Origin of the sequence: Streptomyces sulfonofaciens (genome assembly GCF_014656295.1) — a bacterium.
Classification (GTDB): domain Bacteria; phylum Actinomycetota; class Actinomycetes; order Streptomycetales; family Streptomycetaceae; genus Streptomyces; species Streptomyces sulfonofaciens.
In genome coordinates, this window is the sequence record NZ_BNCD01000010.1 from 228,639 (window position 1) to 315,753 (window position 87,115).

Consider the following 87,115-nt stretch of genomic DNA (forward strand, 5'->3'; position numbering starts at 1 on the left):
CGGCGCCTCCCCCACCGGACAGCAGGCCGGGGCACAGCAGATACAGCCGCAGGTGTCCGCGGACCCCCTCGGCCCCCTCGGGCCGCTGGCCGGGATCGTCGCCCCCCTGCTGCCGTTCCTCCTGGCCGGCGCATCCCCGACGGGCCAGCAGCCGGTCACCGCCCCGTTCCAGCGTTGACGAGGAGTCGCATGCACCAGACTCCGTCCGGTGCCGGGCCGATCGGGAGCACCGTAGGTGGCGAGCCCTCGCCGGACGGTGCGCCGGCCGGCACCGCGACCGCAGCCGAGTCCGGCACCGGCACCGGCACCGGCACGAGCAGCAGCACGAGCGCCGACACCGGCACCGGCACCGAAACGCCGCCCGGCACCGGCGCCGTCCGGCCGGGGGACGGCGTACGAGCCCAGTGCGAGTCGCTTCTCGTTCGTACCCATGACTGGCTGGAGCGGGCCGTGGGGCAGGCCCCCGAGGTGAACGCTCTGGTCCCGCTCATGATGACGGCGGTCGATCTCTACAGCCGCGGTCACCACCACCAGTGCCTCCAACTGGCGAACGGCGTGCGTCAGGCCATCGAGGTGGCCAGGGCCGCGGTCCCCGGCCTGCCGGCATGGTGAGCCCGGGCCCGGCCGGTCCGGGGCCGGGCCCGGCCCGGCCCCGGATCGAGCACTACCTGGTGGGCAGCAGCGAGACGACCGTACTCGTACGGGTCGCCGGGCAACTGGGCGCCGAGCCCGACGTGTCGGTGCGTGTCGTGGCCGGGACGCGGCGTCAGCCGTCCGTGCTCGCCGTCGCCATGCCTGCCGAACGTGCCGAGCAACTGCGGCGGGAGTACCCGGATCAGCTCGTTGTCGAATCCGATGAACCCCTGGAACCGTACGGCGTCCGCGATCGGCCGTGAACGCCCGGTGATTGGAGCTGAAGAGACCGTGTCCGACAACGACGACACTCGGGAACACCAGCCCCAGGGCAACCACGGATCCCGGAGACTGGGCAGAAGACTGGTGCAGTGCATGGTCGTGCCCCTTTCCGGGGACGTCCTTCCCGCCGGGGTGCGACCCCACGATGCCGAAAGCCTCTTCCAGCAGTTGGGGAACGATCCCGAGATCGAGGAACGCAAGCGGTTCACGATCCCGAAGGCCCCTGCCGACGGAACGGGCGGTGTCCCCACGACGGCCGAGGTGGCGGTGCTCGCCATGCCGCCCCACCGCGCGACCGCTCTGGTACGCGACCCTGCCGTGCACATCGAGCGCGACCACCATCTCCACCACGCCTCGCCCTCGCCCCGGGGCATGGGGGTAGAAGGTCCACTGGTCAACCCGGGAGTGCAGCCGAAGGCCGCCCCCGTGACGGCCGTCAGCTTCCGTGTGACCGGCGGCAACGGTGTCCCCCTCCCCGGCGCCACGGTCGTCGTGATGAGTCCGGAAGGGAACTTCCAGTCCTCCACCGACCCTGACGGGCGCACCACGCTGAATCTGACCATCCACGACCTGACCGCGATCACCGGCGTCTACGTCAAGCCGGTCAGCGACTACTGGGAGGCGTATCAGGACCTCCCCGCGCTCTCCATCGCCGAGGAGAACACCGTGCGGCTGCGCCCGCTCAGCGACACGTTCCCCATGATCCACGAACGTCAGGTCAGGGGCTGGGGCCTGGCCGCCATGGGGCTCGAACAGATCCCGCCCAACTATCGCGGCCGGGGAACCAAGGTGGCCATCATCGACTCGGGCGTCGCGACGGGGCACCCTGACCTGAACCGGCGGATCACGAGTGGCATCGATCTCGTGCACGGCGAGGAGAGCGGTCAGTGGTCGGTCGATACGCTCGGCCACGGCACCCACTGCGCGGGTATGGTCGCGGGTGATGCCGGCAATGCCCTCGGAATCCTCGGCATCGCCCCCGAGGCCGAGGTCCACGTCTGCAAGATCTTCCCCGGCGGCCGCTACTCCACGATCATCGAGGCGCTCAAGTACTGCATCGCGCACCAGATCGACGTCGTCAACCTCAGCATGGGCAGCGACGAACCGTCCGCACTCGTCAGCAACGCCATCGAGCAGGCACGTGAGGCCGGCACCGCCTGTGTCGTCGCGGCCGGCAACTCCACCGGCCGGGTGCAGTACCCCGGACGGCTGCCGACCGTCCTGACCGTCGCCGCGATCGGCAAGCTGGGCCAGTATCCCGTGGACAGCTACCACGCCCAGCAGGTGTGGGGTCAGCCCGACGAGCAGGGCTACTTCTCCGCGGCGTTCACGTGCCACGGCCCCGAGGTCGACGTCTGCGCCCCTGGTGTCGCGATCCTGTCCAGTGTTCCCGAGCGCGGGTACGCGGCCTGGGACGGCACCTCGATGGCCACCCCCCACGTCGCCGGGCTGGCGGCGCTGGTCCTCGCGCACCACCCCGACTTCCGCGACGGCCACCGGGAGCGCAACGCCCGGCGTGTCGACCGGCTGTTCGAGATCATCCGTTCCTCCTGCACCCCCCTCGATCTCGGTGACCCGGGCCGCACGGGCGCCGGGATCCCCCATGCAGGCAGGGCACTGGCGCTGGAGGCTCCCGTCAGGGCCGTGCTGACCCCTGAACTCGCCCAGCTCCGCGAAGCGATGCAGAACGCCGGCCTGCTCACCGCCACCGGCACCACGGTCACCAGTCCCCTGGAGGAGGTACGGCGCATGCTCCAGGCTGCGGGACTGCTGCCCACCACCTGACCACCGGCCGGCCGCCACGCGGAGGGACGTGTCCTGTAACCGGAGCGGTGGCGTCCCAGAGGCAGGTGGGGCGCTGGAGGGCACTCACGCGGGGGTGGCAGCTCTGGCCGGCCCCGGTCGGGTCGTGGTGTCCAACGGGCCGGAGTCGACCGACTCGCCACGGCAGAGGCCAGGTACACCGACTCGCCACGGCAGAGCCCGGCGTCGACCGACTCGCCACGGCAGAGCCCGGCGCGGTGGCGTTCCCCAGGCCCCGTGCTCGACGCTCCCGAAGAGCTGAGCCGGGACGCCCGGACCGCTCGGGCCCGCCTCGACCGCATGTGCCGCACACGGCGCCGCCCTCGGTGTCGACGTCGGTGACTACATCGGTGACGACGTCGGTGTCGAACCCGCGGATGTCCGGGCGCCATCCCCGACAGGTACCGACCGTCGCCGGTGGCCGGTGGCCGGTGTCAGCGTGGCATCCGGTCCGCGGTGTCGTCCGGGCCGGCGCCCCATGCTGCCCGGAGTCGTCGGCCGTGACGACGTCGTGGGGCCGGCGATGGCGACCCCGGGGCCGGGCGACGCCGCCGCGGTCCGCGGGCGACGTGGGTCGCTGGTGCCCGCGGACCGGGGAGCTGCTCCGTGTCGTCGGTCAGACGGCGTGCACGAAGATCTGGGGGGACCAGGACGAGCAGGTGGCGCCGCCGTCCTCGTCGATCGACCTCATACAGGCCCTGACCCTGAAGTTCCAGTCGCCGGAGGTGTCGGGCGTGATCGTCCAGACGCGGCGCTGCCCCATGGGCAGTTGCTTCGCCTGCCAGCCGTGCCGACCCGGCTGCACGAACCGTATGTCGTAGTACGCGTATGTCCGGTGCGCGGTACTGGTGAAGCCGCGGTACACCTGAAGCTTGTTCGTACAACTGTTGTAGCGTGCCCCCAGGTAGGGACTGGAGCCCGATACGTACCGCGGGGGGTCGCCTCCGATGTTGGTGCCTCCGTCGGGGGGAAAGCCGTTGCGGGTGGTGCACGATCCGCTTGGCGCACCGGGCGTTGCCCCGGCCTGCGCGGCGGGGGCAACCAGCAGGCCGGCGCCGATCAGCGCGGCACAGGCGGCTGTCAGGGGGCGCCGCCAGAGGATGCTGACCATGGTTCACTCCGTTCTCGGGTTCCCGGGTTCCGGCGTTCCGGCGTTCCCGGGTTCCCGGGTTCTCGGGTTCTCGGGTTCCCGGACTCTGAGGATCGGTCTGCGAACAGGAAGGTCCGGGTGCGGCCCGGTACACGCGGATGGCGGGCAACCGGGTGCATGAGAGCGTCGCGTGCGAAGAGGAGCCCTACCGGCCTCGTCCTTGCCGTCCGGTCGTCCGGTCGTCCCGTCGTCCGGTGCGGACGGAATGTCGCGACGTGCCGGGGTTCGATGGTGAGCCGGCCGCTGCTCCTGCCGGGTCCGTCCAGTCGGCGCCACCGAGGTGGTGCGGTGGTGCGCCCCGTGGGACAACGAACCGACTCCGCCGTCTTGCGTAATCACCGTAGTACACCTTCACGTCGTTCGCGCTCCGGCCGGAGCGCGCCCCAGGTGGTGGCTGTCCTCCACGCGTTCGGCGTTGCCGCGCCCCCGACTCTGGCGCCGCCCCACCGGGGGCAGTTGTCCGCCTGACACGGTGCGGCCTGGCACGCCCCGCACGTGGGCCCCGGGGTGCCCATCCCGGCGGCACGAGCGAACGGGTCGCCCTCACACGCGCCGAGCGCCCTCCCGTCGTGACAGCGCCACACGGCCGGGCCCGTCGTCGTGCTCCGTTCTCCCCGGCCGAGCCATCGGGAGGAAGGGGACCCCGTCCGGCTTTCCGGAGCCGCCGTGGCGACAGGTGCGCCCGAGCGTGCCGTGGCGCCGCAGCGGGCGGTCGGCCAGGCGGCTCCCTGTCCACAACGTGCCTGCCCGACGGGGGGCGTTGACCGCGCGGACGCCTGGACCCGGGAAGCCCCTTCCCTGGCAGCCGAGGACGCAGGACTCCGAACTGCGGTGCCTGCAAGGGAAACTGTTGAACTGTCAACAACTGTGCTGTTGCGGGCGGATGAGGATGCAATTACGTTCGAACCATCCGAAAACGGATATTCGTCGCCCTGGTCACCCAGTGGCACAGTGAGAGGACGATCAGCATGACGACACCCAACGGCGGCCAGCAGGGAGCCGCGCAGGCCTTCGGAAACCTGCTGGGACAGAGCATGCCCTTCAGCGCGCAGAGCGCCGGAGGACCCCAGCCCCAGGGCGCCACCGCGCCGGGGCCCCAGCAGTTGGACCCCCAGTTCCTGCCGGTGCTCGCGGCCCTGGCCCCGGTCCTCGTCAAGACCGTGGAGAGCATCATCAGCAATCTGAGCGCCCAGCAGGGCGCGCCGCAGGGTGTGCAGCAACCGGGTGTGAGCCCGCAGTTCCTCCCCGGGCTGCCGTTCCCGCCGGTACCCAGCCCGGTGGACCTGCTGCGCGGCATCGGCGGCCTCTTCGGACTCAACGCCCCCCAGGGCACGCCCCAGACGGCCGTGCCCCAGGCGGCAACGGGAGGCCAGCAGCAGCTCGACCCGCAGTTCATCCCCTTCCTTGCGGCCCTGGTCCCCGGACTCATATCGGCCGCCCCGGACATCATCAAGGGGGTGGAGGGCCTCATCAACAGCCTGAGCGCCCAGCAGGGCGCGCCGCAGGGTGTGCAGCAACCGGGTGTGAGCCCGCAGTTCCTCCCCGGGCTGCCGTTCCCGCCGGTACCCAGCCCGGTGGACCTGCTGCGCGGCATCGGCGGCCTCTTCGGACTCAACGCCCCCCAGGGCACGCCCCAGACGGCACAGGCCTACACGGGCGGGTTCGGCCCCGGCCAGCCCATGGCCGCGGCGGGCGGGAGGCAGGTGTGAGCACCGCCGGCCTCACCGGGGCCGGTGTGACACACGCCCCCGAGTTCCGCGGTCTGGTCCAGGGCGCGTGCGCGGGCCTGCTCCGCCGTCTGCACCGCTGGCTGCGCCGCGCCGTCGTGGACGTGCCGGAACTCGCCGACGTCGTCCCCGTGCTCCAGCAGTCGGTCCGGCTCTACCGGGCGGGGCAGTACGAGGCGTGTCTGGCCCAGGCGATGGCCGCAGGCCGGAAGCTGGAGGCTTCGCGCGCGGCCCACCCGGCCCTGCCGCCGCTGTGACGCCCCCCGTCGGGCCCGGGCCGGCCCGCGACCGGCCCGGGCCCCGGGTGCCGCATCTCGTCGGCTCCGGCGATCCGGCCCTGCTCGCCCGCCTCGCCGTGGAACTGGCAGCCGATCCGGAGGTGACGGTGCGCGGGCAGCACGGTCCGGCCGGGGCGCCGACGCTGCTCCTGGTCGACATGACGGCCGACCGCGCGGAGCTGCTGCGCCGTAGTAATCCGGCGGCGACCGTCGAGATCGACGCGCCGCTCGAACCGTACGCGAACCGCGGTCCGCGGTGATCGTCGGGACCGACGCGCCGCCTGCGTACCGGTCCTCCTGGTGCGTCGGCGGGCGCCCGGAGCGCCGAAGACGCGCCATCGCGTGCCTTCGATGCGCAAGACGACACCCGTGAGTGCCCTTGACAGCGCCTTTGATGCGGAGACATCGCATGAACGAGAACAGTCCTCTCGACCCCGACGCACCGGGACAGGAAGTACGGGAGCGTCCCACCCGTTGGCTCGTGGCCCCGCTGCCGGGCTCGGTACTGCCGCAGGGCGTCAGCCCGATGGCGCCCGAATCGGTCTTCGACCGCCTCGCCGCCGAACCCGACGTGCGGTTGTGCGAACGCATCAAGCCGAGCGCTCGGATCCAGTCGCTGTCGGCGGACGGGCCGGAGTTCCCCGAGGTCGGCGTCTTCATGATGTCGGAGGAGCGGGCCCGGCAGCTCGACGCGGGTGTCGAGGTCCATGTGGAGCGCGACCGCCGGCTCATCTACGGCGTACCTCGGCCCGCACCCGACACCGTGGCCGTGGTCGAACCGGCGGCCGTGGCACCGCTGGCCGGCACGCTGAGCATCGCGTTCCTCGTCCGGGGCGGCGACGGTGTGCCGTTGCCCCGGGCGACGGTGTCCCTGACGGGCTCGGCGTGGCCGGCACAGGGGGTCACCGGGCCGGACGGGCGCGTGGTGATCACCGTCAACGGCGAGACGGCCGGCTCGATCAACGCCGTCTACGCCAAGGCGGAGCACGGCTACTGGGACCGTTGGATCGTCCGGCCGCAGCTCGTCGAGAGCGGCGACAACACGATCACGCTGCAGCGGCTGGACCGGTCGCTGCCGGACTTTCCCGGGCGCCAGTTGTTCGGCTGGGGCCAGAAGGCGATGCACCTCGACCGCATCCCGCCCTCGTACCGCGCCCACGGCATCAAGGTCGCCGTCATCGACTCGGGCACCGCGACCTCGCACCCCGATCTCGCGGGGCAGGTCGTCGGTGGTCTGGACGCGGCGGAGAGCAGGAGCTGGAGCGCCGACGTCGTCGGCCACGGCACGCACTGCGCCGGCACGATAGCCGGTGCCGACAACGGTACGGGGATCATCGGTTCCGCCACGGAGGCCGAGATCCACGCCTGCCGGATCTTCCCCGGTGGCCGGATCAGCGCACTGCTCGCCTCCCTGGACTACTGCATCGAGAACGACATCGACGTCGTCAACCTCAGCCTCGGCACCGGTGAGCACTCCGCGCTCGTCGCACAGAAGATCGCGGCGGCCCGCAGCGTCGGCATGGCGTGCATCGCCGCCGCGGGGAACAACGGCAGCGACAAGATCCTCTTCCCGGGGTCACTCGACACCGTGCTCACCGTCGCCGCGCTCGGCAGGACGGGGGAGGCGCCCGAGGACAGCTCGCACGCCTTCCAGATGTTCGGAGAACCCACCGCGGAGGGCTACTTCTCGGCGAAGTTCAGCGCCTACGGCCCGGGCGTCGACGTCTGCGCCCCCGGGGTCGCGATCATCTCCTCCGTCCCGCCCGACGGCTATGCCGCCCAGGACGGTACGTCGATGGCGGCCCCCCATGTCACGAGCCTCGCCGCCCTGGTGCTGGCCCATCACCCCGACTTCCACGAGCGGTTCCCGGCCCGCGACGAGGCACGTGTGGAGCGGCTGTTCCGGATTCTGCGGGAGAGCTGCGAGCCGCTCGACTTCGGCGACCCGAACCGCACCGGGGCCGGGCTGCCGAACGCGGTGCGGGCGCTCGGCCTGGGGTCCGGCACGCTGCTGGGCGGCGCCGCGGGCGGAGGTTTCTCACGGACGTCCGCTGCGGCCGCGGTCGACGAACTCGGCCGGGACCTGGCGCGCGCCGGCATCGATTGACGAACTTCGCGCGGGTGTGAGGAGCATGCGATGCACCAGAGTGTCCGAGACGGATTCCTGCCCTTCAGCCAGCCCCTGGAGGGCCGCACGGACTTCATGTACCTCGATGTGAAGAGCCTCGTGTCGACCGGGGTCGGAAACCTCCTGGACGCCGACGACCCCGCGGCCTTCGGCAGCAATCCGACCCCGCTCGCCGACATCTTCACCCTGGACTGGTTCGACAAGGACACCCTTGCGCCCGCGAGCCGGGAGGAGGTCGAGGCGGAGTACCGGACGGTCAAGTTCAGTGGCACGGCACTCGCCCCGCTCGACGCGAAGCGGGCCCTCACCCGGCTGCGGGCCCCCCGGGAGGCGATCGACGGGCTCGTCGTACGCAAGCTGGACAGCTTCGAGGGCACCCTGCGCGGACGCGAGCAGTACGCCGGGTACGACGGCTGGCCTGCCGACGGACAACTCGGGCTGCTCAGCATGGCCTGGGCGCTGGGCCCCCTCTTCACGTTCCCGAAGTTCCAGGCCGCGGCGGCGGCCGGGGACTGGGCGACCATGGCGCGGGAATGCAGGATGACGGAGGCCGGGAACCCCGGGGTCGTTCCGCGCAACATCCGCAACGCGCTGCTCTTCACCCTGGCGGGCTGGAAGACGACCCTCCCGGAGGGCGACCCGTCCGCCCTCGTCTTCGACCCGGGCCGCAAGCTGGACGAGAACATGCGGTCGGGGAACCACCCCGTACCGCTGACCCTGGTCATCGGTGTGCAGACCGCCCTGGAGTTCCTGGGCTTCGACCCCCACGGCCTGGACGGTGTCGTGGGCCCGGGTACCAGGGCCGCGCTCACCTCGTTCCAGGACTCGGAGGGCCTCACCCGGACGGCGGCGGTGACCGGTATCGACGACATTCCCCAGGAGACGATCGATGCCCTGGCCACCCGCCTCGACGAGCAGGTGATCCCGCGTTTTCCGTGAACACCGGGATCCGGGCCGCCGCCTACAGACGGATGTCCAGCAGCAGATCGGGCTGCGCCGCCCGCACCATGACGGACTGGGCGCGCGGGGGGTGGTCGGCCGCCGAGACGACCAGTGTGTGGGAACCCGGCCGCAGGCTGAGCCGGTAGCGGCCCGCGTCGGTGTACGTCTGGGCGACGCGCTGGCTGCGCGCGTTGATGACGGTGATCCGGGCGGAGCAGCCGCCGGGGTGGGCGGCGCAGCACACCGAGCCGCTCAGGGGCACCGCGGCCGTGTCGTCCGTCCGGGCCGGGCCGGGGGCCCCGGCTGGGACCCCGGCGCCGGCCGACCGGGCGGCCGGAGGCTGCACGGGGCGCGGCCCGCCCCGGGCCGTCGCCGAAACGGGAGCGGGCCGTAGGCCCGGGTCGGGCCGCCCGGGTTCCCGGCCCGTGTCGGACGCCAGGGGCAGGCCGCACTCCTCGGCGAAGGCGGCGAGTACCCCGTCGAGCGCCTCCAGCTCGTGCAGGGCGGTGCGCAGCCGCTGGGCGCGGGGGCCGGGCGCGGCGGGCCGCAGATCCGCTCGCAGTTCCCGGACGAACGGGCCGACGCGGCGCCAGGCGCCCTGGGCGGTGCGGTTCGCGAGGTGGTGCTCGAGCGCTCGCAGGGAGTCGGCGAAGGTGTGGGTGATGCGCTGGATGCCTTCGGACAGACGCGGAGAGAGGTCGATGTCGACGTCCGCGGCGGCCGCCAGCGCCCGGGCGTGCCCCGCGGCCGTGGTCAGCAGCGCCGTACGGTGCTGCGGCGCGCGTCCGCGCACTCCGAGCGGCATCCGCACCAGCGGCCGGGACACCTCCGCGACCTGGAACAGCGCGACGTCGACGGCGCGTGCCGCGCCCCGCAGCCGCACCGGGCTGTCCGGCTCCTCCCAGCGTGCCGAGACCTGTGTGAGGAGGTTCTGGACCGCCTGGAGGTACCCGTGCTCGGCCTCACGAACGATCGCCCGGTTGGACAGGGGGAAGATCAACGCGGCGCACGCCGACGCCACCAGGATGCCGATGCCGTTGTCCACGAGGCGTTCACCGAGCAGGTGGCTCATTCCGCTGTCCGGCGTGGTCAGCCCGTAGAGCTGCACCAGCGCGACGACCAGGCCGGTGGTCCACAGGGCGTAGGCCCGCTGCATGCCCCAGGAGCCGAGGGAGAGCCCCAGGACGATGACCGTGAGCATCCAGTAGACGTGGTGGTGGCCGATCCAGTGGAGCAGGAGCACCCCGATCACCGCGCCGGCGGCGGTGCCGACCATGCGGTGGCCGAACTTGCGCAGCCGTTCGTGCGTGGTGTTGGTGCCGAACAACGTGATCATCACACCGATCAGGCCCCAGTAGAAGCGCTGCGGGTCGATGGCGTCGGCGATCGGGCAGACGATCGCTGCGGCCACTGCGGCGTGCAGCGGGGCGCGCACGAACGGCACGACCCGCTGCCATCCGCTCTCCGTGCGAGCGGTGAGCACGCGCCGCATCGGCACGGCCGAGCCGGGGATCCGGTTGTTCTCCAGCGCCACGGCGGCCGTGAAGGGCACCGCGGCAGGGGCCTTCGGTGTCCGTTGGCCCAGGGTCAGCCAACTGGCCAGGGAGTCGGCCAGGGAGTCGAGGAGCTCGGCGACCCGGCGGGCGAGGGCGGCGGACTCGGCGTCCCGGGGGTCGGCCCCCGGGTTGCGCAGGATCGTGTCGGCCTGCCCGCGGATCACCTCCACGGCGGGCCGCAGCCCGCCGGCCCCGGCCGGCGGGGTGTCGCGGGCCAGCAGCAGGCCCACCGCCAGTGACCGGCGCAGCTCTTCGGGCGGCGACTGCGCGGCGAGCGCCCGGACCGCCTGGCCGATGCCGCGCAGGACCAGCTCCACGTCGAACAGATGGCGGTGCAGCAGCTCCGCCGCGGCGGGGTCGGTGGCCGCCTCGGGCTGTGCGAGGCGGCCGTCGATCGTGACGGTCACGATGTTCAGGCGGCGCAGTGAGTGGTTCATCCGGCGCTCCACCCGCCTCAGGTCGGCGTCGGGATCGAGCGCGTCGACGGTGGCGTCGACCACGCGGCGGGCCTCCACGACGAAGGCCCGCTGCGTACGGAGCAGATCCCTTCGCGGCATCGGGTAGCACAGCAGCAGCCGGGTGGCCAGCACCGCCGCGGCGGACACCAGGGCGACCAGGAACGCCTTGCCCACCAGGGCGGCAGGGATGCCCGCGATGGTTCCCACCAGCAGACCGTTGAACAGCATCATGCCGGTGAGCAGCGCCACCTGGCCGAACCGGGCCAAGAGGAAGGTCAGGGCCAGCGCGGCGGCGTTGAGGCCGATCTCCAGTGCGCGGTCGCCGTGCAGGGCCGCAGCCGCCCAGAGCACCGCGCTGAAGGGGAACGGCATCCACAGGATGGCCTTGGCGAGCTGCGACCAACTGTTGCCGGACACCGCGAAGGCGCTCATCAGGCCCATCATCCCGGCGACCATCATGCCGATCATCGGCGGGATCGCGAGGGCCCGGGCCAAGCCGTAGCCGACCGCGAGGGAGGTGACCATGGCCACCAGCGTCCGCCAGCCCGCCTGCAACTGCCCGAGCCCGGGGTCCGCGGCCAGCACCCGGTCCCACCATCTGTGCGGACCTCCCGCCCGCCGGGGGGCCACGTCGATGGGCACCGCTGCGGCGGGCCTCGCGCCCGTGCTGCGGTCGGCTTCCTGCCGGGCGGTTCCTGGGCTGGTCAAGTGGCCTCCGGTTCCATGGCTGCGGCGAGCGCGGCGACGGCGCGCACGGCGCGCTCGCCTTCGTCGACGGTGGTGGTGTGCGGTGCGTCCAGCAGGGCGGCGGCCATCCGCCGCCCCTGTTCGAACAGCCGGTGTCCGACGGGGGTGGCGGTGGGCCGCACCGCGCGCCGGTCCGTCGTGCAGGACCGGCGCGCGGCCCGTTCCCGGTCCCTCGCCCCCTTCAGCAGCACCGTGGCCCGGGGCCGGACCGTCCCGGTGCGCGGCCGGTCCGGTGCCCCGCGGGGGCGCGCCTCCGGGGCGTCGAGCAGACACGCGTCACTGCGGGTCGATCCATGCTCCCCGGCGCGGAACAGCTCCCGGGCGAGCCTTCCGAGGCCGCGCAGCATGCCGTGCGCGGCACTTCCGGTACGGCGCTCGTCCGGGGGGACGCCGCCGACACCGAAGTACATGCATATGGCAATTATATATCCGCGGGGACGCTCCCGTGCCGCGGGGACGCTCCCGTGCCGCGGGGACGCTCCCGTGCAGGGGCGTGGCCCGATGGGCCTCCTGCCCGGGCCCTCGCCACGCCGCCCACGCCGCCCGGGCGGGCGGCTGGGGCCATCGCGCCCATGGCCGCGGCCGGCAGCCTCAGCGGGCCGGCAGATGCCGGCGGTAGGAGGCCAGGACGGCCAGGCAGCACAGCACCGCGAGGCCGCTGAGGGCGAGGAAGAGGACCAGCGGTGTGCAGGGCGGGGTGATCGCGGCCAGCACCGTCGGGGTGAGGAAGCCGCCGTAGGCCACGGCGTAGAAGACGCCGGTCAGACCCGCCAGATCACGCGGGGTGGCGATGCGCTGCACCTCCAGCAGGCCGCTGACCAGACCGATGCCGAGCCCGGTGCCCAGTACGAGGCTCGCCGCAAGCCCCAGCAGGACCGACTGCTCCTGCTGCGCGGCGTCGGCGACCAGCAGGCCCGCCGCGACGAACACCAGGCAGACCACGAGGGCCCGCGCGCTGGACACGGTGTCGATCCGCTTGGCCCACGGCTGGACGAGCGCGGCGGTGCCGAGCGTGACAACGGTCAGAGCGGTGGCGTAGGCCAGCCCCCAGCGGCCGGTGGCGGGGGCCAGCAGCACCGGCAGGTAGCCGTACGCCAGAGCCGCAGCCGCGAACAGCCACGGCGCGGTGGGCACCACGACCCTCAGGAAGCGCTTGTGCCCGGCGGCCGGGATGCGCAGATGGGCCCGCAGCGGGCCGCGGGCACCGGCGCGGCTGGTCTCCGGCACCCGCGGCACCAGCCAGAGGAAGGGCAGGGCGAGGGCGATCTGCACGAGGAAGGGGAGCACTTCCTTCCAGGGGCCCCACTGGGCCGTCGCTCCCGCCACCAGCGCCCCGGACGCCGAGCCGAGGGTGAAGGCCAGTGAGGCACGGCGTGCTCCGGATCCGACGTCGGCCCCCGGCTCGTACGGGGCCTGGGAGACCTCCTTGAGCCAACTGTTGCCCACCGCCATCGCGATGCCCACGGTGATCCCCGACAGCAGCCGGCCGGCGAAGATCGGCCCGGGGCCGAGTGCCCCGCAGGCCAGCATGGCGCCGGCGGCGATCGAGGACACCATCCCCGCCAGCATCACCGGCCGCCGTCCGTGCCGGTCCGAGAGCGCCCCGGCGAGCAGCAGGGCCGGCGCCAGGCCGAGGACGTAGATCCCCAGGAAGAGGTTCACGATCACCGTCGGGTAGTGCTGGATCCGCTCGTACATCAGCAGCAGCGGGCTGAACTGGTTCCCGCACCAGGTGCAGACGAAGATCGCCCCGAACACCACACGCCAGTCGGAGCTTCTGCCCCCGGCGGGATGCGGCAGGAGGGGTGCCGTACCGCCGGGGTCCCGTTCTCGGGCCTGCCCGGCATCCCGTGCGCTTCCGGTCGGGATCCCGTTCACAGCGCGCCCTGGTGCCGTGCGACGTGGACCGACAGCACACCGGCGTAGCCTTCGGCGTCCAGCGCTCGAAGCCGATCCACCAGCCGACGGTGGTCGTCGAGCACCACGGCGAGGTGTCCCGGCCGGATGCCCAGCAACTGGTGGCGCAGGCGCTGCTGCCGGTCCCTGAGCAGGCCGAAGAAGTGCACGGCGATGGGGTTGCCGGACGCGGCCACCACACTGCTGTGGAACTCCTCGTCCGCCTCCACGAATGCCTCGACGTCCGCGGCCCCGGCGTACTCCTCCTGCCGTTCGAGATTGGCCCGCAGCCGGGACAGCACCTCCTGCGCGGGCCCGCCGTCCGCCACGACACGCCGTGCCGCGGTGCTCTCGATCGCCTCCCGCGTCTCCAGCACGTCCCTGGCCTCCTGCGGTGCCACCGGCAGCACCACGGCTCCCTTGCGTGACGAGAGCGCCAGCAGCCGCTCCGTGTCGAGCCGCAGGAACGCCTCGTGCACGGGTGTCCGGCTCACGCCGAGCTCCCCGCAGATCCGCCCCTCGCTGATCAACTGTCCTCCCGAGAGCTCCCCGCGGAGAATCAGGTCCTTGGTGTACAGGTACGCACGCTCGGCCGCGAGAGCGGCGGCTTTGTCTGCCATGCGACCATCGTAGATCTTGCATGCAACTATGCATGCAAGACCGCCGGGGCTGCCTCGCTCTCGGGCGAAAGCGGTGAACCACCTGGTCACAGGTGGATGGCCCGGTCGGGGACGGGGCGCGAACGGGCGCGGTGCGGGCGGACGCGTCGGCCGTCGGGCGACGCGGGCCGGGCCGAGCGCGTTCGGGGCACTCCATGTCGTCAGGGCCCATCGCCTCACCATGTCGTCACGCCCCCGTCGCCTCACCACTCGCGGCCGGGACCGCGCTGTGCGCGCTCGTGCGGCTCGGTGCCCTCGTGGGCGAGGCGACCCGGCACGGCGTTCGCCGTGTGCCGCCGCTCGCGGCCCACGACGCCCGGCCGCCTCCTTTCCGCCGGTCGGGGCGGGTGACCCGGACGGGATCGGGTGGTCGGCGGGTGCGGGCGGAGTGGACGCGGGACCGACCATGGACACGGGACCGACCATGGACACGGGACCGACCATGGACCCGTGACCGACCGTGGACGGGCGGATACGCAGGACCGCCGGACAGGCCGCTCAGGTAGTCTCCGTCGTCACACGTGCCCGCACCCCGGCACGGCGCCGCCGGGGTCTTCCTGGACCGGCGCGGCACCCCCGGAGGTCCCTCGGGCCGGCCGGCGGAGCGGCGGGCACCCGTCGATGACGCCGTCATGAGAGGTCGGACATGGCCGAGGTGTGTGCTGATGACAGTGCGTGGTCCCGAGGGTGGGCCACAACGCTGGACAATGCCCGGATCCTCCTCGCACCCCAGCTTCCCCGCGGGTTGGAGGGTGCACTGAAGAAGGCACTCGCCGGACGGGGCGGCCCGGCGGTCCACCGGTACTGCTCACAGCCGGCGGCGCCCACCGGGCAGCCCATCGTCTGCATCGGCTCCACACCACCGCCGGCACTGCTGCAGGACGGCAGCTCCCTGGTCTGGTTCCACAGCAGCAACGCCGGGGTCGACGCCGTGCTGCGGGCGGGTCTGCCGAGCGGAGTGCTGCTGACGCGCACCGTGGGCAGGATGGGCGAGCGGATCGCCCAGTTCGTGCTGGGCTGGCTCCTCTCCGAGTGCCAGAGGGTGCCTGATCACCTTGCGCAGCAGCGCGGCCGGCGGTGGCAGCGCCTGCCCTCCGAACTCGCCGCGGGCCAGTTGGCCGTGGTGTACGGAACGGGTGCCATCGGCGCACGCATCGGCCACGCGCTGGGAGTCAACGGCATCCGGGCGGTCGGCGTCTCCCGGACGGGGCGGCAGTCCGACGCCTTCGACGACGTCCTGACCCCCGACCGGGCCGGTGAGGTGCTGGCGCGGGCGCGTTGGGTGATCAACGCGCTTCCGCTCACCGCGGCCACCGCGCAGTTCTTCGGCGACCCGCTGTTGCGGAAGCTGAACGGCGCGACGTTCGTCAACGTCGGCAGGGGCGCCACGGTGGACATGGCAGCGCTGGACCGGGCGCTGCACGGCGGGCAGGTGCGGGCCGCGGTGCTCGACGTCCTGGCGGAGGAGCCGGCCGCACCTGACGACGCGTGCTGGAGCCTGCCGCGCACCACGATCACGAGCCACAGCGCGGGCATCACCCACGACGAGGACGTCGTGCACGACTTCCTCGGGTGCTGGGAGGACCTGCGGGGCGGCGCGGCACGTCCTTCCCTGGCGGTCCGGCCGGCACGCGGGTACTGACCGACGCGGGTACTGACCGACGCCTGCCGTCTTACTGCTGCCCTGCTCCTGCGGTGCTCCTGCGGTGCCGCTGACCCTGCTCCTGCGGTGCTGCTGCCGTGCCTGCCGCGCCGACGGCTGCCTGCCTCCCGCCTTCTTCGCGACCCTTCGCGACCCTTCGCGCCTCTTCGCGCCTCTTCGTGCTCATCCGTAGCTGTTCACTGCTCTTCGTAGCTCTTCGTGGCTCTTCGCGACGGTCTCCGGCGCCGCGAGCCCGGTCGCGTCCTCGACGGCGAGCGGTGGATCTATAGTCGGCCGCATGAGCCGTTGGAGGGAGTTGACCGGGGAGACGTCCGGACACGACTACGCCGCACGGTTCGCGGCCCTGGCACGCAGCGGGAAGGATGTGCACGGGGAGGCGCGGTTCTGCGCAGCGCTCGTGCCTGTCGGAGCTCGGGTGCTGGACGCCGGGTGCGGTACCGGACGGGTCATGATCCGGCTTGCCGAGCTCGGGTACGACTGTGTCGGTGTGGATCTTGATGCGTCGATGCTGGCGGTGGCGCGGCGGCAGGCGCCCGAACTGCCCTGGTTCCAGGTCGATCTGGCCGGGTTCGAGCCGGACCGGCTCGGCATCGCGGCGGACTTCGACCTTGTGGTCGCCGCGGGCAACGTTCTCCCTCTGCTCGCTGCCGGCACCGAGACGACGGTGGTCGAGCGCCTGGCCGGGGCCCTGCGTCCGGGCGGTCTGCTGGTCGCCGGCTTCGGCCTGGACGAATCCCACCTGCCGGTGCCGCCCGGCATCACGCTGCCGGAGTACGACGACTGCTGCGCCGCGGCCGGCTTCACCCTCGTCGACCGCTTCGCCACCTGGGACGCTGACCCCTACGACGGCGGCGGCTACGCCGTGAGCGTCCACCGCCGGTGAGGGTGCGCGGGACGTCCGCCTCTGAGGACGTGCCCCCGGGCACCACCGGGTGGGACGTGTCCCGGGCATCGCCCGAACCGGGCACGGTCACCCTCCCGAACCCGGCACGGTCACCCTCCCGAACCGGGCACGGTCACCGTGTCGAGCCCTGGTCCGGCGGGCTGTCCGGCGAGCGCTCCACGCCGGGTGTACCGGGCCGCGCGGTGTCCGAGGAGCCCGTGGTGCCACCGCCCTCCACGGCCGGCGGGGTGGCGGAGCCGGGGAGCTCGGCCTTCATCCTGGCGAGCTGGGACTCCACGTCCTGGTCGGAGGTCGCCGCATCCAGCTCCGTCTGGATGTCGTCACGGCCGGTCCCGAGGGTGGCGTCCTCCAGCGCACCGGAGTCGATCAGCTCGTCCAGGGCGCCGGCCCGGGCCTGCAGTTGCTCAGTCTTGTCCTGGGCGCGCTGCACGGCCATGCCGACATCGCCCATCTCGTCGCCGATGCCGGAGACCGCCTCGCCGATACGGGTCTGGGCCTCGGCCGCGGTGTAGCCGGCCTTGATGGTCTCCTTGCGGGTACGGAACGTGTCCACCTGTGACTGAAGGCGCTGCGCGGAGACGGTGAGCTTCTCCTCCTGCTCCTGGAGGGTCGCCCACTGGCTGTCCAGGTCCTCGATCTGGGCGGCGACCGCCGTCCGCCTGGTCAGCGCCTCGCGGGCGAGATCCTCCCGGCCGACGGCCAGCGCCTGCTGCGCCTGCCCCTCCAGCTTGCCGCCGGACTGCCGCAGTTGCGCCGCCTGCACCTCGATCCGTTTGCGGCTGGTCGCGACGTCTGCCAGTCCCCGCCGCACCCGCTGCAGCATCTCGAGCTGCCGTTGGTACGAGTAGTCGAGGACCTCACGCGGGTCCTCGGCACGGTCCAGTGCTTTGTTCGCCTTGATCCGGAAAAGGTCGACGATTCGGCGAAAGATGCTGGCCATGGCGACCGCCTGCTCCTCTCCGTGGCCCATGGGCCGCGTCCGACGAGCGCTTGCGCCCTGGTCGCAAGCGCCTCGCTGTTCACGGGCTTCACCCGCTCATGTCCAGTGTTCCTCGCATGACGCCGCACTGGCAGCCGCGGCGGACCGCTCCTGCTCGCCACCCCTTCGTGGACGAGGGGCACGCAGTGCCGTGGACGGTGGAAACGGTGAGCGTCGAAAAGCGGCACCAACCGCGCCGGACGCGGGTGAAGGACCTGCGGAAGGACCTTCGGAAGGTCCTGCGGAAGGTCCTGCGTACGGGATCCGTCCTGCGTGCAGGCCCGTGCCGGTCCACCGCCTGCCCGCCTGCGGCCGGTCGGGTGCACGATCACCGGGCCCGGTCGTCACTCTTTCGGCGGCCCGCACATGAGCGGACAGCCGCAGCCGGACGGTCCGCCGGCGGCCTGTCGCGCCCTCCGCGCGGTCCACCCGGTCCCCCCGGATCCCCGGGACGCACGCCAAGGACGACCCGTCCGCGGACCCCGGGCATGATCCCCTTCCCCCCGCGTCTCACGTCGTCGCTCGCACCGGCACTCATCTTGTCGCTCGCACCGGCGCTCGCACCGGCAGCCGACGGCAGGGGCCGGACCTCTTTCCCCAGGCTGTGCCGGGACCGTTCCCGTCCGTGCGGCACCGCTCACGGAGAGCAGCCGGCAGGCGATCGTCAGTGCACGGTGCCACGCTGGGGCCACACGGAATCTGCGGAAGGGGATCACCGCCATGATCACCACGGACTTCGCCCCCGGTTCACCCTGCTGGCTCGACCTCGGCGCCCCGGACGTCCGCGCGGCCGCAGCCTTCTACGGCGCCGTGCTGGGGTGGGACTACCAGTCCATGGGCGAGGGGGAGGACATGGAGGGCGGCATGTTCCGCAAGGACGGAAAGGTAGTCGCCGGGCTCGGCAAGCTCACCGAGGAGGGCGCGCGCCCGGCCTGGATGATCTACTACGGCGTCACCGACGCGGACGCCACGACCCGGGCCGTGGAGCGCGCGGGCGGCACCGTGCGGGTGGCGCCGATGGACCTCGACGACTGGGGCCGGATGGCGCAGTACAGCGACCCGCTGGGGGGCCAGTTCGCCGTCTGGCAGCCGGTCGAGGGCGGGGGGGTCGAGCTCGTGGACCAGCCGGGCTCGCTGTCCTGGACAGAGTTGTACACAAGCGACGCAGCGGCCGCCAAGGAGTTCTACGGCGGCGTCTTCGGCTGGCGGTTCAGCGACATGGAGCTGCCCGGCGGCGGGGGCACGTACTCCCTCATCACCCCCGCCGGGCTTCCCGAGGACCGCATGCACGGCGGCGTCATGGAAATCCCCGAGGAGAACCTCACCCTGACGGACGGACGACCCTACTGGCACCCGGTCTTCGCCGTGGCCGACTGCGACGCGACCGTCGCCAGGGTCGCCGAGAACGGCGGGAGCCTCCAGATGGGGCCCGAGGACGCGGAGGGCGTCGGCCGCCTGGCCGTCTGCCTCGACCCCTCGAACGCGGACTTCGTGGTTCTGACGCCGGTCAGTGGCTGAGCCCGGCAGGCAGGACCACCCCCCGTTCTCGGTGGAGCCGGGACGGCGTGACGGTCGTCACCGTGGTCACGGCGAGCCTCTGACACGGCCCCGGACGGCCCCGGACAGCCGAGAAGGCCCCGGACGGCGGTCAGCCGAGGCGCCGTACCGGCTCGCCCGCCAGGAATGCCTGGATGTCCTCGACCGCGTCGCCGTAGTACATCGCGTAGTTGGCCTGTGAGACGTAGCCGAGGTGCGGGGTGGCGAGGAGGCGGGGGGCGGTGCGCATCGGGTGGTCGGCGGGGAGCGGCTCGATGTCGAAGACGTCCACGCCGGCGCCGGCGATCCGGCCCTCGTGGAGCGCGGCGAGCAGCGCGTCCTGGTCGACGATGGCCGCGCGGGAGGTGTTGATCAGGTAGGCGGTGGGCTTGAGGAGGGCGAGTTCGCGCGCGCCCAGCAGGCCGCGGGTGCGCTCGCCCAGCGCGAGGTGCACGGAGACGAAGTCGCTGCCGCGCAGCAGTTCCTCCTTGGAGGTGGCGAGTTCGGCGCCGAACTCCTCGGCCCGCTCCCTGGTGAGGTGCTGGCTCCAGGCACTGACCCGCATCCCGAAGGCCAGGGCTACCTGGGCGACCCGGCTGCCGATCTTGCCGAGCCCCAGCAGACCGAGGCGGCGGCCGTGCAGGTCGGCGCCGACGGTGGACTGCCACGGGCCCTGGGCGCGCAGGGCGTCGTTCTCCTGGACGATGCCGCGGGCGAGACCCAGCAGCAGCGCCCAGGTGAGTTCGAGCGGCGGGGTGGAGGAGCTGGCGGTGCCGCAGACCGTCACGCCGTTCCGCGCGGCGGCGGCGTGGTCGATGACGGAGTTGCGCATGCCCGAGGCGATCAGCAGCTTCAGCCGCGGCAGGCGATCCAGCAGGGACGCCGGGAACGGGACTCGTTCGCGCAGGGTGACGGCGATGTCGAAGTCGGCGAGCCGGGCGGCGAGCTCGTCCTCGCCGGCCAGGTGGTCGCGGAAGACGACGGGCTCCACCCGGTCCTCTATCGGGCTCCAGTCGGCGTACTCCAGCGCGGCGTTCTGGAAGTCGTCGAGCACGGCGCAGCGCAGTCGCATGTCGGTCTTCTCCGTAGTTCGTGCCGTTCGTGTGGCGCCGAGGCGGGAGCCGTCGGCAGTCCGATCACACCACTTTCGGCGATCGCGCGGGCGGGCCGGTGGCGGCCGGTGCAACGGCCGCCCGACCGGTCCGCCCACCCCTGACGGTCCTTGTACGCGGCGGGTGTTCCTCCGCGCACGCGACGGGTGCTCCCTCCGTGCCGCATCGCCGTCCGGCCTGAGGCCATCAGCGCGCCCGCACGGCCAGGAGGCTTCCTCGGCCGCCAGCGCCATCAGTCACCACAGGAGCACCGTGCGTCCCGACCGAAGCGCGAGCCACGTGTAATCCGTCACCCTCCACCCACAGGACGATCACGGAACACACACCTCACGAAGTCCCGCCGACGGCCAAGTAGAGGCACATCGTGCCTGGTCACGCTGGGTCCGCGGCCCTGGCGCGGTCTCCGTTGCGCCGCCGGAGGGGGCCGACCGCGCCAGGAAGCCGATCGCCGGTTCTTCTTCGGTTTTCGTACACCGAACCGTTACACAGGATGGGAAACATCTCTGCATCCCCCTGACTCACCGTCCCCATCCGCCCGACTCTCCGTGCCTGCCGCAGACGGGCCCGGCACAGAAACGGCTCCCCTGTGTCCTCACCCCCGCTCGCCGTGGCGGCGCCTGCCACGACGGTCCCCGCGCTCCCAGGACCTGCCACGGCACCCGCGTCCGCCACGGCACCGGAATCCGCCGCGGCACCGGCATCCGCCACGGTTGCCGAGTCCGTCCCAGCGCCCGCCTCCCCCGGGCGCCTCTCCTTTCCCACCGGCCTCCTCAAGCGAGCCCTGTGCCTGCTTCCGCTGCTGCTGATCGGGGCCTGGACGGCCGTCCACTGGCACGTCATGTACGCCGGCGCCACCCGGCTGGCCTCCGCCGACCCCGGGTGGCTGCTGGCCGGGCTCTTCTTCACCTGCCTGTCCTGGGCGGCCGCCTCCTGCATCCGGCAGGGAGCCGTCCTCGAACGGCTGCCGTCGCGGCTGCTGTACGCGACGCAGTTCGCCGCCGGTGCCGCCAACCACCTCCTGCCGGGGGGCCTGGGCGCCCATGCCGTCACCCTGCGCTTCCTGAACCGCCGGGGACTCCCGCTCAGCCGTGCCACGGGGTCCATCGCGCTCTACTCGCTGACCAAGTCGGTCGCCACGACGCTGGTGACCACCACCTTCCTGACGCTGAGCCTGCACACCGTGCCCTACGGCGCGCTGCTGCCCGACGATCCCGGCACCGCGCTGGCCGTGGGGGGTGCGGCCGTGGCCGCCGGCCTCACCGTGGCCGGTCTGCTGCTGACGTTCGTACGCCCGCTGCGCCGCCTCGTCACCGACTTCCTGCGCACCGCCCTGACCGACGTACGGCGTCTGCACACCCGGCCCGCCCGGGTCCTCGCCCTGTGGGGCGGCGCGGTGGCCTTCCCGCTGCTCCAGGCGAGCGTGGTCGCCGCCGTCGCCGCCTCGCTCCACCTTCCGCTGCCCTGGCTGGACGTCGTCCTCGCCTACCTCGCCGCCAACGCGCTGGGCTCCGTGGTGCCCTCCCCCGGCGGCCTCGGCTCGGTGGACGCCGCCCTGGTCCTCGCCCTCACCGCCTTCGGCGCCCCGGCCCCGCTCGCGGCCGCCACCGTCATCGGCTACCGCGTCCTGACCGTCTGGCTGCCCCTCCTGCCGGGCGCACTCACACTGACGGCGCTGGTGCGCAGCAAGGTGCTGTAGCGGCCTGGCCCGTCGTCCGTGTCCGCAGTCCGCAGTCCGCGGTCCGGCGGTGCTCATCGGTGTCCGCAGTCCGGCGGTGCTCATCGGTGTCCGCGGTCCGGCGGTGCTCATCGGTATCCGTCCGACGGTGCTCGTCCGTGTCGTGTGCCACCGATCGCCGGTGCTGTGGAGGGGTCCCCGGCACGGGACCGAGTGTCAGCGCCTCCGCAACGCCCGGCCGCGATCACGACCGCCCGCGCGTCCGGCACTTCACTCCCCCGCGTCCTGGCCGCTCGTCACCCGGCCCGGGAGACCTTGACGATGTTGCCGTTCTCGTCGACCGTGTGGGTGTTCCAGTAGGTGTCCCACCTGTCGCCCACGTGCTGCGGCACCTTCCCCTGCGGGTAGCGGACGTAGCCGTCGGGCGGCTCCTTGCCGTCGGGTGCGCAGGCGCTGCCGGTGCCGCCCGCGGACATGACCGGGTACTCGCCATCGCCGCAGATCGCGTCCTGGGCGGAGCAACCGGTCAGCACGGCGGCGGTGGCGCAGGCCAGGACGAACCCTGCTGCCGTTCGCGTCGGCCCCCCGGTGCTCGCGGGTGGCCGGGGGTGGGCTCGGCTCGGAAAACGCATGGTCGGCTCCCTCCGGGTGGCTGGCGGGACCAGCCCCGCGCAGCGCGGCAGTTGCTCGCCCGTACGGGTACCCAGGTTGCGGGGCGGGCCTGCCCACGTGCCGACGTCCTTCCACGAACCCGCACTCCGCGAGGCGCTACCCCGCGAGTTCGCTCTCCTCCCTCGGCACCGCGTGCATCAGCTCTCCCAGACCGCGGCGGGTGGCGGCGACCACCGCGCGGTCCCCCGGCTTGAGCACGTAGCCGGGGTCGGGTCGCCAGGAGAGGGTGCCCGAGCCGCCCGAGAGGATGGCCATCAGGTCCGGTCGCTGCTCGCGCATCCTGGCCGTGTCGAGTGCCAGCACCCGCCAGACGCCGGGCAGGCACGCCTCGGCGACCGTCCGGCCCTCCAGCAGCGGGTTGCCCGCGACCTCGACCGAGGAGAAGATCAGGACGCGTCTGCCGACCGGGATGGCGCCCAGGACCTCGCGCCCCATCATCGCGCCGCCGAAGGCGGGGGCGGCCAGCGCCGAGACGGACCTGCTGCGGGTCTGCGCCGCGGGATAGGCGTCGCGCAGGGTGCCGTAGACGGTCGCCGCGAAGTCGTCGTCGAACAGCCGCATCACCACACGGACCTCGGGCCTGATGTGCCGGGCGTTGAGGACGGCCTCCAGGTTCGTGGCGTCGTCGCTGGTGAGCGCCATCAGGGCACGCGCCCGTTCGAGGCGGGACTGCTCCATGACACCCGGTTCCGAGACGTCGCCGATCACCGTGGGCACATGGTGGGCGCGGGCGAGGGCGACGCCCCGGGCTTCCGGATCGCGCTCGACGCACACGACGGGGATGTCCAGTTCGAGCAGCCGGGAGAGCACGCGCGTGCCGACCTTGCCGAGGCCCAGCAGGACGACGTGGCCGGACATGTTCCGGGGCGGCCCGGCCAGGCCCGAACTCGCGCGGAAGTTCCCGTACACCTCGAGCACGGCCGCGAGGAGCAGCGGCAGGAGCAGCATTCCGGCCAGAGCGCACAGGAGTTGGAGGATCTGTACGACGGCGGGCTGTCCCTCGGCAGGGTCGTTGATGGCGAAGACGTCGAGCAGTGTCGTGTACGCGGCGTGCAGGGGACTGCTCCGCCGGCTCACGTACCAGTTCACGGCGGCGAGCAGCACCACCGCCGTCCCCACCGAGGCGAAGGCGACGCCGAGGCGGCGGGAGAGGAACAGCCGCAGGGGCAGGCGCGGCAGCCGCGCCGACGGGGCGAGGGTCTGGGGGCGGTGGCTCACGGCCTCCAGGACGACGGCGCCGCGCTTCGGTGCGGCGGCCGCCACGGTGGACTCGTCCGGCAGGATCAGGGGGCCGTCGATCATGCTGCCCATGGCCCGTTCGTCGGACTGCTCGGCCGAGTCGGGCAGCAGGGCGAGGGTGGCGAGCGGGTCGCGCCGGCCCGCGGTCGCGACGGTGCGCTGCTTCGCCCGCAGCAGCATGCCGTCGGCGTGGATGATCTTCTCGTTGCCGACGACCGCCGCGGCGACGAGCGAGGGTGCCGCGGTGTCCGCGTCGGACAGTACGGTGGTGGACACGTCGACCTGCGACGAGGCCAGGGACGGGTTGCGGATCCGCACCGCGCGGTCGAGCAGGGCCTCGACGTGCCGGCCCAGTGCGCGGTTGAAGAGCCTGATGACCAGGCGCACCTCGGGGTTGATCCGGCGGGCCCGCAGGGCGACGTGGATGTTGAACTGGTCGTCGCCGGAGGTGAGCGCGAGGGCGGTCGCCGTCTCGATGCCCGCTGCACGCAGCGCCGTCTCGTCGGGTTCCGGCGCCTCCACGGCCCTGACCGACAGGCGGGGATCCCGTACCAGCCGGCCGAACCGCGGGCCGTGGCCGCTCGTCAGGGACGGCAGGACCACCGTCACGTCCTGGCCGTACACGGACGCCAGCTCGTGGGTGAGCCGTTGGGCGAGCGCGTTGTCGCCGCAGACCACCATGTGCCCGCCGTCGCCCCCGTCATGGCCGCCACCGCCACCGCCCCCGGTGCCACCACTGCCGGCGTCACCGCCCCCTGTGCCACCGCTGCCGCTGCCGTTGTCGTCGGCGGCCACCCGGGTCTCGTCGCCGGTCGCGTGGGCCTGACGCGTGCTCATATGCATCCTCGTTGCTGTGGGGCCGCTCGGGGCTCGCCCGGAGTCGTCACCGTGATGGGCATCGGCGGCGGACCAGGTCTTACCACACCGCGCGAGGAAGGCCGCGCACGGCCACTTCGCCGCCGGCGCGACCGGCTTCCCAGGAGCGGTGGACGGCCCGCCGGCCGCGCCCGGTACGGTCAGCCCATTGCCGGTACCGAGCCGGTACCGGTGCCGTCGCTGGTACCGGTGACCCCGAGCGACCCAAGCGACCCAAAGCAACGAAACGGCCCCGAACGGCCCGAACAACCCCCAGCAACCCCGAACAACCCCCCGCAACCCCCAACCCCCAACCCCGAGCAGCAAGGAGCACGGAAGTGGCAGCATCAGTTGATCCGGAACGTACCGAGTGGGATGTCATCGTGCTGGGCGGCGGGGCTGCGGGCGAGAACGCAGCACAGTACGCCACGCAGTTCTCGGGTCTCGACTCGGTGCTGGTGGAGGGCGAGCTGCTGGGCGGCGAGTGCTCGTACTGGGCCTGCATGCCGAGCAAGGCCCTGCTGCGGCCCGGCGAGGTCCTCGACGCGGCTCGTCATGTGCCGGGGGTTTCCTCGATCGTCGGGGACGCGCGGCTGGACGTGCCCGCCGTCCTCGCGCGCAGGGACGCCATCGTCAACGGGCTTTCGGACGCCTCGCAGGTGCAGTGGGCGCTGGGTGCGGGCATCGACGTGATACGCGGATCCGGGCGGCTGGCCGGCGAGCGGACGGTGGTGGTCAGCACGGCGGCGGGCGGCACACGTACGCTGACGGCCCGCCACGCGGTCGTCGTGGCGACGGGCTCGTTCCCCGCCGTGCCGCGGATCGCGGGCCTGCGCGAGGCGCTGCCCTGGGACTCGCGCGACGTGACCAACCTGCACGTGGTGCCGCGTCGCGTGGTCGTCCTGGGCGGCGGCGTGGTCGGCTGCGAGGCGGCGACGTGGCTGAGTGCGCTCGGCGTCGAGGAGCTGACCGTCGTGTACCGGGGCGCGGAGCTGCTGCCGCGCCAGGAGCCCTTCGCCGGGCGGCTGGTCGCCGACGGCCTGCGGTCCGCCGGCGTACGTCTGCTGCCGGAGCGCGGCGTCAGCGAAGTGCGCCGCGCCGACGTCCGCGCGACCGGCACGGGGTTGCCGCACGGCGGTGAGGTCACCGTGCTGCTCGACGACGGCACCACGCTCCTCGCCGACGAGATCGTCGTCGCGACCGGCCGCACCCCGCGCACCGACGACATCGGCCTGTCCGCCGTCGGCCTGGCGGACGGCGGCTATCTGGACGTGGACGACCAGCAGACCGTGCGCGGGGTGGACGGTCAGTGGCTGTACGCCGTCGGCGACGTCTGCGGGCGGGCCCTGCTGACGCACATGGGCAAGTACCAGGCCCGGGTCGCCGGTGAGGTGATCGCGGCACGGGCGGCGGGCCGGAACCCGGGAGGTGACGAACCGAGCCGGCTCAGCACCGCGACGGGCCACCGCGCCGTCCCGCAGGTCACCTTCACCTCCCCCGAGGTCGGATCCGTCGGCCCGACGGAGGAGGAGGCACGCGCCGCGGGCGTCGACGTGGAGACGGTCGAGTACGACCTGGCCGCCCTCGCCGGCACGTACCTGCTCAAGGAGGACTACACGGGCCGGGCCAAACTGGTCATCGAGCGCTCGACGGACACCCTGATCGGGGCGACGTTCGCGGGCACCGGGATCGCGGAACTCGTCCACGCGGCGACCACCGCCGTCGTCGCCCGCATGACGGTGTCGTCACTGTGGCATGCGGTGCCCAGCTATCCGACCGTCAGCGAGATCTGGCTCCGCCTGCTGGAGACGCTGGAGGCGCAGCGCAGGAAGACCGAAAGGGGCTGACCGAGGCCAACGGCGCGGACACCCGAGCGGGCGGTTCTCGGGGGTTGGGTCTGAGGGGCCCTCAGACCCAACCCCCGAAACCGTCACCGTCCTATGCCTCCTGCAGGAAATTCCGGTGCCGGTGATGGGCCACAACCAGCAGACTCTCCTGCAGTTTGCGTCGGTTACTGCCTCGTGTCTTGAGTGCGTGGCAGTTAGGGCAGAGGCCGATCATGACTTCTGGGGTGTCCTGGCCCGTACGGGCCAGACCGTTGACGTGGTCGACCTCCAAGATCGGCTGGTCCGCGTCAGTGCGTTCGAGTGGGTGCCCCAGGCAGGAGGGGTTTTCGCAGCGGCCTTCGCTGCGCAGTAGCACGGCTTCGCGGGCAGCGGGTGAGCGAAGGTGACGCTCCACCTGCGCGAGCGTCGATCGGCGGTTTCGGCCGGCTGCGGTCCGGCGTGCGGCATCCGTCAGCCGCTTGTACCTTTCGCGGGTGCTGGTTCCCTCTTGCTGCGGTTCCGAGTCCACCTCGATGGGAATGACGTCCAGGGAATCGTCGTGGAGCTGACCGTCGTCTTGGGTGAGGGCTTCGATGACCTCCGAGGGCCAGGTCTCCCGCATCGGCGAGGGAATGGGTGCGAGGATCCACACGTACTCCCGGCGCGGCTGGCCGTCCTGTCCACGGCCCCAGCGCCGGCGGCGCTGGACGATGACGGCCCAGGTCTCGAACGTCCAGTGGCCTTTGTAGGGCTTGTGCCAGTAACGCAGGGCCTTCTGCTGCTCCTGGTGCTCCGCCATGGCGCGGTTGCCTGCGGTCAAGGATTGATGGCCGGACAGACCGTCACCGGTGTAGGCGATCCAGTCCGTCTCGGGTATGCGCTGGTCGGCGTATGGACCCTTGTCATCCGAGTAGACGGTGAGGATGCCGTCAGCGAGCGGAGTTATTCCCAGCACGCGGTTGCCGCCGTACACGTCGGCGATGGCGCCGCGATGCGGGTAAGACTCACCGGGAAGGGGACGCAAGCTCGGGGCGATCCGTCCGGCCATCAGCTCGTTCAGGCCCAGGGCTTCCAGGAGCGGAATGGGCGTACGGCTGAAGAAGCGTACGAGCAGAGTGCTCATCGCCCATGCCGCTAGTTCCGGGGCTTCCGTGAGCAGGTCGTAGTCGCGCTTCGGCAGGCCGGCTAGAGGGTTCAGCTCATCCAACGCAGAGAGTTGCGGGCGTCGTCCCTGGCTCGTCAAGTGGAGCTCTGTGGCGTCCGCCACCTCCCACAGCTTGTTCTTCTGGAGGGCCCAGAAGGGATACAGCACACCCTGCTCACCTTCTGTTACCCCGGCGAATGCGGTGAGCAGCGGTCCCACGGCCTCTTTGATCACCGACCAGGGTTGCTTACGCGGACGTCCGTGTACGGCTTGGGCTATGGCCCACAGAAGCAGCAGTGGGCGGTGCAGCGGTTGACCTGTGTGACGGTGGGCGGGTTTCAGCTTGGCTATTCGCTCGATCAGGTCCCGTCCATCGGTCACTGCACTACTCCAGTCCTCTAGTACTACTAGTAGGACTATCTGACCAGACCGCGCTGACAGTGCTCCCCGGCCTGCGACTTTTCTAGATGGCGGCGGCCGCGTGTGCGTTCACGGTGCTGTCGAGAGGAGTGATCCCGGCGGCCGCACGGCAAGGGTCCGCCGCACGGCCGCCTGCTTGTCAGAACCGGGTCAGCTTCGTGCCGAACGACGGCTCGGCGAGGTCGGTTTTCAGGGCCACCGGCACCTGCTGTGCCGCGGCTCCGGTGCCGACCCTCAGCTCGCCGAGTACGGTGCCCGCCTTCGCCGGACGGGGCACGGTCCTCGCGCCGTCTTCGAAGGTGAGCCGCAGCTTCTGGCCGGGGACGCCCAGCACCTTGAGGTCCCTGGTGGTCACCACCGGTATGCGGGTGCCGAGTCCGTCGTCCACGTAACCGACGACCTGGCCCTTGCGCACCGCGGTGGCGGAGGTGAGGGCGTTGCGCACCGCCTCGATGACCTTCTTGCTGTTGTGTTGCACCAGGACCAGGCTGGTGGCGCCGTTGGGGTCCGGACCGGTGGCGTGCTGGTCCATCATCGTGCCGATGATCAGCCGTTCCCTGCCGTCCACGGTCTTGTAGGCCGCCCAGGAGAGCGTGCCGCCTGCCGGTGTGTTGGAGCCGGTCTTGATGCCCCTGATGCCCAGTCCTGCCGTGATCAGGGGCGCGTTGTTGTTGTAGATGCGCCCGTGGCCCGGGATGTCGGCATGGGGCACGGCCACGATCGCGCGGAAGGCATCCGACTTCATCACCTCCGCGGCCAGTTTGACCTGGTCGACGGCGGTACTGACGGTCGTCTTGTCCAGGCCGCTGGGATCGGTGTAAACGGTGTGCTTCATGCCGAGCGCCCTGGCCGCGTCGTTCATCTTCTTCGCGAACGCGGTCTGCCCCTTGGAACCGGTGTCCCAACGCGCCAGCAGCCGGGCGATGTTGTTCCCCGACGGGATCATCAGCATCTTCAGCATGTCCTGCTCGCTGAACTTCTGGCCCGTCGCCAGCCCCACGATGCGCGACTCGTCCTCGGCCTTCCCGTCCTCCACGGTCTGGGCGTCGACCGTGATCCGGGGCCCCTTCTCGTCCTTCTTGAGGGGGTGGTCGCGGAGGATCACATAGGCCGTCATGATCTTGGCGATGCTCGCCGTCGGGACCGGCTTCTCCGCCCCGAACGTCCCGACGGTGCCCAGGCCCGCGACCATGACGGCGGCCTGCCCCTTCTCGGGCCACGGGATCGCGAGCCTGCCGCCCGGGATGGTGAACGACGATGTGCTCGCGTCGGCGGTGAGGGTCGGATCCGGCAGCGGACGGAGGGTCTGCACGGTGACGAGGACCAGACCGACGAGTACGAGGAACACCACGAGCGGTGCCAGGATGCCGATCCTGCTCACGAGGGCGCGGGCCCGGGACGAGCGTGGCACGAGGGTGCCGGCCAGTTGCGCGAGGAGGGCGATCGGGAGCTGGGGGCGCGACTGGTCCGCGGACTGGTGGTGCGTGGGCTGGTGGTCCGTGGACTGGTGGTGCGTGGGCCGCGGTTCGGGCCGGTGCGGCTCGGCCCACTGCGGCAGGGGCCGCCGGAGTTCGGCCCACGGCGGTGCGGGGCGCCGCTCCTCCGGCCGCCGGAGTTCGGACTGCCGCCCGACTGCCGGCCGTGCGGACTCGGACTGCGGGGGCCCGGACCGTGACGGCTCGGACCGTGGGAAGCCGGACCGTGAGGGCTCGTCCCGCGTGGCGGGGACATCCCGGGGGTCGGCGGGCCTGGCCGAGGGAGCCGGGCGTGACCGTGCCGCGGGGGGCCGGTCGGCGAGTGTGGGTGCGCCCGTTGAGCGTTCGGCCGGCAGCGCCGATCCCCCCGCGGCGGTCGGCACCGCACCCTTCTCGGCACCGTCTGCCTCGCCAGCCTCGCCTGTGTCGCCCGTGGCGCTCGCGTCGTCCGTGGCCTCCGTGCTGGCCGCGGCGTCCGTCTCGTCCGTCTCGTCCGTGGCGACGGTGCTGTTCCCGCCGCCGACCCCGCCCTTGCCGTCGGCACCGTCCACGCCGTCCGTGTCGTCCGTGTCGTCCCTGTCGGCGGTGCCGCCCGTGCTGCCGGCCTCCTCAGCGCCGTTCACGCCGCCGGCGCCGCCTACGCCGTCCGGGCCCTCAGGGCCGTCCGCGGCTTCCGTGCCGGCGGCCCCGTCCGTGCCGGCGGCCCCGTCCGTGCCGGCGGTCCCGTCCGTGCCGGCGGCCCCGTCCGTGCCGTCGGCCCCGTCCGACGACTCCCGCCCGTCCGACGACTCCCGCCCGCTCGACGGCTTCCGGTCGCTCGACGGCTTCCGCCCGTCCGAGGGCCCGTCAGTTGCTCCGTCGCGCTCCCGCCGCTCTTTCGCGGGTGACTCGGTCGCCTCCCCGGCCTTCTCGGAAGCCTCGCTCGCGCCGCCGGTCCCGGCCTTCTCCGAGACCTCGCCGGCGTCTTCGGCCTTCCCGGCCAACCCGCGCGCGCCCGTGGAGGTGGATATCGGTGCTGGTAAAACCCGTGCGGCCGCGGGCTCGGAGGCGGTCGTGCGGTCGGCCGCCTTACGTGCGGGCCGCCGCGCCGGGGCGCCCGCCTGTGCCGGTGCCGGTGCGGGTGCCAGTTCGTTGCCGGAGGTGCGCGTGGGCGAGTTGTCCTGATCGGGGGTGTCGTCGGGGGATCGGCCCGCCATTGATGTCTCCTTCGTACGCCGCAGCGCCGCTACGTGCCCGGGCCGGCTGTGCCGCGTCCCGCTGCCGGGGCCGGTGTTCCTCGCCGGACCGGCCGGGTCTCTGGCGGTCCGACGCGCCCCGGCGGCACTCGTGGGCGAAGGTGCACGGGGACACACGTCGGACCTGTGGTGATGTTCTGGGTGTGGGTCGTCTGCCGGGCTCCTGCGGGGGGCTTGGGTCCGGCACAGGGGAGGCATGCCCCCGCAGCGTGGACACCGTGGCTGTGCGGCGGCGGCCAGCGTAACCGATCCCCGTTTCGAAGGTGACGGGGCTGACCAGCCGAAAGCGGGAGGCCCCCCGGTGCGGGGGCGTGCGCACCGCCGGGGCACCGCGCAAGGCCCCTCGCGCCCTGCCCGCACGCACGGTTGGTGCGGTGTCAGTGCGACACCGGGAGACCCTGTCCGGGCGACAGCGGGAGCCCCCGTCCGTCAGCCGAGGCCCCGTTGCCGCTCGCCACGGCCGCGCCACCCGCGCGCGGGTCCTCCGGGCGCCTCGGGGGGACGTCCTGACGCCCCCTCGGGGCGGTCGGCGGTGCTCGGCGGTGTCCGGGGGGTGCGCACGGAGGGCAGCAGGGGCGCGAGCGCGGCGAGGGCGAGCACGATCACGGCCATGACGTGGAACGCGTTGCCGTAACCGGCGGCGACCGCCGTCGGTGCGGCCGGGGTGTTCGTCGTGCTGAGGGTGAGCACCATCGCGAGGCCGAACGCGCTGCCGAACTGCCGCGTGGTGTTCATGAGCCCGGAGGCGGCGCCGGCGTCGCCGGGCTGGACGCCCGCGGTGACGGTGGTGGTCAGCGGGGTGCTGGCCAGCCCGGCGCCGAAGGAGATCAGTACGGCCGGGCCGAGGATGCCCGTGGCGTAGTCGCTGTCCGAGGTGATGCCGCCCTGCCACCAGAAGCCCGCCACCTCCATGAGCGCACCCGCGGCGATCAGGGTCCTGGGCTGTACGTACCGCATCAGCCTCGGGGTGAGGCGGAACCCCACGAGGAGCATCACCAGTGTGTGCGGCAGGAAGCCCACACCCGTCCGCGAGGCGCTGTAGTGCAGCACGTCCTGCATGGTCAGGGTCAGGCAGTACCACATCGGGGCCATGCCCGCCGCCGACAGCAGGATCGCCAGGTTGCCCCAGCCGATCCCGGGCAGCCGCAGGAGGTGCGGCGGTATCAGCGGCGCCGGGGCGAACCTCGCCTCCACCACCGCGAAGGCCGCGAGGGCGGCGATCCCCCCGACGAGGGGCAGCGCGGTGGCCGGGTCGGACCAGGCGTGCGTGTGGGCCTGGGCGGTGCCGAGAGTGAGCAGGGTCAACGCGGTCGTGGCCAGCACCGCACCGGGCAGGTCGAGCCGGACCCGGCGCCGGGGGGCACCGCGGAAGACCACCCGGGTGGCGCACAGGATCGCCGCGCACCCGATGGGCACGTTGATCAGCAGGGCCGACCGCCAGGTCAGGTACTCGGTCAGCACCCCGCCGAGCGCGTTGCCCGCCGCGGCGCCGACCAGGCTGACCGGTGTCCATATCGCCAGCGCCCGGGTGCGCCGGGGGCCCTCGGGGAACGTGGTGGTCAGCATGGTCAGGGCGAGCGGGGTGAGCACGGCCGCGCCCAGTCCCTGCCCCGCACGTGCGGCGATCAGCATCACCGGGCTGACCGCGAGACCGCCGACGAGGCTGGCGGCGGTGAACAGCACGAGACCTCCGACGAAGACCCGCCGGTGCCCGTAGAGGTCGGCCAGCCTTCCGCCCAGCAGCAGCAGCCCCGCGAACGCCAGGGCGTAGGCGTTGACCACCCATTGCAGGTCCACCGGGGCGAACCCGAGGTCCGCCTGGATCGACGGCAGCGCGACGGTCATCACCGATGCGTCGAAGAGCACGAGGAAGTAGGCCGTGCAGGACAACGTGAGCGTCAAGGTGGCAGAGGGTCTCGCATGCATGGCTGTCATTCCCCCAGTCGACGTCTGATGCATACGCTCGGGTGAGCGCCGCGTGCGGGCGCGCTCCGTGCTGCGGGGCGGCGCCGCTGCCCTCAGCCGACGTCGTACCCCCTGCCGCGGCCGGCGTGAATGCCGGGCCGTGGCTGCGACCGTGTGCCCGACCGCTCCGCGGTCGCCGCCGGCGTCCCCGGTCAGGCGGGTGTACCCGCACCTCGCACCGGCCGCGGGGTGCTGCCCCCGCGGCCGGTGGTGCCGGTCCGCACCGCGCGGTGCCACCGCGCGGTGCGGGCTGTGCTCTTCCGTTCTCCTTCGGATCGCGGCGGCTACGGCTCACCTGCGCGCGGGGCCGGGGCGGGGGACGCCCTTCCTGCTCCCCCCGCGCTGCGCTCCCGCGCCCGACCGCCGCCCTACTGGGAGAAGTTCACGCCCTGTGCCAGGGCCACCTGCCCGGAGTAGTTCACCGTGTTGGTCGCGCGGCGCATGTAGGACCGCCATGCGTCGGAGCCGGACTCGCGCCCGCCGCCGGTCTCCTTCTCCCCGCCGAACGCGCCGCCGATCTCCGCGCCCGAGGTGCCGATGTTGACGTTGACGATGCCGCAGTCCGCGCCGTCGGGGGCCAGGAACCGCTCCGCCTCGTTCTGGTCGGCGGTGAAGATGCCGGACGACAGCCCCTGCGGCACGTCGTTGTGCAGGCGGATCGCCTCGTCCAGGTCGCGGTAGGTGAGGACGTACAGAACGGGCGCGAACGTCTCCTCGCGTACCACCGCGGTCTGCGCGGGCATCCGTACGACGGCGGGCCGGACGTAGTGGGCGTCGGGCGCGGCCTCGGCGAGCTGCCGTTCGCCGCCGGCGCACAGGGTGCCGCCGTCCTCGACCGCGCGGTCGAGGGCGGTGCGCATCCTGGTGTACGAGGACTCGTTGATGAGCGGTCCGACCAGGGTGTCCTCCCGGAACGGGTCGCCGATCGGAAGCCGCCGGTAGGCACTGGTGAGCCGTTCGACGACGGTGTCGGCGACGTCCTCGTGCACGATCAGCCGGCGGAGCGTGGTGCACCGCTGGCCCGCCGTGCCCGCGGCGGCGAACACGGAGGCGTTCACGACGAGGTCGAGGTCCGCCGACGGCGTCACCACGGCGGCGTTGTTGCCGCCGAGCTCCAGGATGCTGCGTCCGAACCGGGCGGCCACGCGGGGGCCCACCGCCCGGCCCATCCGGGTGGAGCCGGTCGCGCTGACCAGCGGCACCAGCGGTGAGTCGACGAGCCGCTCGCCGACGTCCGCGGCACCGAGGAGTACCTGGCCGAGGCCCGCAGGGGCGCCGGTCTCGGCGATGGCGCGGTCGAGCAGGGCGGTGCAGGCCAGTGCGGTCAGCGGGGTCAGCTCGGACGGCTTCCAGACCACGGTGTCACCGCACACCAGGGCGATGGCGGTGTTCCACGCCCACACGGCGACGGGGAAGTTGAACGCACTGATCACGCCGACCACACCGAGCGGGTGCCAGGTCTCCATCAGGCGGTGGCCCGGCCGTTCCGAGGGCATCGTGCGGCCGTAGAGCTGCCGGGACAGGCCCACCGCGAAGTCGCAGACGTCGATCATCTCCTGCACTTCGCCGAGCGCCTCGGAGCGGATCTTGCCGGCCTCGATGGTGACCAGGTCGGCGACGTCCTGCTTGTGCTCGGTGAGCAGTTCGCCGAACCTCTTGACCAGCGCGCCGCGCACCGGGGCGGGCGTGGTCCGCCAGGCGCGGAACGCGGTCCCGGCGGCTTCCACGGCCCGGTCGACGTCCGCTGGGGTGTCGGCACGCAGACCGAACAGGGCGGCGCCGGTGATCGGCGTACGGGCCGTGAGGGCGTCGCCCTTGTACGCGGCGAGCTGGGCACCGCAGCGCGTCAGGGCGCTCTCGGCCCTGGTGCGGATGTCGTCGGTGCTGCTGAGGGCTGGTGTGGCCATGGCGGCGGTTTCCCCTATGACTTGGATGTGGTGCGTATGTTGACGTAGTTGCCGCCGATCCAGTCCTGGAACGTGGCGGTCTCACCGTCCAGGGTCACATCGAACCCGCACCGCTTGGCCAGGGGGACCGAGAAGGCGAAGTCGGCGTTGGGGCGGAGGAAGAAGACGCTGGACGTGCGGCTGCTGCCGGCGATCAGGTCCCGGCCGGGCGAGGCGACGTGGTGCTTGGGCGCCTTCACCTGGCCGCCGGTGACGAGGGTCGCGACGGCGCCGCAGAAGACGAGTACCGTGTCCGGTTTGGCCGGCAGGTCCACGAAGGCGCCGTCGACCTCGACCTGGAGGCTGACGAAGCCGTTCGGGCAGGGTGTCTGCTGGATCAGGGTCACCGTCGACAGGTCGTAGTGCGGCGCCATCCGGAGGGGTTCCTCCTCGGCGCTGCGGTTCTCGGGGACCTCCGGGAAGTAGCGGAACCGCAGCAGCGGCTCACAGTCGACGAAGGCTTCGACGCCGCCTTCCGGTTCGGTTCCGGTGGTCCTCAGGACCTGCCTGGCCACCTCCTTGGTGGCTTCGTACATGTCGTCGAAGTAGTGCGTCCAGATCCGTTCGAAGTCGCCGTTGGGGAAGACGTTGTCCGAGGTGCCCATGGAGTAGCACATCGAGTAGTCCGAGTACGTGCCGTTGTTGGTGATCTTCGCGGTGCTCTCCGACTCCAGTCCGGTGAACCCGCGCCGGATGGTGGGGACCGTGGAGGTGACGGCCCGCTTCTCCTGCTCGGTGCCGTGTTCGAAGAACTCGGTGGCGACGTCCTTGGCGGACTTCTGGTCGCCCTCCGAAGGGCCGCAGTCCGTCAGGTAGAAGACGCCCTTCTCCGTCAGGCACCTGCGGAACTCGTCCTGGCAACGCCCCTCCTGCAACGCGCTCAGGCTGAACGTCGGCACCTTCGTGTCCGTCATCACTCATTGCCCCTCTCGCAACGGGGTGGTCGCCGGCGCAGTGGAAAACACGTGCACGGCGCACTCAGCCCCCGATCAGTTCCTTCGTCTCGCCCATGGCCTTGGCCAGTTGGTCTATCTCCGCCTCGGTGTTGTAGAAGTTCAGGGAGATCCGCAGCAGCGCCCCGTCCGGCCGGTCGGCCACCGCCGTCTCGATCCGGAAGCGTTCCCACAGGGCCTGGTGCAGGTCACCGGCCCTGCTCCCGCCGGGCAGCCGGAACGCCACCATCGCGCCGGACAGCGCGGGCGACTCCGGGGTGGCCGGGGTGAGGCCGCGCCAGCCGGTGAGGCGCTCGCGGGCGTGCTCCACCAGTTCGCGTCTGCGGGCCCTGATCCGGTCGTACCCGAGTCCCGCCTGGAAGTCGATCGACTCCGGTGTCGCGAGCCACGGGCAGATGTCCCGGGTCCCCTCGCACTCGTACCTGCGCAGTCGCGGGGTGCTGCCGAACCGGTCGCGCTCGTCCGGCGGTCCGCTCCCCCGCGGGGGCTCGTGGGCCCAGCTCACCTGGAGCGGTTCGAGGCCCTCCGCACGGCCCGGGGCCACGTGCAGGAATCCGACGCCGGTGGGTGCGAGGAGCCACTTGTGGCCGCTTCCCGCGTAGTAGTCGCAGCCGGTGCCGTCCAGGTCCAGATCGAGGAACGCCGGGGCATGGGCGCCGTCCACCAGGGTCACGATGCCGCGGCGGCGGGCCTCGGCACACAGTTCCCTGGCCGGCAGGACCAGCCCGGTGGACGACACGACGTGGCTGAAGAACAGCAGCCGGGTCCGGTGGGTCATCGCGGCCACGGCGGCGTCGACGACCTCACCGGCATCGGCGGGCAAGGCGGGCAGCGGGAACGTCCTGACCTCCAGGCCCCGCCGTTGCGCCATCCGCTCCAGGCACCAGCGCATCGGCGTGTACTCGTGGTCGGTCATCAGGATCTCGCCCGGCGCCGTCAGGTCGAGGGAGGACGCCACCAGGTTCACGGCGCCGGTCACGTTGGCGGTGAGGACGAGGCGGTGCGGATCCCCGCCCACGAACCCGGCCAGGCGTTCACGCGCCTCCCACAGCAGCGCGGGAACCTCGCGCAGCAGGAAGTCCATGGGCTCCCGGGCGAGGTGGGCCCGGTAGCCGGTGACGCGCTCGAAGGCGCAGCGCGGCAGGGGCCCGCCGGATCCGGTGTTGAGGTTGACGACGGTCGGGTCGAGCAGCATGTGGCCGCGGGCATCGTCCCAGTCGGCAACGGCCATGTCGTGATCTCCCGCAAATTCAGAAAAAGGGAATCCCCCGGCATTCGGTCGACTTCAGCAGAGTAGCAGCCACCACACGATCCGGAACAGGCCATTGCCTTGCCGAAAAGTTGTGAAGAGAACTCGGAGAGAGTCGAAAGAGCGGCCCAAGAGCGGGATGCGCCAGTATGCGGAAGTCACCATATCCAGCTCATCGTCACGGCACGTCGGCGCTTGAAATCCTGACCATTCATCCTGCTCCACAGGAGTTTTCCCACATGGGTGAAGTGGAACGTCATCCCGACCTCGACCCCGTGGAGGGAGCGGGCCCGGGCACTCGGGGCGTCCGCATGGCGCCACTCCATGGCCCCGTCCTCCGCTGATCCGCGGCTTCCGCGGCAAACGGCGTGGCCAGAAGGCGACAGCGCCCGTCCGGTTGCGGCTCCTGCCGCCACTCCCCGCCGGGTCCGCGCCGCCAGGAGCGGAATGCCGCGAATTCGCACCGCAGTCCGGTGCGGACCCCTGTGGACGGGGCGGGCGGTGCATGTGCCGCGCGGGCGCCCGCCGCTTTTTGTCCCGTGGTCCCTGCACCGATGGGAAATCCGACTCCAGACCGCCGCCGCAGGGCCTGGTGACACAATTAAACACGCAGTCAGACGGAAATCAAGGGAGTGTGCATTGAAGGACCATTCTCAGATGGAATTCACGGATTTGAATCTCTTCCGGGGTCTGGGCGAGGACCCGGCCTACCATCCTCCTGTGCTGAAGGACCGGCCGCGCGACTGGCCACTCGACCGGTGGGCCGAGGCACCGCGCGATCTCGGGTTCTCGGATTTCGCGCGCTACCAGTGGCGCGGTCTGCGCATGCTCAAGGACCCGGAGACCCAGGCCGTGTACCACGACCTCCTGTGGGAACTGCGTCCGCGCACGATCGTCGAACTGGGCGTGTACGGCGGCGGTTCACTGGTCTGGTTCCGCGATCTGACCCGGCTCATGGGCATCGACTGCCAGGTCATCGGGATCGACAGGGACCTCTCCCGGTGCCGGATACCCGCGTCCGAGAAGTCGAACATCTCGCTGCACGAGGGCGACTGCGCGGCCGTCGAGACGTTCGAGCACCTTCGTTCCGCCGCTCACCCGCTGCTCTTCATCGACGATGCGCACACCAACACGTTCAACATCATGAAGTGGGCGGTCGACCATCTCCTCGAACACGGCGACTACTTCGTCATCGAGGACATGATCCCCTTCTGGCACCGGTACAGCCCCCGACTGCTCGAGGAGTACCTCGGCGCCTTCCGCGACGTGCTGACCATGGACATGGTCTACGCCAACGCCAGCCAGCAGCTTGATCGCGGTGTCTTTCGCCGGTCGGCGAAGAAGGACTAGCCGCACGGCAGCGGGGGAAATGCAATTCCCGCCGGTCCGCGTGCTCACGGGTACCGGCGGCGACGGGATTTTCCGGGCCGAGTGGAAGAGGTCCCCATGCCCACCGTATCGAGTCTCCTGTACTACAGTGCGCCGCTCGCACCCGGGGGGCGGGACGACGACTGGTGCATCGACGCCGTGTCCCGGCACCCCGACGTGCTCTTCAACTTCCGCAAGGTGCCGACCGAGACGGCCATAACCGACCTGCGCGAGTGCACGAGGGAGCCGAAGCTCGACGAGACGGGTTTCGAGAAGGTCGTGTTCCCGACGCGTGTGGACCAGCGGGCCCTCGTGGCGAACAACGCGTCAACGCTCGAATGGTACCGGCAGGAGACGAGGGACCTGCTGGAACCGCTCACCGGCGCCGACACGGTGCAGTTCTTCGATGCCACGCTCAGGCGGCAGGACACGGCCGGGCCCGCGGCCGGCACCTACAGTTCGCCGCACCTGCGGGTGCACGTCGACCAGAGCCCGAAGAGCGCCCGTGCGCGCGCCGCCGCCCTTCGGCGGCATTTCCGCAGGTTCCAGATCGTCAACGTCTGGCGGCCGCTCCTCGAACCGGTCCGCAACTTCCCGCTCGCCGTGTGCGACTACCGCTCCATGGACCTCTCCGCTGATCTCGTGCCGACCCGATTACGTTTCCCCGCGTGGCTCAAGGACCGCGAGAACTTCTCCGTGCGGCACAATCCCGCGCACCGGTGGCACTACTGGGAGGCACTCTCACCCGATGAGGTAATAGTTTTCAAATGCTATGACAGCGCGAGCCGCGGTCTGGCGCTCGCGAGTTGCGGAACAGGCGGAACAGGCGGAACAGGCGGAACAGAGGGGAACGATCTGCTGGACGTGGCGGGCCTGTGTCCGCACACGGCTTTCCTCGACGAGAAAGGACCGACCACCGGACACCTGCGCACATCCTTGGAAATGCGTGCCCTGATCTTCTATGACTGACCGCTGCGACCGACCGCCCATCCGGCGATCCCCGACGGGAGCCGGGTCCGGACGGCGCAGAAACGGGCCGGGACGACGCAGTCCGGCACCGGGGACCGAGGCAGGGGCCGCGGCCGAGCGGCTTCCCAGGGCGCTGGGAAAGTTGAGAAGGAGCATCTGAACATGGCGGACACGACGGTACCGATCTTCAGCCTCGCCGACTTGCAGAAGGGCGCCGACCAGGACGAGTTCCACCGCTGCGTGACGGAGATGGGGGTCTTCTACCTCACCGACTACGGTGCGCTCGAACAGGACCACCGCTCGGCCACCGACACCGCGATGGACTTCTTCGAGCACGGCACTCCGGAGGAGAAGCAAGCCGTCACCACCAAGATCCCGACCATGCGCCGGGGGTACTCCGCGCTGGAGGCGGAGAGCACCGCCCAGGTGACCAGGACGGGCACGTACACGGACTACTCGATGTCGTTCTCGATGGGGATTTCGGACAATCTCTTCCCCTCGCAGCGGTTCGAGGCGGTGTGGACGGACTACTTCAACCGGCTGTACACCGCCGCGCAGGAGACCGCGCGGGTCGTGCTGAACGCGTCGGGGTCGTACGACGCCGGGGACATGGACAAGCTGCTGGACTGCGACCCCGTACTGCGGCTGCGGTACTTCCCCGAGGTTCCCGAGCACCGCTCCGCCGAGCGGGAGCCGCGGCGGATGGCACCGCACTACGACCTGTCGATCATCACCCTGATCCACCAGACCCCGTGCGCCAACGGGTTCGTCAGCCTCCAGGCCGAGATAGGCGGCGAGATGGTGAGCCTGCCGCACGTGCCCGACGCCGTCGTCGTGCTGTGCGGCGCGATCGCGCCGCTGGCCACCCAGGGCGCGGTACCCGCGCCCAAGCACCACGTCAGGTCTCCGGAGGCCGGTATGCGGGCGGGCAGCGACCGCACGTCGAGCGTCTTCTTCCTGCGCCCCTCGATCGACTTCGCCTTCTCGGTCCCCAAGGCGCGCACGTACGGCCTCGACGTGAGCCTCGACACCGAGACCGCGACGTTCGGGGACTGGATCGGAACCAACTACGTCACGATGCACTCGGATCCCGGAGTCCGGGGGAAGTAGCGTCGATGACGCCGTGACCGAGGCGGAGGCCCGCCGGCACAAACGGGCCGGCGAGGGTCCGCCGGGCCCTGGCCCGGCTCGTGCGGCGGGGGAGCCCTCCGATCGTCTTGAAGTCCGTGAAGCGGATCACACCCGACCATCGTCGAAGTCCAACGCGTGGGAAGGATCGGAATGCTCGTCGTTGCATTGAAGCCGGGTCACGACGGCGCGGTCGCCGCGATCGACAACCGCAAGTTGCTCTACTCGCTCGAATCGGAGAAGGACTCCCGCCCTCGGTACACGCAACTGCTGCCGACGACGATCCTCGACATCGCCGAGCGGCTCGACGCCGTACCGGACGTGGTGGCCCTGGGGGGCTGGAGCGACCTGCGTCCCAACCGCATCTCCTACACCGGCGCGGGTTACGAGGGCACCCATGAGCCCACCATCACGACCTCGCGCTTCTTCGGCAAGGAGGTCAGGTTCTTCACCTCGACGCACGAGAGATCGCACATATACATGGCGCTGGGCATGGCCCCCGCGGACACCGCCCCCTTGCGGACGGTCCTGGTCTGGGAGGGGGACGTCGGCGCCTTCTACGTCGTCGACGCCGACCACCGCATCGTCCGCACCGTCCCGGTCATGACGGGCCCCGGCGCGCGGTACTCGTTCCTCTTCGGGCTCGCCGACCCCACCTTCCCCGACTCCGGGGGAAAGCCCCGTCTCAACGACGCCGGCAAGCTCATGGCGCTGGCGGCGTTCGGGGACGCGGGCGAGGCGGGTCCCGACATCACGAACGTCGTCGAGCGGATCCTCAAGCAGGACTCCATGTACCCGGCGCCCAAGGCGGAGTACCAAGACTCGGTCCTGTACAACGCGGGCGTCGAGTCGGACGCCTGCAAGACGGCGGCCGCGCTGCTCACCAAGCGCCTCTTCGAGACGTTCGCGCAGGTCGCTCGCGAACAGATGCCCGAAGGCAGTCCGCTGTACATCTCCGGCGGATGCGGGCTGAACTGCGACTGGAACAGCGAGTGGGCGGCGCTCGGCCACTTCTCCTCGGTCTTCGTCGCGCCCTGCACCAACGACTCGGGCTCCGCGCTGGGCACCGCCATCGACGCGCTCGCCACGTTCACCGGCGACCCCCACATCGACTGGAGCGTCTACAGCGGACTCGACTTCGTCGACGACACCCGGCCCGACACCAGCCGCTGGCGGTCCCGTCCGCTGGACCACGACGCCGTGGCGCAGGCGCTGGCGGCCGGCCGCGTCGTGGCGTGGGTGCAGGGGCGGTGGGAGATCGGGCCGCGGGCACTGGGCAACCGCTCGCTGCTGGCCGAGCCGTTCAGCACGGCCACCAGGGACCTGCTCAACGACATCAAGAAGCGCGAGGACTACCGGCCCATCGCACCGGTCTGCCGGGTCGAGGACCTCCCGGCGGTCTTCCATGAGGACTTCGAGGACCCGTACATGCTGTACTTCCGGCGTGTGCGCGAGTCCAGCGGCGCGCTGGCCGTGACGCACGTGGACGGTTCCGCGCGGTGCCAGACCGTGCGGGAGTCGGGCAACCCGCGCCTGCACCGGCTGCTGTCGGCGTTCGCCGCGCGGCGGGGCCTGGGCGTGCTGTGCAACACGTCGCTGAACTTCAACGGGGAGGGCTTCATCAACCGCACGTCCGACCTGACGCTCTACTGCGAGTCGCGGGGAATCTCGGACATGGTCGTCGGTGACACGTGGTACCAGCGCGTAGAGGGCTCCTGACGCAGGCGCACCGGGGGGCCGGAGGGACGTTCCCTCCGGCCCCCCGGTGCGTCCGGGTGCCCCTGCGGCGGCGGACCCGGGAGCGGGCCCGCCACCTCGGGGGCCACCGTCAGGTCTGGCCGTTCTTGACGATCAGCGCACGCAGGCCGTGCTGGAGGTAGTCGCCGTAGGAGAGCGGCTCGTTCTTCACCGGCTCGATCGCCCCCTCGGGCACGAACGGCTCGATGAGGGCGTTGTGCCCGCCGTTGAGGAAGAACGGCAGGGACAGCCGCTCCGCGTTGATGAACTTCACGCGGTGGTTGGGGGCCGGGAAGTAGTCGTTGGTGATGTGCGCCATGTACGTGCCGCAGTTCACCAGGAAGTTCTCCCCGGACGTCGGCAGGTCCTGCCATCCGTCCACGGTCTCGACCTGGAGGTTCTGCACCTCCGTCTGGAACAGGACGGTGATCATCGACACGTCCAGGTGGTCCTCGAAGCTCAGCTTCGTGCCGTCGGGACCCGTCTTGACCGGCGGGTAGTCCTCCAGGTACGGGTAGCGGATCAGTGACACGGAGGAGAGCGTGTCGGCCTCCGCGAGCGCCGGGTCGAAGAAGTGCTCGGGCTTGCCGAGCGCCAGCGCGAGCCCGCGCATGATCACCGTGGAGAGCCGGAGCATCTCCCGGTAGTAGCTCTCGCAGAACGGCCGGAACCGCGGATGCCGCTCCTCGTCGGGCCAGTCGTTCACCTCGTGCATCGGCACCCCGGACTTGATCATGGGGTGGTCCTCGGTGAACGCCGGGTTCAGGTAGCAGAAGGACTCGACCGCCTTCTTCCCCTTGACGGCCATGTAGTAGCCGTTGCGCACGTGCGAGTTGTTCGGGTTGTAGGCGCGGATCGCCAGGTCGAACTTCTCCTGGTCCGTCATGGTGCGGTGGAACTCGTTGACGACGTCCTGCAGCAACTGCACGTCCACGCCGTGGTGGGAGGCGTAGAAGAAGCCGGAGCCCCGGCAGGCCTTGTTGATCTCCTCCGCGACGCTCCTCTTGGCGTCCGCGTCGTCTTTGAACAGCGGTGAGATGTCGATGGTCGGAACGTCCGCCGACGGCATCCGAATTGGCATGGAACCCTCCAGGAACTCTGCATCTAGCGCTGATGAGGGGACATCGGCCTGTTCACCAGGCATCTGACAGGGACGCGGAGATGCGTTCGCACATACCGCTGACGACGTGCTCGCTGCGCACCCACGAGTGGTGGGTCACGCCACGCAGCTCGTGCACCTCGATCAACTCGGCCGGCAGAAGGGTGTCGAGGCTGTGGTACGGCGTCCCGTGGTAGTAGTCGAACAGCAGGCGCTGCCGGTCGTCGCGGACGACGTCGTTCGGCTCGCCCGCCTTGAACATCACCAGCTTGCCCAGGCGTGCGCCGAGCCGCTCCAGGTCGGCCGGGTCCGGCGCGTGGTGGTAGTCGATCGGGTCGAGGATGTCCTCGACGTCCGGCATCCCGATGCCGGCCGACGCCTGCCGCACGTTGAAGTAGGAGTCGATGAGCAACAGGTTGGCGACCTTCTCACCGGCACGCGCGAGCTGGAGCGACGCCTCCAGGGCGGTCACGCCCCCGAAGCTCCAGCCGAGGAAGCTGTACGGCCCCGCGGGCTGCAGCTCCCGGACGTGGCCCAGGTAGTACCGGGCCAGGGCCGCGAACGACGGCATCGCGGAGTGCAGGTGCCTGTTGTTGAACAGCACCAGCCGGAAGCCGGGCAGCCGTTGGGCGATGTTGCTCAGGTAGCTCTCGGCGCCGCCCTCGCCGGGCGGGAAGACGAAGAGGGTGCGCTCCGCGCTCTCCTCGTTGACGATGATGTACGGGTCGAAGTCCTCGCCTGGTGCGAGCCGCGGACCTGCCGTCGCGCGGCCCGTGCCACCGGCCGCCACCGTCGCCGTGTGGGCGGCGACCTTCTCCAGCCAGGACTTGAGTTCCGCGGCGAACCGCCGGGTGGTGGCCTGGTCGAGACGGCTGTCCACCACGGTGATCAGACGGCCGCCGGCACACCTCATCGTCACGTCGACGCTGAACTGGTCGGCTCCGCGGTTACGGTCGGAGATGTTGCTTCCCGACATCGCCGAGTCGAGCTGCCAGCCCGCCCGGTGGTCCCCGGCCCCCTCGGATATCCGCCCGAGGTAGTTGAAGCTGACCGGCGGGAGCGGGGCGCGCTCGCCGCCGTACCTGCCGAAGAGGGCGCCGTAGCCGATGCCGTGGTGCGGCACCCGCCGAGCGGCCCGCTTCGTCGCGAGGATGCTGCCTTCGAGGTCCGCCGGGTCCGCCTCGACGGCCAGCGGGTGCATGGTGGTGAACCATCCGACGGTGTCCCGGACGTCGGGTGCCCCGTCGAACAGTTCACGGCCGTGGCCCTCGACCGTGACGTGGTTGGTCGCCAGGCCGGTGATCGACCGCAGCGCGCCTCCGGTCGCGGTCAGCAGCAGGTCGTTCATGGTGGTGTCGTAGGCCCGGTGGCTCTCGGTCAGCAGCACCCGGGTGTCGGACGGGTCGAGCGCGAACTCCTCGCGGTGGGTCTCGGCCGTGCTCGTGTCCACCGCGAGCGGGCCGGCCGCCGTCGCGGCCACGGCCCGCGTGACCTCGTCCCACAGCTCCCGCTCGTCCGCGGCGGGCACGTAGTCGCGCAGCGCCCGGGCCCACTGCCGGTAGCTGCTCGTCTTCTCCTCCAGCTCGCCGCCGTGGTACAGGATCTCCAGGTCCTGCGCGAGGATGTGCCAGCTCACGCTGTCGACGATGAGGTGGTGCAGGGCGAACCAGACGCGGGCGCTGCCGTCGTCGAAGCCGTGCAGGTACGCCGCGCAGGCGATCGGGCCGTGCTCCAGGTCGAAGCCGCTCTGCCACTGGGCGAGCTGCCGTCCGACGTGCTCGTCCTGCATGCCGCGCACGTCGAGTTCGTGCAGGACGACGTCCGGGCGCCCGGCGTGGTACGCCTGGGTGACCCCCTCGCCGTCACCGCCGGGCCCGGTGTAGCGCAGGCTGAACGCGTCGTGGTGGTCGACCAGTGCCGCAAGGGCCCGGCGCAGCTCGGCCACGTCGAGCTGCGGTGTCCTGACGGCGAAGTTGTGGTTCCACCAGCCGCGGTCCGCGAGCGGTTTGGCGAAGAACCACTCCTGGATGGGCAGCAGCGGGCAGTCGCCGCTCAGCCGGCCCTGCTCGGGCTCCTCGCGCTGCTCGGCCTTCGCACCGCTCGCGGTGCCCGGTGCGGCCAGCACGGCATCGGCGAACCGCCGGACGGTGGGGTGGTCGAAGACGTCCTTGACGGTGACCCGCCGTCCGAGCTCCCGCTGCACCTGGCTCGCCAGGTGCAGCGCGCTGATGCTGTCGCCGCCCGACCGGAAGAAGTCGTCGTCGATGCCGACCGTGCCGCCCGGTAGCTGCGCGCTCCACAACTGGCACAACCGGGCCTCGCCGCGGTTGCGCGGTGCCGCGTGGGCGGCGGCGCGTGAGGCGGTGCGGACGGCCGCGGGCAGGGCCTTGGTGTCGAGCTTGCCGTTGACGGTCATCGGCAGCGGCCCGTCGAGCCCGACCAGCAGCGAGGGCACCATGGCCGGCATCAGCCGGGCCCGCAGGGTGGCGAAGACCTCGTCCTCGTCGACGGTCCCCTCGCCGTCCGCCACGTAGTAGCCGACGAGGCGCCTGCTGTCCGGCGCCTGCGCGTCCGGCACGGCGAGGACGGCGCACTCGCGCACATGGCGGCAGGTCGCCAGGACCGCCTCCACCTCGCCGGGCTCGATCCGCAGGCCGTTGATCTTGACCTGGGCGTCGTTGCGTCCCATGTACTGGAGCTCGCCGCCGCGGGTGCGGCGGACGAGGTCGCCGGTGCGGTAGAGGACGGGGTACCGGTCGTCGCGGAGCTCGGCCGCGGTGCGGAACGGGTTCGGCAGGAACCGCTCGCGCGTGAGGTCCGGCCGGTTCAGGTACCCGTCCGTGACGCACTCACCGGCCATGTACAGCTCGCCGACCGCGCCGGGAGGCAGCAGCCGCATCGCGTCGCCGAGCACGTAGAGCCGGGTGTTCGCGAGCGGCTGCCCGAAGGTGTTGCGGTAGGGCTCGCCGGCCTCGAAGCGCCGGCCGGTGTTGTAGACGGCCGTCTCCGTGGTCCCGTAGGCGTTGACGATCGGCCCGGAGTACTCGCTGCGGATCTTCTCGAAGTGCCGCTCGTGGAACGCCTCACCGGCCACCAGCAGGCACCTCAGCCCCGTCAGGCGCCTGAGGTCGAACTGCTGGATCTGGGTCGGCGTACCGCTCATGTACGTCAGCCCCGCACCGTTCGCCCAGTCGTAGAAGTCGTCGTCGTGGGCGGCCGAGGGCGGCGGGACGAGCAGGGTGTGGCCGCTCAGGACCGACAGCGCCAACTGCTCGACGGAGAAGTCGAAGACGTAGTTGGCCAGGAACAGGATCCCCTGGCGTGCCGTGCCGGGTGCCGCGAAGTAGCGCTCGGCCACCTGCGCGCGGAAGCTGTCCACGCAGCGGTGCGGCACGAGGACCGCCTTCGGGCGCCCCGTGGTGCCCGAGGTGTAGATGGCGTAGGCCAGGTCGGCGCTCGTGGCCCCGGTGCGCGGGTTCTCCGACGACCGGTAGCCCATGGGCAGCCGGTCGGCGAACAGCACCGGCAGTCCGTCCGGGGCCGCGAGGCCGCGCAGCCGCTCGCCGTGCGCCTCGTTGGTCAGCACCAGGCGCGCCGCGGTGTCCTGGAGCATGAAGGCGATCCGGTCGTCGGGGTAGCCCGGATCGATCGGCACGTACGCCGCGCCGGACTTCCACACCGCCAGGATCGCGGTGATCATCAGCTCGCTCTTGTCCAGGACCAGGCCGACCAGGTCGCCGGGGTGCAACTGGACGACGGACCGCAGGTAGTGCGCCAACTGGTTGGCCCGCTCGTTCAGCTCCCGGTAGGTCAGCCTCCTGTCGCGGCAGACCACCGCGGTCTCGTCGGGCCAGGCCGCTGCCATCTCCTCGAACACGCCGTGCAGCGTCCGGGAGGCGCCCGCGGCGGGGGCCGGCGCACTGCCGCCCGCGGCCTCGGCCAGCAGCGCCGCCCGGCCCGCCTCGTCGAGGCAGCCGACGTCGGCCAGCCTGGCGGCCCCGCTTTCGGCCGCGGTGAGCCGGGCGAACTCCTTCAGGACGTGCCGGAACGTCGAGATGAGGCCGCCCGCGCTGGTGTCGTCGAAGAGGGCTGCGGCGAAGGTCAGGTTGCCGGCCAGGCCGTCGGGGGTCTCGGTGAGGGTGGCCGACAGGTCGAACTTGGTGGCCGTCCAGCCTCCGGCGTCCGGCCTGTAGCCGGTCAGGGCCGGCCGCCCGGCCGCCTCGGGGGCGGCCCCGGCGCGGTCCGTGACGTTCTGGAGGGTGAAGTTGACCTGGAGCACGGGGTGGCGGCTCGGGTCCTTGTCCGGGTCGAGCTCCTTGACGAGCTGCTCGAACGGCAGCTCGCCGTGCACCTGGGCCGCCACGACGCCCGCGCCGACCGAGCGGACGTAGTCCGTCAGCGTCGCGTCCGGGTCGACCTGGACGCGCAGCGCGAGCAGGTTCGCGAAGAACCCGACCGTGCGGTCGAACTCCGGGCGCCCGCGGTTGGCGGAGGGCGTGCCGATGACGAAGTCGTCCTGGCCGGTGTACATGTGCAGCATGAGGCACCAGGCGCCGAGCAGCACGCTGTAGAGGCTCACCCGCGACGACTGGGCCAGGGCGCGCAGCGCCTGGGTCGTCGGCTCGTCGAGGTCGAACTCGATCTCCCGGCCGCGGTAGTCGAACCGGGCAGGACGCGGGTGGTCCAGCGGCAGCCTGATCGTCTCGAAGCCGGCCAGCGCCTTCGTCCAGAACTCGGTCAGCTCCGCGAGCCGCCGGCCGCTGAGGTACTGCCGCTGCCACACCGCGAAATCCGCGTACGTGGCGTTCACCGCCGGCAGCGAATCCGCGGGCGCGCCGCCCAGCAGGGCCGCCAGTTCCTCGCGGAAGCCGTTCCAGGACCAGCCGTCGAAGGAGGTGTGGTGCAGGACGAGGCTCAGGTACACGGCGCCGGGGTCGGTGCCGAGCTCGAACAGGTCGGCCCTGACGGGCAGTTCCTCGTGCAGGCGGAAGACGTACTCGGAGCACTCGACGAGCCGGGCGTCGAGCTCGGCGGTGCTGCCGACCGTGTGGACGGGAACCTCGAACCGGGCGGAGACGTCGTCCGCGGGCACCGCGTGCTGGCGGCGCACACCGTCGTCGTCCGTCCTGAGCAGGGTGCGCAGGGCGGCGTGCCGGCGCAGCAGCGCCTCCAGGGCGCCTGTGACCGACTCCCGCGAGGTGCCGCCGTCCGCGGCGATCCTGAGGACGAACGGGATGTTGTAGGCGGCGGTGCCGCCCTCGAACTCGTCGATGAACAGCAGGCGCTCCTGCGCGAGCGACACCGGGGGGTGCTCGTCGCCTGCCGCGGCGCTTGCGGCGGCCTGCTCGGCGAGCTCGCCGTCCGCCTGCGCGGCCGTCCGGCGGATGTGTTCCGCCTGTGCCCCGAGCGTGGTGTGCTGGAGCACGGTCGCGACGCCCAGGCCGCCGCCGAAACTCGTGGTGATGGCCTGCGCGAGGACCATCGCCCGCAGGCTGTCGCCGCCCAGCGCGAAGAAGTCGTCGTGCACGCCTACGCGGTCCGGTGCGACGCCGAGGACCGTGGACCAGATGCCGACCAGCTTGGCCTCGACGTCGTTCGAGGGCGCGACGTACCGGGCGCCCTCGTCCGGCGCGAAGTCGGTCTCCGGCAGCCGCCGGGTGTCGAGCTTCCCGCTGGGCGTCACCGGGATGTCGGTGATCCGCATGATGCGCGAGGGCACCACGGCCTCGGGAAGCTTCCTGCGCATCCACTGCTTGACGTCCTGCTCGTCCAGGTCGTGGTCGCACACGTAGAAGCCGACGAGGTACTTCTGCGTCGCCGCGAGCCCCGTGCCCCGGTGCTCGCGGGCGATCACCAGGGACCTGGTCACTCCGGCGTACGACGACAGGGCCGCCTCGACCTCGCCGAGCTCGACGCGCTGGCCGCGGATCTTGACCTGGAGGTCGGTGCGGCCCAGGCACTCCAGCTCGCCGTTCGGCAGCCACCGCACCAGGTCGCCCGTCTTGTACATGCGCGCGTTGCGCCCGGACGCCTTCTCCTCGGCTGTCTGGAACGGGTTGTCGACGAACCGGTCCGCCGTCAGCTCGGGGCGGTTGAGGTAGCCCCGGGTGACGCCGACGCCGCCGATGTACAGCTCGCCCATGCCGCCGACCGGCACCCGCTGCATCGACTTGTTGAGCACGTAGGCGGTGTAGTTCTCCACCAGATGGCCGATGCTCTTGGTGGACCGCCGCTCGCCGACCGCGTACGGCCGCTTGTGGCTCGTGATGGAGATCTCCGTCGGGCCGTACCCGTTGATGATGGTGCCCCGGAACATCCCGCGGATCTTGTCGAACACCGGCTCGGTGAAGTCCTCGCCGATGGCGTCGATACGGGTCAGGGAGGTGGTCGTCGTGTAGTCGTACAGCGACAGGACCGACGGCGTGCCGGAGAGGTAGGTGACGTTCTCGTCGTTGATGTACTTGTACAGGCGCTCCGCGTCCGAGCGCATGGTGTCGTCGAGGACCACCAGCTTCTGCCCGTTGAGCAGGGCGTCGGTCATCTGCTCGACGAAGTGGTCGAAGACGTAGTTGGAGAAGGACAGCAGGGCCTCGTCCCCGGCGGTCTTCTGGAGCCCGAACAGCCTCGCCAGGGAGACCTGGAGGTTGACGACCCCCCGGTGCTCGACGAGTACCGCCTTGGGCTTGCCCGTGGTGCCCGAGGTGTAGATCGCGTAGGCAAGGTCGGTGCTGGTGACCGGTGTGACGGGGTTCTGCGGGGACTGTCCCTCCAGCGGCAGCCGCTCGATGTCCAGCACCGGCAACCCGGCCAGGGGCGCGAGGCCGCGCAGCCGTCCGCCGTGCGTCTCGTTGGTCACCACCAGCCGCGCCGTGGTGTCCTGGAGCATGAAGGCGATCCGGTCGTCGGGGTAGCCCGGATCGATCGGCACGTACGCCGCGCCGGCCTTCCACACCGCCAGGATCGCGGTGATCATCAGCTCGCTCTTGTCCACCACGAGTCCGACGATGTCGTTCGGGCGCAGTTCGGCCACGGACCGCAGGTGGTGCGCCAGCCGGTTGGCCCGCTCGTTCAGCTCCCGGTAGGTCAGCCTCCTGTCGCGGTACACCACCGCGATCTCGTCGGGCCAGGCCGCCGCCATGTCCTCGAAGACCCCGTGCAGGGTCTTGTCCGAAGGGAAGTCGGCCTCTGTGCGGTTCCAGGCGTCGAAGCGCTCGACCATCGCGGGCGAGACGAGTGCGAGGCCGTCGACGGGTCGCGTGATGTCGTCGGCCACCTGGGCGAACAGGGTCTCGGTCACGTCGAGCAGTGCCTCGATCGTGGTGTCCTCGAACAGCTCGCCGGCGTACCACAGGGTGACCGTCAGCTCGTCGCCCTCCTCGCGTGCCACGACGGCCAGCGGGTAGTCCACCTTGTCGGCGTCGTAGGCCTTCTCGAAGCGGAGCAGTTCGTCGTGCCGGCGCTCCTCGTCCTCGTCCAGGAGCCGCGGGTAGTTCTCCAGCACCAGCAGGGTGTCGAACAGCCGGCGCTTCATCCCGCCGGTCTCCAGCCGGCCCAGCTCCACCGTGCTCTTGCTGTTCATGGTGTTCACGGCGGACTGGATCTCGCGGATGGCCGCACCCACGCTCCTGGCCGCCTGGTCGTCGTGGTCGACGATCAGGGGCAGCGTGTTGATGAACAGGCCCACCGAGTTCTCGATGCCGTCGATGTGGGGGTTGCGCCCGGACACGATCGTCCCCACCACCGTGGTGTTCCCGCCGCCGACGGCGTACAGGACCTTGTGCCACACGAACTGGAGAACGGAGTGCAGGGTGACGCGGTGCTCGGCGCACACCGCCTTGAGCGCGGCGGTCCGCTCCGTGCCGAGGCGCAGCTTCTTCGTCCGGTGCTCGTGCACGTGGTCGTACTCGCTCAGCGCGACCCGGTACCGGATGTCCTCCCTGATCAGGCCGGCGAAGTCACCGCGCTCGTCGATGCGCTCGACCTGGCGCGTCCAGTACTCGACGTGGTCGTTGCGGTGCGCCTCCCAGTCCCGCTGGGCCGCCTGGTACGCGCCGTCCACGGCCTGCTCGACCGCAAGGCCCTGGACCAGGCGCAGATACGTGCGGTGCACGTCGTCGTGGAGCACCGGCAGGCTCCAGCCGTCCAGGATGATGTGGTGGCAACTGAAGATCAGTGAGAAGAGGTCCGCGCGCTGCTTGATCAGGTAGACCCGGAACAGCCGGCCCGCACCCGGGTCGTACGGCTCGGTGCGGTCCCGCTCCTGAAGCTCCCTGATGCGGGCGTCCTGCGCCTCGGGGTCCGCCGTGTCGCTCAGGTCGACGAACCGCCAGTCGAAGGGCTTGTCGTCGTTGTCGATGATCTGGAGCGGTTCCTCGGCCCACTCGAAGCGCAGCCTGAGCGCCGGGTACGTGCGCCGCGCGTGCTGCCAGGCCTCCTCCATCAGGTCGGGGCGGATGGCGCAGTGGTAGCGGTGCACCGACTGCATGACGTAGGCGTCGTCGCCGTTCCTGCGCTTCAGTGCGTGGTAGAGCAGGCCCTGCTGGAGGCCGTTGGCGAGCAGCCTGGTGGACTCCCCCTCGGCCGGCACCCGCTCGGCGACGGCCCTCGGCTCGGGCCCGGTGCCCTGCTCCCGCCGCTGGTCCAGGTGGTGCGCCAGCTCGCCGAGCGTGCGAAGCGTGAAGACGTCCTCGACGCCGACGAAGACGCCGAGCCGCTGCCGCACCCGCGCGATGAGCAGGATGCAGGAGATGCTCTGGCCGCCGAGCCGGAAGAAGTCGTCGTGGTCGCCGATCCGGGCCGCCGGCACGCCGAGGACCGTGCTCCAGATCTCGCGCAGCTCGTCGAGGACGCCGCCCGCACCCCCAGCACGGCCGACGGCGGACGCGGGTGCCGCGTGCGGGCGTGCGAGGTCGACCTCGGGCAGGGCGCGCCAGTCGACCTTGCCGTTGACGTTGACCGGGATGCTGTCGAGGCGGACCATCCGGGCCGGCACCATGATCCGGATCAGCCGCCGCTCCAGGAACGCCAGCAGGTCGTCCTCGGTCACCTCGGCCGAGGGCTCGGTCACGTAGTAGCCGACCAGGTGGCGGTCGGCGCTGCCGCCGGCCCCCTCACGGGCCACGACGGTGCACTTGCGCACACCGGGGAACTCGGTCGCCTGCGCCTCGATCTCGCCCGGCTCCACCCGGACGCCGTTCAGCTTGAGCTGGAAGTCGCTGCGGCCCATGAACTCGACCTCGCCGGACGGCAGTACCCGTGCCAGGTCGCCGGTCCGGTAGATGCGGGCGTTCAGGCCGCGTGCCCGGTCCTGCTCCGACTGGAACGGGTTGGGCGTGAACCGCTCCGCGGTCAGGTCGTCCCGGTTGAGGTAGCCGGGGGCGACGCCGCAGCCGCCGATGTACAGCTCGCCGATGGCGCCGACGGGGAGCTGCTTCAGGTCCTGGCTCAGGACGTACCACTTCACGTTCCGCACCGGGCGGCCGATGCTGCGGTCCTTGCGCTCCGTGACGCCCGGGGGGAACTCCTTGATCGCGGTGACGAAGGCGGCCTCGGTGAAGGCGTACTCGTTGATGACGCGGCCGGAGAACCGCTCGCGAAGCTGGCGGAGCCCGGCCGCCGTCAGCTCCTCGCCGACCAGCAGCAGCCTCTTGAGGCTGGGGCAGCGGCGCAGGTCGAAGTGCTGGAGCACCGATCCGGTGGCGTTGAGGTAGGTGACGCCGTGCTCCTCGATGTACGCGGGGAACCGGTCGGGGTCCAGTCTCACCTGCTCGGGGACGATCACCAGCGTCTGCGAGTTGATGAGCGCGATCAGGGTCTGCCTGAGGTGCGGCTCGAAGACGTACGACGCGAAGAGCGCGACGCGCTCCTCGCCCGGCCGGCGCATGTCGTACCGCTCGGACAGGTCGGTGATGCTGTTCACCACGCTGTCGTGGTACTTGGGGACGCCCTTGGGCACACCTGTGGTGCCGGAGGTGTAGGTGAGGTAGGCGAGGTCCCGGCTGCCCAGCGACAGCCGCGGCGCCGCGCGCAGCTCGTCGCCGCCCGCCTCCTGCTGGGCCAGCACGCTCTCGATCTCGATGATGCGGACGTCGGAGTGCCGGGCCCCGAGCATCTCCCGCAGCCGGGCCGCGTGGTGGCGGTTGGTGACGATGCCCTTGAGCCCGGTGTCGCCGACGGCGAACCGCACCCGGTCGGCCGGGTAGGCCGGATCGATGGGCACGTAGGCCGCGCCCGCCTTCCAGATCCCGAGCGTGGCCACGACACCGAGGTCGCTCTTGTCGAGGTAGAGGCCGACCAGTTCCTGCCGCTGCACGCCCATTCCGGGGCCGAGCAGCCAGTGCGCGACCTGGTTGGACCGCTCCTCGACCGCACGGTAGGTCAGCCTGGTGTCGCCGAAGACGACGGCCTCGCGGTCGGGGGTGCGCCGCACGGCGTCCTCGAAGAGGTCGTTGAGCCGCTTGTCCTGCGGGAAGTCGCCGTCGGTGGCGTTCCACTTGTGCAGTTGGGCGCGCTGCTCCTCCGAGGCCAGCTCGATCCCGGCGACGGGGTGCGCGGGCCGGCCGACGAACTGGCCGAGCACCTCGCGCACGACGTCGAGCACACCGGCGATCGTCCGGTCCTCGAAGAGGTCCGACGCGTAGGCCATCGTCCACCGCAGGCACCCCTCGGCCTCGATCTCGCGGACGATCATGGCCAGCGGTGTCGACGGCAGGTCGGCCAGGGCCACCTCGGCGTCGGCGAGTACCAGCAGGGCGTCGAACAGGCCCCGCTGGAGGAGTTCGGCCGGTGTGCCGTACGCGTCCTCGCAGCGCAGCGCCTCGTCGAGTTCCCGTACCGCGGCGGCGCAGGTGAGCCGGGACTGCCGGGCGTGGTCGACGACCACGGGAAGGACGCGGGCCCGGCCCGGGTCGTCCGTGGCCGTGGCGTCGACGAACGCCGCGACCGTCTGGTTGCCGTGGCCGTAGGCGCGCATGACGCTGTGCAGCGCGGCCAGCGCGTACGCGCCGACCGACACACCGCCGACGTCGCGCAGCGCGTCCTTCAGCGCGGTGTAGTCCTGCCCGCCGATCAGGATGTCCTGGTGCTTCGTCGCCCGGACACCGGGATCGTCGTCCCGTACCGCGATCCTGTTGCGCCACTCGTCCTTGAGCAGCATCTCCAGGTCGCAGCGCTCGCCTGACACCCCTTCGATGCGGGCGGTCCAGCCCGCGGCGGTGCTCGGGTACCGTGCTGACATCATTCGTGGGCTCTCCGTCATGCAGGATGTGTGCGAACGTGTCGTGGGGGACGGCGCGGGGATGTGGCCCGGGCATGGTGGATCACCGGGCCGTGCGCCACGTGTGGTTCGTGCTCGGCGGGTGGGACTACACGTCGTGCGTCAGGTGCCGAGCGGTTCGACGCTGCGGGCCAGCGCCTGAAGGGCCTGGTCGATCTCGCTCTCGCCGATCGTCAGCGGCGGGCGGACCCTGAGACTGCGCTCTCCGCACGGCAGGGCGATCACCTGGTGGTCCTGGTACATCCGGCGCAGGACCTCGTCGCGCACCTTGGTGTCCGGCAGGTCGATCGCGCACATCAGGCCGCGGCCGCGGGCGTTGGTGAGCACCGCGGGGTACTGGGCGGCCAGGGCCTCCAGGCCGTCGCGCAGGTACTTGCCGCGCTGGGCGACGGTGTCGAAGAGCCGCGTGGCCTCGATCGTCTCCAGGATCCGGGTGGCCCTGACCATGTCGGCGAGGTTGCCGCCCCAGGTCGAGCTGATCCGGGACGAGACGGCGAAGACGTTGTCCGGCACCTCGTCGATGCGGCCGCCGCCCATCACGCCGCAGACCTGGGTCTTCTTGCCGAACGCCACCAGGTCCGGCGCGAGGCCCAGTTGCTGGTAGGCCCATGCGGTGCCGGTGATGCCGCAGCCGCTCTGCACCTCGTCGAGCACGAACAGGGCGTCGTACTGGCGGCACAGGCGCTGCATCGCCTGGAGGAAGCCGGCGCTCAGGTGGTTGTCGCCGCCCTCGCCCTGGATCGGCTCGGCGATGAAGCAGGCGATCGTGCCGCCGGCGTCGCGGAACGCGGTCTCGGCGGCCCGCAGTGCGCGCCGCTCCGCCTCCTCGTTCGCACCGGTGTGCTCGCCCAGCGGGTGCTGGAGGGCCGGGGACGGGATGCGCGGCCAGCCGAACTTCGGATAGCGGGCGGTCTTCGACGGCTCGGTGTTCGTCAGCGACATGGTGTAGCCGCTGCGGCCGTGGAAGGACCGCTCCAGGTGCAGTACCTGGAGGCCGTCGACGGCCTCGTCGTCGAGGCCCAGCTTCTGCGCCTTCCAGTCGAAGGCGGCCTTGAGCGCGTTCTCCACGGCCAGGGCACCGCCGTCCACGAAGAACAGGTGCGGCAGCCGGGGGTCGCCGAGCACGCGGGCGAACGTCGTGACGAACGTGGCGTACGGAACCGTGTACAGGTCCGGGTTGGACGGCTTGTTGACGGCCGCTGCGGTCAGCTCCCGAAGGAATTCCTGGTCTTCCACAATGCAGGAAGGATTGATACCCAGCGGCGCGGAAGCGAAGAAGGAGAAAAGGTCGAGGAATCTTTTCCCGGTGATCCCGTCCACCAGCCAGTTTCCGGAACTCGCTGCTATGTCGAGAACGAAGTCGTAACCGTCCACAAGCACATGCGGCTCAAGTGCGCGATGTACGTCCCGCGCGCTCAGGCCCGCTTTTGAAGGCGTCTTACAGTCAGGATCAGATCTGTCTTCACCCGTTGTCGACGTTCCCCGATGCATGTCCCCTCCGAGTGTCGCGGTATGCGAGTGGTGCCCCTTGTGGGGGCGGACCGTGGCGCGTGGTTCTCCGTGTATTCGAGGAGCTTGTCCCCGGTGCCGGTGGTCCGGCCCCGACGAGAAAGGTTTCCGCTGTGCGCCGCCGGGCCCCGCAAAGGGCTCGACGAGCATGAGGACGCCCTGAGGATGGCCGATTCGAAATCAATCCTGATCAATCCTGGCCGGGTCCTCAGGGGTTACCGGCCTGATTCTATTGCTCCGGTTCTCTTGCGGCTCTCTTCTGCAACTCTTGCGCTTCTCTTCCGCATGGCGGCGGCGGCACCGGGCGGGGAGCGGGCCCGCCGGGTGCCGCCGCGGCGCCTCCGCGTGAGCTGCTGGCCCTGCTCAACTAAGGTGGTACGTATGGTGCTTTCGACCCCTCCCCAGACCCGATTAAGCCCCTCACGAGGACGGGCGGCGGCCGTCGCCGAGACATGGGCCGGGCGTGTGCCGGCCGCCGGAGACGGTGCCGCATGAACAGGCCACTGAGGCGCATAGCAATCTTCTGCGCGCTGCTCACGCTCGCACTCCTGCTGCGTGTCAACTGGCTCCAGTACGTGGATGCCGACGCACTCGCCACCCATGACAAGAACCGGCGGGTGCAGATCAACCAGTTCGCGACACCGCGCGGCGACATCATCGTGGCCGGGGCGCCGATCACCGGCTCGACGGAAGTCGGTGGCACGGACTTCAAGTACAAACGGACGTACAAGAACGGCCCCATGTACGCACCGGTCACCGGATACGCCTCACAGACCATGGGCACGTCCTTGTTGGAGAGCACCTACGACGGCGTGCTCAGCGGTCAGGACGACCGGCTTGCCTTCCAGCGTTTCACGGACGTGGTGACCGGAAAGGAACGGCGCGGCGGAGATGTGATCACGACCATCGATCCCAAGGCGCAGGAAGCCGCTTACAAGGGCCTCACCGACATCGACGCGCGCGGTTCCGTCGTGGCTCTCGACCCGCGGACCGGAAAGGTGCTCGCCCTCGTCTCGACGCCGTCCTACGACCCCTCCGTATTCGCCGGGAACAGCCTCAAGGAAAGCAAGAGGTTCCAGGCGCTCGTCGCCGACAAGGGGAAGCCGCTGGCCAATCGCGCGCTGCGGGAGACCTTTCCGCCCGGCTCCACCTTCAAGATCCTCACCGCGGCTGCGGCCATCGAGCACGGCGTGGTGACGGACGTCGACGCCCGGTCCGACGCCGTGTCGCCGTATCCGCTGCCGCTGTCGACCAACAAGGTCGGCAGCGAGGCGGGCGACGCCGTCTGCGACAGGGCCTCGCTGAAGACCGCGATGCAGTACTCCTGCAACAACGTCTTCCTGGACGCGGCGGCCAGGCTGGGGCAGGACAGGTTGCGCGAGACGGCCGAGAAGTTCGGTTTCAACGAGGACGTCTACTCGGACGCGTTCGGCGACATGCGGGCCTCGAAGAGCCTGTACCCGGGCGACCTGGACAAGCCCGGCACCGCGCTCACCGGCATGGGCCAGGGCAGCCTCACGAGCACGCCGATGCAGATGGCCATGGTGACCGCCGCCCTGGTGAACGACGGCACCCTGATGCAGCCCTACCTCGTGGACGAGGTGCGCTCCCCCGATCTGAGCACCCTCCAGAAGAACGAGCCGCGGGTCATGAGCCAGGCCGTCTCCGCGGCCACGGCCCAGAAGGTCCGGGAGCTGATGGAGCACACCGCCAGGGAGGGCAGCGCCCAGCGGGCCCTGATCGACGGCATCACGGTCGGCGGCAAGACCGGCACGGCGCAGCGCGGTGTGGACGTGCGCAAGCTCGTCCCCTACGGCTGGTTCGTCTCGTACGGCGAGCGGCCCGACGGCGCGTCCGTGGCCGTGGCCGTGTTCATCGACCCCACCGCCATGGACATCTCACGCGAGGCGATCTCCGGCGGAAGTCTGGGCGCGCCCATCGCACGGAACGTGATGAAGGCCGTCCTGGAGAAGTGAGCCGCCCCGCCCGCGGTACGCCGGCCGGGTGCCGGCGGGCCGCGGGCGGCCGGACGGCACCCGCTCCGGCCGCGGGAGCAGCAGGGGGCGGCCGTCCGGCCCCCGGGGTCGGCGGGCGGTCAGGTGGTGTACTCGGAGTTGAGCCGTACGTATCCCTCGGTGAGGTCGCAGCCGTAGACGGTGAAGGCGCCGTCGGCGATGGCGAGGTCGATCCCGATCACCACCTCGTCGCCCCGCAGGTGCTCGGCGACGGCGGCGCGCAGCGCGTCCTCGTCCCGCGCGTCCCCGCCCCGGGGCGGGTACACCTCGATGTCCCCGAACCGGATGGCGACCGCGTCCTGGTCGATGTCGGTGTCCTGCGAGCACTTGCCGATCGCCATGGCGACGCGGCCCCAGTTCGGGTCGCAGCCGTGCACCGCGGTCTTGACCAGCGGTGAGTTGACGACCGTCTTGCCGACCCGCTTGGCCTGGGCGGTGTCGCGGGCGCCGGTGACCCGGACCTCGATGAGCTTGCTGGCGCCCTCGCCGTCGCTCGCGATGTCCTTGACGAGGGCCAGCGCGGCCTCGTGCAGTGCCTCCTCGAACTCCGCGGGGTCGACGTCCCCGGCCAGGCCGTTGGCGAACAGCACCGCCGTGTCGCTGGTGGAGGTGTCGGTGTCGATGCTGACCGCGTTGAACGTGCGGTCCATCACGCGCCGGAAGATGCGGTCCTGCTCGGCGGGGTCGAGCCGGGCGTCCGTGGCGAAGAACGTGAGCAGGGTCGCCATGTCCGGCTCGATCATGCCGACGCCCTTGGCGATGCCGACCAGCGTGGCACCGCCGCACCGCAGCCTGACCTCCTTGGGCCGGGTGTCGGTCGTCATGATGGCGCGTGCGGCGCGGTCGAAGCCGCCTTCCGGGAAGGGCCACGAGAGCGTCTTGAGGTGCTCCCGGATGCCGTCCATCGGGTACTGGCGGCCGATCACCCCGGTGGAGGCGATGAACAGCTCCTCCTCCGCCACGCCGAGGGTGCGCGCGACGGACTCGCGCACCTCGCGGGCGTTGCGCTCGCCCTCCTGTCCTGTCGCCACGTTCGCGTTGCGGGCCAGCACCACCACGCCCCGCGCCCGGCCGGTGGCGGCGGTGTCCCGGCTCAGCAGCACGCTCGGGCCCACGAACCGGGAGCGCGTGAACACGGCGCTGACGTTGGCGGGGACCGTCGAGGCGAGCACGGTGAAGTCGTCCCGGCCGTCGTCGGCGAGGCCGACCGGCGCGGTGTGCACGGCGAACCCCTGGGGCGTCGTGGATGAGGGGTCGGGCATGGTCATGTCTCCCGTCACGAGGACTGCACGAGGATGCGGCGACCGATCCGCCGCAACTGCATCCCTTTCCAGGGAGTAGCATATTCATTCATCGAGGGATCGGCAGGCGAACCGGCGCGGTCTCCCCCGCGCGACCGCCCGGCACCGGGCGCGCGAACGCCCGAAACGCGCCGCGCGGCAGCCGCCGCGAACGCTTGAAAAGTGATCAACCAATTGGATCAACCATGTGGCCGATTTCCGGATAGCGGACCGTCAGAATGGCGCTTTTCCAGCCACTGTTGCCGTTGATCACCAACATGCCGGAGGGCTTTTCTCCACTGGACTAGACCACTTTAGGACACGGCCGCCGACCGATCTCGGCCAGTCTGATCCGCATTCCACCGGAGCGGGCGGATCCGTGTGCAGCGTAGGATTCCTCACCTCTCCATCCGATGCCTGCCTCCTTCATCTTTACTATGTCTTGAACCCTACGTTCGGGACGTGACACAGATGCGAAGACGCTTAATCTGAGCGACATGAAGCGCTCCGACCACTACGGTGTCTACTCGCAGCACAGAAGGCGTCGCTCTCCACGCCGTGCAGCCGTCTCGGCTCTTGTGGCACTGGCGGTGATCGCGGGAGTCGGGTATTGGGGCTACACCGCCCTGACCGGTGACGCGGACGAGGACCCGCAAGTGGTCGCTGCGCAGGGCCAACTGAAGAAGTTCCTCACCGCGTGGCAGACGGGCGACGCCGATCGTGCCGGCCGCCTCACGGATACACCGGACAACGCCGAGTCATTGGTCAAGTCCGTCATGACGAACCTGAAACCGGCGAAGACGGAGATCACCGCCGGCACCGGGAAGAAGATCGCCGAAGGGAAAGTAAAGATCCCGTTCACCGTGCGGATGACCCTTTCCGGTGTGGGTGCGTACGAATGGGACTCGGAGGCGAAAGTGGTCGAGAGCGGAGGGCGGTGGAAGGTCGAATTCCATACGCCCTTAATTCACCCGGCCATGACGCCGGGTCAGACGCTTGCCCTGAAGTCCCGGGACCGGGCCGCCATCCTCGACACGAACGGCGACGAGCTGGAGTCGGCCTCCCTCGTCGGTGCCGTCGACCCGGCGAGCGGCAAGGGCGTCTCCGGGCTGGAGGCCCGCTACGACAAGCAGCTCACCGGTTCGGGCGGCGCGCGCTCCGTCGTGATACTGAACCGCCAGTCCGGCCAGGTGGTGAAGACGCTCACCGGCTCGGGCGGTGAGGGCAGGCCGGTGCGGACGACCATCGACCCCAAGGTGCAGGCGGCCGCCGCCGAGGCGCTGGACGGGGTCACGAAGAACGCCGCGATCGTGGCCCTCGACCCCACCGACGGCCACATCCTGGCCGCCGCCAACAAGCCGGTCGGCATGAACCGCGCGCTGGAGGGGCACTACCCGCCCGGCTCGACCTTCAAGGTCGTCACCGCCGCCGCGCTGCTGAAGCAGGGCATGCGTCCGACGGACAAGGGGGACTGCCCGAAGTTCACCTATGTCAGGGGCCAGCGCTTCGAGAACCAGGACCAGTTCGTCCTGCCCGAGGGAGCGACCTTCCGGGACGACTTCGCCAAGTCCTGCAACACCTTCTTCGTCGCCTCCCGGTCCAGGATCTCCGCGTCGGCGCTGCACGACACCGCGGAGGCGTTCGGGATCGGTGGCACCTGGGACGCGGGCACCACCACCTTCGACGGCAGCGTCCCGGTCACCACCAGCGACAACGACAAGGCGGCCGCCACCATCGGCCAGGGCCGCGTGCAGGCGTCACCACTGGTGATGGCCTCGATCGCGGCCACGGTCAAGAGCGGTCGGTTCAACCAGCCGGTCCTGGTGCCCGACGCCGTGCACAAGAAGCACGAGGCGTCCGCCCGGCTCGACCCCGGTGTGCTCGGCAACCTGCGCGAGATGATGCGCGCCACCGTCACCTACGGTGCCGGCTGGGCCCTCAAGGACCTCCCCGGTGAGCCCCACGCGAAGACGGGTACCGCGGAGTTCGGCACCGAGAAGCCGCCTCGTACGCACGCCTGGATGATCGGCTACCAGGGCGACGGCAACCTCGCCTGGTCGGTCCTGCTGGAGGACGGTGGTTCCGGTGGCTCCGACGCCGGTCCCATCGCGGCGAAGTTCCTCAGGAACCTCACCGGAGCCCGGTGATCGCGTGGTGTCAGTCCGAGTGTTGTCGAGGGGAGTTCTCTGATGTCGGTCGCGACGAGCCCGGTCCACGGCGCGGACATCGACGGCCGAGGCGGTCCGGCTGACGGGGCCGGCGCGCCCCTGCCGTGTCGGCACACGTGCTGATCCGGCCGCTCAGGACGTCGACGGCGAAGACCGCACCGTATCGAAGCGACGTCCAGGTCAGGCCCCCGAACCGCATCGCCGTGCGTGTCAGCCGAGCAGAGCCGACGGGGGTGGCACGGACATGCACACGCAGGTTCGACGGCCATGCCTTCGCCCTGCCCTCGCCAGAACCGCGACCGGTGGTGACGTCCTGCGACGCACACCGGTTCGTCGTGTGCCCCGCGCACGGATCGGGCCCGATCCGTCAGCCGGCTCCCTTGCGGACACGGAGTCCTCCGGTGTCCGCCAGGGACCCTTCCTCCGCCCTCCCACCGGCCAGGCTCCGCTCGGCGCAGCGGGCCGTGCTCCCAGTCCACTCCGCTCAGCAGCGAACCCATCCACCCCGTGCCACCTTTGGTGACACGAATCACAAGAGACCGTCGAGGACACGGATCCGCCACCGCCGCCCGGTTCCGTCCCCCACGACGGAGGCCGGGCACCCGCCGTGGACCGCATGACGAGGCGCCCGTGTGCAAGAGAACGGCATGTCCGCTACAGGAAGGCCCGTGCCGTATCGGCTCCTTACCGGCTCCTGTTGGGCTCGATCCATCCACAAGGGGGAACCGTCATGTGTACCAGCTTCAATCTGATGATCCAGCTTCTCGGTCCCGTCACCCTGTTGAGAGACAACCGGCCGATATGCATACGCGGGGAGCGGCAGCGGCGTTTCCTCGCCTCCCTGGCGCTGAACCCGGGGCAGGTCGTGTCCAAGGAATCGATCATGGCGGACTCCTGGGACGGCGAGCCGCCCCTGACCGTCTCAGGGCAGTTGCAGACGTCCGCCTGGATGATCCGCAAGGCCCTCACGGAAGCGGGGCTCACCCGCGACGCGCTCGGCTCGCACGATCTCGGTTACGAGCTGCACGTGCCCTGCCAACGCATCGACGCGTTCGTCTTCCGCGACACGGTGCGCAGCGTCCGGGCGCTCCACGCGCGCGGGCAGCACAGGATCGCGGCCGAGCAGCTCGACGCCGCCCTCGCGCTGTGGAAGGGCACGGCGCTCACGGACGTCACGTCCAGCCGCCTGCGTATGAAGGGCGAGGCCCTGGACAGGGAGCGGACGGCGGCGGTCGAGCTGCGGGCCCTGATCGACGTCTGCCTCGGGCACTACGGCGAGGCGATCGCCCATCTGTCGGAGCTCATCGACCGCGACCCGCTGCGCGAGGACCTGTACGTCGGTCTGATGAAGGCCTACTACGGCGAAGGACGGCAGGCCGACGCGATCCAGGTCTTCCACCGGGCGAAGGGGATCCTGCGGGAGCAGATCGGCATCACCCCGGGCGCGAAGCTGCGGGAGGTGATGCAGGCCGTCCTGCGTCAGGACGAGAGACTTCTGCGCACCCCCGGCCCCCATATGGCCGGTGACCGCGTGGGCTGACGCGGTCGGGCGGCCCGAGACCGGCACGAGAGTCGATCAAGAGGCCGCCGGAGTTCGATGGCCCGTGGCCGAGGCACCACATCGGCCCGGGCCGGCGTGCTTCATCCCCCGGGCACGCCGGCTCGTCAGAGGGGACCCGGGAACCGGCGCACCGAAGGTGGTGGACCGGACTCCGCCGCGCCCCGGGCATACCCCACCGGCCCCCCGTCGCGCCCGGCGCCGCCGCCCCGCCCGGCCGGTGCCCGGGCCACCACCGCCGCGCCGGCCGGTCAGCCGCACGGATCCGGTGGAGCGGCCGCACGGACCCGTGGAGCGGCCGCACGGACGAGGGACTCTCGGCCGTACGGGCCACGACGGGACAGCGGTAGCGAGGAGGGTGGTTCAGGCGTACAGCTCCCGGTAGGACGGGAAGTGGCCGCCGGGTCCGTCCACGCCCTCCGCGGCAAGCACCGCGTGCACCACGGCCCGGGTGAGTACGTCCGCGCCGGCCGCTAGGACCGCGTTGAGCTCCATGGCCGCCATGTGCGTGGCCCAGCCGGTGCGCCGGGCGCCGGGACCGGGGGCCTCCGCGTCGTCGGGCACCAGGGGCAGGCGCCCCGTGGAGAGTGCGAAGACCGTGTCGCCGTCGGTGAGCAGGTGCACGGGACGCACCGCGCGGGCGAGGCCGTCGTGGGCGGTGCCGGCCAGCTTCTGCGCCTGCGCGCGGGTCAGCGCCGCGTCCGTGGCCACCACGGCCAGGGTGGTGTTGAGCGCGCCCGCCACGTCCGCCTGCCGCTGCCGGGTCTCCTCGCGGGCCGCGCCCAGCCGCTCCCGCGCCCGTGCGTGCCGTTCCGCCTCGGGAGGCGCCTCGGGCAGGCCGCGGTCGCGGAACTCGCCGTCGAGGCCCGTCCTCGCCCCGTAGAGGACCCCGGTGGCGGGATCCAGTACCGAGCCGGACGCGTTCACCGCCGCCAGCGCGGCCACGGTCGCCCCGGAAGGCAGCACCACGCTCGCCGTCCCGATGCCGCCCTTGAGCCCGCCGGCCACCGCACCGGTGCCCGCTCCCACGCAGCCCAGTCGCACCGGTGAGCCCTCGGCGCTGCCCGCCGCCGCCTCGACGGCCGCACGCCCGAGGTCGGCGCCGGGCCGTGCCCGCCAGTCGCCGCCGCGGCCGAGGTCGAAGAGGGCGGCCGCGGGCACCACCGGGACGACCTGGGACGGGCCGGCCCCGACCTGGAAACCGCGCCCGTGCTCCTCCAGCCACGCCATCACACCGCCCGCCGCGTCGAGGCCGAAGGCGCTGCCGCCCGTCAGTACGACGGCGTCGACCTGCTGGACCAGGTTCCGCGGGTCGAGCGCGTCGGTCTCCCGGGTCCCCGGGCCGCCGCCGCGCACGTCCACGGCCGCCACCGCACCGCCCTCGGGCGCGAGGACCACCGTGACACCGGACAGCCAGCCCTCCGCGGCCCGGCCGGCGTGGCCGACCCGCAGGCCCGCCACGTCCGTCAACGCGTTCAACGGACCGGTCGCCGGCGCTCCGGTCCCGTCGGCTCCCTGCTGCGCCGCCATCCCGTGCCCCTCCCCTTGGCTCCTCCTACAGCGTGACCGCCTCAAGGTACCGGGGCTCGACCACGGTGGCACGGGGATTGACGCGGTGCACCGTGTCCCGGAAGGAGCGCAGTGCGTCGGCGTCCGCACGAACCGGCCGGTCCAGCGGGGTGTCCATCGCGTCGTGGTGCGTGGGCACCACGAGCGGCGGGGCACCGAGTGCGTCCAGCAGGCGCTCCAGATAGCGGTGCGTGTGCCTGCCCGCGGGCACCGCGACGATGGCGACGTCGGGCCGCAGGCCGCGCAGTTCGCGCTCGATCAGGTTGGCGGTGCCGATGTTGAGCACGCGCAGTCCGCTGCCGGTGGTCACCAGGTACGCCAGCGTGCCGCCCTCCACCAGGTCGGCGACCGTGTGCACGCGCCGCGGCGGGGCCGTCAGGGTGCCGGGGGCGAAGTACCGGTAGCCGGTGGAGAGGCTGTGCAGGCTCGGGAGCACCTGGACCGTGAAGCCGTCGAGGTCCAGGTACTCGCCGCCGTGCGCCCAGATGATCCGGTCGGCCGGGGCGCCCATGGCGGTGAGCAGGTGGGCGTGGGTCTGCGTGGCCACCACGCGGGCCCCGGGGAAGCGCTCCATGACGTGGGGGACGTCGCCCATGTGGTCGTAGTGGCCGTGGGTGACCAGGACCAGATCGGCGGCCCCCAGATTTCTGCCGATCGTCGCGCGGTCCACGCTCAGCGGTGTGGCGGGATCGAACCGGCCGTCAGGGCCCCTGGTGGAGAAGCGGGTCAGCCAGGGGTCGATGAGCACCGTCCGCCCGTCGAAGGACAGCTCCCAGGAGTTGACCCCGAACCAGCGCAGGCCCGTCCCGGCTCCCCGGCGGAGCGTGCCGTGGGCGACGGCGGAGGACTGGGCTCCCGCGACCACCGCCGCGGCCCCCGCCAGCGAGCCGCGCACCAGGGCGCGTCTGCTGGCGCCCGGACCCGGAACGGCCCCGAGCGCACCGGCCGCCGAGGGTCCGGGGTGCGCGGCGGGGGACGCCTGTCGGGTGCGCCGGCTGGGCATCGGAGAGGACCTCGACTCTCGACGTTGATCGACACGAAGCGCGAACCATTATTCACCATGCGTGATCATGTCCGGAACGCATCACGGAGTGTCGCAAGGGGCAGAATCGTTTCGCGTCAATGCCCCACGGAGCGGGCGCAGTGCGGTGGCCGCTCGCCTACGCTGGCGCCCGTGGCTGACGACCAGGCACATCCGACCGGGCCCCAGGTGCCGTCCTGGCTGGCCGACATGGGCCGGCGAGCCGCCCGTGACAGCGCTCCCGAATTGGCGCGCTACGCCTTTCCGGACACCGCCGGGAAACGGGCCTCCGCCGTCCTGGTGCTCTTCGGGGCCGGGGACGACGGCCCCGACCTGTTGTTCCTCCAGCGCTCCGACACGCTGCGCGACCATCCCGGCCAGGTGTGCTTCCCCGGCGGTTCGGTGCGTTCCGACGACCGCGACGCCGCGCACACCGCCCTGCGCGAGCTCTCGGAGGAGACCGGCCTCGACCCGGCCTCGGTCCACGTCGTCGCCCCGCTGCCTCCGCTGTACCTGGCCTGGAGCGGGTTCGCGGTCACCCCGGTGCTCGGCTGGTGGGACGGCGTGGGCGAGCTGGCGGGGGACGGCGACGAGATCGTCTCGGTGCACCGGGTACCGGTGCGGGACCTCGGGGAGCCGGCGTGCCGGTTGCAGCTCCGCTTCCCGACCGGCTACCTCGGGCCCGGCTTCCTGGTGGGGGGCCTGTTCGTCTGGGGCTTCACCGGCAGCATCGTCGCGTGGCTGCTGCGGCTGGGGGGATGGGAGCGGGCGTCGGATGCGGGACGGGTCGAGGAGCTCGCGGAGGCGAAGCTCCGTTATGGGGGCGAGCTGCCCCGGCCGCCTGCCGGTGGGTCGGATGCGGCGGCCCGCCTGGGGCGGTGAGGGCCTCACCGGGCCGCCCGCGCCGTTCCGCGCGGGCGGGGCTGCGCCCCGGGCGCGGGGTCGGGGTCCTGTGCCGCCGCCCACCCGCCCCCGCACCGTGCGGCCGCCCACCCGCCCCCGGGTGAGGGGCCTGCGGCCGTCCACCCGCCGGTGGGCCCGTGCGAGCAGGGCTGCCCCGCCTGGGACCCGGGCCACCCGACCCGCTCGTCATGGCTCCTCGCGCTGTTCCCCGCACCCCTTCAAGGCACAGCCCGCCCCTTCAGGCATGGCTGCGCCCCGGGGGGCGCGTTCCTCGGGGGGTGGGGTCAGGACGATGCGCCGCGGCGGGTCGCGCGTTCCCGCTGGCCCTCCCGGTAGCCGTCCACAGGGCCGGAGGAGCTGCGCATCAGGGCGAGGTACTCGCGGGTCTCCACCGCGACGGCCTCCTCGACGGTGCCGCCGAGACCGCCCATGACGGCGGCCTTCAGATGGCGCAGGCAGTCGCCCGGCATCCCGGCCAGTGTGGCGGCGAGCGCGGCGGTCTCCGCGCGCAGGTGCGCGCGGGGCACCGCACGCAGCGCCACGCCCTTCTCGACGGCCTCCGCCGCGGACAGCCAGCGGCCCGTCATGAGCAGTTCCATCGCGGGCTGGAGCCCCATCTTGCGCACCGTGCGATGGGTGGCACCGGCGCCCGGCATATGGCCGTAGGGCGTGTGGACGTCACCGATCTTGGCCTCGTCCGCGATCAGTACCAGATCGCAGGCCATGACCATCTCGAAGCCGCTCGCCCTGGCCTTCGCCTGCACCATGGCGATGGTGGGCATGGGCAGCCGCTCCAGCGCGAACACCACGCGGTTGAGCCGCTCCAGATAGGCGGCGAAGAGTTCGGTGTCGGCCTCCTCGCCGGCCAGCACCTCGCTCAGGAAGCCCAGGTCGCTGCCAATGCAGAAGGCCCGGTCCCCGGCGCCGGTGAGCACCAGCGCCCGGGTCGTGCCGTCGTCGGCGACCCGGGCGAAGACGTCGAGGAGTTCGTGGTGCATGCGCTCGGTGGTGGCGTTGAGCCGCTCGGGCCGGTTGAGCGTCACCCAGGCGACGCCGTCGACGCGTTCGAACAGGATCGTCTCGTAGGCGCCGGGCCGGCCCTCGTCCTCACGGGGGCGCTCGTGCCGTTCCTCACTCTCCTGGGCCTTGTCTGCGGGGATGACTGCGGCGTCGGACATCGGGTGCCTCACTTGACCAGGTCGGCGGCGAGCGGGAAGTCGGTCATCGGTCGGCCGCGCACGGTCGCGTCGGCCCGCACGAAGACGAGGGCGTAGGCGCGACGGGGTCCCGAGGTGAGGTTGGGGCCGGAGCCGTGCAGGGTGTTGGCGTGGTGGACCAGGGCGCTGCCCGCGGGCACCGGGTAGGCGACGGGCTCCTGGTCGCTGTGGGCCTCGACGAGGACCGCGCCCTCCTCCGGGCGGGTGTGCTCGACCCGGCCCCAGCGGTGGCTGCCGTGCACGTACTGCACGCAGCCGTTCTCCAGGGTGGCGTCGTCCAGGGCCATCCACACGGTGACGGCGTCCGGCGGGTCCAGGTGCCAGTACCGGTTGTCCTGGTGGAGCACCAGGCGGCTGCGCTCGCCCTTGCCCGCCGCCTTGTAGAAGGAGTGGTCGCGGAAGAGCCGTACCGGCCCGCCGAGCAGTGCCTCCACGCGGGGTACCAGGTCGGGGCGGCGGACCTGGGCCTCGCACGTGGCGTCGGACTGCCACAGGTCGACCTTCTGCAGCAACGCCAGGTCCAGCGGCTCGCCCTGCCGCTCGGAGAGGTCGCGGACCCCTTCGGCGGGCCGGCCCGCCGAGAAGAACGCCTTCTCCACCGAGATGCGCAGGTCCGCCACCTGCTGCGGCGTCAGCACGCCGTCCCAGCGGACCACTCCGTCACGCCAGAACGCCTCGCGGTCGGCTGCCGCGGTGGCCCCCGTCGAGGTGCTGGTCAGGTCAGCTGCGTCGGCCGGTTGGCGGGAAGGGGTCATCGGCACCTCTCCGATACGAGTGCGAGGCAGTTGATCTGATCTCGGTAACTCCGCAGCGATGCTGCCACAGAGCCGGCACCCGGCACAGGAGCCATTGGCGCATCGCCGTGATGCACCCACGGCATGGCCGAAGGCGCCGTTCCCGCCCATGCCGTGGCGGCGCGGCCGCGACCCGCTAAAGGCATTGGACGGCGGCCGGGACCCGTGTTGGGCTGGAACGCACATGCAGCCCCCCATCCAGCACCGCTGTCGACCGACCGGAGCAGCATCCGGGCACGCCGCCGCGTCCTGACGGCCTGCTCGACGATCACCCCGATCCCCCCGGATCACCCGCTGACGACCAGACCAGCCCACCTTGTGACACGGGCCAGGACCGCACAGCACCTTCTCCAGCCATGGAACCCGTGTGCACAGGCTGCGGGCGGTCAGCCGGGCCGCGCCCGGGGACTGTCCACTCGCAGGAGGCAGACTAAGCATGCAAGTTCTTCTCGTGAACGCTCGCAGGTCGCCGTACTCCGGAGAATCGATCTCCGCACCGCAGTTGGGACTGCTGTCCCTCGCGGCCGTGCTGCGGGAGGGCACCTTCCACGACACGAAGGGCACGGACGTCCACTTCATCGACGACCAGCTCTTCGTCCTGCAGCGCCCGCTCGCCACGCCGAACGAGTTCCTGCGCGGCCACCAGCCGGACATCGTCGGCATCCAGGTGCTGACGTCCAGCCTCAAGAACGGCATCAAGCTCGCCGCGGACGTGAAGCACCACCGGCCGGCGGCCCTGACCGTGCTGGGCGGTGTCGGCGCCACGCCGCTGGCCCGCCAGTTGGTCGAGGACGGCGCCGCCGACGTGATCGTCAAGGGCGAGGGCGAGGTCACCTTCTCGCACCTGGTCCACGAGTACGGCACCAACGGCCGCAAGAACTTCCACAAGGTGCGCGGCATCGTCTTCCGCGACGAGGACGGGACGGTCGTCGAGACGCCCTCCGCCCCCCAGGTGATGCGGCTGGACAAGCTGCCCAAGCCGGCCCGCGACCTGGCCGACATGGAGCTGTACCGGACGATCTCCCGCGGCCGGGCCGGCAACGTCGTCACCAGCCGCGGCTGCTCCTACGCCTGCGCCTACTGCTACTCCAAGCACCAGTGGGGCGTCGGCCAGCGCCGGCACAGCGCCGAGCGGGTGATCGAGGAGATCCGCGAGCTCGTCGAGGTGCACGGGTTCGACCGGATCCGCATCGAGGACGACGACTTCGTCGAGGACGTGCCGCGCATGCAGGAGCTGTGCGAGCACATCGCCAAGTCGGGCCTGCAGGGCAAGTTCGAGTGGGAGGCCAAGGCGCGTCCCGACCTGATCAACGACGAGATGGCGCAGATGCTGCGCGAGTCCGGCTGCTTCCGCCTCCTGGTGGGTGTGGAGACGCTGGACTGGTCGCTGCTCAAGCGTCTGGGCCGGCCGGTCAAGGTGGAGGTGACCGAGCGCGCGCTGAGCTCGCTGGGCAAGGCCGGCATCGGTGTGCAGGCCACCCTGATCCTCGGCATCCCCGGCGAGACCGACGACGCGATGCGCGCGACCATCACCTGGCTCCAGTCCCGGCTCGGCGCCAACCAGCACGACATCGTCTCGCCCTGCTTCTTCGTGCCCTTCCACCACGAGGTGGAGAAGGACATGGCCAAGCGGGTCAACTTCACCGTGGAGACCAGCGACACCGACTGCTACACGGGCCACATCCCGGTGACCTCCAGCCCCAGCGCGTCCATCGACGAGCTGTGGAAGCTCTACGACGACATGACCCCGACCCGCCGCGACGGCCAGTACAAGCGCATCGCGTTCCTGGCGAACCTGGACACCGTCCAGACCCGCCTGGGCCTGATGGACGGCGGGGCACCGGCAGCCAAGGAGCCGGCTGCCCTCGTCCCGGAGGTCCAGTGACGACCCTCGCCACGGGCGCCCTGCCGGCCGCCCCGGACACCGTCGCCGCTCTGGACGTGCCGGCCTACTCGGGCTCGCGCCCGGTGATGTCGAGCCGTCCCGAGCTGCTCGACGACGGTGCCGGGCGGCCGCTGGCCCGGCTGGGGACCGCGGGCCGGCTGGTGCAGTTCCGGATGGCGCAGGAGGCCGGGAAGGCGGCACGCCAGCTCCGCGCCCTCGACGACGACGCCTGGTTCGGGCTGCTGCGCGGCGCCGCCGACCGGCTCACCGCCAAGCTGGCCGCCGGCGAGCTCGACCCGTGGCTGCGGGCGCTGTCCGCGGCGGCCGGACTGCCGACGCGCCGGGCGGCGCGCGGCATCCGCACGGTGGCCGACGACCTCGGCCGCATGGACGAGATCCTCGCCGCGCAGTCCCCGGACGGCACCGTCGCGGCGTACCGGACCGGCGGCGGCCACCCGCGGTGGAGCTGGCGGCCCGCCGGGCGGTCGGTGCACGTGCGCGTGCCCGACAACTTCCCGACCATCAACATCGAGTGGCTCCAGGCGCTCGCCGCCCGCCGCCCCGTGCTGCTGGGCACCTCCGCCCGCGACCCCTTCACCGCCGTCCTGCTCACCGAGGCGCTGTACGCCGCCGGGCTGCCCGAGGGCGCGGTGTCGCTGGTGCACGGTGACGCGCCGGCCCTGCGCCGGCTCGCCGACCAGGTGCTGTGGCCGGGCGAGCAGGTGCCGCAGGACCTGCCGCCCGGCAAGGTCAAGACCTACCACTACGGCCGCAGCCGGGCCGTCGTCGGCGATGCCCCGCCCAAGGACGCCTGGCAGCGGCTGGCCCGGGAGGCGTTCGCCGGCTGCGGCCGGCTGTGCACCAACATCAGCTCCCTGGTGGTGCTCGGTGCCGCCGAGGAGGCCGCGGGGCTGCTCGCCGAGGAGTTCGCCACCCGCCCCGTGCTGCCCCTTGACGACCCCGCGGCGACGGTGCCGGCCTTCCCGGACCGCGGCGCACGGGACGCGCTTGCCGTGCGCATCGAGCGGGAGATCGCGGCCGGCGCGGTCGACGTCACCGAGGCCGCCACCGGTGTGCCGCTGCGGGTGGATCTCGACGGGAGGGCCTTCCTGCGTCCCACGGTGCTGCTGGTGGACCCCGGCTCGCCGCTCTTCGGCACGGAGCTGCCCTTCCCGTTCACCGCGGTGGCGCATGTGCCCCGGTCGAAGGCCGTCGCGGCCTGCGCGGGGTCGCTGATCGTGTCCGTCCTCGGTGCGGGCGACGGCATCGAGCGGGCGCTCGCCGAGGAACCGGGCGTCGACAAGGTGTTCGGCGGTGAGGAGTTCGACCGCGGCTACGACCCGTGCGACCCGCACGAGGGCTACCTGGCCGATTTCCTGTTCAAGAAGAAGGCGGTTCTGCCGGGCGCCGGCGCGTGACCGGCAACAGCATCAGACGAGAGGGATCAGCCATGCGATGTCCGAGCGGGTCGGCGCTCCGTCCGATCACCGATGACGACGTTCGCCGGACCGTCGGCCTCCACTTCGACCCTCGGCACGGCACCCCCTACTGGCTGGAGCGCGACCGCCGGCTGGGCACCAACGCCCTGGAGAAGGTCCGGACCCTGCAGGACGCCGTCGCCGTGCTCGGCCTGAAGGACGGCCCGGACCAGATGCACTTCGAGGAGGCGTCTCGGCGGACGCCGCTGGAGAACTTCGTCCCGCGCTCGGTGCTCGACAAGGGCGGCCCGCTGTGGGCCGCGCAGACCGGCGGCACCACGGGACCCGCCAAGCACGGCACCTGGGGTGCCCGCTACTGGGCGGACATCCTGGACTTCTCCGACGAGTTCCTCGACCTGCACGGCGTGCCGCGGAACTGCAACTGGCTGTTCGTCGGGCCGATGGGGCCGCACACCACCGGCCGGCTCGTCGTCGCCTTCGCGGAGCGCCGCGGCGGCATGTGCTTCTCGGTCGACCTCGACCCGCGGATCGTGAAGATCTTCGGCGAGGAGGGCATGACGGCCGCCTACGACCGGTACGTGCAGCACATCTGGGACCAGGTGGCCGAGGTCACCCGGGCCCAGGACATCGGCGTGCTGTTCTGCACCTCCCGGCTGCTTGACATGCTGCCGGAGCGGCTGGGGACCGAGGCACTGCCCGGCGTCCGGGCCATCGTGCACGCCGGTACCACGATGGAGCCCGAGACCCATCGCCAGCTCCGCGAGGACTTCTTCCCCGGTGTGCCCGTCGTCGGGATGTACGGCACCTCGACCACCGGCATCAGTTGGCAGAAGCCGTTCGAGGCCGAGGACGACCACCGGGTGGTGTACGTGCCCTGCCAGCCGCACGTCGCGCTGGACGTCGTCGACGAGTCGACGGGCACCGAGGTGCCGTTCGGCGAGGAGGGCCGGGTGCGGGTGTGGCGGCTGACCGACGACGCCCTGGTGCCCGGGTTCTGGGAGCGCGACCGGGCGCGCCGGGTGCAGCCGTACGGGGTGGCCGCAGAGCGTTATCCCTGGCCCTGGCTGGGTGATCCGTACTCCCCTGAGTTCACCGAGGGGCACCGCGTCGAGGGGGTCTACTGACATGGCGGGTTTCCTGCTGCGCTGCCACGGTGGTTCGGTGGGCTTCGAGCCCCTGGGCACCGGCCGCGGACTGAGCACCCAGATACTGCGCAACGGCCCGGACGCGCTGGTCGTGCACGGTGACCGGCTGGTCGAGGAGCGCCCGCCGGAGCGTGCGCCGCTCGACGAGCTGGTGGCCTGGACCGCCCGGAGCCACTCGCGTTACTGCGCCGTGCTGGTGCGCGGCGACCGGGCCACGCTGTGGAGCGACATCGGCGCCACCTGCCCGCTGCACTACGCGCGTGCCGACGACGGCACGCTGCTGATCGCCACGTCGGCGGGAGCGATCCTGCCGCTGCTCTCCGGCTCCCCGGTGCTCGGCAGCGCGGAGCAGTCGCTGCTGCCCGGCGGCCGGTTCGCGGGTGTGACGGCGGTCCCCGCGAACAGCGCGGTGACCCTCGCCACGGAGGCGTTCGGCACCGACCCGGTCTCCGTCCGGCGGCTGCAGAGGCTGCCGGACCGGCCCGAGGTGGTCGACCCCGTGGCCGGGGTGGACAGCGTGCGCAACGCCTTGCAGACGTCGGTGGCCCGGCTGTCCGCCGGTCTCGACGAGGTCGGGCTCACGCTGAGCGGCGGGGTGGACTCCTCCACGGTCGCGGCGCTCGCGGCGCGCGAGGTCACCGGAGCGAGGTTGCGCACGTACACCGTGGGCACCCCGTTCGGCGACGAGTTCGAGCAGGCGGCGTTCCTCGCCAAGCGCCTCGGCAGCACCCACCAGGAGCTGCTGTTCGGCCCCGACGAGCTGCTGGAGCTGCTGCCCGGCATGATCCGCTCGCTGGAGACCTGGGACCTGCTGACGCTGCAGATCGCCGCTCCGGTGTGCTTCCTGCTGAGCCGCATCAGCACCGGCGACCGCCAGGTGCTGCTCTCCGGGTACGGCGCCGACCTGCTGTTCGCCGGGCTCGGCGGCACGGGGAGCGAGACGGACATCGAGCGGAACGTGGTCGCCCAGACCACCGCGACCGCCCGGAGCAACGAGTTCAGCCCCGTCTTCGCCGACGACCGCAACACCGTCGTCCGCTACCCCTACTGGACGCGTGAGGTGATGGCGACGGCGTTCGGCATCCGCGGCCGGCTGAAGGTGCGCGACGACGCGGCGAAGTGGGTGCTGCGCAGTGCCGCCGCCACGGTCCTGCCGGGCGAGGTCGCCTGGCGGCCCAAGCGCGGTATTCACGAGGGCACCGCCATGAGCCGGATGTTCGCCGCCGCGCTGGGCGGTGACGACCGGCGTGCCCAGGCCGAGCGGCTGTACGCGATGGCGACCTCCGTGTTCTGCCACGACGGACCGGTGGCGTCCGGCACCGGGACGGAGACCGGGACCAACGACAGGGAGGGATCCGATGAGGATCTTGCTGGTGTGGCCTCGTAACGAACGGGCCCTCCTCAGCGATCGGCTGAGCTGCTGTGAACCGCTGCCGCTCGAGTACCTGGGCGGTGCGCTGCGCGGCGACCACGACGTGACCATCCACGACCTGCGGATCGATCCGCCGCTGGAGCAGTACGCGCTCAGCCACGAACCACCCGATCTGGTGGGTGTGGCCATCCCGTACACCACCAGCGCCCATGTCTCCCGGGAGGTCAGCCGGGAGGCGCGGCGGCTGTGGCCCAACGTTCCGATCGTGCTGGGTGGCCACCATCCCACGGTGTCGGCGGAGTGGCTGGACGGCTTCGCCGCCGACTGGGTCGTGGCAGGTGAGGGCGGCGCGCCGCTCAGCCACCTGGCCGCCGAGCTGGAGGCGGGCCGCACCCCCACGCCCGTGCTGGGCCTCGCCCCGTACGACGCGCGCACCGGTCTGGAGCGTGACCGCCGTCCCAAGCCGGCGGCGCTCAACAACCTGCCGATGCCCGACCGCTCGCTGCTCGCGCACCACCGCCAGGACTACTTCCACTCCATCTACCGCCCGGTGTCGCTCATCCGGTTCACCGCCGGCTGCCCGTACACCTGCAAGTTCTGCTCGCTGTGGCGGATGACGGACCGCCGCTACCTGGTGAAGGACATCGACCGGGTACTGGCCGAGATCGCCGACATCGACGGCCAGAACCTGTACGTGGTGGACGACGAGGCGTTCATCCAGCCCGCGCGCATGCTGGAGCTGGCGGACGCCATCGACAAGGCCGGGGTCCGCAAGCGGTTCCACATGTACGTGCGCACCGACACCGCACTGCGCCGGCCCGACGTGATCGTCCGGTGGGCCGAGGTGGGCCTGGACTCGGTGCTGGTCGGCGCGGAGTCGATGACGGACGAGGAGCTCTCGGACTACCGCAAGGGCACCGACCCCGGCCAGACCCGGCGGGCCCTGGACCTCTTCCACGCCAACGGGGTGAAGGTGCGGGCCAACTTCATCGTCCAGCCCAACTGGGTGGACGAGGACTTCGCCCGGCTCAGCCGCACCGTCGAGGAACTCCAGGTCGACATGCCGAGCTTCTCGGTGCTGACGCCGCTGCCCGGCACGGACCTCTACGACGAGTCCCGGTCCGAGCTGATCAGCGACAACCCGGAGCTCTTCGACTGCTACCACACCCTCTTCCCCACCCGGCTGCCGCTGGAGAGCTTCTACCACCGGCTCGCCGACCTGCTGGCGGGGGCGAGCGCCCGCACCACGCCCGGGGTGACCTCCGGCGCCGACCCGTCGGTCTTCTACTACTCCGACGACAGCGCCTTCGACGAGATGCTCCGGTCCCTGCGCGATGGCGCCGACTGGTCGCGTCCCAGGGAGCCCGAACGGCTCTCCAGCACCGGATGACCCGACCGGATCCGCAGCACGGACGATCCGGCCGGGTGCCCACGCAGAGAAGTGTCCGACAACGAGGAGCCGTGACAGCATGACCGCCGAACTCGCCGGCCGCCGCCGCAAGGTGTACTTCATCGGCCTCAACGCGGTGCCCTTCCTTCCTCTGGTGGCCGGTCTGCTGCGCACCTACGCGGAGCAGGACCCGCGGATCGCGGCCGCCTACGACTTCCGGGACCCGGTCTTCCTGGTCGCCCCCGTCCAGGAGATGGCCGACGGCATCACCGAGCCCGACGTCCTCGCCCTGTCCTGCTACGTGTGGAACTTCCGCCGCCAGATGAAGGTGGCGAAACTGGTCAAGGAGCGCTACCCCAACGTGCTGGTGGTGGCCGGCGGACCGCATGTCCCCGACCGGCCGGGTGACTTCTTCGCCCAGCACCCGTACGTGGACGTGCTCGCGCACGGCGAGGGCGAGGTGGCGTTCCGCGAACTGCTGGCGGAGCGCCTCGCCGAAAGCCCGGACTACACGACCGTGCCCGGCGTCTCGGTGGGCCGGGACGGACGGGCCGTGGCGGGGCCGCCCGCCAAGCGGCTGCCCAGGAAGATCGAGAGCCCGAGCCCCTACCTGGAGGGGGTGATGGACGCCGCGGTGGCCACCTGCCGGGAGCGCGGGCTGCGCTTCTACGCCCTGTGGGAGACCAACCGCGGCTGCCCGTACTCCTGCGCCTTCTGCGACTGGGGCTCGGCGACGATGAGCGCCCTGCGGATCTTCGACGACGAGCGGTTGCAGGAAGAGATCGAGTGGTTCGCCCGCAACGACGTGGAGGACCTGTTCATCTGCGACGCCAACTTCGGCATCATGCCCCGCGACCTGGAGATCGCGCACGCCCTGGCGGAGGCCCGGGCGGCGAGCGGGGCACCGCGGCAGATCCGCGTCAACTTCGCCAAGAACTCCAACGACCGGGTCTTCGAGATCAGCAAGACCTGGCACGACGCCGACCTGCTGATGGGCACCACGCTGTCGATGCAGAGCACCGACATGGACGTGCTGGAGGCCATCGACCGCAAGAACATCGGCCTGGAGAACTACCAGAAGCTCCAGCAGCGGTACGCGGCGGAGAACATCCACACCTACACCGAGCTGATCCTCGGCCTGCCCCTGGAGACCTCGCGCACGTTCCGCGACGGCATCGGCTCGCTGCTGGAGGCCGGCAACCACGAGGACATCCGGGTCTACGAGTTCGGCATCCTGCCCAACGCGCCGATCAACACCCCCCAGAAGATCGCCGGTTACGGGCTGCGCACCGTCCCCAAGCGCCTGTACGTGGAGCGTGACGGCACGCCCGACGACGAGGCGGAGACGGTGGACATGGTGATGGAGACCAACGCCATGCCGCGGGACGCCTGGGTGGAGTCCTTCGGTTTCGTCCAGGCGGTGCAGTTCCTGCACAACGGCTGCTACACCCGCTACCTGTCGATCTTCCTCAGGCAGGAGCACGAGATCGGCTACACCCGCTTCTACGAGGGGCTGCAGAACTACTTCAGCAGCCGTCCCGACAGTGTCCTCGGGTCGGTGTACCTGCGGATGCGCAGCCTCTACCAGGACTACATCGACATCCCCACGCTGCCGCTTGCCAACCTGGTGGCCAGCCAGCCCGACATGGCCGCCGACCTCGCCCCGTACGGCAAGCGCCGCGGCTGGACGATCGACAACTGGGGCTGGCTGCGCATCGCCACCGAGTTCGACCGGTTCCACGCCGAGCTGCGGGAGTACCTCACCACCCTGGACCTGCATCCCGACCAGGACGCCCGCCTGGAGGACGTCCTGCGGCTCCAGCGGGATGTCATGCTGCGCCCCGACTACGCGCCCGAGCGCGGCAAGACGGCCGAGTACGCCCACGACTGGCCCGCCTACTTCGGCGGCGGCCCGCTTCTGCCGCGCAGGGTCCGGGTCACCTACGGCGACCAGCGGTTCGGCGCGAACGGCCGCTACCAGCCGGTGCCCGGTGACCTCAAGGCGTTCGCGCTGGCGGCGATCGGCCCCAGCTACCCGGTGTCTCGGATCAACCACTACTGCCACCGCTTCGAGTCGGCCGAGGTGACCTCGCTGGCCGATGCGGTGCTCAGCGAACAGCGGTGAGCACCGTCCGCGGCCTGAATCCGTCCAGGGCGCGGCGGGCGGCACTGAGCGGACTCGCGGGGGCCTGCGGGCTCTTCTCGCTGCTCCAGCTCGGTGTCGCCACACTGCTGCCGCAGATCCAGCACGCCTTCGGCGTCTCGGGAACGGACGCCTCGTGGATCGTCTCCGGCCATCTGCTGGTCGGCTGTGTGGCCACTCCCGTGGTGGGCCGCCTCGGTGACCTCTACGGCCGGCGCGTGCTGCTGTTCTGGGTGCTCGCCGTCGTCGCCCTCGCGTCGGTGGCGGCCACCCTCGCGCAGACGTTCGCCGTCCTGCTCGTCGCGCGGCTGGTGCAGGGCGTCGCGGCCGGTATCTTCCCGCTCGCCATCGGACTGCTGCGGGAGGGCTTCCCCGACCAGCCGCTGGCCGGGCCCTCCGGTGTGCTGTCCGCGGCCTTCGGTACCGGTGGCGGGGTCGGCATCCTGCTGGTCGGCCTGTTCGGGGACGGCGCTGCCGCGTTCCGCTGGCTGTTCGCGACGGCCGGTGTGCTGGCGGTCGTCCTGCTGGCGATGGGCGCGCTGGTGCTGCCCGAGACGCCGCGCCGCACCGGGACGCGGGTGGACGTGCCCGGCCTGCTGCTGCTCAGTGCCGTCAGCGCCTGCCTGCTGCTGGCGCTGACCCGGTACGGACAGGAGGGGCTCGGGTCGGTCACCGCAGCGGTGCTGCTGGCGGCCGGGGTGGTGGGCTGCGCCGCGCTGGTACGCGTGGAGCGGCGCTCGCCGCAGCCGGCGATCGACACGCGGCTGCTGGGCCGCCGCCCGATCTGGACCCTGAACGCGGTGAGCCTGCTGACCGGTCTGGTGATGTTCCAGAACGGCGTGCTGGCACCGGCGCTCGCCGACGCGCCCCGCTCCACGGGCTACGGCCTCGCCGCCGACGGGGGCACGACGGTCCTGGTGATGCTGCCGATGCAGATCACCGCGCTGACCGGGGGGCTGCTCTCCGGATGGGTGCGGCAGTCGGGATGGATGACGGCACGGGCCCTGATGATCACGAGCACGGCGCTGTTCGCGGTCTCCCCGGTGGTGTTCGCCCTCCAGTCGGGCACCGTCGCCGGGCTGGCGCTGGGCACCGCGTTGACCGGGCTGGCCACCGGCCTGCTGGGCGGGGCCGTCGCGGAGCTGCTCACGCTCGTCTCACCGAGCGGGACCACGGCGGTGACGGTCGGGATCAACAGCGTGCTGCGCAACCTCGGCGGCTCGTTCGGGGTCCAGGTCGGCTCCATGATCCTGGCCGTGGCGACGCCCGCCGCGGGCTACCCGGCCGCAGGCGCCTACACGACCGTCTTCGTCGGTTCGGCGGTGCTGTGCGCCGCCGGGGTCGCCGCGGCGCTGGCCTTCCCGAAGCCCGCGGAGCACCCTGGGCAGGAGATGCCCTCCGCGTCGGGACGGGCCACCCATCCGATTCGGCCAACTACCTGACGGCGAGGACACCGGCCACCGAACGACCATACGATAAGTGAGACGCACGTCACAGGCGGTTGGGGCCGCCCTGTGTGGGTCGGCCGAGGCTTACGGGGGAGGAGTGCTCGATGTTCGATCTGCGACGCTCGGATGTGGCGTTACTGCAAGCGGTTTCGGACCACGGGAGCCTGCACGCGGTGGAGAGGTGTGGCCGGATGACGCAGTCGTCCGCGAGCCGCCGTCTGATCAAGCTGGAGCGCAGGCTTCGCACCTCCCTGGTCGCGCGCAACGCCAATGGCACGGAACTCACCGAGGCCGGGCACGCCCTGCTGCACGCCGGCCGGCGGCTGCTCGGCGCCATCGACTTCGCCCTGGCCACGGCCCACCACCGCGCCGACCCCGAACTGCGGCTGCCGGTCGTGCAGTTCGCGGTGGGCGCGGACCTGGCGTACGGCATGGGCCGGGACCTGGCGGACCGTTTCCCCGAAGCGGTGTTCGACGTCGTGCCCGGCGACGACCACTACGTCTGGCAGCGCTTCGAGCGGTACGCGGTCGACGCCGCCTGCGGCTGGGAGACCACCCGCAGGCCGGGGCTGCGCCGCAGCGAGGCGCTGGTGCACACCGTCGTCGAGGAACCGCAGTGGGTCGCACTGCCCAGGGAGCACCCCCTCGTCCAGCGGGAGGTCCTCGACCCGCACGACCTGGCCGACGCCGAGTGGGTGGCCACCGTGGGCGGCGACTCGGCCGACGACCAGCGCTGGGCCTTCTCCCTGCTCACCCCGGCTCCGCGCGTCAGCTACACGGTCCGCTCGCAGAGCGCGGCCCTGGACCTGGTCGGCCGCGGGTACGGCATCGCGCTGGTCTCGCCGGTCTCCGCGGACTCCGAGCACGAGCGCAGCGTGGTGCTCAGGCCGCTGCGCCAGAAGCTGGTCCGCCGGCTGGCGCTGGCCGTGGATCCGCTCGTCGTCCCGCTGGCCCTGGCCCGTGAGCTGTGCGCCTGGCTGAGGTACGGGTACGTCCAGCGGGCGGCGAAGTGCAACCCCGCCTACGCCCTGTCGGCCACCTTCCCCGCGCTCTCCAAGAGCCCCCGGCTCCCGGCGCGCGCCCTGGTGGATCCGCTGTCGTGCTCCACGGTCGCGCCGCTGCCCCTCCTGCTCGCCGAACTGCACTGGACGGAGCCGGACCCGGGCTGTTGCTTCGAGCCCGAGCACCTGCACCTGCTGCGGGTCATCGACCGGATCGGCAGCCTCAACCGCGCCGCGGAGGCGCTGCTCGTCACCCAGCCCGCGCTGACCCGCCGTATCCACCGGCTGGGCAAGGGCTGCGGCCAGCCGCTGGTGTACAGCACGGCACGCGGCACCTCGCTGTCCCCCGCCGCCCGGCGGCTGCTGGACTGCTCGGGGCCGGCCGAGAGCCGACTCGACGAACTGGTGGGCCGCATACGGCAGAACTCGGCGGTACCGGCGGCCGCCGCGGCCGTCCCCGCGCCGCCGTCCCCCGCACCGGCCGCCCGCCGGCGGGCCGCGGCCTGCGCCCAGCCGCGCAGCAGGAAGGCCGTCAGTGCTCCGGTGGCCTCCGCGACCGCCCGGTGACACGGCGGGCCCCGGTGGGCCGCATCCGGTTCGGAGTTCGCCTCCGGCCGGGGCACGGCCTGCCGGACACGGCGGACCGGGGCACGAGGTGCGCGGCCGGCACACAGCGGCCGGCCGGCCGCTGCCGTCAGCGGGTGGCCGGGCGGTCGGCGAGGCGCAGCAGGGACATCAGGGCTTCCCCGGTCTCCGCGGCCGTCCTGTGGTGGACCGCGGCCATTCCCAGTGCCTGCGCGGCGCGCACGTTGCGGCCCAGGTCGTCCACGAAGACGCACTCCCCGGGCCCCAGGCCCAACTGCCGGGCGGTGTGGTGGAAGATCTCCGGCTCCGGCTTGCGCATCCCCACCTCGCAGGAGATCACCACCGCGTCGAAGAGCCCGTCCCATCCGGTGCGGTCGTAGCGGTGGCCCCACGAGTTGGACAGCAGCGCCACCGGGACCCCCGCAGCGCGCAGCCGGCGCAGCAGCCCGGTCATGGCGGCGTCCTCGGTGAAGTGCGCGAACATGCGCTGCACCAGGCCCTCGGCCGGGGGGTGGCTGCCGTCGGGCCTGTGCACCAGCGCGGCCAGCGCGGCCTCGAACTCCGCCACCGGCATCTCACCCCGCTCGACCCGGTGGAACACGTTGGGCTCCGTGCCCGGCCGTGCGCCGGGGCCGAGCAGCCGTCCGAGGGCCGCGTGGAACTCCCCGCTGTCCACGCCCTCGGCGGCGGCCCACACCTCGATCGCCTCGTCGAAGGACTGCGTCAGCACGCCGCCCCAGTCCACGATCACCGCCGAGACGGACTCCGGGGCGCTCGCCCCCGCACCCTGCGCCTCCGTGCCCTGCGCCCGCACCGCTTCTGGCCGCACCACTTCCGCCATGCCGTCCCTCCCGGCCCGCCGGCCGACCACCGCCACCGCCGGCCGCGGTGCGACCGGCGCCATCCAGCCCACCCTAGGCGCCGGGGCGGCCCCGGGGGCCGGGCGCCTTATGCCTTTTGGGGCCCGGCCCGAACCGTACGCGGCCATTCCGTTGCCGGTGCTCGGCACGCCTGCACATAGTCGTGTGAAACAGGGTTCTCACGGCCGCACGCCCGTGCACGTACCGAAAGGTGGCCCGATGCAACTCAGCCAATCGATTGCCGATCTCGCCGGAGAACTGGACGAGCGCGGTTTCATCACGATCGACGACCTGGTGCCCGAATCGGTCCTCGACCTGATGCGCCGCGGGTGCGACCGGCTGATACGGCAGACCGAGGAGATGCGCCACAGCACGGTCGAGTGGCAGCTCGAGTCGGAAGCCGAGGGCGGCGGGTGGGGTGCGCGCGCCTCGGGGCAGGAGGGCATCCCCGGCAAGGTGCGGGTGGTGTCGTTCGCCCACCAGTGCTCCCCCGAGCTGGCCGCCGTGCCAGAACTGATCAACCTCAACGAGGGCGTGGTCCGGCCGCTGCACGGCGTCAGCGGCGACTTCTACAACACCTACATGTGGGCGAAGCCGTCGAAGGTCGGCTCGGAGAAGCCCTGGCACCAGGACGCGCTGTTCCTCAAGGAGGAGTTCTACGAGAAGTACGAGGACGTCTACACCATCTGGATCGCGGTGGACGACGCCCACGAGGAGAACGGGTGCCTGCGCTTCCTGCCGGGTTCGCACCGCGGACGGGTCAAGCACATACCCGACGGCATGGACCCCGACGACCTCTTCGCCTCGCCGCGCGAGCCCTCCCTCGACATCGACAGGCTCTGGCCGGACCTGACCCCGATCACGCTCCCCAGGAAGGCGGGGTCCGCGGTGCTGTTCGGCGCCTTCACCGCGCACACCTCGTCCGCCAACTCCAGTGAGGAAGAGCGCCGAGCGGTCTCCTACGTCTACTCGCTGCCCCGGCGTGACAGGGGCACGGCGGGCGGCACGCGGTGACCGCACCCGTTCGCCGGGACGGCACGGCGCGCGCCCTGGTCCCCGTCGACCCGGGCGCCCACACCGACGCCATCTGGCGGCTGGCGCGCCACCGCGACCTGGCCGCACTCGGCAGGGTGGAGACGACGCGCCCCTGGATCGCGGGCCGGCTCACCGCCCCGGGACTCGACCCGGAGCGCGACACCCGGCTGCTGCGGGACGGCGCCGGCGAGGCCGTGGGCGCGGTGTGGCTGAACAGTTCCTCCGGGGTGGCGGGGTGGACCGCGGAGCTGGTCCTCGGGCCGCGGGCCACCGTCGCCGACGGGGTCGGCCTGCTGTCCTTCGCCGAGCAGCGCTGCGGGGAACTGCTGGCCCGCGGGGCCGGGCGCGGCCAGGACCCGGGCGGAGGCGGGGACGGGGCGCGCACGGCGTCCGAGGGGAGGCTGTCCTGCTTCGTGTCCGAGGGCGAGACGACCGCCCGCGCCGCGCTGGACGCCTGCGGTTTCGGCTCCCCGCACGCCTACCACCGGATGTCGGTCGCCCTGGACGGCGGGCTTGCGCGGACGAGCCCGGTACCGGGCGCGGCGGTACGCCCGCTCCGCACCGAACAGGACCTGCGCACGTTCCACGCGGTGAAGAACAGCGCCTTCTCCGCCGAAGAGGCCGGCAAGTGCGAGGACTCCTTCGAGTCCTGGCGCCAGTGGTGGCAGGCGGACCCGGGAGTCGATCCCGCGCAGTGCGCGCTGCTGGAGGCGGACGGCACCGCGGTGGGCTTCGCCAACATCACCGACCGCATGCGGGACAGCCGCAACGCCGCGTACGTACGGCAGATCGGCGTCGTGCCCGAGGCCAGGAAACAGGGCCTGGGCAGTCTGCTGCTGCTGTCGGTGATGCACCGGGCCCGGCGCCACGGCCGCACCGCGATGGTGCTGACCGTCGACGCCGCGAACCTCCCGGCGCTCGCTCTCTACCGGCGCCTGGGCTGGCAGGTGGAGTCGCGCTTCGACGACTTCGAGCGCGCCGTCGTCGCGGCCCCTCCCGGGGCACCCTCCGGCCGGAGCTGACCGTACGGGCCCCGGGGGCCGGGGTCCCGGGGACCGAGGCCCCGGGGTGGCAGGCCCGCGGCCGGGGAGCCACGGGGCCGAGCGCCCCGGGGGCTCGCGGCCGGGGCGCCGGCCCGGAGACCGCGAGCGCAGGCCCGGCAGCCTGGCGCCGTGCGGGGGCCGAGCACCGCGCAGGGGCCGAGCACCGTCCGGGGGCCGGGCGCGGGCCGGCCCCCGGGGTCCGCCCCCTCAGCCCTGCCCGATGATCCGCTTCATCCGGACCTGCGCCTCACCCGCGGCGAACGCCCTGCGGTGCGACTCCTTGGCCTCGGTACGGACCCTTTCGAGTCCCTCCACGAACGGGGCGTTGACCCGCGCCCTGGTGCCCTGCACGGCCTCGGGGGTATAGCGGGCGATCCTGCGGGCGAGTTCCAGGGCGCGTTCCAGCGTCTTGTCGGTGGGCTGCGTCTCGTGCAGCAGCCCGTCGGCGAGGGCGCGGTCGGCGGGCCACTCCTCACAGGTGTAGAGCATGCGCTGCATGACGGTGGTGCCGACGGTGTAGCGCAGCATGAACCCGCCGAAGTTGCAGGCGATGCCCACCCGCAGCTCCGGCATCACCAGCCGCGCCCGCTCGCTGCCCACCCGGTAGTCGCAGCACAGGGCGATCTGCAGGCCGACCCCGATGGCGTAGCCGTCGATGGCCGCCACCACCGGCTTCGAGATCGACGCGATCGACGTGTACAGATCGGTGATGTCGTCGACCCAGTCGCTCACCTCGTCGCCGCCGGTGAACAGGGAGACCTCGTTGAAGTCGCCCCCGACGCCGAAGGAGCGCCCCGGGCCGCCGTACATCACCACGGACCGCACCCGGTCGTCGGCGTCGATGTCGCGCATCAGCGCGGCGAGCTCGCGCATACGCGCGCGACTGAACGGATTCTGCTCGTGCGCACCCGTGAACTCCAGGAGGATGACCCCGTCGTCGTTCTTGGAACACGCTATGGACTCGTCGGAGGGAATGGACTGATACGCCATCGGATTCACCGCAGGACTCTTTCCGCTAAGTCGGCCGTGATGTTCTTCGCTCCCGGCCGATGACTGGCTCACACCATCGAAAAGTTCGTCGCCCCACCGGCCAATTTCACCGATTGGCCGAATTATTATCATGGAAAACCGCGAAGAAGCCTAGATAGCGCACAGGGGCCAGTCAATGCCTGGAACCGGTCAACTGCCGCCTGGGCGGCGTCACTCAGGGCCTGCGGCACTCGTCCCCAGCGGGTGGTCGAAGGCACGGAGAGCGAACGAACAGCGACCGGAGAGCGGGCGAAGAGCACCGGGAGAGAACGGAGGCGTAACGAGAAGACGATCTCGCGCGGGAAGCGTACCGTCCGCTTGCCGAGTGCGGGTGTCTTCGCTTTGGAAGGAGCGAGAAGGTGGCCTCACTCACCATCGTCCTGGGCACCGGTCGTTGCGGTTCGACGATGCTGTCGGACCTTGTGAACGAACACCGGAAAGTACTGAGCCTCAGCGAGTTCTTCGCGTGTCTTGATCCCTTGGGATTCACGGGTGGGAACGTCGACGGACCGGAGTTCTGGCAACTGCTCAGCGCACCCCGGCTCAAGCCCAACACACTGATGCGCAGGGGTGTGGCGGTCCCGGAGTACCGGTACCCGCTCGGCTCGGGACGCTTCGCCGCGGGCGAGGTGCCCGCGATCAGCCTGATGACGCTGCCTCCGCTCACCGACGACCCGGACGCCCTCCACGACGCCATCGGAAAGGAGGTCACCCGGTGGCCGACGGCCCCGCTCCCCCGGCAGTACGCCCGGCTCTTCGCCTGGTGGGCCGATTTCCTCGACCGTGACGTGACGATCGAGCGGTCGGGGGCCTCGATGCGCTTCCTGCCCGACCTCCTCACGTACTTCCCCACGGCCCGGTTCGTCCACATGTACCGGAACGGGCCCGACTGCGCCGTGTCCATGAGCCGGCACCCGCTGTTCCGTCTCGCGGTACTGATCAGGGATCTGCGCAAGGAGCTGGGAGTGGACCCGTTCCGGGTCGGCGACCCCGCGCACGCGGGTCTGCTGCCCGAGCGGCTGCGCAGGTTCACGCCGGACACCCTGGACGCCGCGGCGCTGGCCGACGCCGCCATCCCGATGGAGCGCTTCGGGGCGATGTGGTCGCACAGCACCAGCACGATCAGGCACCTCGCCGGGCTCCCCGCGGACCGCCTGCTCCACATCTGCTACGACCGGATCGTGGCCGACCCGGGACCCGAACTCGCCCGGTTCGGCGAGTTCGCCGGCATCCCGGAGCCGGAGGCGTGGGCGGCCCGGGTGGCCGGCCGGGTGGACACGCGACGGGTCGGGGCCTCCAACAGGCTCCCCGCCGAACAGGCCGAGGAACTCAGGCAGGCGTGCGCCCCCGGCATCCGTCGCCTCGCCGAGTTCCTGGGCGAGGCACTGCCGGTCGGCTGACCCGGCCGCCCGCCGAATCGGCGGAACGGGCCCCGGCCGTCCCCGGGGCCTGTTCTGTGCCACCGCATCGGGGCCGCCCGAAGGGAGGTCATCCCGTATGCACCGGGAAATCGAGGATGACTTGATATCGAGGATGACGTGATCGTGAGCTACGCGGGGGCATTGCAGTCGCCTAGGCTTTGTGGAAGGTACGACTTTCCTACCGCCGCCGAGGGACTCTCCGGTAGCCGAAAAGGCACCCGCCTTTCAGCGCGGCGCGCAACAGCCACGAGAGATCGGACGCGGTCACTGCCGCACGGTGGGACGGACGACCGGACGGGGCATCCGACCACGGCACAGGGGGCAGACACGTGACCAACATTCCGGAGACGGGCCGGACCCCACGGGTCAGGATCCGGCTCGTCGTCATCCAGATCCTCGTCCTCTCGCTCCTGCTGACCCTCGGCGGACGGCTGTGGTACCTCCAGATCCGCAAAGGCGACACCTACGCCAAGGAGGCGTCAGGCAACCACGTCCAGCAGGTCGTCCAGCCCGCCTTACGCGGCTCGATCCTGGACGCGCGCGGTGTGCCGCTCGCCGACAACGAGACCCGGCTCGTCGTCTCCGCCTCCCGCACCAAGCTG

At 71.6% G+C, this 87,115-nt stretch carries 58 protein-coding genes and 1 pseudogene; 33 read left to right on the forward strand and 26 right to left on the reverse strand.

From position 1 onward, the window contains the following. Window positions 1-189: 189 nt before the first annotated feature. From IE313_RS18260 to IE313_RS18270, 3 genes are all read left to right on the forward strand, one after another. Complete coding sequence (locus tag IE313_RS18260; protein ID WP_189933447.1) at window positions 190-612, forward strand: hypothetical protein; 423 nt, start codon at window positions 190-192, stop codon at window positions 610-612. Then, complete coding sequence (locus IE313_RS18265) at window positions 606-896, forward strand: hypothetical protein (RefSeq protein ID WP_189933449.1); 291 nt, start codon at window positions 606-608, stop codon at window positions 894-896. The genes IE313_RS18260 and IE313_RS18265 overlap by 7 nt, the downstream gene beginning before the upstream one ends. A 112-nt stretch (window positions 897-1,008) precedes the next feature. Continuing rightward, a complete protein-coding gene (locus IE313_RS18270) occupies window positions 1,009-2,700 on the forward strand; it encodes a S8 family serine peptidase (protein WP_189933451.1) in 1,692 nt (563 codons plus the stop codon). Window positions 2,701-3,334: 634 nt separating this feature from the next. Here the strand turns inward: IE313_RS18270 and IE313_RS18275 are convergent. Then, complete coding sequence (locus IE313_RS18275; RefSeq protein WP_189933453.1) at window positions 3,335-3,829, reverse strand: hypothetical protein; 495 nt, start codon at window positions 3,827-3,829, stop codon at window positions 3,335-3,337. Between the two features lie 1,007 nt (window positions 3,830-4,836). On the opposite strand from IE313_RS18275, the gene IE313_RS18280 reads away from it, so the two are divergent. From IE313_RS18280 to IE313_RS18300, 5 genes are all read left to right on the forward strand, one after another. After that, window positions 4,837-5,577 (forward strand): hypothetical protein, encoded by a 741-nt coding sequence (locus IE313_RS18280; protein ID WP_189933455.1) that lies wholly within the window; start codon window positions 4,837-4,839, stop codon window positions 5,575-5,577. Beyond that, window positions 5,574-5,852 (forward strand): hypothetical protein, encoded by a 279-nt coding sequence (locus tag IE313_RS18285; protein WP_189933457.1) that lies wholly within the window; start codon window positions 5,574-5,576, stop codon window positions 5,850-5,852. The genes IE313_RS18280 and IE313_RS18285 overlap by 4 nt, the downstream gene beginning before the upstream one ends. 47 nt (window positions 5,853-5,899) lie before the next feature. After that, entirely contained in the window at window positions 5,900-6,133 is a 234-nt protein-coding gene (locus IE313_RS18290; RefSeq protein WP_189933459.1) for a hypothetical protein, read from the forward strand. Window positions 6,134-6,282: 149 nt separating this feature from the next. Next, window positions 6,283-7,980: a S8 family serine peptidase gene (locus IE313_RS18295; RefSeq protein ID WP_189933461.1), complete on the forward strand. Its 1,698-nt coding sequence runs from the start codon at window positions 6,283-6,285 to the stop codon at window positions 7,978-7,980. A 30-nt stretch (window positions 7,981-8,010) separates the two neighbouring features. After that, the gene (locus IE313_RS18300; RefSeq protein WP_189933463.1) at window positions 8,011-8,940 is read left to right on the forward strand and encodes a peptidoglycan-binding domain-containing protein; all 930 of its coding nucleotides are present in this window, start codon (window positions 8,011-8,013) and stop codon (window positions 8,938-8,940) included. A gap of 22 nt (window positions 8,941-8,962) precedes the next feature. On the opposite strand, the gene IE313_RS18305 is transcribed toward IE313_RS18300, so the two are convergent. The 4 genes from IE313_RS18305 to IE313_RS18320 form a co-directional block, all read right to left on the reverse strand. After that, on the reverse strand, window positions 8,963-11,665 hold the full coding sequence (locus tag IE313_RS18305) for an FUSC family protein (protein WP_189933465.1): 2,703 nt from the start codon (window positions 11,663-11,665) through the stop codon (window positions 8,963-8,965). After that, window positions 11,662-12,114 carry a MarR family transcriptional regulator gene (locus tag IE313_RS18310; protein WP_189933468.1) on the reverse strand — a complete coding sequence of 151 codons (453 nt, stop codon included), beginning with the start codon at window positions 12,112-12,114 and terminating at the stop codon, window positions 11,662-11,664. Before IE313_RS18310 ends, IE313_RS18305 begins: the two co-directional genes overlap by 4 nt. Before the next feature lie 181 nt (window positions 12,115-12,295). After that, window positions 12,296-13,465: an MFS transporter gene (locus IE313_RS18315; RefSeq protein ID WP_229924741.1), complete on the reverse strand. Its 1,170-nt coding sequence runs from the start codon at window positions 13,463-13,465 to the stop codon at window positions 12,296-12,298. A gap of 113 nt (window positions 13,466-13,578) precedes the next feature. Next, window positions 13,579-14,220 carry a GntR family transcriptional regulator gene (locus tag IE313_RS18320; RefSeq protein WP_189933470.1) on the reverse strand — a complete coding sequence of 214 codons (642 nt, stop codon included), beginning with the start codon at window positions 14,218-14,220 and terminating at the stop codon, window positions 13,579-13,581. 784 nt (window positions 14,221-15,004) lie between these two features. Here IE313_RS18320 and IE313_RS18325 point away from each other — a divergent pair. Both IE313_RS18325 and IE313_RS18330 read left to right on the forward strand, forming a co-directional pair. Next, window positions 15,005-15,901, forward strand: coding sequence for an NAD(P)-dependent oxidoreductase (locus tag IE313_RS18325; protein WP_229924742.1), 897 nt, complete (start codon window positions 15,005-15,007; stop codon window positions 15,899-15,901). A gap of 298 nt (window positions 15,902-16,199) precedes the next feature. Next, a complete protein-coding gene (locus IE313_RS18330; RefSeq protein WP_189933473.1) occupies window positions 16,200-16,805 on the forward strand; it encodes a class I SAM-dependent methyltransferase in 606 nt (201 codons plus the stop codon). Between the two features lie 133 nt (window positions 16,806-16,938). Here the strand turns inward: IE313_RS18330 and IE313_RS18335 are convergent, their stop codons facing one another. Continuing rightward, a complete protein-coding gene (locus IE313_RS18335) occupies window positions 16,939-17,766 on the reverse strand; it encodes a PspA/IM30 family protein (protein ID WP_189933475.1) in 828 nt (275 codons plus the stop codon). Between the two features lie 759 nt (window positions 17,767-18,525). Between IE313_RS18335 and IE313_RS18340 the strand changes: the two genes are divergently transcribed. Beyond that, window positions 18,526-19,323 (forward strand): VOC family protein, encoded by a 798-nt coding sequence (locus IE313_RS18340; protein ID WP_189933477.1) that lies wholly within the window; start codon window positions 18,526-18,528, stop codon window positions 19,321-19,323. Between the two features lie 130 nt (window positions 19,324-19,453). Here IE313_RS18340 and IE313_RS18345 read toward each other — a convergent pair whose 3' ends face one another. Further along, window positions 19,454-20,413: a D-2-hydroxyacid dehydrogenase family protein gene (locus tag IE313_RS18345; RefSeq protein WP_189933479.1), complete on the reverse strand. Its 960-nt coding sequence runs from the start codon at window positions 20,411-20,413 to the stop codon at window positions 19,454-19,456. Window positions 20,414-21,039: 626 nt separating this feature from the next. Between IE313_RS18345 and IE313_RS18350 the strand changes: the two genes are divergently transcribed. Beyond that, window positions 21,040-22,149, forward strand: coding sequence for a lysylphosphatidylglycerol synthase transmembrane domain-containing protein (locus tag IE313_RS18350; RefSeq protein WP_229924743.1), 1,110 nt, complete (start codon window positions 21,040-21,042; stop codon window positions 22,147-22,149). Between the two features lie 275 nt (window positions 22,150-22,424). Here IE313_RS18350 and IE313_RS18355 read toward each other — a convergent pair whose 3' ends face one another. Both IE313_RS18355 and IE313_RS18360 read right to left on the reverse strand, forming a co-directional pair. Next, entirely contained in the window at window positions 22,425-22,760 is a 336-nt protein-coding gene (locus tag IE313_RS18355; protein WP_189933481.1) for an SCO0607 family lipoprotein, read from the reverse strand. 136 nt (window positions 22,761-22,896) lie between these two features. Next, window positions 22,897-24,720 carry an NAD-binding protein gene (locus tag IE313_RS18360; protein ID WP_189933581.1) on the reverse strand — a complete coding sequence of 608 codons (1,824 nt, stop codon included), beginning with the start codon at window positions 24,718-24,720 and terminating at the stop codon, window positions 22,897-22,899. Between the two features lie 512 nt (window positions 24,721-25,232). Here IE313_RS18360 and IE313_RS18365 point away from each other — a divergent pair. Next, a complete protein-coding gene (locus tag IE313_RS18365; protein ID WP_189933483.1) occupies window positions 25,233-26,741 on the forward strand; it encodes a dihydrolipoyl dehydrogenase family protein in 1,509 nt (502 codons plus the stop codon). Between the two features lie 91 nt (window positions 26,742-26,832). Here IE313_RS18365 and IE313_RS18370 read toward each other — a convergent pair whose 3' ends face one another. From IE313_RS18370 to IE313_RS18400, 7 genes are all read right to left on the reverse strand, one after another. Beyond that, a complete protein-coding gene (locus IE313_RS18370; protein WP_189933485.1) occupies window positions 26,833-28,245 on the reverse strand; it encodes an HNH endonuclease signature motif containing protein in 1,413 nt (470 codons plus the stop codon). A gap of 178 nt (window positions 28,246-28,423) precedes the next feature. Continuing rightward, window positions 28,424-30,955, reverse strand: coding sequence for a serine hydrolase (locus tag IE313_RS35295; RefSeq protein WP_229924744.1), 2,532 nt, complete (start codon window positions 30,953-30,955; stop codon window positions 28,424-28,426). A gap of 468 nt (window positions 30,956-31,423) precedes the next feature. Further along, on the reverse strand, window positions 31,424-32,896 hold the full coding sequence (locus IE313_RS18380; RefSeq protein ID WP_229924745.1) for an MFS transporter: 1,473 nt from the start codon (window positions 32,894-32,896) through the stop codon (window positions 31,424-31,426). A gap of 431 nt (window positions 32,897-33,327) precedes the next feature. After that, entirely contained in the window at window positions 33,328-34,866 is a 1,539-nt protein-coding gene (amaB, locus tag IE313_RS18385; RefSeq protein WP_189933489.1) for an L-piperidine-6-carboxylate dehydrogenase, read from the reverse strand. 14 nt (window positions 34,867-34,880) lie between these two features. Then, window positions 34,881-35,819, reverse strand: coding sequence for a 2OG-Fe(II) oxygenase family protein (locus tag IE313_RS18390; RefSeq protein WP_189933491.1), 939 nt, complete (start codon window positions 35,817-35,819; stop codon window positions 34,881-34,883). A 64-nt stretch (window positions 35,820-35,883) separates the two neighbouring features. Beyond that, window positions 35,884-37,089, reverse strand: a complete 1,206-nt coding sequence (locus IE313_RS18395) for an aminotransferase class V-fold PLP-dependent enzyme (RefSeq protein ID WP_189933493.1) — start codon at window positions 37,087-37,089, stop codon at window positions 35,884-35,886. A 176-nt stretch (window positions 37,090-37,265) separates the two neighbouring features. Further along, a complete protein-coding gene (locus IE313_RS18400; protein ID WP_189933495.1) occupies window positions 37,266-37,433 on the reverse strand; it encodes a hypothetical protein in 168 nt (55 codons plus the stop codon). A 331-nt stretch (window positions 37,434-37,764) separates the two neighbouring features. Here IE313_RS18400 and IE313_RS18405 point away from each other — a divergent pair, with 331 nt between their 5' ends. From IE313_RS18405 to cmcH, 4 genes are all read left to right on the forward strand, one after another. Then, entirely contained in the window at window positions 37,765-38,457 is a 693-nt protein-coding gene (locus tag IE313_RS18405) for a CmcI family methyltransferase (protein WP_229924746.1), read from the forward strand. A 96-nt stretch (window positions 38,458-38,553) separates the two neighbouring features. Beyond that, window positions 38,554-39,444 carry a CmcJ/NvfI family oxidoreductase gene (locus tag IE313_RS18410; protein WP_189933499.1) on the forward strand — a complete coding sequence of 297 codons (891 nt, stop codon included), beginning with the start codon at window positions 38,554-38,556 and terminating at the stop codon, window positions 39,442-39,444. Between the two features lie 162 nt (window positions 39,445-39,606). After that, on the forward strand, window positions 39,607-40,554 hold the full coding sequence (locus IE313_RS18415; RefSeq protein WP_189933501.1) for a 2OG-Fe(II) oxygenase family protein: 948 nt from the start codon (window positions 39,607-39,609) through the stop codon (window positions 40,552-40,554). 171 nt (window positions 40,555-40,725) lie between these two features. Then, on the forward strand, window positions 40,726-42,291 hold the full coding sequence (cmcH, locus tag IE313_RS18420; protein ID WP_189933503.1) for a 3'-hydroxymethylcephem-O-carbamoyltransferase: 1,566 nt from the start codon (window positions 40,726-40,728) through the stop codon (window positions 42,289-42,291). Window positions 42,292-42,400: 109 nt separating this feature from the next. Here cmcH and IE313_RS18425 read toward each other — a convergent pair whose 3' ends face one another. The 3 genes from IE313_RS18425 to lat all read right to left on the reverse strand — a co-directional run bounded on the left by IE313_RS18425 (window position 42,401) and on the right by lat (window position 56,174). After that, entirely contained in the window at window positions 42,401-43,390 is a 990-nt protein-coding gene (locus IE313_RS18425) for a 2OG-Fe(II) oxygenase family protein (protein ID WP_189933505.1), read from the reverse strand. 52 nt (window positions 43,391-43,442) lie between these two features. Then, window positions 43,443-54,647: a non-ribosomal peptide synthetase gene (locus IE313_RS18430; protein ID WP_229924747.1), complete on the reverse strand. Its 11,205-nt coding sequence runs from the start codon at window positions 54,645-54,647 to the stop codon at window positions 43,443-43,445. A 138-nt stretch (window positions 54,648-54,785) separates the two neighbouring features. Next, window positions 54,786-56,174 (reverse strand): L-lysine 6-transaminase, encoded by a 1,389-nt coding sequence (lat, locus tag IE313_RS18435; protein WP_189933507.1) that lies wholly within the window; start codon window positions 56,172-56,174, stop codon window positions 54,786-54,788. Between the two features lie 509 nt (window positions 56,175-56,683). On the opposite strand from lat, the gene IE313_RS18440 reads away from it, so the two are divergent. Then, window positions 56,684-58,168, forward strand: coding sequence for a peptidoglycan D,D-transpeptidase FtsI family protein (locus IE313_RS18440; protein WP_189933508.1), 1,485 nt, complete (start codon window positions 56,684-56,686; stop codon window positions 58,166-58,168). A 119-nt stretch (window positions 58,169-58,287) separates the two neighbouring features. On the opposite strand, the gene argJ is transcribed toward IE313_RS18440, so the two are convergent. Then, the gene (argJ, locus tag IE313_RS18445; RefSeq protein ID WP_189933510.1) at window positions 58,288-59,469 is read right to left on the reverse strand and encodes a bifunctional glutamate N-acetyltransferase/amino-acid acetyltransferase ArgJ; all 1,182 of its coding nucleotides are present in this window, start codon (window positions 59,467-59,469) and stop codon (window positions 58,288-58,290) included. A 515-nt stretch (window positions 59,470-59,984) separates the two neighbouring features. Between argJ and IE313_RS18450 the strand changes: the two genes are divergently transcribed. Both IE313_RS18450 and IE313_RS18455 read left to right on the forward strand, forming a co-directional pair. Then, window positions 59,985-61,634 carry a penicillin-binding transpeptidase domain-containing protein gene (locus IE313_RS18450; RefSeq protein ID WP_189933512.1) on the forward strand — a complete coding sequence of 550 codons (1,650 nt, stop codon included), beginning with the start codon at window positions 59,985-59,987 and terminating at the stop codon, window positions 61,632-61,634. Window positions 61,635-62,385: 751 nt separating this feature from the next. Next, window positions 62,386-63,195 (forward strand): AfsR/SARP family transcriptional regulator, encoded by an 810-nt coding sequence (locus IE313_RS18455; protein ID WP_189933514.1) that lies wholly within the window; start codon window positions 62,386-62,388, stop codon window positions 63,193-63,195. A 381-nt stretch (window positions 63,196-63,576) separates the two neighbouring features. On the opposite strand, the gene IE313_RS18460 is transcribed toward IE313_RS18455, so the two are convergent. Both IE313_RS18460 and IE313_RS18465 read right to left on the reverse strand, forming a co-directional pair. Next, a complete protein-coding gene (locus IE313_RS18460; protein WP_189933516.1) occupies window positions 63,577-64,743 on the reverse strand; it encodes a P1 family peptidase in 1,167 nt (388 codons plus the stop codon). Window positions 64,744-64,768: 25 nt separating this feature from the next. Continuing rightward, window positions 64,769-65,785, reverse strand: a complete 1,017-nt coding sequence (locus tag IE313_RS18465) for an MBL fold metallo-hydrolase (protein WP_189933518.1) — start codon at window positions 65,783-65,785, stop codon at window positions 64,769-64,771. A gap of 171 nt (window positions 65,786-65,956) precedes the next feature. On the opposite strand from IE313_RS18465, the gene IE313_RS18470 reads away from it, so the two are divergent. Next, complete coding sequence (locus IE313_RS18470; RefSeq protein ID WP_229924749.1) at window positions 65,957-66,685, forward strand: NUDIX hydrolase; 729 nt, start codon at window positions 65,957-65,959, stop codon at window positions 66,683-66,685. 305 nt (window positions 66,686-66,990) lie between these two features. Here the strand turns inward: IE313_RS18470 and IE313_RS18475 are convergent, their stop codons facing one another. Further along, window positions 66,991-67,884: an enoyl-CoA hydratase/isomerase family protein gene (locus tag IE313_RS18475; RefSeq protein WP_189933520.1), complete on the reverse strand. Its 894-nt coding sequence runs from the start codon at window positions 67,882-67,884 to the stop codon at window positions 66,991-66,993. An 8-nt stretch (window positions 67,885-67,892) separates the two neighbouring features. Next, window positions 67,893-68,678 carry a phytanoyl-CoA dioxygenase family protein gene (locus IE313_RS18480; RefSeq protein WP_189933522.1) on the reverse strand — a complete coding sequence of 262 codons (786 nt, stop codon included), beginning with the start codon at window positions 68,676-68,678 and terminating at the stop codon, window positions 67,893-67,895. Between the two features lie 475 nt (window positions 68,679-69,153). Here IE313_RS18480 and IE313_RS18485 point away from each other — a divergent pair, with 475 nt between their 5' ends. From IE313_RS18485 to IE313_RS18520, 8 genes are all read left to right on the forward strand, one after another. Next, window positions 69,154-70,602 carry a B12-binding domain-containing radical SAM protein gene (locus tag IE313_RS18485; RefSeq protein WP_189933523.1) on the forward strand — a complete coding sequence of 483 codons (1,449 nt, stop codon included), beginning with the start codon at window positions 69,154-69,156 and terminating at the stop codon, window positions 70,600-70,602. Beyond that, complete coding sequence (locus IE313_RS18490; RefSeq protein ID WP_229924750.1) at window positions 70,599-72,020, forward strand: aldehyde dehydrogenase family protein; 1,422 nt, start codon at window positions 70,599-70,601, stop codon at window positions 72,018-72,020. Before IE313_RS18485 ends, IE313_RS18490 begins: the two co-directional genes overlap by 4 nt. A gap of 32 nt (window positions 72,021-72,052) precedes the next feature. Next, window positions 72,053-73,165, forward strand: a complete 1,113-nt coding sequence (locus IE313_RS18495; RefSeq protein WP_189933525.1) for an AMP-binding protein — start codon at window positions 72,053-72,055, stop codon at window positions 73,163-73,165. Between the two features lies 1 nt (window position 73,166). After that, on the forward strand, window positions 73,167-74,573 hold the full coding sequence (locus IE313_RS18500; protein WP_189933527.1) for an asparagine synthase C-terminal domain-containing protein: 1,407 nt from the start codon (window positions 73,167-73,169) through the stop codon (window positions 74,571-74,573). Next, entirely contained in the window at window positions 74,545-75,948 is a 1,404-nt protein-coding gene (locus IE313_RS18505; protein WP_189933529.1) for a B12-binding domain-containing radical SAM protein, read from the forward strand. The genes IE313_RS18500 and IE313_RS18505 overlap by 29 nt, the downstream gene beginning before the upstream one ends. A 79-nt stretch (window positions 75,949-76,027) precedes the next feature. After that, window positions 76,028-78,073 (forward strand): B12-binding domain-containing radical SAM protein, encoded by a 2,046-nt coding sequence (locus IE313_RS18510; RefSeq protein ID WP_189933530.1) that lies wholly within the window; start codon window positions 76,028-76,030, stop codon window positions 78,071-78,073. Then, the gene (locus IE313_RS18515) at window positions 78,070-79,533 is read left to right on the forward strand and encodes an MFS transporter (protein WP_189933532.1); all 1,464 of its coding nucleotides are present in this window, start codon (window positions 78,070-78,072) and stop codon (window positions 79,531-79,533) included. Before IE313_RS18510 ends, IE313_RS18515 begins: the two co-directional genes overlap by 4 nt. A gap of 110 nt (window positions 79,534-79,643) precedes the next feature. Then, window positions 79,644-81,107 (forward strand): LysR family transcriptional regulator, encoded by a 1,464-nt coding sequence (locus IE313_RS18520; RefSeq protein WP_189933534.1) that lies wholly within the window; start codon window positions 79,644-79,646, stop codon window positions 81,105-81,107. Window positions 81,108-81,234: 127 nt separating this feature from the next. Here IE313_RS18520 and IE313_RS18525 read toward each other — a convergent pair whose 3' ends face one another. Beyond that, complete coding sequence (locus tag IE313_RS18525; protein WP_229924751.1) at window positions 81,235-82,029, reverse strand: HAD family hydrolase; 795 nt, start codon at window positions 82,027-82,029, stop codon at window positions 81,235-81,237. Window positions 82,030-82,204: 175 nt separating this feature from the next. Between IE313_RS18525 and IE313_RS18530 the strand changes: the two genes are divergently transcribed. Next, complete coding sequence (locus IE313_RS18530) at window positions 82,205-82,999, forward strand: phytanoyl-CoA dioxygenase family protein (RefSeq protein ID WP_189933536.1); 795 nt, start codon at window positions 82,205-82,207, stop codon at window positions 82,997-82,999. Next, window positions 82,996-84,042, forward strand: a complete 1,047-nt coding sequence (locus IE313_RS18535; protein WP_189933538.1) for a GNAT family N-acetyltransferase — start codon at window positions 82,996-82,998, stop codon at window positions 84,040-84,042. The genes IE313_RS18530 and IE313_RS18535 overlap by 4 nt, the downstream gene beginning before the upstream one ends. Before the next feature lie 228 nt (window positions 84,043-84,270). Here the strand turns inward: IE313_RS18535 and IE313_RS18540 are convergent, their stop codons facing one another. Continuing rightward, complete coding sequence (locus IE313_RS18540; RefSeq protein WP_189933540.1) at window positions 84,271-85,053, reverse strand: enoyl-CoA hydratase/isomerase family protein; 783 nt, start codon at window positions 85,051-85,053, stop codon at window positions 84,271-84,273. Between the two features lie 398 nt (window positions 85,054-85,451). Here IE313_RS18540 and IE313_RS18545 point away from each other — a divergent pair, with 398 nt between their 5' ends. Together IE313_RS18545 and IE313_RS18550 are read left to right on the forward strand one after the other, a co-directional pair. Further along, window positions 85,452-86,492: a sulfotransferase family protein gene (locus tag IE313_RS18545; RefSeq protein ID WP_229924752.1), complete on the forward strand. Its 1,041-nt coding sequence runs from the start codon at window positions 85,452-85,454 to the stop codon at window positions 86,490-86,492. 350 nt (window positions 86,493-86,842) lie between these two features. Then, window positions 86,843-87,115: pseudogene (locus IE313_RS18550) on the forward strand (penicillin-binding protein 2); the annotation flags it as partial.

Excerpts from the sequence above, each read along its gene's own strand:
- IE313_RS18260 (WP_189933447.1), top strand. The coding sequence starts at position 190 with ATGCACCAGACTCCGTCCGGTGCCGGGCCGATCGGGAGCACCGTAGGT.
- IE313_RS18265 (WP_189933449.1), top strand. The coding sequence starts at position 606 with ATGGTGAGCCCGGGCCCGGCCGGTCCGGGGCCGGGCCCGGCCCGGCCC.
- IE313_RS18270 (WP_189933451.1), top strand. The coding sequence starts at position 1,009 with ATGGTCGTGCCCCTTTCCGGGGACGTCCTTCCCGCCGGGGTGCGACCC.
- IE313_RS18275 (WP_189933453.1), bottom strand. The coding sequence starts at position 3,829 with ATGGTCAGCATCCTCTGGCGGCGCCCCCTGACAGCCGCCTGTGCCGCG.
- IE313_RS18280 (WP_189933455.1), top strand. The coding sequence starts at position 4,837 with ATGACGACACCCAACGGCGGCCAGCAGGGAGCCGCGCAGGCCTTCGGA.
- IE313_RS18295 (WP_189933461.1), top strand. The coding sequence starts at position 6,283 with ATGAACGAGAACAGTCCTCTCGACCCCGACGCACCGGGACAGGAAGTA.
- IE313_RS18300 (WP_189933463.1), top strand. The coding sequence starts at position 8,011 with ATGCACCAGAGTGTCCGAGACGGATTCCTGCCCTTCAGCCAGCCCCTG.
- IE313_RS18310 (WP_189933468.1), bottom strand. The coding sequence starts at position 12,114 with ATGTACTTCGGTGTCGGCGGCGTCCCCCCGGACGAGCGCCGTACCGGA.
- IE313_RS18320 (WP_189933470.1), bottom strand. The coding sequence starts at position 14,220 with ATGGCAGACAAAGCCGCCGCTCTCGCGGCCGAGCGTGCGTACCTGTAC.
- IE313_RS18330 (WP_189933473.1), top strand. The coding sequence starts at position 16,200 with ATGAGCCGTTGGAGGGAGTTGACCGGGGAGACGTCCGGACACGACTAC.
- IE313_RS18335 (WP_189933475.1), bottom strand. The coding sequence starts at position 17,766 with ATGGCCAGCATCTTTCGCCGAATCGTCGACCTTTTCCGGATCAAGGCG.
- IE313_RS18340 (WP_189933477.1), top strand. The coding sequence starts at position 18,526 with ATGATCACCACGGACTTCGCCCCCGGTTCACCCTGCTGGCTCGACCTC.
- IE313_RS18345 (WP_189933479.1), bottom strand. The coding sequence starts at position 20,413 with ATGCGACTGCGCTGCGCCGTGCTCGACGACTTCCAGAACGCCGCGCTG.
- IE313_RS18355 (WP_189933481.1), bottom strand. The coding sequence starts at position 22,760 with ATGCGTTTTCCGAGCCGAGCCCACCCCCGGCCACCCGCGAGCACCGGG.
- IE313_RS18360 (WP_189933581.1), bottom strand. The coding sequence starts at position 24,720 with ATGGTGGTCTGCGGCGACAACGCGCTCGCCCAACGGCTCACCCACGAG.
- IE313_RS35295 (WP_229924744.1), bottom strand. The coding sequence starts at position 30,955 with ATGGCGGGCCGATCCCCCGACGACACCCCCGATCAGGACAACTCGCCC.
- amaB (WP_189933489.1), bottom strand. The coding sequence starts at position 34,866 with ATGGCCACACCAGCCCTCAGCAGCACCGACGACATCCGCACCAGGGCC.
- IE313_RS18390 (WP_189933491.1), bottom strand. The coding sequence starts at position 35,819 with ATGACGGACACGAAGGTGCCGACGTTCAGCCTGAGCGCGTTGCAGGAG.
- IE313_RS18395 (WP_189933493.1), bottom strand. The coding sequence starts at position 37,089 with ATGGCCGTTGCCGACTGGGACGATGCCCGCGGCCACATGCTGCTCGAC.
- IE313_RS18400 (WP_189933495.1), bottom strand. The coding sequence starts at position 37,433 with ATGGAGTGGCGCCATGCGGACGCCCCGAGTGCCCGGGCCCGCTCCCTC.
- IE313_RS18405 (WP_229924746.1), top strand. The coding sequence starts at position 37,765 with ATGGAATTCACGGATTTGAATCTCTTCCGGGGTCTGGGCGAGGACCCG.
- IE313_RS18410 (WP_189933499.1), top strand. The coding sequence starts at position 38,554 with ATGCCCACCGTATCGAGTCTCCTGTACTACAGTGCGCCGCTCGCACCC.
- IE313_RS18415 (WP_189933501.1), top strand. The coding sequence starts at position 39,607 with ATGGCGGACACGACGGTACCGATCTTCAGCCTCGCCGACTTGCAGAAG.
- cmcH (WP_189933503.1), top strand. The coding sequence starts at position 40,726 with ATGCTCGTCGTTGCATTGAAGCCGGGTCACGACGGCGCGGTCGCCGCG.
- IE313_RS18425 (WP_189933505.1), bottom strand. The coding sequence starts at position 43,390 with ATGCCAATTCGGATGCCGTCGGCGGACGTTCCGACCATCGACATCTCA.
- IE313_RS18430 (WP_229924747.1), bottom strand. The coding sequence starts at position 54,647 with ATGATGTCAGCACGGTACCCGAGCACCGCCGCGGGCTGGACCGCCCGC.
- lat (WP_189933507.1), bottom strand. The coding sequence starts at position 56,174 with ATGCATCGGGGAACGTCGACAACGGGTGAAGACAGATCTGATCCTGAC.
- IE313_RS18440 (WP_189933508.1), top strand. The coding sequence starts at position 56,684 with ATGAACAGGCCACTGAGGCGCATAGCAATCTTCTGCGCGCTGCTCACG.
- argJ (WP_189933510.1), bottom strand. The coding sequence starts at position 59,469 with ATGCCCGACCCCTCATCCACGACGCCCCAGGGGTTCGCCGTGCACACC.
- IE313_RS18450 (WP_189933512.1), top strand. The coding sequence starts at position 59,985 with ATGAAGCGCTCCGACCACTACGGTGTCTACTCGCAGCACAGAAGGCGT.
- IE313_RS18455 (WP_189933514.1), top strand. The coding sequence starts at position 62,386 with ATGTGTACCAGCTTCAATCTGATGATCCAGCTTCTCGGTCCCGTCACC.
- IE313_RS18460 (WP_189933516.1), bottom strand. The coding sequence starts at position 64,743 with ATGGCGGCGCAGCAGGGAGCCGACGGGACCGGAGCGCCGGCGACCGGT.
- IE313_RS18465 (WP_189933518.1), bottom strand. The coding sequence starts at position 65,785 with ATGCCCAGCCGGCGCACCCGACAGGCGTCCCCCGCCGCGCACCCCGGA.
- IE313_RS18475 (WP_189933520.1), bottom strand. The coding sequence starts at position 67,884 with ATGTCCGACGCCGCAGTCATCCCCGCAGACAAGGCCCAGGAGAGTGAG.
- IE313_RS18480 (WP_189933522.1), bottom strand. The coding sequence starts at position 68,678 with ATGACCCCTTCCCGCCAACCGGCCGACGCAGCTGACCTGACCAGCACC.
- IE313_RS18485 (WP_189933523.1), top strand. The coding sequence starts at position 69,154 with ATGCAAGTTCTTCTCGTGAACGCTCGCAGGTCGCCGTACTCCGGAGAA.
- IE313_RS18495 (WP_189933525.1), top strand. The coding sequence starts at position 72,053 with ATGCGATGTCCGAGCGGGTCGGCGCTCCGTCCGATCACCGATGACGAC.
- IE313_RS18500 (WP_189933527.1), top strand. The coding sequence starts at position 73,167 with ATGGCGGGTTTCCTGCTGCGCTGCCACGGTGGTTCGGTGGGCTTCGAG.
- IE313_RS18505 (WP_189933529.1), top strand. The coding sequence starts at position 74,545 with ATGAGGATCTTGCTGGTGTGGCCTCGTAACGAACGGGCCCTCCTCAGC.
- IE313_RS18510 (WP_189933530.1), top strand. The coding sequence starts at position 76,028 with ATGACCGCCGAACTCGCCGGCCGCCGCCGCAAGGTGTACTTCATCGGC.
- IE313_RS18520 (WP_189933534.1), top strand. The coding sequence starts at position 79,644 with ATGTTCGATCTGCGACGCTCGGATGTGGCGTTACTGCAAGCGGTTTCG.
- IE313_RS18525 (WP_229924751.1), bottom strand. The coding sequence starts at position 82,029 with ATGGCGCCGGTCGCACCGCGGCCGGCGGTGGCGGTGGTCGGCCGGCGG.
- IE313_RS18530 (WP_189933536.1), top strand. The coding sequence starts at position 82,205 with ATGCAACTCAGCCAATCGATTGCCGATCTCGCCGGAGAACTGGACGAG.
- IE313_RS18540 (WP_189933540.1), bottom strand. The coding sequence starts at position 85,053 with ATGGCGTATCAGTCCATTCCCTCCGACGAGTCCATAGCGTGTTCCAAG.